Source organism: Actinomadura oligospora ATCC 43269 (genome assembly GCF_000518265.1).
Taxonomy (GTDB): Bacteria; Actinomycetota; Actinomycetes; order Streptosporangiales; family Streptosporangiaceae; genus Spirillospora; species Spirillospora oligospora.
Genome location: NZ_JADG01000010.1, coordinates 343,202 through 441,953, shown reverse-complemented (window position 1 = coordinate 441,953; position 98,752 = coordinate 343,202). Strand labels below are relative to the sequence as shown.

At 70.7% G+C, this 98,752-nt stretch carries 92 protein-coding genes and 4 pseudogenes (1 of these 96 only partly in view); 52 read left to right on the top strand and 44 right to left on the bottom strand.

Features of this window, described 5'->3' with window-relative positions; translation table 11 throughout:
* Nucleotides 1–84 precede the first annotated feature (84 nt).
* Nucleotides 85–660: a hypothetical protein gene (locus tag P696_RS0118175; RefSeq protein ID WP_157429784.1), complete on the bottom strand. Its 576-nt coding sequence runs from the start codon at nucleotides 658–660 to the stop codon at nucleotides 85–87.
* 738 nt (nucleotides 661–1,398) lie between these two features.
* On the opposite strand from P696_RS0118175, the gene P696_RS56025 reads away from it, so the two are divergent.
* The 5 genes from P696_RS56025 (at nucleotide 1,399) to P696_RS52610 (ending at nucleotide 7,255) form a co-directional block, all read left to right on the top strand.
* Nucleotides 1,399–1,545, top strand: coding sequence for a hypothetical protein (locus tag P696_RS56025; RefSeq protein WP_157429783.1), 147 nt, complete (start codon nucleotides 1,399–1,401; stop codon nucleotides 1,543–1,545).
* A gap of 221 nt (nucleotides 1,546–1,766) precedes the next feature.
* Nucleotides 1,767–4,268: a lantibiotic dehydratase gene (locus tag P696_RS0118160; RefSeq protein ID WP_170026497.1), complete on the top strand. Its 2,502-nt coding sequence runs from the start codon at nucleotides 1,767–1,769 to the stop codon at nucleotides 4,266–4,268.
* Nucleotides 4,261–5,232 (top strand): lantibiotic dehydratase C-terminal domain-containing protein, encoded by a 972-nt coding sequence (locus tag P696_RS52615; protein WP_051467825.1) that lies wholly within the window; start codon nucleotides 4,261–4,263, stop codon nucleotides 5,230–5,232. The genes P696_RS0118160 and P696_RS52615 overlap by 8 nt, the downstream gene beginning before the upstream one ends.
* A complete protein-coding gene (locus tag P696_RS0118150) occupies nucleotides 5,232–6,329 on the top strand; it encodes a thiopeptide maturation pyridine synthase (protein ID WP_026413431.1) in 1,098 nt (365 codons plus the stop codon). Before P696_RS52615 ends, P696_RS0118150 begins: the two co-directional genes overlap by 1 nt.
* Complete coding sequence (locus P696_RS52610; protein ID WP_051467824.1) at nucleotides 6,326–7,255, top strand: TauD/TfdA family dioxygenase; 930 nt, start codon at nucleotides 6,326–6,328, stop codon at nucleotides 7,253–7,255. The genes P696_RS0118150 and P696_RS52610 overlap by 4 nt, the downstream gene beginning before the upstream one ends.
* Nucleotides 7,256–7,449: 194 nt before the next feature.
* Here P696_RS52610 and P696_RS56020 read toward each other — a convergent pair whose 3' ends face one another.
* The 4 genes and pseudogenes from P696_RS56020 to P696_RS58185 form a co-directional block, all read right to left on the bottom strand.
* Nucleotides 7,450–7,596 (bottom strand): hypothetical protein, encoded by a 147-nt coding sequence (locus P696_RS56020; protein WP_157429781.1) that lies wholly within the window; start codon nucleotides 7,594–7,596, stop codon nucleotides 7,450–7,452.
* A 656-nt stretch (nucleotides 7,597–8,252) separates the two neighbouring features.
* Complete coding sequence (locus P696_RS56015) at nucleotides 8,253–8,396, bottom strand: hypothetical protein (RefSeq protein ID WP_157429780.1); 144 nt, start codon at nucleotides 8,394–8,396, stop codon at nucleotides 8,253–8,255.
* A 510-nt stretch (nucleotides 8,397–8,906) separates the two neighbouring features.
* A pseudogene (locus tag P696_RS54555) lies at nucleotides 8,907–9,290 on the bottom strand (NUDIX domain-containing protein); the annotation flags it as partial.
* A 15-nt stretch (nucleotides 9,291–9,305) separates the two neighbouring features.
* Complete coding sequence (locus tag P696_RS58185; RefSeq protein ID WP_245627708.1) at nucleotides 9,306–9,443, bottom strand: hypothetical protein; 138 nt, start codon at nucleotides 9,441–9,443, stop codon at nucleotides 9,306–9,308.
* Nucleotides 9,444–10,420: 977 nt separating this feature from the next.
* Between P696_RS58185 and P696_RS56010 the strand changes: the two genes are divergently transcribed.
* Nucleotides 10,421–10,630, top strand: a complete 210-nt coding sequence (locus P696_RS56010) for a hypothetical protein (RefSeq protein WP_157429779.1) — start codon at nucleotides 10,421–10,423, stop codon at nucleotides 10,628–10,630.
* A gap of 163 nt (nucleotides 10,631–10,793) precedes the next feature.
* Here the strand turns inward: P696_RS56010 and P696_RS0118130 are convergent, their stop codons facing one another.
* Nucleotides 10,794–11,024: a hypothetical protein gene (locus tag P696_RS0118130; protein WP_157429778.1), complete on the bottom strand. Its 231-nt coding sequence runs from the start codon at nucleotides 11,022–11,024 to the stop codon at nucleotides 10,794–10,796.
* A 644-nt stretch (nucleotides 11,025–11,668) separates the two neighbouring features.
* Here P696_RS0118130 and P696_RS52605 point away from each other — a divergent pair.
* The gene (locus P696_RS52605) at nucleotides 11,669–12,199 is read left to right on the top strand and encodes a DNA/RNA non-specific endonuclease (protein ID WP_084337691.1); all 531 of its coding nucleotides are present in this window, start codon (nucleotides 11,669–11,671) and stop codon (nucleotides 12,197–12,199) included.
* A gap of 337 nt (nucleotides 12,200–12,536) precedes the next feature.
* The gene (locus tag P696_RS0118120) at nucleotides 12,537–12,734 is read left to right on the top strand and encodes a hypothetical protein (RefSeq protein ID WP_157429777.1); all 198 of its coding nucleotides are present in this window, start codon (nucleotides 12,537–12,539) and stop codon (nucleotides 12,732–12,734) included.
* Nucleotides 12,735–13,173: 439 nt separating this feature from the next.
* Here P696_RS0118120 and P696_RS0118115 read toward each other — a convergent pair whose 3' ends face one another.
* On the bottom strand, nucleotides 13,174–13,782 hold the full coding sequence (locus P696_RS0118115) for a TetR/AcrR family transcriptional regulator (RefSeq protein ID WP_211245779.1): 609 nt from the start codon (nucleotides 13,780–13,782) through the stop codon (nucleotides 13,174–13,176).
* A gap of 101 nt (nucleotides 13,783–13,883) precedes the next feature.
* On the opposite strand from P696_RS0118115, the gene P696_RS0118110 reads away from it, so the two are divergent.
* The 3 genes from P696_RS0118110 (at nucleotide 13,884) to P696_RS0118100 (ending at nucleotide 16,043) form a co-directional block, all read left to right on the top strand.
* The gene (locus P696_RS0118110) at nucleotides 13,884–14,666 is read left to right on the top strand and encodes an SDR family NAD(P)-dependent oxidoreductase (RefSeq protein WP_026413426.1); all 783 of its coding nucleotides are present in this window, start codon (nucleotides 13,884–13,886) and stop codon (nucleotides 14,664–14,666) included.
* 255 nt (nucleotides 14,667–14,921) lie between these two features.
* Nucleotides 14,922–15,491, top strand: coding sequence for a carboxymuconolactone decarboxylase family protein (locus tag P696_RS0118105; RefSeq protein WP_026413425.1), 570 nt, complete (start codon nucleotides 14,922–14,924; stop codon nucleotides 15,489–15,491).
* Between the two features lie 204 nt (nucleotides 15,492–15,695).
* Nucleotides 15,696–16,043 carry a DoxX family protein gene (locus P696_RS0118100; RefSeq protein ID WP_157429775.1) on the top strand — a complete coding sequence of 116 codons (348 nt, stop codon included), beginning with the start codon at nucleotides 15,696–15,698 and terminating at the stop codon, nucleotides 16,041–16,043.
* Between the two features lie 74 nt (nucleotides 16,044–16,117).
* Here P696_RS0118100 and P696_RS46425 read toward each other — a convergent pair whose 3' ends face one another.
* The 5 genes from P696_RS46425 to P696_RS59340 all read right to left on the bottom strand — a co-directional run bounded on the left by P696_RS46425 (nucleotide 16,118) and on the right by P696_RS59340 (nucleotide 20,666).
* On the bottom strand, nucleotides 16,118–16,735 hold the full coding sequence (locus P696_RS46425) for a TetR/AcrR family transcriptional regulator (protein ID WP_084337689.1): 618 nt from the start codon (nucleotides 16,733–16,735) through the stop codon (nucleotides 16,118–16,120).
* Nucleotides 16,736–17,662: 927 nt separating this feature from the next.
* Complete coding sequence (locus tag P696_RS56005; RefSeq protein WP_157429774.1) at nucleotides 17,663–18,079, bottom strand: hypothetical protein; 417 nt, start codon at nucleotides 18,077–18,079, stop codon at nucleotides 17,663–17,665.
* Nucleotides 18,076–18,930 carry an IS5 family transposase gene (locus tag P696_RS0118085; RefSeq protein ID WP_034485393.1) on the bottom strand — a complete coding sequence of 285 codons (855 nt, stop codon included), beginning with the start codon at nucleotides 18,928–18,930 and terminating at the stop codon, nucleotides 18,076–18,078. The genes P696_RS56005 and P696_RS0118085 overlap by 4 nt, the downstream gene beginning before the upstream one ends.
* Nucleotides 18,931–19,380: 450 nt before the next feature.
* Nucleotides 19,381–20,349 (bottom strand): IS3 family transposase, encoded by a 969-nt coding sequence (locus P696_RS54550; RefSeq protein WP_425394156.1) that lies wholly within the window; start codon nucleotides 20,347–20,349, stop codon nucleotides 19,381–19,383.
* On the bottom strand, nucleotides 20,334–20,666 hold the full coding sequence (locus P696_RS59340; protein WP_157429772.1) for a transposase: 333 nt from the start codon (nucleotides 20,664–20,666) through the stop codon (nucleotides 20,334–20,336). The genes P696_RS54550 and P696_RS59340 overlap by 16 nt, the downstream gene beginning before the upstream one ends.
* 516 nt (nucleotides 20,667–21,182) lie before the next feature.
* Between P696_RS59340 and P696_RS58795 the strand changes: the two genes are divergently transcribed.
* Complete coding sequence (locus P696_RS58795; protein WP_051467822.1) at nucleotides 21,183–21,572, top strand: hypothetical protein; 390 nt, start codon at nucleotides 21,183–21,185, stop codon at nucleotides 21,570–21,572.
* A gap of 508 nt (nucleotides 21,573–22,080) precedes the next feature.
* Here P696_RS58795 and P696_RS46410 read toward each other — a convergent pair.
* The 5 genes from P696_RS46410 to P696_RS0118050 all read right to left on the bottom strand — a co-directional run bounded on the left by P696_RS46410 (nucleotide 22,081) and on the right by P696_RS0118050 (nucleotide 25,714).
* Complete coding sequence (locus tag P696_RS46410) at nucleotides 22,081–22,251, bottom strand: hypothetical protein (protein WP_425394153.1); 171 nt, start codon at nucleotides 22,249–22,251, stop codon at nucleotides 22,081–22,083.
* 154 nt (nucleotides 22,252–22,405) lie between these two features.
* Nucleotides 22,406–22,708, bottom strand: a complete 303-nt coding sequence (locus P696_RS55995; RefSeq protein ID WP_157429771.1) for a hypothetical protein — start codon at nucleotides 22,706–22,708, stop codon at nucleotides 22,406–22,408.
* A gap of 565 nt (nucleotides 22,709–23,273) precedes the next feature.
* On the bottom strand, nucleotides 23,274–23,465 hold the full coding sequence (locus tag P696_RS0118060) for a hypothetical protein (RefSeq protein WP_157429770.1): 192 nt from the start codon (nucleotides 23,463–23,465) through the stop codon (nucleotides 23,274–23,276).
* Between the two features lie 82 nt (nucleotides 23,466–23,547).
* Nucleotides 23,548–24,483, bottom strand: a complete 936-nt coding sequence (locus tag P696_RS0118055) for an oxidoreductase (protein WP_026413419.1) — start codon at nucleotides 24,481–24,483, stop codon at nucleotides 23,548–23,550.
* 52 nt (nucleotides 24,484–24,535) lie between these two features.
* On the bottom strand, nucleotides 24,536–25,714 hold the full coding sequence (locus P696_RS0118050; RefSeq protein ID WP_051467821.1) for an acyl-CoA dehydrogenase family protein: 1,179 nt from the start codon (nucleotides 25,712–25,714) through the stop codon (nucleotides 24,536–24,538).
* A 303-nt stretch (nucleotides 25,715–26,017) separates the two neighbouring features.
* Here P696_RS0118050 and P696_RS46405 point away from each other — a divergent pair, with 303 nt between their 5' ends.
* The 12 genes from P696_RS46405 to P696_RS0117995 all read left to right on the top strand — a co-directional run bounded on the left by P696_RS46405 (nucleotide 26,018) and on the right by P696_RS0117995 (nucleotide 39,986).
* The gene (locus P696_RS46405; RefSeq protein ID WP_157429769.1) at nucleotides 26,018–28,450 is read left to right on the top strand and encodes a hypothetical protein; all 2,433 of its coding nucleotides are present in this window, start codon (nucleotides 26,018–26,020) and stop codon (nucleotides 28,448–28,450) included.
* On the top strand, nucleotides 28,447–28,704 hold the full coding sequence (locus tag P696_RS46400) for an acyl carrier protein (RefSeq protein WP_026413417.1): 258 nt from the start codon (nucleotides 28,447–28,449) through the stop codon (nucleotides 28,702–28,704). Before P696_RS46405 ends, P696_RS46400 begins: the two co-directional genes overlap by 4 nt.
* Nucleotides 28,701–29,927, top strand: a complete 1,227-nt coding sequence (locus tag P696_RS0118035; RefSeq protein WP_034485390.1) for a beta-ketoacyl-[acyl-carrier-protein] synthase family protein — start codon at nucleotides 28,701–28,703, stop codon at nucleotides 29,925–29,927. Before P696_RS46400 ends, P696_RS0118035 begins: the two co-directional genes overlap by 4 nt.
* A gap of 54 nt (nucleotides 29,928–29,981) precedes the next feature.
* Nucleotides 29,982–30,956, top strand: coding sequence for an SDR family NAD(P)-dependent oxidoreductase (locus P696_RS46395; protein ID WP_051467819.1), 975 nt, complete (start codon nucleotides 29,982–29,984; stop codon nucleotides 30,954–30,956).
* Nucleotides 30,957–30,960: 4 nt separating this feature from the next.
* Nucleotides 30,961–31,632, top strand: coding sequence for a transmembrane-type terpene cyclase (locus P696_RS46390; protein WP_051467818.1), 672 nt, complete (start codon nucleotides 30,961–30,963; stop codon nucleotides 31,630–31,632).
* The gene (locus P696_RS0118020; RefSeq protein ID WP_051467817.1) at nucleotides 31,623–32,771 is read left to right on the top strand and encodes an alkane 1-monooxygenase; all 1,149 of its coding nucleotides are present in this window, start codon (nucleotides 31,623–31,625) and stop codon (nucleotides 32,769–32,771) included. The genes P696_RS46390 and P696_RS0118020 overlap by 10 nt, the downstream gene beginning before the upstream one ends.
* Nucleotides 32,657–33,025: a rubredoxin gene (locus P696_RS59335; RefSeq protein ID WP_425394152.1), complete on the top strand. Its 369-nt coding sequence runs from the start codon at nucleotides 32,657–32,659 to the stop codon at nucleotides 33,023–33,025. The genes P696_RS0118020 and P696_RS59335 overlap by 115 nt, the downstream gene beginning before the upstream one ends.
* A gap of 407 nt (nucleotides 33,026–33,432) precedes the next feature.
* The gene (locus tag P696_RS46385; protein WP_157429768.1) at nucleotides 33,433–33,882 is read left to right on the top strand and encodes a hypothetical protein; all 450 of its coding nucleotides are present in this window, start codon (nucleotides 33,433–33,435) and stop codon (nucleotides 33,880–33,882) included.
* Nucleotides 33,883–33,959: 77 nt separating this feature from the next.
* Nucleotides 33,960–34,313: a polyhydroxyalkanoate synthesis regulator DNA-binding domain-containing protein gene (locus tag P696_RS0118010; RefSeq protein ID WP_026413414.1), complete on the top strand. Its 354-nt coding sequence runs from the start codon at nucleotides 33,960–33,962 to the stop codon at nucleotides 34,311–34,313.
* 72 nt (nucleotides 34,314–34,385) lie between these two features.
* The gene (locus P696_RS46380; protein ID WP_051467816.1) at nucleotides 34,386–35,972 is read left to right on the top strand and encodes an ABC1 kinase family protein; all 1,587 of its coding nucleotides are present in this window, start codon (nucleotides 34,386–34,388) and stop codon (nucleotides 35,970–35,972) included.
* Between the two features lie 409 nt (nucleotides 35,973–36,381).
* Nucleotides 36,382–36,843 carry a cytochrome P450 gene (locus P696_RS0118000; protein WP_026413413.1) on the top strand — a complete coding sequence of 154 codons (462 nt, stop codon included), beginning with the start codon at nucleotides 36,382–36,384 and terminating at the stop codon, nucleotides 36,841–36,843.
* Nucleotides 36,844–37,172: 329 nt separating this feature from the next.
* A complete protein-coding gene (locus P696_RS0117995) occupies nucleotides 37,173–39,986 on the top strand; it encodes a glycosyl hydrolase family 95 catalytic domain-containing protein (RefSeq protein ID WP_026413412.1) in 2,814 nt (937 codons plus the stop codon).
* A gap of 537 nt (nucleotides 39,987–40,523) precedes the next feature.
* On the opposite strand, the gene P696_RS0117990 is transcribed toward P696_RS0117995, so the two are convergent.
* Nucleotides 40,524–41,261: a hypothetical protein gene (locus P696_RS0117990; protein WP_157429765.1), complete on the bottom strand. Its 738-nt coding sequence runs from the start codon at nucleotides 41,259–41,261 to the stop codon at nucleotides 40,524–40,526.
* Between the two features lie 341 nt (nucleotides 41,262–41,602).
* On the opposite strand from P696_RS0117990, the gene P696_RS46375 reads away from it, so the two are divergent.
* The 5 genes from P696_RS46375 (at nucleotide 41,603) to P696_RS0117960 (ending at nucleotide 46,052) form a co-directional block, all read left to right on the top strand.
* Complete coding sequence (locus tag P696_RS46375; RefSeq protein ID WP_051467815.1) at nucleotides 41,603–41,878, top strand: hypothetical protein; 276 nt, start codon at nucleotides 41,603–41,605, stop codon at nucleotides 41,876–41,878.
* Between the two features lie 1,349 nt (nucleotides 41,879–43,227).
* Complete coding sequence (locus tag P696_RS55990; protein ID WP_157429764.1) at nucleotides 43,228–43,335, top strand: keywimysin-related RiPP; 108 nt, start codon at nucleotides 43,228–43,230, stop codon at nucleotides 43,333–43,335.
* A 540-nt stretch (nucleotides 43,336–43,875) separates the two neighbouring features.
* Entirely contained in the window at nucleotides 43,876–45,318 is a 1,443-nt protein-coding gene (locus P696_RS0117970) for an asparagine synthase-related protein (protein ID WP_157429763.1), read from the top strand.
* Nucleotides 45,308–45,586 carry a lasso peptide biosynthesis PqqD family chaperone gene (locus P696_RS46370; RefSeq protein ID WP_211245778.1) on the top strand — a complete coding sequence of 93 codons (279 nt, stop codon included), beginning with the start codon at nucleotides 45,308–45,310 and terminating at the stop codon, nucleotides 45,584–45,586. Before P696_RS0117970 ends, P696_RS46370 begins: the two co-directional genes overlap by 11 nt.
* A gap of 19 nt (nucleotides 45,587–45,605) precedes the next feature.
* Nucleotides 45,606–46,052 carry a lasso peptide biosynthesis B2 protein gene (locus tag P696_RS0117960; RefSeq protein ID WP_245627707.1) on the top strand — a complete coding sequence of 149 codons (447 nt, stop codon included), beginning with the start codon at nucleotides 45,606–45,608 and terminating at the stop codon, nucleotides 46,050–46,052.
* Nucleotides 46,053–46,086: 34 nt separating this feature from the next.
* Here P696_RS0117960 and P696_RS0117955 read toward each other — a convergent pair whose 3' ends face one another.
* Together P696_RS0117955 and P696_RS0117950 are read right to left on the bottom strand one after the other, a co-directional pair.
* Nucleotides 46,087–46,659 carry an MBL fold metallo-hydrolase gene (locus P696_RS0117955; protein ID WP_026413407.1) on the bottom strand — a complete coding sequence of 191 codons (573 nt, stop codon included), beginning with the start codon at nucleotides 46,657–46,659 and terminating at the stop codon, nucleotides 46,087–46,089.
* A gap of 108 nt (nucleotides 46,660–46,767) precedes the next feature.
* Nucleotides 46,768–47,139, bottom strand: a complete 372-nt coding sequence (locus P696_RS0117950; RefSeq protein ID WP_026413406.1) for a winged helix-turn-helix transcriptional regulator — start codon at nucleotides 47,137–47,139, stop codon at nucleotides 46,768–46,770.
* 93 nt (nucleotides 47,140–47,232) lie between these two features.
* On the opposite strand from P696_RS0117950, the gene P696_RS0117945 reads away from it, so the two are divergent.
* The gene (locus tag P696_RS0117945; protein WP_026413405.1) at nucleotides 47,233–48,072 is read left to right on the top strand and encodes an SDR family oxidoreductase; all 840 of its coding nucleotides are present in this window, start codon (nucleotides 47,233–47,235) and stop codon (nucleotides 48,070–48,072) included.
* Nucleotides 48,073–48,250: 178 nt separating this feature from the next.
* Here P696_RS0117945 and P696_RS46365 read toward each other — a convergent pair whose 3' ends face one another.
* Together P696_RS46365 and P696_RS59330 are read right to left on the bottom strand one after the other, a co-directional pair.
* Nucleotides 48,251–49,006: a peroxiredoxin gene (locus P696_RS46365; RefSeq protein WP_211245788.1), complete on the bottom strand. Its 756-nt coding sequence runs from the start codon at nucleotides 49,004–49,006 to the stop codon at nucleotides 48,251–48,253.
* A gap of 29 nt (nucleotides 49,007–49,035) precedes the next feature.
* Nucleotides 49,036–49,206 (bottom strand): annotated as a pseudogene (locus P696_RS59330) (MerR family transcriptional regulator); the annotation flags it as partial.
* A 270-nt stretch (nucleotides 49,207–49,476) separates the two neighbouring features.
* On the opposite strand from P696_RS59330, the pseudogene P696_RS46360 reads away from it, so the two are divergent.
* Nucleotides 49,477–51,009, top strand: a pseudogene (locus P696_RS46360) (glycoside hydrolase family 43 protein); the annotation flags it as partial.
* Nucleotides 50,964–51,119: a beta-xylosidase family glycoside hydrolase gene (locus P696_RS59325; RefSeq protein ID WP_425394155.1), complete on the top strand. Its 156-nt coding sequence runs from the start codon at nucleotides 50,964–50,966 to the stop codon at nucleotides 51,117–51,119. The pseudogene P696_RS46360 and the gene P696_RS59325, both read left to right, overlap by 46 nt.
* 8 nt (nucleotides 51,120–51,127) lie before the next feature.
* Here the strand turns inward: P696_RS59325 and P696_RS0117925 are convergent, their stop codons facing one another.
* Nucleotides 51,128–52,336 (bottom strand): ROK family transcriptional regulator, encoded by a 1,209-nt coding sequence (locus P696_RS0117925; RefSeq protein WP_026413404.1) that lies wholly within the window; start codon nucleotides 52,334–52,336, stop codon nucleotides 51,128–51,130.
* 88 nt (nucleotides 52,337–52,424) lie between these two features.
* Here P696_RS0117925 and xylB point away from each other — a divergent pair, with 88 nt between their 5' ends.
* The 10 genes from xylB to pqqE all read left to right on the top strand — a co-directional run bounded on the left by xylB (nucleotide 52,425) and on the right by pqqE (nucleotide 62,685).
* Nucleotides 52,425–53,813: a xylulokinase gene (xylB, locus tag P696_RS0117920; protein WP_026413403.1), complete on the top strand. Its 1,389-nt coding sequence runs from the start codon at nucleotides 52,425–52,427 to the stop codon at nucleotides 53,811–53,813.
* Nucleotides 53,814–53,824: 11 nt separating this feature from the next.
* The gene (xylA, locus tag P696_RS0117915) at nucleotides 53,825–54,982 is read left to right on the top strand and encodes a xylose isomerase (protein ID WP_026413402.1); all 1,158 of its coding nucleotides are present in this window, start codon (nucleotides 53,825–53,827) and stop codon (nucleotides 54,980–54,982) included.
* Between the two features lie 158 nt (nucleotides 54,983–55,140).
* A complete protein-coding gene (locus P696_RS0117910) occupies nucleotides 55,141–55,566 on the top strand; it encodes a hypothetical protein (RefSeq protein WP_026413401.1) in 426 nt (141 codons plus the stop codon).
* Between the two features lie 317 nt (nucleotides 55,567–55,883).
* On the top strand, nucleotides 55,884–56,165 hold the full coding sequence (locus P696_RS0117905; protein WP_026413400.1) for a hypothetical protein: 282 nt from the start codon (nucleotides 55,884–55,886) through the stop codon (nucleotides 56,163–56,165).
* 605 nt (nucleotides 56,166–56,770) lie between these two features.
* Nucleotides 56,771–57,202 (top strand): DUF6623 family protein, encoded by a 432-nt coding sequence (locus P696_RS0117900; protein ID WP_157429762.1) that lies wholly within the window; start codon nucleotides 56,771–56,773, stop codon nucleotides 57,200–57,202.
* Nucleotides 57,203–57,212: 10 nt separating this feature from the next.
* Nucleotides 57,213–59,405: an LGFP repeat-containing protein gene (locus P696_RS0117895; RefSeq protein ID WP_157429761.1), complete on the top strand. Its 2,193-nt coding sequence runs from the start codon at nucleotides 57,213–57,215 to the stop codon at nucleotides 59,403–59,405.
* A 315-nt stretch (nucleotides 59,406–59,720) separates the two neighbouring features.
* Nucleotides 59,721–60,608 (top strand): pyrroloquinoline quinone biosynthesis protein PqqB, encoded by an 888-nt coding sequence (gene pqqB, locus P696_RS0117885; RefSeq protein ID WP_026413397.1) that lies wholly within the window; start codon nucleotides 59,721–59,723, stop codon nucleotides 60,606–60,608.
* On the top strand, nucleotides 60,605–61,300 hold the full coding sequence (gene pqqC, locus P696_RS0117880; RefSeq protein WP_026413396.1) for a pyrroloquinoline-quinone synthase PqqC: 696 nt from the start codon (nucleotides 60,605–60,607) through the stop codon (nucleotides 61,298–61,300). Before pqqB ends, pqqC begins: the two co-directional genes overlap by 4 nt.
* Entirely contained in the window at nucleotides 61,189–61,560 is a 372-nt protein-coding gene (gene pqqD, locus P696_RS0117875; RefSeq protein ID WP_342669020.1) for a pyrroloquinoline quinone biosynthesis peptide chaperone PqqD, read from the top strand. Before pqqC ends, pqqD begins: the two co-directional genes overlap by 112 nt.
* Before the next feature lie 66 nt (nucleotides 61,561–61,626).
* Entirely contained in the window at nucleotides 61,627–62,685 is a 1,059-nt protein-coding gene (gene pqqE / locus P696_RS0117870; protein WP_051467813.1) for a pyrroloquinoline quinone biosynthesis protein PqqE, read from the top strand.
* A 31-nt stretch (nucleotides 62,686–62,716) separates the two neighbouring features.
* On the opposite strand, the gene P696_RS0117865 is transcribed toward pqqE, so the two are convergent.
* Nucleotides 62,717–63,631 (bottom strand): helix-turn-helix domain-containing protein, encoded by a 915-nt coding sequence (locus tag P696_RS0117865; RefSeq protein WP_026413393.1) that lies wholly within the window; start codon nucleotides 63,629–63,631, stop codon nucleotides 62,717–62,719.
* A 446-nt stretch (nucleotides 63,632–64,077) separates the two neighbouring features.
* Here P696_RS0117865 and P696_RS55985 point away from each other — a divergent pair, with 446 nt between their 5' ends.
* Complete coding sequence (locus P696_RS55985) at nucleotides 64,078–64,308, top strand: hypothetical protein (protein WP_157429760.1); 231 nt, start codon at nucleotides 64,078–64,080, stop codon at nucleotides 64,306–64,308.
* A gap of 365 nt (nucleotides 64,309–64,673) precedes the next feature.
* On the opposite strand, the gene P696_RS58785 is transcribed toward P696_RS55985, so the two are convergent.
* The gene (locus P696_RS58785) at nucleotides 64,674–64,925 is read right to left on the bottom strand and encodes an ATP-binding protein (protein ID WP_211245787.1); all 252 of its coding nucleotides are present in this window, start codon (nucleotides 64,923–64,925) and stop codon (nucleotides 64,674–64,676) included.
* A 204-nt stretch (nucleotides 64,926–65,129) separates the two neighbouring features.
* Complete coding sequence (locus P696_RS0117850; RefSeq protein WP_026413390.1) at nucleotides 65,130–65,996, bottom strand: haloalkane dehalogenase; 867 nt, start codon at nucleotides 65,994–65,996, stop codon at nucleotides 65,130–65,132.
* A gap of 139 nt (nucleotides 65,997–66,135) precedes the next feature.
* Here P696_RS0117850 and P696_RS0117845 point away from each other — a divergent pair, with 139 nt between their 5' ends.
* Entirely contained in the window at nucleotides 66,136–66,990 is an 855-nt protein-coding gene (locus tag P696_RS0117845) for a MarR family winged helix-turn-helix transcriptional regulator (protein ID WP_245627706.1), read from the top strand.
* A gap of 95 nt (nucleotides 66,991–67,085) precedes the next feature.
* Here the strand turns inward: P696_RS0117845 and P696_RS54535 are convergent.
* The 5 genes and pseudogenes from P696_RS54535 to P696_RS0117815 form a co-directional block, all read right to left on the bottom strand.
* A pseudogene (locus tag P696_RS54535) lies at nucleotides 67,086–67,442 on the bottom strand (ATP-binding protein); the annotation flags it as partial.
* Complete coding sequence (locus tag P696_RS0117835) at nucleotides 67,411–67,755, bottom strand: Mu transposase domain-containing protein (RefSeq protein WP_211245776.1); 345 nt, start codon at nucleotides 67,753–67,755, stop codon at nucleotides 67,411–67,413. The pseudogene P696_RS54535 and the gene P696_RS0117835, both read right to left, overlap by 32 nt.
* A gap of 297 nt (nucleotides 67,756–68,052) precedes the next feature.
* Entirely contained in the window at nucleotides 68,053–68,286 is a 234-nt protein-coding gene (locus P696_RS0117825) for a hypothetical protein (RefSeq protein WP_157429759.1), read from the bottom strand.
* A gap of 162 nt (nucleotides 68,287–68,448) precedes the next feature.
* Nucleotides 68,449–68,787 (bottom strand): hypothetical protein, encoded by a 339-nt coding sequence (locus P696_RS0117820; RefSeq protein ID WP_026413385.1) that lies wholly within the window; start codon nucleotides 68,785–68,787, stop codon nucleotides 68,449–68,451.
* A 52-nt stretch (nucleotides 68,788–68,839) separates the two neighbouring features.
* Nucleotides 68,840–70,075, bottom strand: coding sequence for a helix-turn-helix domain-containing protein (locus P696_RS0117815; protein ID WP_157429758.1), 1,236 nt, complete (start codon nucleotides 70,073–70,075; stop codon nucleotides 68,840–68,842).
* 386 nt (nucleotides 70,076–70,461) lie between these two features.
* On the opposite strand from P696_RS0117815, the gene P696_RS0117810 reads away from it, so the two are divergent.
* Entirely contained in the window at nucleotides 70,462–71,007 is a 546-nt protein-coding gene (locus P696_RS0117810) for a YceI family protein (protein ID WP_051467812.1), read from the top strand.
* Nucleotides 71,008–71,025: 18 nt separating this feature from the next.
* Here the strand turns inward: P696_RS0117810 and P696_RS0117805 are convergent, their stop codons facing one another.
* From P696_RS0117805 to P696_RS0117755, 11 genes are all read right to left on the bottom strand, one after another.
* Nucleotides 71,026–71,622, bottom strand: coding sequence for a LutC/YkgG family protein (locus P696_RS0117805; protein ID WP_026413382.1), 597 nt, complete (start codon nucleotides 71,620–71,622; stop codon nucleotides 71,026–71,028).
* The gene (locus tag P696_RS0117800; protein ID WP_026413381.1) at nucleotides 71,622–73,031 is read right to left on the bottom strand and encodes a LutB/LldF family L-lactate oxidation iron-sulfur protein; all 1,410 of its coding nucleotides are present in this window, start codon (nucleotides 73,029–73,031) and stop codon (nucleotides 71,622–71,624) included. The genes P696_RS0117805 and P696_RS0117800 overlap by 1 nt, the downstream gene beginning before the upstream one ends.
* Complete coding sequence (locus tag P696_RS0117795) at nucleotides 73,028–73,732, bottom strand: (Fe-S)-binding protein (RefSeq protein ID WP_026413380.1); 705 nt, start codon at nucleotides 73,730–73,732, stop codon at nucleotides 73,028–73,030. The genes P696_RS0117800 and P696_RS0117795 overlap by 4 nt, the downstream gene beginning before the upstream one ends.
* 7 nt (nucleotides 73,733–73,739) lie before the next feature.
* Nucleotides 73,740–74,549: an amidohydrolase family protein gene (locus tag P696_RS0117790; RefSeq protein WP_026413379.1), complete on the bottom strand. Its 810-nt coding sequence runs from the start codon at nucleotides 74,547–74,549 to the stop codon at nucleotides 73,740–73,742.
* Nucleotides 74,550–74,568: 19 nt separating this feature from the next.
* Complete coding sequence (locus tag P696_RS0117785) at nucleotides 74,569–75,474, bottom strand: aldo/keto reductase (RefSeq protein WP_026413378.1); 906 nt, start codon at nucleotides 75,472–75,474, stop codon at nucleotides 74,569–74,571.
* 31 nt (nucleotides 75,475–75,505) lie between these two features.
* Nucleotides 75,506–76,540: an ABC transporter permease gene (locus P696_RS0117780; RefSeq protein ID WP_026413377.1), complete on the bottom strand. Its 1,035-nt coding sequence runs from the start codon at nucleotides 76,538–76,540 to the stop codon at nucleotides 75,506–75,508.
* Nucleotides 76,540–78,051, bottom strand: coding sequence for a sugar ABC transporter ATP-binding protein (locus P696_RS0117775; RefSeq protein ID WP_051467811.1), 1,512 nt, complete (start codon nucleotides 78,049–78,051; stop codon nucleotides 76,540–76,542). The genes P696_RS0117780 and P696_RS0117775 overlap by 1 nt, the downstream gene beginning before the upstream one ends.
* Nucleotides 78,051–79,097, bottom strand: coding sequence for a sugar ABC transporter substrate-binding protein (locus P696_RS0117770; protein ID WP_026413375.1), 1,047 nt, complete (start codon nucleotides 79,095–79,097; stop codon nucleotides 78,051–78,053). The genes P696_RS0117775 and P696_RS0117770 overlap by 1 nt, the downstream gene beginning before the upstream one ends.
* 61 nt (nucleotides 79,098–79,158) lie before the next feature.
* Complete coding sequence (locus tag P696_RS0117765; RefSeq protein WP_034485370.1) at nucleotides 79,159–79,908, bottom strand: SDR family NAD(P)-dependent oxidoreductase; 750 nt, start codon at nucleotides 79,906–79,908, stop codon at nucleotides 79,159–79,161.
* Nucleotides 79,908–81,191 (bottom strand): enolase C-terminal domain-like protein, encoded by a 1,284-nt coding sequence (locus P696_RS0117760; RefSeq protein ID WP_026413374.1) that lies wholly within the window; start codon nucleotides 81,189–81,191, stop codon nucleotides 79,908–79,910. Before P696_RS0117760 ends, P696_RS0117765 begins: the two co-directional genes overlap by 1 nt.
* The gene (locus tag P696_RS0117755) at nucleotides 81,188–82,039 is read right to left on the bottom strand and encodes a fumarylacetoacetate hydrolase family protein (RefSeq protein WP_026413373.1); all 852 of its coding nucleotides are present in this window, start codon (nucleotides 82,037–82,039) and stop codon (nucleotides 81,188–81,190) included. Before P696_RS0117755 ends, P696_RS0117760 begins: the two co-directional genes overlap by 4 nt.
* A gap of 166 nt (nucleotides 82,040–82,205) precedes the next feature.
* Here P696_RS0117755 and P696_RS46350 point away from each other — a divergent pair, with 166 nt between their 5' ends.
* Together P696_RS46350 and P696_RS0117745 are read left to right on the top strand one after the other, a co-directional pair.
* Nucleotides 82,206–82,946, top strand: coding sequence for a FadR/GntR family transcriptional regulator (locus P696_RS46350; protein WP_051467810.1), 741 nt, complete (start codon nucleotides 82,206–82,208; stop codon nucleotides 82,944–82,946).
* Nucleotides 82,946–83,266 carry an L-rhamnose mutarotase gene (locus tag P696_RS0117745; protein WP_026413372.1) on the top strand — a complete coding sequence of 107 codons (321 nt, stop codon included), beginning with the start codon at nucleotides 82,946–82,948 and terminating at the stop codon, nucleotides 83,264–83,266. Before P696_RS46350 ends, P696_RS0117745 begins: the two co-directional genes overlap by 1 nt.
* A gap of 32 nt (nucleotides 83,267–83,298) precedes the next feature.
* Here the strand turns inward: P696_RS0117745 and P696_RS0117740 are convergent, their stop codons facing one another.
* Both P696_RS0117740 and P696_RS0117735 read right to left on the bottom strand, forming a co-directional pair.
* Nucleotides 83,299–84,435 carry a sensor histidine kinase gene (locus P696_RS0117740; protein ID WP_026413371.1) on the bottom strand — a complete coding sequence of 379 codons (1,137 nt, stop codon included), beginning with the start codon at nucleotides 84,433–84,435 and terminating at the stop codon, nucleotides 83,299–83,301.
* Nucleotides 84,436–84,450: 15 nt separating this feature from the next.
* Nucleotides 84,451–85,104 carry a response regulator transcription factor gene (locus P696_RS0117735; RefSeq protein WP_026413370.1) on the bottom strand — a complete coding sequence of 218 codons (654 nt, stop codon included), beginning with the start codon at nucleotides 85,102–85,104 and terminating at the stop codon, nucleotides 84,451–84,453.
* Nucleotides 85,105–85,444: 340 nt separating this feature from the next.
* Here P696_RS0117735 and P696_RS0117730 point away from each other — a divergent pair, with 340 nt between their 5' ends.
* From P696_RS0117730 to P696_RS46340, 5 genes are all read left to right on the top strand, one after another.
* Nucleotides 85,445–85,747 carry a hypothetical protein gene (locus P696_RS0117730; RefSeq protein WP_026413369.1) on the top strand — a complete coding sequence of 101 codons (303 nt, stop codon included), beginning with the start codon at nucleotides 85,445–85,447 and terminating at the stop codon, nucleotides 85,745–85,747.
* Between the two features lie 786 nt (nucleotides 85,748–86,533).
* On the top strand, nucleotides 86,534–93,340 hold the full coding sequence (locus P696_RS0117725; RefSeq protein WP_034485609.1) for a type I polyketide synthase: 6,807 nt from the start codon (nucleotides 86,534–86,536) through the stop codon (nucleotides 93,338–93,340).
* A complete protein-coding gene (locus P696_RS58780) occupies nucleotides 93,333–97,790 on the top strand; it encodes a type I polyketide synthase (RefSeq protein ID WP_084337723.1) in 4,458 nt (1,485 codons plus the stop codon). Before P696_RS0117725 ends, P696_RS58780 begins: the two co-directional genes overlap by 8 nt.
* A complete protein-coding gene (locus P696_RS0117715) occupies nucleotides 97,787–98,119 on the top strand; it encodes an acyl carrier protein (protein ID WP_026413367.1) in 333 nt (110 codons plus the stop codon). The genes P696_RS58780 and P696_RS0117715 overlap by 4 nt, the downstream gene beginning before the upstream one ends.
* Nucleotides 98,120–98,188: 69 nt before the next feature.
* Nucleotides 98,189–98,752, top strand: the 5' portion of a protein-coding gene (locus P696_RS46340; RefSeq protein WP_064744053.1) for an alpha/beta fold hydrolase. Its footprint extends 357 nt past the window's final position; only the first 564 of its 921 coding nucleotides appear in the window; it begins with the start codon at nucleotides 98,189–98,191; the stop codon falls past the right edge of the window.

Sequence of the window (98,752 nt, the reverse complement as noted above, 5' to 3'; positions counted from 1 at the left end):
CCCGCCTGCGCCGTTGCTGAATCGCGCGAGTGGGCCGCGGGTGGGATGGAAGCGCATCCCGCGTTCGCGAGCGGCTCGTGACTGTCAGCAGGTCGCCTTGAGGCGTTTTTCGTCACTGCCGTCAGGGCGGCGGAGGGTGCGGTTGTCGGGGAGGCCGACCGCGTCGCGTGTGACGTCGACCTGGACCAGCACGGTGTTGCTGCACTTGTAGGGCCAGTTCTCGGAGTTGAAGGTGGCCGACCAGGCGCGGTCTTTGACGCCGCAGGGGAAGGACAGCTCCCCACTGGAGCCGGCGGCTTTCTTCTGCTCGCCGAAGTCCGTGACGAGGGCCCTGGCCTCGATGGCGCAGTTGCTCTCCAGCCGGACGATCGGTTTGCCGTCGGAGGTGACCACGGTGCCGGCGGGAAGGGTCGACACGGTTCCGGTGACGGTGACGTTCTTGGACGTCCCGTTGCTGGGGTTGTTGAGCTTGAAGCCCTTGATAGTGATCGTGGCGTCGCTCTTCTCTGCGGAGATGGGCGGCGGGGGTGGGGCGGTGTGTGCGGCGGCGGCAGTACTCAGGAGTGCGCAGGTGGCCACGGCCGCGGCCGTCACGGGCCGGGGCAGGGCACGTGGTGTGCGGGCAAGCAGAAACATGACAACTCCCGGCGATCGAATCATCACGCAATGCTATCGACGGGGGTGGGGTGTCGCGCTGTGGCTTCTTGGTGACGAGTCCAGTGCGCCCCGGGCCCAGTCGCGCGCTCTGGTATTGGCGGGTGCCATGGTCCGCCGCCCCACCACACGCTCCTGAAGAGGGACGGCCGCGGCTGCTCCGACGCGCGGCCCCACCGGCGGCTAGCCATCGACGAACTCGACGCCCTCGGCCCGACGACCTGGAGGCGATCGTCACCGCCGCCGCCCGCGACCTACACGCACACCACGGGGCCCCGCCCACTGGCGCATCCCGCCCGACGTCGCCGATCAGGACCGCGCCGACTGGCTCGCCGGTCTCGCCGGCCAGCCCGCGCCCCACGAGTACGCCGAGCTCGATCCATCCCGGACGAGCGCGACTTCCTGCCACGGGTGCGGCCCCGCCGTCGGCGGGGCCGCACGACCGGTCAGGCCGTGTACTCGGGGTCATCCGCAACCGCCCGAGTGGCGAGCAGCATCGCGGCCACCGCGCTCGAACCCCTCACCCCGACCTTGGCGTCCCTGGCGCGTCTCCACGACCTCCTCGCCCGCCAATCCGCCCTCGACCTCGCGGCCGTGGTTCGCCCGCAGTGCCCCTGGAGTATCTCCCTGTGTTTTGCCTGGTGGGTGCGGTATGGATCGGGCGAGTGGGCAGGAGACTCGCGATGCGAACCGCACTGCTGGTCGCTCCGCCCCCGGGGCGCCCGGACGCGGCAGGAGGCAGACATGTACGAGACGACCGAAGAGCTCGCGCTGGACGTCGAGACGCTGGAGTTGGGTGAAGACGCTGACTACGGCGACCTCACGACGGGGCACGGAGTCCACGAACTGGCAGCGTCGAAGTACAACGGCTACGCCAGCTACATGGTGTGAGGGTCGGGTTGTGGGACGAGTGTGAGCCTGCGGACATGATCGGAAGGACCCGGCCGTCTGCCGGGGACGGTGAGGGTTCCCCGCCGCGCGGGGGCGGATCTGAGGGAGCAGCGCTGGGGGATCGCGGCCGGGTCGGGGCAGGTTGTGCTCGGGGACCGGCGGAGAGTCATGGGTCCTGGTGGGTTCATCCGGACGTCGCGGTGCGGGTCGCTGGTCTGCCGGTGCGGGCGCTGGTGGAGTTGCGGGCCGAGCGGACCTGGCAGCGGATCGGGCGGTTGCGTGAGCGACGGTACGCGTGGCGACGTGAGTCACAGCGGCTGGTTGACGTGCTGGAGCTGCATATCGGTGGGATTGGGCCGGGTGAGCTGCGTGGGTTGCTGGTGGCGTTGCGTCGGGCGGTGTTCGGCGGGCGGCCGTTGAGCGGGCGGATCAATCCGGCTGGATTGGGCGCGGCTCTGCCGTCGGGGCTTGCGGGTGACCTGCTGGCCTGGCAGGGCGAGCGTGCATGGCTTGCCGGTGAGGTGGAGCGGTTGCCCGCTGTGCTTGCGGCTGAGGTCGGTGGCTGTGTGGCGGCGGTGCGTGGCTGGATGGCCGAGGATGCGGTGCGGCACGGACTGTGGCATGCCAGTCCGGTGCTGGCGGGTGAGTTGGAGAAGTGGCTGGCCGCGGTCCCCGGGGTGAGGCCCGAGCGCAAGGTGGTGCTTCGGCTGGCCCGGTACTTGTCTCGGGTGGCGTCCAAGACGAGTCCGTTCGCCGGGTTCACCGCCTGGGGCCTGGGCCGCTTCGGGGAGGCGGCGCCGCGGTCACCGGCGACAGCCGCGATCGTCCAGGCGGACGCGGGGTTCACTCAGCGGTGCGCATGGACGTTGGCGGGACAGGACGAAACGGGATCCCGGCTGCCGCTGCGGCTCAACTCCAGCGCGGTGTTCGCGTCGGAGGCGGTGGTGTTCTTGGGCGCGGCTGCCGGGGAGCCGGTACACGAGCTCCGGCTGACACCGATGGTGCGCGCCTGCCTGGAGGCGGTCCGGTCTCATGCGGAGCCGTCCGCCGAGGATGTGTGCGAGTTGCTCGGCGCGTCCGAGAACGGGCCGTCGCATGCCGAGTTGCGCCGTTTCGTCGCCGCGCTCGTCGAGTTGGGGTTGATGGAGCAGCGGCTGCCGTTCGCTGACCAGGACGCCGATCCGTGGGGTGCGATTCGGAACTGGCCGCAGGTGCCCGTGCAGCTACGCGAGGCCGCTGCTGACCTGGACGAACGGCTGCGCCACGCGTCCGGCTGCGCAGAGGCCAGGCGGACCGCTGACCGCGTTCGCCGAGTGCTGGGCCCTGGTGACGAGCCGTCGGCCCGGCCTGGTGGTGAGCTGATACGGCACGACGCGGTTCTGGCAGAGCCCCTTCTGGTGGGTGACGAGGACGATTGGCGGCCGATCTTGGCCGACCTCGACGCACTGAGGCCGTGGGCGGGCCTAGCCGAGGCGAGCCTGCCGCTGCGGCTGACCGCTTCGGCCTGGGCGATCGGAGCGCTCGGGCCCAGCGGCAGCCTGCCCTACCTGAGCTTCTACCGCAGGCTGTGTGGTGCCGGAGTGCTGGAACCGGACGGGAGCCTTCGCTCGGAACTCGCCTCGGCACGCGCCAGCGGCGCGACGTCCGATCTGCGTTTGCTGGGATCGCTGCGCCAACGCGCCCGCGACCTGCTGTACGCACGGCCCGCTACCGGGCCATCGCGTCTCGGCGATCCGGGCGGTTGCGGCGGCACCTGGTTCGATCAGTGGCAGGCGATGACGCGGGCTTGGCCGTCGTGGGTGCAGATGCCCGCGTCGCTGTCCTGTTTCGTTCAGCTGACCCCTACCGGCGTGGTGCTGAACGGGATGGCCACCGGATATGGCCGTGCCCGCAGCCGGGCCCAGGCGCTCGCCGACGCGGCCAACGGTGGAGGGGACGGCGGAGGCCGGTACCTGGGCGACGTGCTGGTGGCCGAGGTCGATGGGTTGTTCGGCAGCGGCCTCAATCGCCGCCGCCCGGCTGCCGCGTTCGCGATCGACTACCCCTATACGCGCTCACGTCGCCCGGCCGAGCAGGTGATCCCGTTGTCGGACCTGGTCGTCGCCTGGCGCGGTGGCGGTCTGCTCACTTTGTCGTCCCCGCGTCATGACCGGCAGGTGCGGCCGGTGCATCTGGGCGGCGTCGCCGACGGCTTCCTGCCGCCCGCGCTGCGTCTCCTCGTCCGGTTGTTCGGCGACTTCACCGCGCCGTATCGGCCGACCTGGCTGCTCGGTGAGGACGATGATCCGTGGGCGCATCAGGGAGTGCGGCACACACCCCGGGCTGAGATCGGACGCCTGGTCCTGTCGCGCGCGGCATGGTGGATGCGCGCTCGCGACCTGCCGTGCCGCGGTACCGGCGAGTCCGATGCGCACCTGATGTTGCGCTGGGCCGACTTCTTCGCCGCCCACGCGATCCCTGAGCGGTGCTTCATCCGCGCCCTGACCGGCCAGAACAAGCGGGCGGGGCATGGCCGTTCGGAACACAAGCCGCTGTATCTGGACCTTGCCAGCCCACTGCTGCTCGGCGGCGTCGAACGGGAGTTGAGCGCGCCGGACGCGCGGGTGGTCGTCCATGAGGCGCTCCCCGACCCCGCCCACACCCCGATCTCGGCCGGTGACCGCGACCACCGCACCACCGAGCTGGTCATCGAGGTCAACGGGCCCGAGGTGGCCTATGGCTGACCCTTCCAGCCGCTGGATCAGCGCTCACCTGTTCTGCTGGACGGACCTGGACACCGTCCTGACCGACGCGGTCGCGCCCCTGCTGGGCGAGCTGCATGACCAAGGCACCGTCCGGCGGGCGTTCTACCTGCGCTACTGGGAGGGCGGCCCCCACCTGCGGCTGCGTCTGCAACCGGCCGCACCCGAACACGAGCTCGCTCTGCGTGCCCGTCTGCTGGGTTTGCGGCCCGCCCTGGACGCCGGACGGCCCGACGCACCACGCGTGCGGGAGTATGCCGCCGCGGCGGCCCGACTCGCCGCAGCCGAACACCGCGCCGACGACTATGACCGGGACCTGCGGACACGCGGTCAGGTGGAGTTCGTGCCGTACCGGCCCGAGCACGACTGGTACGGCCACGGCCCCGCGCTGGCCGCCATCGAGAAGCACTTCTGCCGCTGCAGCCACCTGATGCTCGGGGCCGTGGCCGCCGCAACCCCGGCCGCCGCCCGCGCCGGCCTGGCCTTCGCCCTGCATGTCGCCGCCGCCTGCACGGCCGTCCCAGAGCCGGACAACCTCGATGGATACGCGTCGGCAGCCGACAGTGACTACCGGGCCCGACCTGCGCTGCGACGCCAGGCCGAGCGTTGCTGGCAGCTGACCCACGCTCCCACCGGGCCCGCACCCGGCGGCGGCGTCCTGGCCACCTGGACCGCCTCGCTCCGCGCCCTGCACGCCACCCTGATCAACCCCGCCCTGTACCGGCCAAGCCTGCCCGAGTACGCCCGCCAGCACCCGGCCGCGACCGGCCCGCTGCCGATCGTCTACACCCGGCTCGCCCACCTGGCCGCCAACCGGCTCGGCATCAGCCCCGGCCAGGAGCACCGCATCGCCGCCCTGGCCAGAGCCGCCCTTGCCGACCTGACCACCCGACCACCCGCGACTCCACCACCACACCAAGAACACGCCGATGAAGGAGGAGCCTGATGACCGCAACCTGGCACAGCACCCAGATCTACTACTACGACACCAGCCACGACCACCTGTCCCTGGACGCCGTCCGACCCGCCCTGCGCGCCCTGGCCGGGCACATCGACGCGGCCTACGTCGTTCCGCACTGGCGCCAGGGCCCGCACCTGCGCGTCAACGTCCGCTGCCACCCCGACGCCTGGACCCGCCATGTCAAACCGGAGATCGCCGCCCGCATCGGCGCCTACCTGGCCGAACACCCCTCCACCGCGGCCCTGGGCCCCCGCGCACCCCGCGAGCACGCCCGCCTGGCCCAACTGGAGCTCGAGGACGGGCCGCTCACCCCTTACATCGACGACAACACCATCACCTTCCAGCCCTACGACCCCCGCCTGCACATCTTCGGCACCATCGAAAGCAGCAGCCTGCACGCCGACTTCCACGCCGACGCCACCGACCTGGTCTGGCGGATCCAAGATCAATGCCGCGACCGGCAAGCCGACCGCTTCACCATCGCCCTGGAGTTGATGTGGACCACCAGTCACATCGTCTTCCCGCCGATCCAGCGCAGCGCCGCCTCCTACTACTCCCACTCCCGGGCCTTCATCTCCAACAGCCCCGACCCCACCGCCCGCACCAACGAATACGCCGTCCGCTACGCGGCGAACAAGGACGCGCTGGCCGGTCGGCTCCGCACCCTCCTGGACGCCGTCGACGGCACCGGCACGCCGAATCCGCTGATCCGGGACTGGGCCGAACTGCTCCGCCGCTACAAGAACCGCGTCACCGAGCTACTCCCATCCGGCCGCCTGCCCATCACCGACGGCGACCTCCCGCGTTCCACCGCCCCGCTCCGCCCGGTCCCCCTGATCAGCGAGCTCGCCGCCGAACGGCACATGCGGCAGTTCCGCGAAACCGTCGACTACCAGCGCTACCGCCTGCTGCTCAACTACACCTACGGACTGCTGACCCGCCTGCGTATCCGGCCCATCGAACGCGGCCTGCTCTGCCACCTGGCCGCCGCCACCGTCGAGGACGCCTTCGACGTCGACATCGCCGCCCGCTTCCGCGACTTCCTCGCCCACCCGCACCCGCTGGAAGGCAGTCAGCGGTGAACGCCCAAGCCTCCACCCCCGCCGGCTGGGGGACCGAACGCCAGAGCCCGTTCGGAGTACGGTTTCTCGCAGGCCCCACAGCCGTCCTCGCCGACCTGGAGCCCCGGGCGGTCCTCGACCTGATCGCCGTCGAACACCTACTCATCCTGCGCGGCCTGCCCGCTTCACTCAGCGTGGAGGAATTCGAGGCGTTCGGATGCGGACTCGGCGAACCCATCCTGTGGTCCGACCGGCCCGCCTTCGACGTCCAAGCACACCCAGAACCCGAGGACCACCTGTTCGAGTCCGGATTCATGCCCATGCACTTCGACGGCATCTACTCCGACGACCACACCCCCGACCTGCAGATCTTCCACTGCGTCCAGGCCGTCGACCCCGCCCTGGGCGGAGCCACCCTGTTCTGCGACACCACCCTGGTCCTCGCCGACGCCGCCCCCGAAACCCGTGCCCTGTGGGGCGACCTCATCGTGCACTACGAACGCCCCATCGCAGGCCATACCGTCACCCGGGACCTGCCGCTGATCACCCGGCACCCGCACCACGGACATCACACGATCCGCTACAGCGAACCCGTCCCAGCCGGCGTCACCATCATCAACCCGCCCCGCGTCACCCTGCCCGACGGCCACCACGCCGAGACCATCACAGCGGACCTGCACGAAGCCATCCACGACCCGCGCCACCTGTACACCCACCACTGGCAACCCGGCGACATCGCCATCGCCGACAACCGCACCCTGCTCCACACCCGCCAGCCCTACCCCGCCGACGCCCCACGCCTCCTCCGCCGCATCACCACACGCCACACCGCCAAACCCCACCCAAACCGCCCCCGCGGACAGGGGCACGCCGCGGTACCACCGGAGAAGTACCGCAGCCCGCTCCAGGACGGGCAGGCCAGCACCCGCACCGCGCCGTCCGGATGAACCCGCCAGGACATCACGCTCCGCCGGGACCCGAACACACATCAGCGCTGACCCGACATGCCCCGCCGATGCGGTCCTTCCGCACCAGCCTGCTCCCGCCCGCCACACCGTCCACCATGCCGCGGGGGCCCACCTGTCCGCGACGGACGGGCGGGCCCCCTACCCAGGCAGCGAGTCTTCCACCGCCTCAGGCCTCACACCATGTAGCTGGTTCCAGAAAATTCGCCGGATGACGCCAGTTCATGGACCCCGTGCCCCGTCGTGAAGCTGCCGTACTCGGCGTCCTCGCCCACTTCCAGCGTCTCGACGTCCAGCACGAACTCTTCGGTCGTCTCGTACATGTGCGTGTCTCTCCTCGCGTCCGGAACGCCCCGGGGGCGGAGCGCCCAGCAGTACGGTTTGCATCGGGAGTCCTCCCCAGTCCGCCGATCCACAAGGCGCCCGCCAGGCAAAACACCGGAAGATACTTCAGGAGCCACCACAGAAGCCCCTGACCAATCTTGCGAGCGTGATCCTGTCGGACACGTGATGAACCACCTCTGAGCACCACACGACCCGGGACGCTCTGGTAGCCCACCTGCCGTCTGGAACCTCCCGCTGCCCCGGCCCCTCCCGGCAGGGATTCGTCAGTTGCTTCATGAAGCCACGCGCGTGCGCGGGAGGGGGTGTCGCCAGTTGTGCCCGGAGCCCGACGCGCGCGGGCGCGTAGGTGCAAGCCTCGTTGTGCCCCTTCGGTGCGCCAGTGGGCGCCTAGCGGGCCCGGAGGGGCCTGCCCCGCCGAACCTCCCTGTTCCGGAACAGACAGCCGCCCACCGTGTGCGCGTGGTTGCGCTTGGCAAACGGCGGCCGACCATACCGGTCTCATCGCGGCTCCATACCTGCCCACACACGTGTATGGGCGTGTAAGGACGTGTGCGGACCCCACGGTCAGTCGGTTGTGATGGACCGGTGTTCGGGAAGGTGCGATCGCCCCATTTATAGGCGGGGATCCAGGAGATCAGCGACGCAGGTCCCTACCCCTCGGCGGCGTCCGGGCGGGGGGGGCGGCGAGGTAGTCGTCCACGGCGCGCTCCCAGGCGCCGTGGGACTCGCGGGCTTGGTCGTGGAGCCGTCGGACGTCGGCCGGATCGGGGGGTGTCATGCGCCCCGATCCTGGCTGCGTCCCCCGGAGCGGGCGGGCACGGGCAGGACCTCGGCGAGTCCCGGCGACCACGGACGGACTGGACACGCCGGGTAGCGGCCAGTGTGGCCCGGGGACGGCGCGGGTCAGGTGCTTGGGGCCTCGCGACGCCCGTGGCCGTCGCAGTGCGGGCACGGGTGCCGACTGGACGCCGACGCTGCCGTCGTCGTGCTCGTAGACGAACTTGCTCCAGTCGCCAGCCCTGGCTGTGGCAGTGGGTGCACGGGGGGCCGAACACCTGCGCGTCGAGCTGCTCGGCCTCGCGTTGGCGGACGCGGGCCCGCTCGTAGGCCTGCTGGATAGTCACCACGTTCCGTCCGGCGGTCAGGCTCCACACCACGATCGCCCTGAGCCCGGCGAGCAGGGTGCCCATCACGACCACCTGCGCGGTCCCGGTCGGATCGGACAGCAGCCACACCGCCACGGCGAGGACTCCGGCCAGGACGGTGAGGTAGAGCCCGATCCCGCGCGTCACAATGTCTCCGGCGTGTGCTTGGGAGCGGTCGCGGGCTGGGCGGGGTGTTCGCCGTAGTCGGCCGTGTGGGTGCGGAGAGCCCGGAGTGCACGTTGGAGTCGTTGGGCCATGTCGGGGCGGAGGCGCCGGTGAGCCTCTTGAGGTGCCAGCATCGCGAACTCGCTGATTTCGCCATCGACGATGCGCAGAGCGGCGAGTTCGGCGCCGGTGAGGATCCCGCCGTCGAAAACAAAGACGAGCTGATCGTCCCACGGACCGTGGGGGCCCACCCAGTCGAGGACGAGCAGGGCGCCGGGTTCGAGGTCGATGCCGAGTTCTTCGGCGATCTCGCGGCGCGCGGCCGTGCGTGGTGGTTCGTTGCTTTCGGCCATGCCGCCGGGAAGGTCCCAATGCTCCTAGTAGGTGGGGTTGACCAGCAGAATCCGGCCCGCTTCGTCGCGGACCAGGACGTCGGCGGCGACGCGTTTGCGGGCCTGCCGGGCGTTGCCCTCGGCTAGGTAGGCGAATCGGGCTTCGTCGTCGGTGACGGCCACGCAGGGTCCTGGCCTTCCTGTACACCGGGGATCTGGGTGAGTCTGCTGAAGAAGCTTGCTACCTCAGGGGCCGCATGGAAAGGGCGCAGCGAGTTCGCAAGGTGGGTGACCCGGTTGGTCACCCGTGCCGAACTCAACGACGCCATCCCGGCGCAGACCTGCTCGCCCAGCACGGCCGCTTCATCGACACGCCCCGCGGCGACCAGGACGTGAGCAAGGGTTGAGCTGCCCAAAGGATCGGCTCCGGCCCCTGTCGCCGAACCTGAGGCGGAGGACACCTCGGGCGTACCGCTCTGCTTCCTTCAGCCTGGCGTGCCGTTCCACTTCTTTCCGTCGGGCCAGTTGCAGGAAGCACAACGCGGCCTCACCTGCCAGAGACGCCCGGTCGAAGTCGGCGATCCACTCCGCGGGAGGCTTCCCCAGCGTCCACAAGGACGCTTTCCGCCTGTTCGATCTCCGCAGTACAGCGGTGGATGTCTCCCTCCAGGGCGTATCCGCGTGCCCGCATCGAGTGGAGCCGGGCGACAAGCCGCGCGACCCCGGCGGCATCGGGCCTGTCGGTACCGCAGTTCACCCTCCAACACCGCCGCCAGCCGGACACGAGTTCTGAGACGGTGCCGTCCTGCGGGAACACCGGGATACGCGACGGCGGCGACACGGTCACAGAAACGATCATTTCTGAGACACGCGTGGGTGGCGTCCACCATGCCCGTACACGTCCATGCACGTGTGCGGACGTGTATGGGCAGCTCCATCGAGGGCCGGTGTGGGCGGCCGCCACCGCCAGCCGCAACCACGCACAGGGGCGGCCGCCTGTTCCGGGACGGGGGAGGTTCGGAGGGGCGGTGGCTCACTGGGACGTGAGCTGGTTAGGAGATGGTGCCGGGGAGGCGGAGGGAGCACATCGCGCGACGGACTGTGCACGGCGACTGCTGATGGTAATCATCGCTGGTGGGTCTGAGGGAAGGGAGAGCACCATGCGGGTCACGCTGATCGTTCCGCTGGCTGCGGCCGCACTCACTGGCGGACTGCTGAGCGCACCTCCGGCTTCGGCCGGGGGATCAGTGACCGCGCCGGGCGATGTCACAGCCCAACAGTGCCGCGACGGCGGCGGCACGGTCCTGCCCACGCCGTATTTCGCCTACTGCGTCGGCGGTACCTACAACGGGCAGAGAGTGACGGGCTGAGCGGGAGGCGGTTGAGCCAGGGGGCAACCTGCGGTTGCCCCCTGGCTCAACCGCGGTCTCGGGTCTGTGGGACCAGCCGCGCCACGACGGCCGGGCCTCGAAGGGCTCCGGCAACGCCCTCTGCGGCGCTGCCAGAACCTGTGTTGCCCTTTGCTCGGCTGGACTAGTAGAAAACGGCCTGGCCGTCGTAGGTGCCGCCTCGGCAAGAGGCCGCCTCCTCGAGACCAAAGATGATCTCGCCGCCGCCCTTGAGGCACTGCTCCGGCGTGACAGCCGGCCTCGCGCCGACCGCCGCCTGGAGTGCTGCCGAGGCGGCAGGTGCGCCGAGCAGCGCACCAACGAACACGGGGATGAACGCGGCAACGACCAAGGACGCGATCCGGGAGATGCGCATGGTGGTTTCATTTCTATAGAGCTCGCTCCCCCACAGGCTCACCGCCTCTGTTCACCGCGCACAATCGGCGGCAGGAGGGGTTTCCCTTCCTGCCCGCACAGAAGCCAGGTTCTGCAAGCCCCACCGCCACAACTGCGGGTGCCGGTAAGAGCCGTTTCATAAGCCCCAGACGAGCTGCGGGTCGTCGCATCGGGTGGGATGGCGGCCGGCGCGGTCACGCACGTCCTGCCGCACGGTCCGATGAAGTAGCCGCGCCGGCGAGTCGGGCGCCGCCCCGGAACCTGCCATCCCACCGTCCCGCCCAACCTCCCCTCGCGGCACCCGCCACCCTGACCTCACCCGCACGCGGCAACCACCGAAAAGCCGACGCTCGCCCGGCGACACCTCCGTCCGGCCGGAACCACTGGGAGTGGCCTCATCGGTATCAGGTGTCACTGGCGTACCGGCCACGTTCCTGCTCCACCTCGACCGCACACCCCGACACGCGGATCGAAGACGGTCGACCGGCGGAGCAGGTACTGGCGGACGCCGACGGTTGTCGGCACGATCGCGCTGGCGGCTGGTTTGTCCGCCGGGCCCGCGGCGTCGGCGTCCTCCGAACAGGCTCTGCAGCGGAAGCCGGATGACGCGAATGCGAGAAGAACATCACCCCGAGCCACACCTACACCGCCAACGCGCGGAAGTTCACGACCGATAGATACGGGCGTCCTGAGACGGCGCTGTCCAAGAACGTGGTGGAGAAGACTTCCCCGCGCGACAAGACATGTGAGACCACGGTCGGCGGATGGGGCGGGGCGGGTTGGCAGGGCGGCCACCTGATCGCATCGACGTTCTGGGGCGCCAGCATGCGCTACAACCTGGTCCCCATGCAGGGCACCCAGGTCAACCAGGGACTGATGAAGCGCGTCGAAAACGGCACCCGCCCCTGCCTGAAGAACAAGAAGAACGGCGACAAAGTCACCGACTACCTGATCCGGGTCCAGTATCCCGACAACACCACGGTCGTGCCCGACCGGATCTATGTGTCGATGTCCCCGACGATCAGCGGCACCACCCGCGAGTTCAAGTTCAACTTCCCCAACAAGGTGACGGATTCCAAGGACCTCAAAACCCTGCAGACTCGCATGCGCACCGCGTTCGTCAACGCCGGATGCAAGGACGCCCAGTTCATCTAGCCGAGCAACACCGAGACGGGCACCATCGAGACCGGCATCGTCGACCCGCGCACCATGTGGGCATTCCTCCCTGGCGCGAGGACGGCTGTTGGCCACCCCGCCCCGCCCCGCCCCCGTGAAGCATTGGGCCAACACCCGCACTGGCGGATGCGACCCGCCGATACTGAACACGCGTGGGACGGCCCCTCCTCCTCTCCGCGTGTGACACCTAATCCGCATTAGGTGCCACCCAGTCCCTCGGCGAGCCATGCTCGGCCCGAGCCCGTCCAGCTCACCGCCTCGGCACGGTCGACGGCTCGGGTGGATTATGTGTCACAGCCTCCGAGGAGGCTCTGTGGTGACCAAGGTCATCGCTGGCATCCGCAAGGACGTGGCCCCTGCTGCGGCCGGGTCGGACGGATCCACCGTCGCCGAAGAGGAACTGCTGCTCAATCCGGACAACTCGATCAGCGGCATCGCCGAGTTGCGGTCGTCTCGGCGGGCGCTCTCCACAACTACGTCCCCGACCTGTGCGAAGTACGGGAACCGCAGTTGACCGCAGTGGTGGCGTTGCACGCGGCCGGGTCTTCACCGGGAAGATCTCCGCCCGGGTCAAGGTGCGGCCGGAGTTTGCGGCGCTGGCGCTGTGCCGTGACGTCCGTGCGGCCGCGCCGGATCAGCCGGTCATCGTGACGGTCCGCGAAATGAAACGGCCGGCGAGCAAAGCCGCCGAGAGTGGGGCGACCACCGCCGCCGGGCGGAAGGCCGGCAATGGTGGTCGGTTCGTTTCGTCCGCAAGCCAGGCTCATCAGCCCGGCGTCCACCGATCACAACGGCTGACGATCCGAGGTGAGCGGGCGCTGGCGGACCGGTGTGGGCTCTGGCATCCAGTGCCCTCCCAAAGTCAGGCTCTAGAACCTGGCACCCGCTCACAACATGCGATCAGCCGCAAACGGACGTTGAAGGGGGACGGCGGCTTCGTCCTGCGTGGGGTGTCAGCTCTGGGGGGCGAGGCCGGCCAGCAGGACGTCCAGGGCCAGGTCGCAGGCCTCGTCCACCGGGGTGTCGTCGAGCAGGCCGCCGACGGCGAGCGCGGCCAGGCCGTGGACGGCGGAGAACACGACCTGGGCCAGCCGTGCGGGGTCTCCCTCGCGCACCGTTCCGGCCCGCTGGCCTTCGGCGAGCAGGCGGGCGGCGAGGTCCAGGCTCTGGTGTCCGAGGCGGAACAGGTCTTGTCCGGCTTGGTCGCGGGCGTGCTGCAGTTCACGTTTCGCGGAGAACATCAGCTCCAGGAGTGCGGTGCGTTCTCTGGCGAAGCCGATGTAGGCGCGGCTGAGGCCGCGCAGCCGCTGCTCGACGGTGCCCGGCGTGTCCGCTGCGTCCTGGGCCCGCTGGTTGAGGTCGGTGAACCCGGTGGCCGCCAGGGCGTCGAGGATCGCCTGCCGGTCCTGGAAGTGGCGGGTCGGGGCGGCGTGGCTGACGCCGATGTCGCGGGCCAGGCCGCGCAGCGAGAGCGCGGCGGGTCCGGACTCGGTCAGCACGGCCTCGGCGCGTTCGAGCAGGGCCGCCCTCAGGTTGCCGTGGTGGTAAGGGCCCTCGGCCACGTCACACATCCTCGGTGTTGTCGGTTGACTACAATGATGTCACGTGCCTACATTGGAGTCAATGCAGTCTTCCCAAGAAGCGGAGCACCACCATGTCCACCATGTCCTACCAGGGGACCGTCGCCCTGATCACCGGCGCGAGCTCCGGCATCGGCACGGAGTTCGCCCGTCAGTGGGCCCAGCGGGGCGCCGACGTCGTCCTCGTCGCCCGGCGCCTGGACCGGCTTGAGCAGCTGGCGGCCGATCTGGAGGCGGCGCACGGCGTCACGGCGACCCCGATCGCCGCCGACCTGTCCCGCCCCGGGGCGGGAGAGGCCCTTCGCGCGGAGGTCGAAGCCCGGGGCATCGCCGTCCAGACCGTGATCAACAACGCGGGCTTCGGCGGCTTCGGGCCGTTCGCGAAGCAGGATCCCGACGAGATCGCCCGCATGATCCAGCTGAACGTCGTCGCGGTCACCGAGGTCAGCCGGGCCTTCCTGCCGCAGCTGGTCGCCGACGGGCGCGGCGCACTGGTCAACGTGGCCAGCCTGGCCGCCTACCAGCCCGCCCCCAACATGGCCGTCTACGGCGCCACCAAGGCGTTCGTGCTGAGCCTGACCGAGGCCCTGGCCTACGAGACCCGGGCATCCTCGCTGCGCGTGCTGGCCGTGTCCCCCGGAGCGACCGGCACCGAGTTCAACGACGTGGTCGGCCAGGAGGAGCTCGGGATGGGCCGGGTGGCCACACCGGCCGAGATAGCGGCCGCGACCCGCCAGGCACTGGAGCGGGGCAACGTGCCGCCGAGCGTCGTGCCCGGCCTCACCAACAAGGCGATGGCGCTGGCCCCACGCCTGCTGCCCCGGCGCGCCATGCTGGCCATGTCCGGGCGGGTGTTCAAGGCATGACCGCAGGGGGGCCGCCCCCACCGATCCCGCAATCAACTACCACCCGGGACCGGCCAGCAGCCACCATCACGCACGCCACCGAAGCCCATCGGCTCCCACGCACCCGCATCCTGGGCAGCGTCATCAACGAGTACCGATACATAACTTGACCTGCAGCGACGCCTTCCGGGTCCCGCCGTTTGCATATCTGGAGTGTATGCTCCATAATATTTCCGGAACGAACACTCCATAAATACCTCTCGAAGGAGCCGCACCATGGCCCAGGCTGAACGCCCCCTGTCCCTGCCCGCCCGCACCGTCGACGACCCGGACCCGGCGGTCGCGGGCGTGCTCGCGGACGCCAAGGCCCGCAACGGCATGATCCCCAACATGTACGCCCGGATGGCCAACCTGCCCGGCCTGCTGCAGGCCTACATGGACGGCTACCAGGTCTTCCGCTCCGATTCCGCGCTGTCCCCCGCCGAGCAGGAGGCGATCCTGCTGACCATCAGCCGCACCAACGGCTGCACCTACTGCGTCGCAGCCCACAGTGCGGTCGCCGACATGACCAAGGTCCCCGCCGAGATCACCGACGCCATCCGTGACGGCCGCCCGGTGCCCGATGAGCGTCTGAATGCGCTCGTCACCTTCACTGCGGCGTTCGTCGAGTCCCGCGGCCTGCCGACGGCGGCCCAGGTGGACGCCTTCCTCGCGGCGGGCTACTCCGAACAGGACATCCTGCGAGTTCTGCTCGCCGTCTCCATCAAGACGATCAGCAACTACTCCAACCACCTCTTCCACACCCCGGTGGACCGCGGGTTCGCACACCGCACCTGGCAGGACTGACACGACGGGCCCTTGCCCCTGCTGCTCTCGCCAGGGGAGGCATGTAAGCGCCGACCGGGCGCCCCGATCGGGGCGCCCGGCGCTTCAAATGTCCCAGGCAGTTACAGAACGCTTGCTCCACAATTCTGGGTCCGAGACTCGAGGAGCTGCAGCGAGCAGGAACTCCAAGGGACCACTCCTGTGGTGATCCACAGTGCGAGATTCATGAGGCGCTCCATTGTTGCCTCCGTCGCCTTGGCCGGCGGCGTCAACAAGTCCCTCGTGCCCAAGGAGAAGCTGGTCAGCGTGCCTGGAGGAGCCTGGACCAAGGACGCCGAAGTCGGCCTCGTCAAGGCCACCGGGGCCCTCGATCTGCTGGCCGCGTTCGGTCTGCCCCTGCCCGCGCGCCCGACATCGCGCCGGCCCCTCGTGCCAGTGACCGCCGTCGGCTTCGCCCTGCTGATGGTCGGTGCCATCAACGTCCGCCGCCGCCATGAAGGGGAGGCCAAGTACATCGCGGCGGACGCGGCCCTCCTCGCGCTCGCGGCGTTCGTCGCCGTCGGCCGCGCCTGAGCCGTGGCGGGCACGTGCCGGGGCTACGCGATCTCTCGCTCCGGAACCCCGCAGTGTCCTGCCGCCTCGACCGCTCAGCCCTGGGTCGCGAACATCCGCATCAGCGCGTCGATGATCGTGCGGGCCTCCGCCGTGTCGCCCGCCCGGGCCACCACGAGGGCCCCGTAGGAGCCGGCCTGGAGGATCCGGGCCCGGTCCTGGACGTCACCGGGCGGGAGCTCGCCGGAGGCGACCGCGCGGTTCAGAGCGGCGGTGATGCCGGCGTACACACGATCGCGGTAACGGCTGGTCCGCGCGGCGATCCCGCTGTCGTGCGGCGCTACCTCGGTGGAGGTGTTCACCATGAAGCAGCCAGGGATACCCGGCTCCGACACGGACTGCCGGAGGGCCTCCAGGAAACGGCGCAGATCTTCAAGCCCTTCGTTGCCGCGCTCCAGGGGGGCCAACAGATCGTCCCGGTTGCGGTCGTAGAGGGTCAGTGCCGCCTCCAGTACGCCGCGCTTGCTGCCGAACGCCGAGTACAGGCTGGACATCGACAAGCCAGTGGCCGTCACCAGGTCGCCCACCGACGAAGCCTCGTAGCCCTTGGCCCACAGCGTGCGCAGCGCGGCCTCGGCGGCCGTGTCGACATCGAACGAGCGCGGGCGGCCGCGGCGCGCCCCGGGCGTCTGGCCGGATCGGTCGCTCTCCATTTCTGCAGTGTACGCTCCAGAAAGCTTCTGAAGCACACGTTTCAGAGCTGGGGCCGCCGACCGTCGGAATCCCAGAGGGCCTGGCCACCCGCCAACGCCCCTGTTGGCCGCCCATCACCAGCACCATGTCCGCCCAACGCCGTTCCCGGCGGCCGTACACCGCCAGATCTTGACCGCCCACCCCCAGGCCCCAGTGGCCACGAGCGCCTGGGGAGACGGACAATAGATCCGCGCGCAACACCGCTTTCTGGGCTGGCAAACGTCCGCAGCGCGTGGCGGTCTGGGCGCGGCAGCTCCAGGTGCCGTGCCCGAGCGACGGAGGTCGGTCCCAGAGCACAGCAACGGGTGGCGGTCGATGGCCCGGACCTGGCACGCCGTTCCGCCCGACCAGGGCGACGCCGCCCGGCGCCGTTGACATACTTCCCCTTCCACCTCTTCCGTCCACACGTCCGACGACCGCAGCTCCTCGTGCCGGGATGCGGCAGTTTGTCTGCGGCTGTTTGACTGGGGCGGGCTCGGCTCAGGCGGCGTCGAGCGGTCGTTGCTGGAGCTACACATTTGTTGGCTGGGGGACGCCCACCGCTGGCTCGCAGTGCCCGGCCGGAACGGTGAGTTGGCAGCACCGTGTGGTGGCGACGTTCAACAAGCCCGGAGTGGGAACGGAAACGCACGCTGGGCCGTGGGCCGGGGGGAAGACGAAGTCGTACGTGAGCGTTGGCTACGGCTGGTACGTCATCGCCCACCACGTCGAGCAGGAAAGCGGCACGGGCTGACCGCCGCCAGCACCCGGACGCCAGCCGGGCTAGAAAACTCGTGAGGAAGGCCCCCACGCAGGCGTGGGGGCCTTCCTCACGCTGGTGTCGGGGGGCGTAGAGGGGCGGAGAAGCTCCCTTGACCGTTCGACTCCAGCACTCAGAGGGTGTTCTGTTAGGTCTTGGGTGCCTTGATGGTGAAGAGTCCCTTTTGAGGTTCGGTGGCGAGGTCTCGCCCGACCAGGCGTTTGAGTTTGGCGCTGATGCCCTCGACGGTGTTTCTTGCTGGTGGGGTCCTGGCCGAGGGCGTGGGTGATGTCCTTGGCGTGGAGGCCGTCGGGTGGCCGGCTAGGAGTGTGAGGATCTGGGAGTAGCCCGGCGGAAGCTGCGGCTGTGGGACGGGTCCGGGGCCGGTGGGCTGGGGCCGGGTGATGGCGAGCAGGGTCTGGTGGGTGATGTCCAGGCGTTCAAGAAGCTGCCGGGCGTGGTCGAGTTCGGTGGTGAGACGGTCGACGTCGGCCTGAGCGGCGTCTCGCTGCCGTGTCAGGTGCCGAAGAAGCTGCTCGGGCAGCTCAGGAAGGTGAGGGTTCACGCGGCGAGCGTGGCGGTGGGCCGGTCGCGCCAGCTGGTGGTCGTCCCGGTCAGGCGGCGTGTCATCCGGTCGGTGGCGGCCCGGTAGATGTGGGCTTGGCTGCTGGCGGGGTGTTTCTCGTAGTCCCGGGCCAGGCGGCGGTGCGGCGTCAGGGTGCCGAAGGTCTGCTCGACCACCCACCGTTTGGGCACCGGGGTGAACCCTCTGGTGCCGGGTTCGGGCTGCACGACCCGGACGTCGATGCCGAGGGTTCGGCCGTGGTCGGCGAGGGCGTTCTTGAATCCCGCGTCGACCCACGCGGCCGTCACGGTCGGATGGTCGATGGCGACCTGGTCCAGCAACTCGATCCCGATCGCGTTGTCATGCACGCTCGCGGCCGTGACGTAGACCGCGAGGAGCAGACCGAGTACGTCGGTGGCGATCCCGCGTTTGCGGCCCCGGGACTTCTTGCCCGGGTCCAGGCCGGTCGTGTCCGCCGGGACGCCCGCGGCGGCGTGCACGGTCTGGGAGTCCACCACGACCGCGGTCGGGTCCTCGCCGCGCCCGGCGACCTCACGGACCCGGGCGCGCAGCAGGTCATGGATCGTCTGGGACAGGCCGTCATCCCGCCACAACGCGAAGTAGTAGTACACCGCCGACGGTGGCGGCAGGTCATGCGGCAGGTACTCCCACCCGCACCCGGTCCGTTCCAAGTAGAGCAGCGCGTTCACGATCTCCCGCATCGGATACCGGCCCTGATGACCCGACACCGACGGACGCCGCGCCTTCCACGCCGCGATGATCGGCTCGATCAACGCCCACTGCTCATCCGACAGATCACAGCGATACGGCTTCCGCGCAGCACCCGCGATCCCCGTACACCCAAAGCAACCCGCTCAACGCACCCCGTCAACACCCAGTGACAGGACCCCCACCAACACAACAACCCACACGCCGACAATTAATCCGTAGGTTGTGGGTTCAAGTCCCGCGCGACCCACCATCCCCGACCTGGGCAAACGCGAAAATGCCGCGTTTGCCCAGCGTCATTTTCGCCCCAGTTTGTCCATGATTGCTCCGTGGCCGTCCGGCGGACAACCCCTGGCACCAGGTCTGGCGCGAGGGCAGACCAAGTAAGCCCGAAAGGGGCAACGGAGTAGTCGGCTCTGCGGCTGGGGGCGGAGCTACTGTTCGTCGCGGTTGATGTAGATCAGGCACCAGCCGGCGCGTGACCAGCGGACCTCGATCGCGTACGGCAGGATGCCCCACCGACCGCGAGCAACACCGCCTTCACCAAGCCCGCCATCAGGCGGATTACGCACTCACGGCTTGATCAACGCAGTCACTGAGTTCGAGCCACACCCATTCACACTGAGGTTCCCCCCGTAGCACGGCCACCTGGGGTGAGATGGGTCAGCCGGTGGCAGCCTGCTGGGCGTGGTGTTGGTCCTCGTAGGCGACCGGGCTGAGCATTCCGAGACTGGAATGCCTTCTGAATGGGTTATACCAGCACTCGATCCATTCAAACACCGCCACCGCCAGCCCAGTCCTTGTTGCCCATTTCTTGGTATTGAGGAGCTCGATCTGTATCGTTCCCAGAACGATTCCATCATGGCATTGTCGCAGCAGTCGCCGATCGTACCCATAGATCCGAGGAGTCCCGCGTCCCGGAGTCGTTTCCCGAACACGAACGAGGTGAATTGCGTCCCGTGGTCGGAATGCAGGACGGTGGCGCCGGTGACCGGGTCACGGCGGGCGACCGCCGCCGCCATCGCGTTCACCACCAGTTCGGTGTTCTGGCGGACGTCGATGGAATGCCCGATGATCCTTCGAGAGAAGCAGTCCAGCACGGCGGCGCAGTACAGTTTCCCGTCGCTGGCAGGATGTTCGGTGATGTCGGTACACCACAGCCGGTCGGGCGCATCAGCGGTGAACGACCGCTGCACCAGGTCCTCGGCCGTGGCGGCGTTGACCAGGTTGTGGCGTCCACGACGCCGGTGGATCCCCTGGATCCCGGCCTGACGCATCAGCCGCTCGACCCGCTTGTGGTTCACCGACTCGCCCCGCCCGGCCACCAGCTCGGCGTGCACCCGCCGAGACCCGTGACTGCCCCGGGACTCGGCATGGATTTCCCGGATGATTTTCACCAGTTCGGTGTTGCGTTGCTCCCGTAGCGACGCCGGTCGGCCGACCCAGTCCTTATAACCCGACAACGAAACTCCCAATACGCGGCACGCGGCCGCGGCCGGGATGCCTAATCCGGCGAGCTCACGGATCAATGCGTACTTGATTCTGGGAGGACGTTCTCCCGGGCGGGTACGCCGCGGCGCGTTTGAGGATCTCGTTCTCCTGTTCCAGCTGCCTGGTCTTGCGGCGCAGCGCGACGAGCTCTTTCCTTCTCGGCCGTGGTCAGCCCGTCGGCCTGGCCTTCGTCGATCGAGGCCTGCCGGACCCACCGGCTCAGGCAGGATTGGCTGATTCCAAGGCTCTTGGCCAGCGCGGACACCGACTTGTCGCCGGTCCGGGCCAACTCCACGGCGCGACGCCGGAACTCCGGCGGATGAGGTGACGGCACGAGGTGATCCTTCCCGGATGACCGCCAGGTCATCTCAGGTCACGTGGCCGTGAAACGGGGGGAAGCTCACACATGACCAACCCGCTCACGGCTGCGCCGATCAGTTCATGCGAACGGGATTCTTCGTAGCGCCATGTGGATGACTGCACAGAACCGCAACCTGTCGCTACAGAGAGTTATGGCTCGCTGCAATCCGTGTTGTCCTTAACGGAGAGGATCCACCTGCCGCGCACGGCAACGGCTGTCTTCCGGCATACGAAGACCACGTGCTCGGCGTCCAGCCCATCAGTGCCGTCGCATCCATCCGCGCCGTGCGTGTGTCCACTACGCGGCGCACTCCCCCGGCGGCTCCACAGGGCCAAACCCCTTCCCTCAAGGACCATCATGGAGAAACCGTCCGAAACCGCAGCGCCATCCAACCCGACCTCGGCCCAGCCTCCGAACCCTGCCGACGTCTCAGCATTGGCAGGGGGCGCTCTTCCTCAGATCGGTGCAGGACAAGCCATCGGGCTGGCCTCTGGCGCACTCCCGCGACCACCCACCGCGAGCTTGCTGACGCTCCCGCTGGACATCCTCTCCCACCTCATCCTCGACCTGCAGTACAGCCTCCGGGACACCTTCCGATTCGCCAAGATCCGTCTCGCCGAGGCCATCGTCGGCCAGAGCCTTGCGCACCTCACCGGCGCCCTCCCCGGCGGCCTGACCAGCGCCGTCCCCGGCGGCCTGGCCGGTGCCGTCCCCGGCGGCCTGGCCAGCGCGGTCCCTGGCGGTCTGACCGGTGCGGTCCCCGGCGGTCTGACCGGTGCGGTCCCCGGCGGTCTGACCGGTGCGGTCCCCGGCGGTCTGACCGGTGCGGTCCCCGGCGCCGAGAGCGCGGGCGGGGCCGGGAGCGTAGTGGGTAAGGCCACCGGCGCAGTTCCCAAAATCCCAGGGCTGTAACTTCGGACGTGGGCCACTGAAGCCAGCGGGCCACCGGTCCTCACGACGCCGCCGACCGGACGGTCCGTTCCGACAGAGCGAGCCGTCCGGCCAGCGCTCCTCCGAGCGTGAGCATCTGCCGAGTTGGTGAGCAGACCCATCGGGAGAGACGGGCCGGGCTCGTCATTTCGGAGCCGCGATCGAACGTGAGTATGTCCGTCCTGCCGAGGCCACCCACGGCCCGCACCTGCGCACAACGCGAACACCCACTGATCAGCGTCCCGGCCACGCGGAGCGGACGGCTGCCGCACTGCGCCCCGGCCTTGCCCCGTCGAGGACGCTGGTCACTGCCGACCCGCGGCAAGTTCTTGCCCAATCTCAGCATCCGCGACATCGACTGCATGGGTTCGCGAAGTCGCCTGCACGGAGGACCTGGCACTGGCTTCCCAGGCATGGCGGTGCCTGTCAGCTGGTCCAATGCGCTGAGCAATCCAGGATGGGTGTAGTTCGAGCCCAGTGACTGTGTTGATCAAGCCGTGAGTGCGTGTTCCTCCTGGTGGCGGGCCTTGTGGAGGCGGTGTCGCTCGCGGTCGAGGTGGTAGGCCCAGTAGGCGTCCAGGTCGCCGTTGCCGAGGACCGCGCGGAGCTTCAGGATCGCCGCGGCCCCGGCCAGCCCCCACCTCGCGCCGGTGATTTCCACCCACCAGATGTCTGGCTGTGCCCTCGACCGCTCCGGTGGCGATCGGCCATCCGCCTGCCAGGGCCCGGTCGTACTGGAGGAACTCGCGGTGACGGGACAGGTAGCCGATGGCGGTGCCCAGGCCGTCGCGCCGGTCGGGGGGCGGCTCGGGTTCTCATGTCGGTGATGACCTGGTCGGTGTTGCCGACCAGCAAGCCCAACGCCCAACCGGCGACACGTCGTTGGCGGCCGGGGCGTCGGCGGTGCGGGGCGGTGGGATCGCCGCGGCGTGGAACGCGTCGATATCGACTGCGGCGGCGACCACCTGGTCGGCGATCTGCCGTTTCCCGATCACCGGCCCGCACCACGAGGTGATCGCGGCGTGCGCGTCGTCGAACGACCCGCGCACCGCCTCCAGGACGGCCAGTTTTCCGCAGGCCGTGCGAGTGCCGCCCGGCCGTAAGGGCGAGATGGTCATCGGCCGGACACCGGTTGCGGCGGCCCGGGGCGCGGATCGCGCACCGGGTCGCAGTCACCGTGCCGACCACGGTGGCCAGCAGCCGGTCTTGCCCCTTCTTCAGCCGCCATTCCTCGCGCAGCGCCCGCGGGTCCAGGTGGTCCTGCAGCAGCTGCCGTATCACCCGGCGCCCGCCCTGGACGCAGAGTTCTTCCCAGCTCGGCGTGGGTGAGCTCGCCCGCTGCCGGGCGCGCAGGTCGGCTAGGAGAAGATCGAACGAAGTCCTGGAGGCTGCAAACTCGTCCTCGGTGACGGCGTCGTCATACCGTTCCACCGGCTCTTCCTTGCTGGATGGGATCAATTGGTTGGCACCTTCGAACCTCCAGCAGGGGCGAACCGCCGCCAACCACCCGAGCGGTGAAGTGCCGGCGCCACCCCACCCCGGGCCACCGCCCTCAACGCCTACACCACAGTAGAAGCCGGTCACGCGATCAAACAGCCCAGGAACGAACGTCCAGCTCACAGACTCACTGCGCTCGAGCTACACCCATCGGCGGCTGAGCCAGCGAGATGCGTGGGGCGAGAGCTACGAATGCTCGGCCCTCAGCTCGTCCGTCAGCGAGCCGGACAAGGCGATCGGCCAGCACTGCGAGGCCCTGCACGGCTCGCCGACGTCGGGCCACCATGAGCGCCGGGTCAGGATCGTCGTCCCCGTCCTCGGGGCGGCGGACTGCTGGTCGTACGACCTCCGCGACCACCCGGCGCGGATCGCCGCCAAGCGCCGCACCTACGAGGTCTCCATCTGACGCGACCGTGCCCGGGGCCGGGTGGCCCCGGGGCACGGTCGGAGCGTATCGGGGTCACTTGGGCCGGTCCAGCGGGAACGGGACGCCGGTGAGCTTCTCCGAGAGCGACCAGAGCTCCTGGGCGGTCTCCGGGTCCCGGGCGCGGTGCACCGGCTGGACGACCGTCGGACGGCCGCGCATCTCGCCCGGACCGTCCGGTCCGATCAGTTGCCCGCCCTCGACGTCCGGGTCGGTCGCGGCGTACAGCTGGCTCCACGCGCCGCGGTCGGCCGGCTGGGCCAGCACGACGTTGAGGACCTGGTAGACGCGCTTGCGCAGGCCGGTCGGGCCGCTGGTCTGGAGGTTGGTGGCGGCGTAGCCGGGGTGGGCGAGGACACTGCGGATCGGTGAGCCGATCGCCCTGAGCCTGCGGTCCAGCTCCAGGCCGAACACGACATTGGCGAACTTGGACTGGGCGTAGAAGGCCGTCGGCGAGTACGAGCGGTCGCCGGTCAGGTCGCCGCGCTGGAGCCGTCCGCCGCGGTGCAGGACCGAGGTGACCGTGACGACGCGCACGTCCCGGCCCTGCTGTGCGGAGATCCCGAGCCAGTCGTACAGCAGGGCGGTCAGTGCGAAGTGCCCCAGGTGGTTGGTGGCGAACTGCAGCTCGAATCCCTGCCTGGTGAGGGTGCGCGGCGGCCACATCACCCCGGCGTTGTTGACCAGGACGTCGCCGGGCGGGCCGGCCGTGAGCGCCTCGGCGAACGCGTGGACCGAGTCCAGGTCGGCGAGGTCGAGCAGCCGGTACTCCGCCGAGGCCCGCGGCACCAGGCTCCGCAGGCGCTCCACGGCGGTCTCGCCCTTGAGGCGGCTTCGGGCGGTCATGACCACATGGGCGCCGCGACGGGCGACCGCCCTGGCCGTCTCGAATCCCAGGCCGCTGTTGGCGCCGGTGATGACGAACGTGCGCCCGGCCTGGTCGGGGACGTCGTCGATGATCCATCGCTCCACGGCAGCCTCCTCAGGCCGACTTCCTCGGGCCGACTTCCTCGGGCCGGGTCTCTCAGGCAGAGCGTGCCCGTATCCTGCGCGGTTCGATCCGGAGGCGCTTGATGACGATCTCGTTCATCATCTCCGTGGTGCCGCCTCCGATGCCCAGCAGGCGCGCGTCACGGTAGTGCCGCTCGACCTCCGACTCGCGCATGTAGCCCATGCCTCCGAACAGCTGCACCGCCTCGTGCACCACGTGCTCGACCGCGTAGACGGCGGTGTTCTTGGCGAAGGCCGTCTCGGTGAGGACGTCCTGGCCCGCCACGTACCGCTCCGCGACCGACCGGGTGTAGGCGCGCGCCACGTCCACCTGCCGGGCCATCTCCGCGATCTTGTGCTGGACGAGCTGCCGCGACGCCAGCAGGCCGCCGAACGTCTCGCGCTGCCGCACCCAGTGGACGGTCAGGTCCAGGCAACGCTGCGCGGTCGCGTACGCCTGCGCGGCGAGCCCCAGACGCTCGGTGACGAAGTTCTGCGCGATCTGCAGGATGCCGGTGCCCTCCGCGCCGACCAGGTTGGCCCTGGGCACCCGCACATCGGCGAACGCCAGCTCGGCGGTGTCGGAGCAGTCCCAGCCCATCTTGCGCAGCGACCGCGAGACCGTGAACCCCGGCGTGTCCTTGTCGATCACGAGCAGGGAGATGCCCGCCGCGCCGGGCCCGCCGGTGCGCACCGCCGCGGTCACGAAGTCGGCCCGCACCCCCGAGGTGATGAACAGCTTCGCGCCGTTCACCACGTAGAAGTCTCCGTCCGGAACGGCGGTGGTGCTGAGATTCGCCAGGTCGGAGCCGGTGCCGGGCTCGGTGACGGCGAGCGCGCCGATCTTCCTGCCCGCCAGCGTCGGCTTCGCGTAGCGCTCCACCAGGTCCTTGCTGCCGGAGGCGATGATGTTCGGCAGCGCGATGCCGTGGGTGTACAGCGCGCCGAGCAAACCGCCCGAACCGCCCGCCTGGATGATCTCCTCGAACACGATCAGGACGTCGAACACCTCACCGCCCGAACCGCCCGCCTCCTCGGGCCATCCGATGCCCAGAAGCCCGACCTCGGCGGCCTTGCGATGGATTTCGATCGGCAGTTTTCCGTCGTCCTCCCATTGGGCGAGATTCGGGACGATCTCGCGTTCGGTAAAGTCACGCGCCAGGGCGCGCAATGCGACGCGCTCATCGGTATTCCAGGGGCTTCCGGTCGTCATCCTTCCTCCAGCGGCGTTAGGAAGATGGGATCGAGCGCCGCGTTCCCCATCAGATCACATCGCTCTGACGTGCGGACTCTCTGCCAAGTAGAACGATAGTCACAATCAGTGATGCATCACTCACCGTACGTCACTTGCCTCGCCGTGACCTCTCCTCTTTCCTTGAGAGTGGCGCCAGGGGCTCGACTCTTTCGTAATGAGTCAACGATCTTGACCCATTTATCAAGAGCACGTTGCCCTTGGCCAGAGGGAAGAATTTCCCTTCTCGACCTCGCATTTCCTGTGCTCGAGGTGGTCACGCGAATGAGCGGTAAGGTGCGGCACGGAGACAGGCGGCTCACGGTCGTCTGCGTGGGGGCAGGCCCCGGCGAACGGCGGATCCTGCGCGAAGCGCTCCCTGGCCTCGTGCCCGCCGCCGAGGACGCGGGCCCGGCCTCCGGCGCGGCCTGGCGACGGGATCCGCGCTTCCGCGACGTGGCCGACCGCGTCCGGCACTATCTCGAGGAGCGCGTCCCGCGGCTGCGGATCGACGTGGAGTTCGCCGACTCGCTGGCGGCGGCGCCGGGCCTGGTCGCCGACGGACGCCCGGTCGGGGTGCTCCTGGTGTTCCCTCCGCCCGGACCGCCTGCGGACGGGGCGGACCAGGCGAGCGCCGACGCCGTGATCGAGGCGGTCACGTCCTGGCCCACGTCCCAGCGGCCCGAGCTGTCCCCCTTCGGCGTCCGGCTGTACCGCGACCCGTCGCACGGAGCCGACGCGCAGGTCGTCGCGCCCTTCGCCGTCCGCGACCTTCCCGGGTCCGACTGGCATCTGGCCTGCGACGCCGTCGCCGCGGTCGCGGACCACGTCGAGGCCCGCGTCGCGGAGGTCTCGATCGCCGCCGCCGAACTCCCCGCCGCCACCCTGGCGCGGGGGCTCGCCGACTTCCTGTCCGCGCGCTCGGGCCCGCTGTGGGGCCTGCACCCCTACACCGGCACCGTGGTGTCCGGGATCATCTCCGACCTGGAGAGGCTGGCGGCCGAGCGCGGCAACCCCGTGCTGCGCGGCCCGAACGAGCACGGCCTGGCCTGCGGGGCGCTGGCCCGGTGGATCCTCGACCGCGCGCCGTTCCTCATCGTGGTCACCAGCGGCATGCTGGACGAGTTCAAGGGCACCCTCGCCAACCTGCGGGACGCCCGGGCCCGCGGCTTCATCGTCGGCGCGGAGTCGCCGTCCGGGCGGTGGGCTCCGTTCCAGGGCACCGTCCACGCGCACGAGGACGCCCGGGAGGTCATGCGCGCCAAACGGCTGAAGACCTTCTACCTGGACCGCGCCAAGGACCTCGACCGCGCCCTCCGGGACGCCTTCGCCGCCTACGACGCGGACGAGGGCCCGGTGGTGCTGCTGGTGACCCACAGCGTCCTGGAGCACCGCGCCGACCCGCCGCCCGTCCCCGCCGAGCCCGCGGCGGTCCCCGCCGACCCCGTGCGGGCCGGCGCGGTCGTGCGCGAGAGCCCCTTCGAGCAGGTCGTCGACCTGGTCAACAACGCCCCGGTCCGGCTGCTGTGGCAGGTGGGCGCCGTCGAGCCGGAGGACCGGCCGCCGCTGCTCAGGGCCGCCCACGAGGCCGGGGCGGCGCTGGCCGACTCGCTCACCCGTCCGGGCGCGGTCTCGACCTTCGTGGACGGCCGCCCTATTCCCGCCCACCTCGGCACGCTGGGGCTCTACGGCTTCACGTCGCGGCTGTACGACTACATGATCGACCCGGCGACCTGGCGGCTCCGGCCGGACCTGGCGCTGTTCTTCCTCGGCAGCCGGATCGCCGAGATCTCGACTCCCTTCAGCGAGTCCGTGCTCGGCCGCCACCCGATGGTCGTGCAGGTGACCCGGCGGCGGGAGCATGTGGCCCCGGCCGCCGACCTGCCGCTGTGCGTCCCCGTCGGCGAGTTCCTCCACCGGCTGGGCGAACGCCTGGACGTCGATCCGAAGGTCCTGGCGATGCGGCGGCACGCGATCGAGACGGTCCGCGACCACGGCGACCCGTCGGCCGTCCTGCCGACCAGGCCCATGACGACCGGCGTGTTCTGCCACGAGGTGGACGCGGTCGTCCGCGGGCTCGTCGCCTCGCACGGCTACGGCTACACCGGCGTGTACGACGTGGGGCGCGGCGGCATCGCCGCGATCCGCAACATCGCCCGCACCGGCCCCGGCCACTCCGGCTGGTACGGCCGGGCGCTGATGGGGGACGCGCTCCAGGCGCTCCCGGCGATCGCCCTGACCCGTCCGGGGAACGTCCTGGCGTTCGTCGGCGACGGCGCGGCGGCGCTGGTCCCCGACATCACGCCCACCCTCGTCCAGCAGATCCGGTACGAGAACGTCCCGCTGACCGGCAACCTCAGCGTCTTCACGCTCCTCAACGGGGCCCACTCCCTCATCCGGACCTACCAGGAGGTGCGGAACCGCGAACCGGACTTCCACCAGACCACGGTCGTGAACCACCTCGAACCCGAGTGGACCCGGGACCTCGGCCGGGCCCGGATCCACCACCGCCACCTCGACCGGGTCGACCGGCGGGCGCTGGCGGAGCAGCTGCTCGACCGCGGGACGGTCAACCTCTACTCCGTCCCGCTCACCCACACCAGCGACGGCGACGGGCTCTACCTGCCGGCGGAGCGCGGCTGGCACGCCGCCAGTCCGGGAAACGCCGCCCGTCCGGGAAACGCCGCCGCCCGACCACCGGGAAGGGAACCGAAATGAACGCCCAGGAAGCGCTGGACACCATCCAGACCATCCTCGCCGACAGGCTCGGCGTCGAGCGGAGCCTGATCACCCCCGACGCGAGCCTGCGCGAGGACCTCGCCCTCGACTCCATCGACGCCTACGACCTGCTGACCGACGTCGAGGAGCGCTACGCCCTCGACATCGACCCCGGGCGGTTCTCCATGGTGGGCACCGTCGCCGACGTCATCGCCGTCATGCAGGACACCTCGCCGGAGAGGGCCATGCCGTGAGCGCCGTGGTCGTGACCGGCCTGGGCCCCGTCACCCCCATCGGGATCGGCGCGGCGGACTTCCACAAGGGACAGGTGACCGGGCGCAACGGCATCCGGAGCGTCACCCGGTTCGCGCCGGAGGAGCTTGGCCCGTGCATCGCGGGCGAGGTGGACCTCCCGGACTCGCTGGCCCTGCCCGTCCGGCTGACGGCGAAGATGGACCGCACCGTCCAGCTGGCGATCGTGGCCACCGACCTGGCCATGGAGGACGCCGGGCTCGATCTGGAGAAGCTCGACCTCACCCGGTTCGGGATCTCGGTCGGCACCGGCGCGGGCAACCTGGAGTCCCTCGCGGCCATCTGGCGGGCCGCCTGGGACGAGGGGGGCCGCCGGTCACGGGGCGGCGTCCCCCGGGTCATGAGCAACGCGATCGCGGCGGGCATCGCCATCAGGCACGGACTGTCCGGCCCGGTCACCTGCTCGTCGCTGGCGTGCGCCGCCGGGGGCGAGGCCCTCGCGGTGGGCCACCAGATGATCACCAGCGGCGAGGCCGACATCGTGGTCGCGGGAGGGGCGGAGGCGCCGGTCTTCCCCGAGATGATCAGCTCGCTGCGCGCCCACCACGCCCTGTCGGCCCGGGTGGCGGCCCCCACCGCCGCGAGCAGGCCCTTCTCCCCCGACCGGGACGGCTTCGTGCTGGCCGAGGGCGCCGGGATGCTCATCCTGGAGTCCGAGGAGCACGCCTCGGCCCGCGGCGCGGCGGTCAAGGCCCGGTTCGCCGGATACGGACGGACCTGCGACGCCTACAACGTCGTGGCGCCCCGTCCGGACGGCAGCGGAGCGGGCCGCGCCATCGAGATCGCGATGAGGCGGGCCGGGCTCACCCCGGACGAGGTGTCCTACATCAACGCGCACGGCACCAGCACCCCGCTGGGCGACGCCGCCGAGGTCATGGCGATCAGGACGGCCCTGGCGGACCGCAGCCGGCGGGTGCCGGTCTCCGCGACCAAGTCCCAGACCGGGCACTCCCTCGGGGCCTCGGGAGGGATCGAGGCGATCGCGGTCGTCCAGGCGATCGGTGCCGGGTTCCTGCCGCCAACCCTCAACCTCGAACGGCCCGACCCGGCCTTCGACCTGGACTTCGTCGGCCCGGCCCCGCGCGACCAGGACGTCACGGCCGCCCTGTCCCACAGCTTCGGCTTTGGCGGGCACAACGTCGTCCTCGCCTTCACCCGGCCCTGACCGCCGGGCGACCGCCCGGCCGTCGCAGCCCACCTCCCCCAAGGATGAGAGCACATGGATGTCGGAGACCTCTTCTGGCGGACGACCTGGGAATGCACGCCCCGACGGCAGTTCCACCGGCTGCGCCGTCCGCGGTCGCTGCGGTCGGCGGTCGCCGGGAAGCGGGTGGTGCTGACCGGGGCGTCGTCGGGGATCGGCCGGGAGACCGCGCTCCTGCTCGGCAACGCCGGAGCCGAGCTGATCCTGGTCGCCCGGCGCGCCCACCGGCTGGCGCAGGTCGCCGAGGGCATCGACGGCGCGCCCGTGCACGTGCACCCGTGCGACCTGACCGATCCCGACCAGGTCGCACGGCTGACGACGCACGTCCTGGAGATGGGCGGGGCCGACATCCTCATCAACAACGCCGGGCACTCCATCCGCCGGGCGCTGGTCAACTCCCGCGACCCGTTCAACGACACCGAACGGCAGATCCGGCTGAACTTCCTCGGCGCGCTGCGGCTGACGCTGCCGCTCCTCGCCGACATGCGGGCCCGCGGGGACGGGCACATCGTGAACGTCTCCACCTTCGGCACGCAGATCGGGGCACTTCCCCACTTCTCCGGATACCTGGCCTCGAAGGCGGCCTTCGAGGCGTTCGCCCGGTCGACCGCGCCCGAGACGCGCGCCGACGGGGTGCGCTGGACCATCGTCAACATGCCGCTCGTGCGGACGGCCATGAGCGCCCGGGGAGGCATCAACCAGAACTCCGCGATGTCGGCGCGGTCGGCCGCGCGGGTGATCGCCCACGCGGTCGTCCACCGGCCCGCGCGGATCAGCCACCCGGTGGGCCTCGCCGCGCGCCTGTCCGACCTGCTCTTCCCCAGGACGGTCGAGCGGATCATGGCGCGCAGCGTCGATCCCGTCCGGAACAGGCAACTGCCCCTGGCCGAGGGCGCGCCGAGCGGGGGCGCACCGACCGGAGGCGCGGCTGGCGGAGGCGCGGCTGGCGGGCTGCAGCCGGTCCGGCCGTCCCGGGACCGGTCCGGGTGATCCCATGAGCGAGTCCCCGTGGTTCGTGCCGCTGCTCCTGGCCAGCGGCGGGTTCTGGTCCCTGGCCTACGTGCTGGTCGCATGGCGGAACGCCCGTGACCGCACCTTCGGCATGCCGCTCCTGGCGCTGGTGGCCAACTCGTCGTGGGAGCTGCTCTTCCTGGGCGGATACCCCCACGGACTGCGGGCTGGGATCACCGGCATGTTCCTGCTCGACCTGGTCCTGGTCGCGCAGACGCTCCGGTACGGCCCACGCGAGTTCCCGCGCCTTCCCGCCTGGCTGTTCGCCGCGATCGTCGCCGCGTCCTACGCGGTCGCGATCCCGCTGCTGTACGCCCTGAACAGGGCCTTGGACGACCCTTACGGGATCTACACGACGTTCCTGGCCAACCTGATGACGAGCGCGATGTTCCTCGCCATGCTGGACGCGCGCCGCGACGGACGCGGCCAGAGCATGCCGATCGCGGTCGCCAAGCTCCTCGGGGCGGCATGCCTCGCCCTGGCGTTCGGCGTGAACATGCCCTCCACGACGGCGGCGGACGGACGGCCCGTCCTGTACGTGCTGTTCGTCGCCGTCGCCGCCCTCGACATCGCCTACGTGATCGCGCTCCACCGCGTGACCCGCCGCGCCGCCGTCCAGGTCGGCTCAGGGAAGGAGCGGGTGGCATGGCACTGAACGGTCCGGCACCGCCGCCGGCGACGTGGCGGGACGGCAAGAAGTACCTGTGGCTGCTCGGCTTGTTCGTCCCCGCGTTCCCGTTCCTGGCCTGGGCCCTCGCGGAGGCGACCGGGCAGGGCGTCTTCTGGTGGTCCGAGCTCCTCCTGCTGTACGCGACCTTCCCGTGGATCGACCACGCCCTCGGCAAGGACCCGGGCAACCCGCCCGACGCCGTCCTGGCCTGGCTGGAACAACAGCGCTATTACCGCTGGTGCACCTATCTGTACCTCCCGCTCCAGTACGCCGGGCTGGTCATGGCCTGCTACCTGTGGTCCCGCGGGGGCCTCTCGACCGTCGACAAGCTCGGGCTCGCGTTCACCACCGGGTTCGTCGGCGGCAACGGCATCAACGCCGCGCACGAACTCGGCCACAAGAAGGACGCGCTGGAGCGCTGGCTGTCGAAGGTGGCCTTGGCGCAGACCGCGTACGGCCACTTCTTCATCGAGCACAACCGCGGCCATCACGTCCGCGTCGCCACCCCGCGGGACCCGGCCAGCGCCCGGCTCGGCGAGACGTACTGGCGGTTCTGGCCACGCACGGTTCTGGGAAGCCTGCGTTCCGCCTGGGGCCTGGAGGCACGGCGGCTCGCCCGTACCGGACGACGTCCGTGGACGGCGCGGAACGACGTCCTGAACGCCTGGGCGATGACGCTCGTCCTCTACGGGGTGCTGGTCACCCTGTTCGGGCCCGGAATCCTGCCCTACCTGCTGCTCCAGGCGGTGGTGGGTTTCTCCCTGCTCGAGACGATCAACTACATCGAGCATTACGGGCTGCTCCGCCAGAGAACCGCCGGCGGACGCCTCGAACGCTGCGCCCCGCGGCATAGCTGGAACTGCAACAACCTCGCGTCCAACGTGCTCCTTTACCACCTCCAGCGGCACAGCGACCACCACGCCAATCCGACCCGCCGCTACCAGGCGCTCCGGCATGTCGACGAGGCCCCGGAACTGCCCGCCGGATATCCCACGATGACGCTGCTGGCATGGATTCCGCCGCTCTGGCGCCGGGTCATGGACGGCCGTGTCCTCGCGCATTACGGCGGCGACGTCGACCTCGCCAACGTCCAGGCCGGCCACCGCGGAAGGTACCGCTCATGAGCCGCTTCCAATGCCCCGTCTGCGACTACGTCTACGACGAACGCGCGGGTGAGCCCAGGGAGGGCTTCCCTCCCGGGACCGCCTGGGCCGACGTGCCCGACGCCTGGTGCTGCCCCGACTGCGGCGTCCGCGAAAAGGTCGACTTCGCAGAGCCGATCGGAGAGTCGTTCGCAGAGCCGGTCAGAGAGTCGCGTGGGGCTCCGCACGGAGGACCATCGTCACCGAATCCCGACCGGAGCCGTGAACCGCCATGAGAACCCCACAATGCACCCTGTGCGGCTTCGTTTATGGGCGCGAAACACATACCCCACCCTATGGGTCGACCAAGAAACAGCAAGCATAGGCAACATACATCCCCACTCGGACATCCGGGAATGTGGTCAACCGGTAAGCATCTTGCATCGCCCCTGGTCATGCCCCCTGACACGTGGCCCCCCTATCCTCGGAAGCGGCAGGATGGTCGACCGTGCCGATGCCGGGTACGAAACAGCCGAACCGGCCTCGCGACAATGAATCTCGGGCCGTCCACTCCACGAGGAAATCGTCGGCGACCGTCACCGGCGAGCGGATTCACAAGAAGGGCCACGCTCCTTCCCCCAGCGCAGGAGGCGACGGCCCGAAAAGGCGATACCCGCGGCACCGCCGCACAAGGGAGAGTGCAATGCCCACCTATCGCGACGACTATCGACGGCCCCGTCCTCGCAGGTCCCGGCGGCGCACCGGAATGACCCGCCTCTTCCAGGACGTGCTCGACGACGTCAAGGACTACATGGACGACAACCTCGACCGGACCCGGGACGTGGAGACCTCCACGCGCGACGCGCTCACCAGGCTCGTGGAGGACCGCTCCGACCTCCCGTCGCGCGGCCGTCGCCGCCACCGCGACGACCGGGACTGGGACGACCGGGATCGGGACCGCGACCGGGACTACCGCGACGACGACGTGGACGACCTCGCGGACATGGTCAGCGACCTGCACGAGGACCTTCTCGACCTCGCGAGGCAGGTCAGGGCCCTGGCCGAGCACGCCTCCCCCGGCGCCGTGGCCGCCGCCCACACCGGGGGCGATCGCAAGGAGAAGGAGACCGCGTCCCGTTCGGCGGAGGGATGACGAGACCCGTCCGGCTCCTCCGCGCCCCTGAGCGGGTGCCGAGGAGCCGGACGGGGCGGCACGGGAGGGAGCTTGAGATGCCCGAAGAGACGGAGCGTCCCCGGGAGCGGGGTGCGCCGTCCGGCTGGAGACGCCCGCCCGTCCGGCGGCTGCGTCTCGAGCCGGACGGCGACCTGTACGACCTGGAGGAACGGCGCCGGGTCACCCTGAAGGAGCTCGGCGACGAGGTGAAGGTCGGACGCCAGTTCCGCGTCCGGCACGCCGAGACCGACACCGACTGCACCCACGAGGTGCTGCTGGAGGTGCTCCGCGCGTCCCTGCCCCCGCAGACCCTGTCGGCCTCGGGCGGCGACCTGTTCGCCACCGCCCGCCAGGTCCTGTCGGGGGCCACCGACTTCCTCGGAGGCGCGGGCACCCGCCGGAAACGGTGATCGCGCCGCCATGTCGAACCGGCCGGACGGGCGACCTGGGCCGGCCGCCCAGGGAGATCCCATGGAGAGCCGTTGAGCACACGACGCCTGCGCGCCGTCAGCAAGGTTCTGTTCCAGATCGTCGCCGAGGAGGGCTCCCGGTTCGCCGCGCGCCGCGGGCACGGCACACGCGACGAGCACGGCGCGACGCCCAGCGAGGTCAAGCGGCAGCGCGCCAGGACCGTCCGCCTGGCCCTGGAGCGGCTGGGCCCCTTCTACATCAAGCTGGGGCAGATGCTGTCGACGCGGCCCGACATCGTCTCCGCGGAGATGATGGCCGAGTTCGCCCACCTGCAGGACACGGTGTCCCCCGCGCCGTTCTCGGTCTTCGAGCCGGTGCTGGTGGACGAGCTCGGCCCCGACTGGAACAGCCGCTTCGCCAAGGTCGCCGACGCCGAGCCGCTGGGATCCGCCTCGCTGGCCCAGGTCTACGAGGTCATCCTCCAGGACGGGACCCACGGCGTGCTGAAGATCCAGCGGCCCGACATCCGCGCCCTGGTCCTCGACGACATGGCCATGGCCCGCAGGATCGTCCGCTGGGTGGCCCGCGCGGCCCGCGACCTCAACACCGTGATGGACCTCGAGGCGACCCTGAACGTCGTCTTCGACGCGATGGAGTCGGAGCTGGACTTCACCGTCGAGGCCGCCAACATGGAGCGCGCCCAGGAGCTCGTCTCCGGTTTCGAGTACCTGGAGGTCCCCGAGGTGATCTTCGCGACGCCCCGGGTCATGGCGCAGACCCTCGCGCCCGGCTGCTCCATCCGGGAGGTGGACCCGGCCGGCCTCACCGAGGAGGAACGCCTGGGGATCGGCCGCGACCTGCTGACCTTCGGCTACCGCGGCTACCTCACCGACCGGTTCTTCCACGCCGACCCGCACCCCGGGAACATCTTCGTGGCGTCCGGGCACAAGGCGTCCCTGATCGACTGGGGCATGGTCGGCCGCATCGACCGGCGGATGAGCATGACCCTCATGTCCATCCTGCTCGCCATGGCGCACGAGGACGGCGCCGGCGTGGCCCGCGCCTGGCTCGAACTCGGCAAGGCCACCCCCTGGGCGGACGTCCCGGCCTTCTGCGGGGACGCGTCGACGCTGATCCCCAAGATCGCCTCGGCGTCCCTGGCGGAGCTCAACTTCGGCGTGGCCCTGACGAACATGCTCCGGTACGCGGCGCGGCGGGGCATCCAGACCAGTCCCCTCATCGCGCTGCTCGGCAAGTCGTTCGCCAACCTGGAGGGCTCCGTCCGCTACCTGGCCCCCGAGCTCAGCGCCACCGAGATCTTCGAGGAGGAGGTCCGCAACATCATGTTCAACCAGGTCCGCGACTCCCTCTCCGAGATCGCGGCGGCGCGCACGACGCTCGACCTGCTCATGGGCACGACGGTCGCGCCCGAGCAGCTGCGCGCGTTCCTCCGGGACGTCACCAACCGCGAGTTCACCGTCCGAATGGGGTACCTGCGGCAGAAGGGGGAGCCCGGCGTCAGCGAGGCCCTCGACCTCCGCAAGAAGCTCCGTGTGGCGGGCACCGTCGCGGCGGGGGTCGTCCTCTGGCGCCTGGCGAGGCAGCAGTGCCCGGTCCTGCCGACCAAACCGGGAAGCGAGGCGCGCGCGGGCCGATGAGGTCCCCGGGACGCCCACGGCGGCTCGTCCCGGCACAGAAGACGGCCACACGCCACCTCGACCTGTCCGAGGTTCGCGCTGTCTATTGGCGCCGTCCGACTCAGCACACACCGCCCCGGGGCCTGGACGAGCGGGAAGGGCGGTTCGCAGTGCGGGAGGCGCGCGACGGTTTCGGCGGCGTGCTGGCGCAGTTGCGAACTGCCTCCATGTCAACCACCCTCGCGCCAACCGCGGTGCCGAACCCAGGTCCGGCAGTTGGCCGTGGCCGCCCGCCTCGGCCTGCGGGTCCCGGCGACCCTGGTCACCAACGATCCGGTGTCCCACAGCTAGAGGCCGCCTGAGCGATGCCCTGGCCGACGGTGGGCGGTTCGACCTCGTCGCCGATTACGCCGCTCGCGTTCCGATGGATGTGATCAGTGAGTTGGCTGGTGTGCCCACCGCAGACCGTACCGAGATGCGGCGGCTGGCCGACCTCATCGTCCATCGGGAGGAAGGTGTCAGCGATGTTCCTCCCGCCGGTGTCGAAGCGCTCATCGCGTTGAGCGGTTACTTCAGGGGCCTGGTCGCCGAGCGTCAGCAACGGCGGCGGGACGATCTGGCATCAGCCCTGGGCGTCACCATCCCGGCTCAGGCGCGCATGCTGTTGTTGATCGGCTCCGCCAACCGCGACCCCGACGTCTTCCAGGAGCCCGACCGCTTCGACCTCGGCCGCGACACCAGCAGCAAGATCAGCTTCGGAATCGGACACCACTACTGCATCGGTGCCAACCTCGCCCGGCCGATTTCCCACCGATCAAGCGCACTTCGGCATGGAAAGGACCCTACGCTGTGTGAGACGATCTTGAGCGTCATGCACTCTGAACGGCTCTGAACGTCTTCGCCGACGCCGTGCTGCGTCGGCTCACGCCTGCCGGGTGAGGCCGGCGCCGCCCGTGCAGCCCAGCCGACATGCACCGCCTCCCGTTCCACGGAACGGAGTCGGCCCAAGACACGCCTCTCACCACCAGCATGCGCAGGTCCAACACGGGCATGCCGACCCGGACACCGAACCAAAGTCATCGACGGCGCCCGGACGGCGAGGGCCTTTCGCCCATCCGACGGTGTCACACCCTCTTGCGTACCGGCCCCCTTGACCCGGATCCGACCGTCTCGGGCCTGTCGCGCGCCGGCCACCCCCTGCACAAGTTCGGAGGCTCAACGATGAGCAGTCTTCCCCAATCCCGCCCCTCGGACGGCGATGCCCCGAAGCCCGCGTGGTCGCGGCGAGACGTCTTCGGTCTCGGCGGATCGTTCGGTGCCCTGCTGGCGATCGGCAGCCTTCCGGTCTTCGCCGCAGGCTCCACGGGCCTGAGGCTGTCGAACGCGTCGTTCGTCTCGAACCCGACCCAGCTCTGGTACACGACCCCCGCGGTCGAGAGCAGCATCATCTCGCAGGGCCTGCCCATCGGAAACGGGAGAATCGGCGCGCTGGTCACCGGTGACCCGTCGAACGACGTCCTGTACCTCTCCGACGCGACGCTGTGGACCGGCACGCTCAACGGCTCGCTGGGCAGCGACGGCCAGTTCCCGTACGACTCCACGAACTTCGGCAGCTTCCAGTTGCTGGCCAAGCTCTACCTCGGCATCCCGGCGCACACGGCATCGTCGATCACGAACTACACCCGCCGGCTCGACCTGAGCAACGGCTACGTGTCCGCGTCCTACCAGAAGGACGGTGTGACGTACACGCGTGCCGTGTACGCCAGCCACCCCGACGACGTGGTCGTCGTCCGGCTGACGCAGAGTGGAGGCGGCTCCTACACCGGCACGGTCTCGCTCAACGGCACCCACACCAACGACACGACGACCGCTTCCGCAGCGGCGGCCTCGTTCAGTGGGGCGCTCGCCAACGGGCTGAAGTACGCGGCCGCCGTGAACGTGGCACACACTGGCGGGTCGATCGGGATCTCGGGCAGCTCCGTGACGTTCACCGGCTGCACCGAAGTCGTCATCGTCCTCACCGGCGGTACCAACTACACCCCGGATGCCGCAAAGTCGTTCATGGACGCGACGGTTGATCCGAGGGCCATCGCCACCACCAAGGCCAGTGCCGCCGCGGCGGTGGCCGGGGGCACTCTGTTCGCCACCCATGTGGCGGACTATCAGTCGCTCTACAACACGATGTCGGTCAACCTCGGAACCTCGACGCCCGCGCAACAGGCGAAGGACACCGCGAGCCGCCTCCAGAGCCGTGGTACGTCCACCGCCCCGGCCGCGGCGGACCCGGAGCTGGAGGCCATGTACCTGCAGTTCGGCCGCTACCTCACGATCACCGGATCGCGGTCGAGCCTGCCGACGAACCTGCAAGGGCTGTGGCTGGACCACAACGGCGCCGACCAGTGGATGGGCGACTATCACACCGACATCAACCTGCAGATGAACTACTGGCTGCCCGACCGGGCCAGCCTGTCGCCCTGCTTCGACACTCTCACCGACTACTGCCTGAGCCAGCTGCCGTCCTGGACGACCCAGACCCAGAAGCTGTTCAACGACCCCAGAAACACGATGTACCGCAACTCGTCGGGGGAAAGCGCGCAGGGCTGGACCACCGCGATCTCGGCGAACATCTTCGGCGGCCTGGGCTGGGAATGGCACCCGGCCGGCAACGCCTGGCTGTGCAACTCGCTGTTCGAACACTACGAGTACATCCAGGACTCGGCGTACCTGGCGAAGATCTACGACATGCTGAAGGGCGCCTGCCGGTTCTGGGAGACCCGGCTGGTCAGCAAGACGATCACCGTGGCAGGCCGGCAGGTCACCGTCCTCGTCGATGATGCCGACTGGTCCCCCGAGCAGGGCGCCCACGGTCAGCAGGGCATCACCTACGCCCAGGAGCTGGTCTGGCAACTCTTCGAGAACTACCGCAAGGCCTGCAACATCCTCACCAGGGACGCGACCTACGCGGCGACGATCAAGGGACTGCAGGACAACCTCTACCTTCCGCAGGTCAGTACAACGGTGACTCCCAACCGCCTTCAGGAGTGGATGGACCCCAACACCTGGGGCGACCTGACACACCGTCACCTGTCGCCGCTCGTCGGACTGTTCCCCGGTGACCGGATCAACAAGGACACCAGCCCCACCGCACTGGTCGACGGGGCGCAGGCCCTGCTCACCGCCCGGGGGCTCAGCAGCTTCGGCTGGGCGACGGCCTGGCGGTCCCTGTGCTGGTCCCGACTGAAGAACGCCGACAGCGCCTACCAGACCGTGCTCAACGTGATCGGAACGTCCTCCACCGCGGCGAACCTCTTCGACATGTACAGCAGCACGACCTTCCAGATCGACGCGAACTACGGCACACCCAGTGCCATGCTCGACATGCTCCTGTACTCCCGCCCCGGCCTCATCGAGCTCCTGCCCGCGCTGCCCAGCGCGTGGTCGTCCGGGTCGGTCACCGGCATCGGCGCCCGCGGCGGGTTCACGGTGGACCTCGCCTGGAGCGCCGGAGCGGTCACCTCGGCAACGCTTCACAGCGTCAACGGCACCGCGACCGTCGTGAGGTCCGGGTCATGGAGCCAGGTCGTCGTCGTACCGGCCGGGGGCTCCGTCACCGTCACGCCTTCCGGAACCTCCACGGTCTGCTTCCTGACGAACCGGCAGAGCGGCAAGGTGATCGATGTGCCCGGGTCCTCGAAGACGGCGGGCCAGAGCTTGATCCAGTACCCGCGGCAGGGTTCGGACAACGAGAAGTGGCTGCTCTCCCGCGTCGACAACGTCTACTTCACCATCACGAACGTGAGCAGCGGCATGCTGGTCGATGTCCAGGGCGGCTCCACGGCCGACGGCGCCCCGATCATCCAGTGGACCGCCACCTCCGGCTCCAACCAGCACTGGCGCCTCGATGACGCGGGCGGCGGGTACGTCAAGATCGTCAGCCAGCGAAGCGGCAAGGTCCTGGCCATCGACGCCGACTCGAACATCGTCCAGCAGGCCGACAACGGCTCCACCAGCCAACACTGGCTCCTGCAGACCTGACGATCCGCCAACCCGTCACCTCGCTCGGCTCCGCCTGGAACGAATCTCCTTCGGGAGTCCGAAAGGCACCTTCGTATTCCCAGTGGGGTCGCCACAGAACGGGCCCCACGCCGTGGGAGACGATCTCGAGCGTCAAGCACTCTGAACGACGCTGAACGTCTTCGAACCACCCAGCTGACCTGCACTTCCTCAGGGCGGCCCCAATCGGTAGGTGACCGTTACAGGGTTCACACCGAAGAGGTCACTGGTTCGAACCCAGTATCGCCCACCCAGCTCAGAGGCCGGTTCCGATCAAGGAACCGGCCTTTCTGCTCTCCGTACAGCTACGAAGTACAGCAGTAGCAACATGAATCCGTCTCAACCAGCGTCCGGAGCGGCCAGGGCCGGAACGTCCGCCGTCGAGGACGGATAATTCACCAGGCCCGGACTTCGATCATTAGGTTGGGTACAGAAGGCGTAGGCTGGGCGCGAGCCAGCATGCGTCCGTCGCTGTTCTCCGCGCCCACGTAAGGTAGGCAACTGGCGTCGTCCATGACCTCAGCGGGGATCACGGACGAACATCAGAAACGCCCTGCCATGCCCGGTGGTCACCGGCTCCCATACTCCCTCTGCGGTCATCATCCCTTTCAGCGCGCCGTTGACCAGGCCGCCGTCGGTCAGCGCCGCATAGAACCGTTCGATCATCTCCTGGCCTTTAGCCCCCAGGTCTGGCAGCGCCGCCTCGAGCAGCTGGATTCGACTGGCCGTCATTTGGAACTCCGGACGCTTCGACTCGGGACGCTGGTCAAACCATCCCGACGGGTCGTTCAGCAGCGTCAGTAACCACAGGTGGGTTTGGGTCAGCCGGTCAATGAGCTCCAGGTACAGCTGCTGGATGTCCGGCTCGGGGGCGCCCGGCAGGGCTGCGTTGAGCACCGCGTTCCGCAAGGCTTCGATCTTTCCCCGCTGCGAAGTGCGGAGCCGAGCCTGCGTCGCCGTCACCACAGCGTCGACGAAGACATCGCTCTGTGCGAGCGCTTCCAGGTCGAAGCCCTCGACTTGCTGCTGCAGATCCTCGACCGCTTCCGCGAGCTCGGTCAGCCACTCCTGGCGTCGCTGGTTGAGGTTGCGACTCAGGCCCGCCGTTAGCGCCACGGCCAGCGCACCACCAACGGCTGGCACGAGGTTGACGGCCATCTCAATGGCGGCGTTGGTAAGTTCACGGCCCTTGCTGTGGGCGGGCGGCGTCGTCTCTATGAACAAAGCATGCCGAGACAGACGAACCGCAGCGGGCAACTATCAGAACTGGTCTCCATCAGTTTCGGCCAGATGGTCACCACGATGCCCGGCTCGCACGACACCATGGGAGTCCAAGGCAAGAAAGACGAAAGGCATGCCTTTCGCATGGTGGTGATCACTCGGTCGGCGGCGGGGCCGCAGTCGTGCCAAGGGCGCTGCCGAGCTTGCGCAACGCCTCGGCGGCGGCCTCGTCGGCCGCGTCGGTGTAGACCCTCCATCGTCACAGCGATCTTGCTGTGACGCAGGATCCGCATTGCCACGGGCGGGTAGACGTCGAGCGTTGGGGACGGCGCGTTAAAGCTGTCGAGAGATACATCGTTCGGTGGCACGATCGCCTCATGGGCAGCGATGCGTCCCGGTACGCCGAGGGCCGGAACACGGGCTGGCACCTGATCTGGTTTGGTCCAGACGAGTGGGTGGCCGGGACCTTCCCGGTGACACGTGACCAGCTACTCCAGATCCGCCACCTCTTCGACCACGGCGACGACGAGTGGTTCGCCTTCAGCTATCGCATCGAGCCCCGCCACTGGCCCACACTGCTCCGCGTGTTGTCGTGCCCAGAACCCGAGCCGCAGTACGACTACTTCATCGAGGGCTACGCGACGGACCAGTGATTCTGATCTCGGGGCGGTGCGTTCGTCCCCAGCTCAAAGCACCCTCGGAGCGCAGAAGGCTGGACGTGCCTTGGCCGTCATCCTCCGCGCGCGTTTTGGTGCTGTGACTAGTCACAGAGCAGCGAGTTCACAGGTCAGGGGGGCGCCCACTGGGGGTGAGGCGCGGTTGGTGGGGTGGGTGTGACGTGGTGGGGCGAAGAAGAGCCCAGACGGCGCGGGACCGTCCGGACGTGGGAGTGAGCTGGCCCAGCGGGAGTCGCGCCAGCCGCGGGTGAACACGATCTGGCTCTCTTGGCGTCGACGGCGGCCTGGAGGTTGATGTCGAGGCTGCGGGCGGTGGCGTGCGCGGCGGCGATGACCCCGTTGAGTCCGAGCGCGGGGATGGCGGCGTCCGCTGAGGTACTCCTGGACGAAGGCCCCGGCGCGGACGTGGAGGCGCATGACCTGTCGGACGGGTTCGTCGGTGAGCAGGCGGGCGATCTCGTCCGAGCTGACGGCCATTCAGGAGTCCAGGACGGCGCTGGTGACGTAGGCGGTGAGCAGGACGTCGGCGAAAGGGTCCGGTGCCGATAGGCGGGCAGGATCAGGAACGAACGGTGCGACCGAGGGTGGGAACGGAGAGAGGAGGTGACGCCGATCCAGGGGCGTCTGGGCCACTACACCTTCACCCCCTCAGACTGAACAACTCTTCGCCCGGGAATGCGGTTTCAGCTTGCGCACAGAATCTGCCACGGCGACAGGGGACTTATCCGCAGGGCTTCCTGTGATGTCCAGTAGGGTCATTTGACAGCGCTCGGCTTGTTGGTCAACTCGTCGCACTGCGGAACTCACCTGCCAGAAGCTTGAGCTCGGAAGCCAGTCATGCGGTCGTTGCTTTAGTCGTGCTCGCGGGCATGCACAGGTGGGAGGCGTCGGCCTTTCTTCTTGGTCCGGGAAATGCTGGGCGTTCGTCCAGTCCCGCACGTCGGTGCGGTCCACGGTCATGACTCATGACGGAGGCTCGCAGGTTTAGCGGCGTCGCAAACGCCAAAACCTCACGTCCATGGCCCTGTTTGATCTGCGCGACGGGCGGCAGGAATTCGCCGATCGGTCGCAGGGCCAGGATGACCTGGGCGTGGGGGGGGGCGGGCCTTCTGGGCGTTCAAGGAAGGTGTCGCGGTCTGCGGCCTCCCGCAGTCCGCTCAGGATCGCCTTACTTGACCGGGCCCCCTGTTGGCGATCTACCGATGCCATACCGATCGCGGTTCGCCTTGACATGCCTTCTTGGCGAAAGCTTCATAATCTGGCATGAGTACGGAACGGTCGCGTCGGACATTAACACATGGGCAAGATACAAGGAGGTGAATGTCATGGACACCTACGAGCGTCCTACGTTGACAGAGCTCGGCGGTTTCGAAGAAGAGACCGACGGAGAAATGGGAACACTCCTCGAGTTCATCCTGGAACGAGACTCCTGAGCACTCAAGGTATGAGTTAGGGGCGGGCACTTGGCTGGGCTTCAGTCAGTGTCCGTTCCCGTGTTTCCTCGGGGGAGGCCGGGCGAGCGCCTTTCGGGTTCCCCAGAATTTTTTGATCGTCGCGATTCCGGAGTGTCATCGGTGTTTCCATCGCGTTGGTTTGTTGCTCTGCCCGACACTGAAGGCAGCGTCGGGATTTCGCAGGCGTTACATGAACTGTGCGTGGGCCGGGGGCGGCTGTCGGAGGTGAGGCATCCGTCTGGACGTCCGTGGTTGATCGGCTGCTGGGATCCCAGGCGGCTGGCGCTTGGCCGGTCTCGGGATGGGGTGATCGCGGTCCTCGGTGAGCACTCGGTCAGCGACGATTGGTTGACCACCCGAACCGCGGCCGCGTCCAGCGTCGCCGACCTGGACGCCGTGACGTCCGGAATCAGAGGCAGTGCCCACCTGGTCGCCTCGATCGGGGGGCGGGTCAGAGTGCAGGGCACCGCGTCGGGGTCCCGCCGGATCTACCGGTGCGTCGCGGATGGTGTCCCCGTCGTGAGCGACCGAGCGGGCATGCTGGCGCGGCTGATCCAGGCGGCGCCCGACCGGGCCCGGCTCGCTGTGCGGCTGCTGTCCAATGCGCCATGGCCGTTGGCGTGGGAGTCGGTTTGGTCTGGTGTCGAGGCCGTCCTTCCCGGCCACTACGTCCTGTTGCCCGGCGACGCACCGGCGAGAGAGGTCCGCTGGTGGTCGCCGCCAGAGCCGGAACTGGACGGGAAGCAAAGTGCCGAGCTGTTGTGCACCGCCCTCACAGACGCCGTCGCGGCTCGGGTGCGGCCCGGGGAGCGGGTCGTCACGGACCTGAGCGGGCTGGATTCCAGCACCGTTTGTTCGCTGGCCGTACGTGCCGGAGCCGAGGTGGTCGCGCTCACCGGCGCACAGCCCGACGCGCTTGACGAGGACGTCGCCTGGGCGCGGCGCACCGTCGCGGGGCTCCGCGAACGCGGCTACGACCTGCGGCACGACGTCATTCCGGCGATGGAGACACCCCTTGTCTTCGAGGGTGTCCTGGATTCGTGCGGCGACTTCGACGAGCCGTTCGGCAACCTGCACAATCAGGCGCGGTTCCGGTTCATGCTGCAGCGCGGTGCCGGACATCGGTCAAGGATGCACCTGACCGGGATCGGCGGCGACGAACTGTTCGTGAAGTCCTACCCGTGGCTGCTCAGCCTCACCCGGCGGAGTCCCCTGTCCGGGTTCGGGCAGGCACGTGCGATCGCAGGCCACAAGAAATGGCCCCTGGGCGCGTTCGGCCGGGCATTGCTGCGCCATCGAACCCATCCGACGTGGCTACGCGCAATGGCGGACGCCTTGGGCGGTCCGGCTGCGGACCCCAGGGCACCTCGCTCCCGATGGGGTACCGCGCCGGTGCTGCCGGCATGGGCCAGCGCCGAAGCCCTCGACCTCGTCCGCGAAGCCCTGCACTCAGCCGCGGACACCTATCGGCCATTGGCTGAGGACCAGGGCATGCACGTGCTGCTCGCCACCGTCCACGCCGGGGCCCGCGAGATGCTCTGCTTCCGGCAGATTGGCGAGCTGGAGAGAGTCGGCGTCTCAGCACCGTTCCTCGACGACACCGTGATGCATGCCGCGCTGTCGGTACGGCCGATCGAGCGGAACGAGTCAGGCCGTTACAAGCCCCTCCTCGTGGAGGCGATGCGGGGCATCGTGCCCGACACCACGCTGACCCGTGTCAGCAAATCCAGCACCACGATGACCTTCGTCCTCGGCAGCCGGGCGCACCGCGATCAGATCCTGGGCCTGGCCGAGGACTCCCACCTCGCCCGCGCCGGCCTCGTGGACCCGACGCGCCTGCGTGAGGCATGCCATCGCCCCATTGACGTGAGAACCCCGAACCAGCGCATCGAGCGGACGATCAGCTGTGAGATGTGGCTGCGAAACGAAAGTGAGAACGACGGTGTACACCTTGGCGTCTGAGATCTCGTGCGCCCGGACCGACTACGGCATGGTCCTGCTGGACGAGGTCAAGGGCCGGTACTGGACCCTCAACCCCACCGGCACGCTCGTTCTGGACTCCCTCTTGGGAGAAGGCAGGCCGGCGGACGCCGTCGCGGCCCTTATGCAGGAGTTCAACGCCGAGGAGAACGTCATGGCCGCCGACGTTCACAGCGTCATCGACGACCTCGTCTCAGCCGGGATCCTCGTCCAGGCGATGACTGACGGCGGCACGCGAACCGGAGGGTGAGATGTCCCCATCAGAGATCGTGGCACTCGACCCCGGCGGGCTAAACCGCCGGGAGCGGCTGGCCGCCCACACGGCCGTGCTCGCCGCGCGGGCACTGAAACGATGCCCGCCGCAGAGACTGCGCCACCTCATCGGAATGCTCGGCAAGGGCGCGCGCCCCTCGACATACGAGGAAGCCAGCCGAGCCCGCGCCGCGGTCACCAATGTCAGCATGCTGTGCGCCGGACCAAGGAGCTGCCTGTCTCGGTCGATCGCCACGGTGGTGCTGTGCCGAATGCGCGGCACCATTCCGACCTGGTGCGTCGGCGTACGAGTCGGACCGCCGTTCGGCGCACACGCGTGGGTGGTCGCCGAGGATCGTGATGTCGACGAGCCCTACCCCGTCGGCTATCACCGAGCGCTCATCACCGTCACGCCGCCGGTTTCGCAGGCTCGGCCCGTCGCCGTCGACCAGAGGCGAACCTAGTCCGGCCGAAGCCGAGGCGGGAACCCCTTGCTGGTCACGCACCGAGGAGTCGCTGCAGCCATACGGCTTGGGCGATGCGGTATTCAGGGGTGGCATAGGCCGCGTCGTAGTGCTGGATGAGGACGTGTGCGGGTTTGAGTGCTGCCGCGATGGTGGGGATGTCGCGGGTTTCCAGGTGGCAGGCTTGGGCGCGACCTGGGGGCCGGTCGATGTTGGACGCGTTGGCATGTGCGATCACCAGGGTGATCTCGGGGAGGATCTCGGCGACGCGGTCCAGCAGCCCGGCAGCCAGGTTGGTGTCAGAGGTGTACCAAATGCCGCTGGCCAGAGTCTGGTAGGCCAGGCCGATCGCGGAGCGGGTGCGGCCGGTCTCTTCGGTGTGCAGGGCGGGGGTGGCGTGGATGGTCAGGTCGCCGACCTTGATGGACGGTTCGCCGTCGCCTTCGGTGTCGGGATGAGCGAGCGTGACTTCCTCGGCCATGCCGCCTGCGTGATAGGGCGAGAACGCAGTGAACCGTTGGGCCGTGGTGGGGTTGACCACCAGCAAGGGGCGGCGGGCGGTGTGGCTGGCCATCGCTTCGGTGCAGGGGATGAGGTCGGTGTTCACGCGAAACGTGGGCACCTTCGTCGGACTGTCCTGCCCCGCCTGACGTGTTGACGCTGCCACTCTGAGTGGTTGATGGTGTGGGTGAGCATCGGAGGGTCACCCACCGCGCTATTCCGGGCTGCTCGGCGGTAGCCGCCGTGTGATCCGGTCGAACAGGTCCGTCAACGGCTCGCTGACGTCCTGCCCGAACTCAGACAGCCCGTAGGTGACCTGGGGCGGCATCGTCGGCTCCACCTTCCGCCAGATCAGGCCGTCCTGGACCAGCGCGCGCAGGGTCTGGGCGAGCATCTTCTCGCTGATGCCCTGGATGCTGTTGCGCAGTTCGTAGAACCGAAGGTCGTTGCTCCGCAACGAGATCAGCACCCAGACACCCCACCTGCTCGTCACGTGGTCGACCACCTCACGCGCGGGGCAGTCGGCGTGAAACACCTCATACCGGTCGCCCACCTCGGCCTGGGTCAGCTGCGCACCTTCCCTCATATCCCGAGCTTACCTCTGGGTATGTTCTTACGAAAAGTAAGCCCACCCTCCTAGCGTCGGTCACCGCAGCGCACAACTGACGAGGAGCTGAACATGATCGTGGTGACCGGGGCTACCGGGAATGTGGGCCGACCCTTGACGCAGGCCCTGGCCGAGGCGGGCGAGCAGGTGACGGCGGTGTCGCGGCGCGCGGTGGCGACACCGGACGGAGTCCGGCATGTGGCGGCCGACCTGGCCGAGCCGACAAGCCTCACACCCGCATTGGACGGGGCGAAGGCGCTGTTCCTCCTGCTGTCCGGCGACCTGCACGCCCCCGAGGCCAGGCCGGCCGACATCATCGGCTTGGCCGCGGCCAGTGGGGTCCGCCGGGTGGTCCTGCTGTCCTCGCAGGGCGTGGCGACCAGGCCGCTCGGCCCGTCGCGGGTCGCGATGCGCGCGCTGGAGGACGCGTTGCGGGAGTTCGGGCTGGACTGGGCCGTCCTGCGGCCGGGCGGCTTCGCCTCCAACGCCTTGGCCTGGGCGGAGTCCGTCCGCACCCGGGGGACGGTCGCCGCGCCCTTCGGCGACGTGGGGGTGCCGGTCATCGACCCTGCGGACATCGCCGAGGTCGCGGCCGCCTGCCTGCTGGACGACCGGCACACCGGCGGGGTCTACGAGCTGACCGGGCCGGAGGTGATCACGCCGCGTCGGCAGGCGGAGGCGCTTGCCTCGGCGCTCGGCTCGCCTGTACGGTTCCACGAACTCACCCGCGACGAGGCCAAGGCCATGATGACCCGATTCGTGCCGGCGGAGCTCGCCGACGACACCCTGGACATCATCTCCGCCCCGAACCCGGCCGAACTGCGGATCAGCCCGGACGTGGAACACGTCCTCGGCCGCGCCCCGCGCCCCTTCGACGACTGGGTCGCCCGCAATATCGCCGCCTTCCGCTGAGGCACGACTCACCTCAACCGCCCTGGCACCCTCGTGCGGCCGCAGCCGCACGAGGTCCCCGCCTCCGTAGCCGGTGAAGTCGCGTGACCGAGCGCCACGAGTACGTCCGGAACGGGCCGTGCTTGTTCACCGGTTGTGGCCGCCGTATGAAGGACGAACAAGTCCACATCTTGAGTTCTTACAGGGGGTTGTTCCTCAGCCAGGCGAGGACCTGCCCGGCGTGCTCGTTCGGGGGGAAGATCGGGTAGAAGGCGTGCTCGATGACGCCCCCACGGATGATCAGGGTGAGCCGTGTGTAGAGCGTCTGCCCACCGGCCTCGAACGCGGGAAGGGCGAGTTGCCGGGCGAGGCTGCGTCCAGGGTCGGAGAGCATCTGGAAGGGCAGGTGAAGCCGCTCGACGACCTCACGCTGATAGTCGGTCTCCTGGCTCGACAGGCCGTACACGTCGTCCGCGCCGGCAGCGAGAAGATCCTGGTGGTGATCGCGGAAGCCGCAGGCCTCGGGGGTGCAGCCGCGTGCCCCGGGATCGAGTCCCAGCCGTCGGGCACGTCGACGCCGGGACGTCCGGTGAGTGGGTAGATGTAGATCACCGTGCGGCCTGCGCCGAGCGCATCGAGGCGGACGGAGCCACCGCCGGTGCCCTGGAGTTCCAGGGGCGGCACCTTCGCGCCGGGCAGATGGGCGGCCGCACCGTCGTCCTCGGGGACGGGCAGGTCGGCGGGCAGGTTCATGTAGTCGGTCACCAGGTCCTCTCCTTCGTCGGCCGGTGGGAGACGGCTGCCACGGTTGGCGGCCCGGTGCAGGTGCGCGACCAGTACCGCCCGGCGGGCGGTGAGGCCATCGATCCGCTGCGTGAGCTCGTCGATCGCGTCCCGGTATCCGGCCAGCGAAGCCGGACAGTCGTCGGCGTGCCGGTGGCCCGCCGTGAGGCACTCCAGGAACGGGCGGGTCCGCTCGACCGGGATTCCGAGATCGGCGAGCGCTCGGATCTCCCGTGTGAGGCGCACGTCGTGCTCGTTGTAGTACCGGTAACCGTTGGCCAGCCGCCCGGGCACGAGCAAGCCCAGCGATTCGTAGTACCGCACCGCTTTGGTCGTCACACCCGCCCGGCGGGCAAGCTCACTGATCTGCATGCCGCTCACGTTGAAGAACGTAAACGTTGCCCACGAGGGCAAGGTCAAGGCGAGCCTGAGGGCGGACGCTCAGCCTCCGAATCGGACGCCACTACTGCATCGGGCGCCGACCTCGCCCATGTCAGTCGGACGGGAGTAGTCCGGCCGAAAGCACATGCCGGAGAACGACCGCTGTCGCGTCGGCGGCCTCCAGCAGTGCGAGTCCTACTCCGGCCAGGCCCTGGAAAAGCGGGACCGCGTCATGACCGTCCCGGTGCGGGTGATGCGGCTGTGAGACGGTTCCGCAACCCCGTGCTGCCGGGCTGCCGTCCGGACCCGTCGATCTGCCGCGTGGGCGACGACTTCTACCTCGTGACGTCGACGTTCGAGTGGTTCCCCGGCCTGCCGGTGCACCACAGCCGCGATCTGGTGCACTGGCGGCCGGTCGGGCACGCCCTCGACCGGCCGGAGCGGCTCCCGCTGGACGGCGTCCCCGCGTCCGGCGGACTGTACGCGCCCACGCTCCGCCACCACGACGGCACCTTCTACCTGGTCTGCACCCTCGTGGACGGCCCGGAGTGGTCGGGCCACTTCGTGATGGCGGCCCGCGATCCGTCCGGGCCGTGGTCGGCCCCGGTGCGGCTGGAGGGGGACGGCATCGACCCGTCCCTGTTCTTCGACGACGACGGCCGCGCCTGGTGCACCGCGACCCGGCCGACCGGGCGGTACGAGGGGCACACCGAGATCTGGCTGCGCGAGTTCGACCCGCGGTCGCTGTCCCTCGTCGGCGAGGAGCACGTGATCTGGGACGGAGTGCTGAAGGGCGCGATCTGGTCGGAGGGCTCGCACCTCTACCGCATCGGCGGGCGGTACCACCTGCTGACGGCCGAGGGCGGCACCGCGATGGACCACGCGGTGATGGTCGCGCGGGCCGACCGCGTCACCGGCCCCTACGAGGGGAGTCCCCGCAACCCGGTGCTGACCCACCGCCACCTCGGCGCCGGCCACCCGATCGTCGGGACGGGCCACGCCGACCTGGTGGAGACGCCGGACGGCGAGTGGTGGATGGTCCTACTCGCCATGCGCCCGCACCACGGCGACCGGTGCGCCCTCGGCCGCGAGACGTTCCTCGCCCCGGTCACCTGGGAGGACGGCTGGCCGGTCGCCGGCGGCGGCGCCGAGGCGGAGTTCCCCGCCGACGGCCGAACGGTCGCGGACGGCCAGCCCGTCGCCGACAGTCGGCCCGTCGCAGGCGGTCGAACGGTCGCAGGCGGTCGAACGGTCGCGGGCGGCCTGGTCGAGGCGGAGTGCCGCGCGCCGTCGCTGCCGGAGCATCCGTGGCCGGCCGTCCCGGCGTGCGACCAGTGCGACGGGCAGGAGCTCGCCCCGTCCTGGGTCATGCTGCGGACACCGCGCGAGCGGTGGTGGAGCCTGACCGACCGTCCCGGCCGGTTGCGGCTGCGGCTGCGTCCGGAGGGCCTCGCCGACGCCGCGAACCCGTCCTTCGTAGGACGGCGGCAGCAGCATCAGGACTTCGCCGCCTTCACCGCGCTCGACTTCACAGGCGGCCAGGAGGAGGAGGCCGGGCTCGCGCTCGTGCAGAACGGCGACTTCCATGTCGTGCTGGCCGCTACCGGCCGGGGGCTGCGGCTGGTCAAGCGGGAGCGGGGCGTCACGACCGTCCTTGCCGAGGCGCCGGGCGGGTCGGAGGTCGTCGGGCTCGGTTTCGAGGCCCACGGCCGCTGGTACCGGGCGTCCTTCGGCCCGTGTCCGGGACGATGGGAACCGCTGGGCGATCCGATCGACGGCGACTTCCTGACCAGCCAGGTCGCGGGCGGTTCACCGGCGTCCTCGTCGGCCTCTACGCCACCTCCAACGGCCGCCCCAGCACGAACCACGCCGACTTCGACTGGTTCGAGTACGTCCCGCTCTAGTCGCGCCTCTAGAGGAGGCGGGCGGGGTCGGCGATGACGCGCTCGATGACGAGGCCGGCGGCGCCGAGGACGGCCGCGCCCTCGGCCAGGCCGGACACCTCCACCGGCGGGACGCCGCGGCGCAGCGACCCCGTCCCGGCGGTGAGGGCTCCTTCGAGCGGCGGCCGGATCCACGCGGCCAGCGGCGAGAAGACCCCGCCGAGGACGATCGTGTCCGGGTCGATGAGGTTGACGACGGAGGCGAGCGCCCCGCCGAGCGCGCGGCCCGCGCGGTCCACGGCGGCCAGCGCGACGGGGTCGCCGCCGGTCAGCCGGTCGAGGAGCGCGTTCACCGAGCCGTCCGGGCCGGTGACCGTCCTCGCCTGCGGGATGCCGGCGGCGCGCAGCATCGCCTCCTGACCGGCGATCTGCTCCAGGCAGCCGCGCCCGCCGCACGAGCAGGGCGGGCCGGACGGGTCGGCGACCAGGTGGCCGAGCTCGCCCGCGAAGCCGTGCGCGCCGCGGAAGACCCGGCCGTCGACGACGATCCCGGCGCCGATCCCGATCTCGCCGGAGACGTGCACGAAGTCGCCGAGCCGAGCGCCGCCCCCGAACCACAGCTCGCCCAGCGCGGCGAGGTTCGCCTCGTTGTCGTACTCGGTGGGCAGCGGCGCGGGGGCGGCCGGCACGGCGACGGGGACGGGGACGTCGGTCCAGCCGAGGTTCGGGGCGTGCCGGACGACGCCGTGCTCGCGGTCGAGCAGGCCGGGCAGCGCGACGGCGGCTCCGGCGACAGCGAGTCCCTGACCGGCGACCGCCGCGACGGCCTCGGCGGCGAGCGCCGACAGCGCGGCGAGGACGTCGGCGGGCGGACGGCCGCGGTTGTCGGCGCTGACCACGTGCCGGTACCGGACCTGCTTGCCGAGGTCGAGCACGCAGGCGGCGAGGTAGTCGACGTTCACCTCGAGCCCGAGCCCGGCGGCGCCGTCCCCGGCGATCGACACGCCGACGCCCGGACGGCCGCGCTCCCCCTCGTGCACGAGCGCGCCGTCGCGGACGAGGCCCGCCCCCTCCAGCAGGCCGACCAGGTTGGAGACGGTGGTCTTGGTGAAGCCGGTCAGCTCGGCGAGCCGGGCCCGGGTGACGGGCTGGTGCCGGGCGATGTGCTCCAGCACGACCGCGAGGTTGCGGCCGCGCATCGTCGCGTGCCGGACGGGGGCGTTCCCGGACTTCGTCATGATCCCACCCTAATTCAATCGGCTGCCTGGGCAGGGACAACGCCATCTGCTACGTTAATTAGTCCAAGCTCTTTACGAAAGAGGGCGCATGGCCGAGACCCTGGTGGCGGGCGTCGACTCGTCGACGCAGTCGACGAAGGTCGTGCTCTGCCGCGCGGAGGACGGCGCCGTCGTCGCGCAGGCGTCGGCCCCTCACCCGGACGGCACCGAATGCCATCCCCGGCACTGGTGGGACGCGCTGTCGCGGGTCCGTGACGTGCTCGAACGCGCCGACGCGGTCGCCGTCGCCGCCCAGCAGCACGGGATGGTCGCGCTCGACGACGCGGGCGAGGTCGTGCGGCCCGCGCTGCTGTGGAACGACACCCGCTCCGCGCCGCAGGCCGCCGCGCTGGTCGCCGAGTTCGGCGGGCCCGGGGCGTGGGCGGAGCGGACCGGCAGCGTGCCGCTCGCCTCGTTCACCGTCGGCAAGCTGCGCTGGATGGCCGAGCACGAGCCGGAGAACGCCCGCCGCACCGAGCGGGTGATGCTCCCGCACGACTGGCTGACCTGGCGGCTCGGCGCGAGCGAACCGGTCACCGACCGGGGCGACGCGTCCGGCACCGGCTACTGGTCCCCCGCCACCGGCGCCTACCAGCCCGACCTGCTGCGCGCCGCACTCGGGCACGACGCGGAGCCGCCGCGCGTCGCCGGGCCCGGCGAGACGGTCGGCGAGACGTCCTGGGGCGCGGCGCTCGGCCCCGGCACCGGCGACAACATGGGCGCCGCGCTCGGCCTCGGGCTGGAGCCCGGCGACGTCGTCGTGTCGATCGGGACGTCCGGGACGGCGTTCGCGGTGGCGGACGCCCCTGCCGCCGACCCGTCCGGGCTGGTCGCCGGGTTCGCCGACGCGACCGGCCGGTTCCTGCCCCTGGTCTGCACGCTGAACGCCGCCCGGATCCTGTCGTCCGCCGCGTCCCTCGTCGGCGCGAACCTGGAGGAGCTGTCGGCGCTCGCACTCGCCGCCGAGCCGGGATCGGGCGGCCTGACGCTGCTGCCCTACCTCGACGGCGAGCGCACCCCGGACCGTCCCGATGCCACCGGGGTGCTCGCCGGACTCACCACGTCCAACGCCACTCGCGAGAACGTCGCCCGAGCCGCGGTCGAGGCGCTGCTGTGCTCCCTCGCCGACGCCGTCGGCCACCTCGCCGCGCCGGGCGTCGTGCCCCGCCGCACCCTGCTCATCGGCGGCGGCACGCGCTCGGAGGCCGTCCGGACCCTGGCCCCGGCGATCCTGGGCACGCCGGTCACCGTGCCGGAGCCCGCCGAATACGTCGCGCTCGGCGCCGCCCGCCAGGCCGCCTGGGCGCTGGCGGGCACGGCCGAACCGCCCCGCTGGCCCGCTCCGCCCGCCACCGAGCACACCACCTCTGCCCCCGCCGACGGGGAGCTGATCCGAGCGCGCTACGCCGCCCTGCGCGACTCCGCCCCGCAGATCTGACAAGGAGACCCATGAGCGACTACGCCCCCGTCCCGGAGGACCGGTTCTCGTTCGGCATCTGGACGGTCGGCTGGCAGGGCGTCGACGTGTTCGGCCTCGGCACCCGGCCGCCGATGCCCGCCGACCGCGCCGTCCGGAAGCTCGCGGAGATCGGCGCCCACGGCGTCAACTTCCACGACAACGACGTGTTCGACTTCGACGCCTCCCCCGCGGAACGCCAGGGGAGGATCGACGCGTTCAGGAAGGCGCTCGACGAGACGGGCCTGGTCGTCACCACCGCGACGACCAACCTGTTCTCCCACCCGGTCTTCAAGGACGGCGCGTTCACCGCCAACGACCGCGACGTCCGCCGGTTCGCGCTGCGCAAGGTCATGGACAACCTCGACCTCGCCGCCGAGCTGGACGCCGAGACCTACGTGTGCTGGGGCGGCCGCGAGGGCGCCGAGTCGGGCGCCGCCAAGGACGTCCGAGCCGCCCTGGACCGTTACAGGGAGGCGTTCGACGTCCTCGGCGCCTACGTCGCCGACCAGGGCTACGACCTGCGCTTCGCCATCGAGCCGAAGCCGAACGAGCCGCGCGGGGACATCCTGCTCCCCACCATCGGCCACGCCCTCGCCTTCATCCAGACCCTCGAACGGTCCGAGAACGTCGGCCTCAACCCCGAGGTCGGGCATGAGGAGATGGCCGGCCTCAACTACGCGCACGGCCTCGCCCAGGCGCTGTGGCAGGGCAAGCTGTTCCACATCGACCTGAACGGCCAGCACGGCCCCCGCTACGACCAGGACCTGCGCTTCGGCGCGGGCAACGCGCGCGGCGCGTTCTGGGTCGTCGACCTCATCGAGAACAGCGACTACACCGGTCCGATCCACTTCGACTTCAAGCCGCCGCGCACCGAGGACGACGAGGGCGTCTGGGAGTCGGCGCGGGCCTGCATGCGCAACTGGCTGATCCTGCGCGGGAAGGCCCGCGCCTTCCGCGCCGACCCCGAGGTCCAGGACGCCCTGCGCCGCGCGAAGCTCGACGAACTGGCCGTCCCGACCCTCGCCGACGGCGAGGACTGGCGCTCCGTCCGCGACGCGTCCCCCGACATCGAAACCCTCGCCACCCGCGGCTCCGCCTTCGAACATCTCGACCAACTGGCCCTGGAACACCTCTACGGCGTGCGGTAGAAACGCCGTCCCAAGCCCGAACGGTTTCCGAGAAGCGCCTGGCCCGACACGGGTGGCGAACCGGCCCAGCACCGCACCGCATCGCGGCGGAAATCGAGAACTGTTGGGGTCATCCGCCGTCGTCGACGACGGCTTCGCAAGCCCTACGATCACCGACCATGACGCGAGACGAGCCCGCTGAGGGCCGGACGTTCCTCGACATCTTCGCCCGGGCCCTGGCCGAGGTGGACGACGACATCTGGCGGTTCCAGATACTGCCAGGCGGTCCCACGCTGGTGGCCCGGACCTCACTCAACATCGACCAGGCTGTCTTCCAGGACGCCCAGCAGACACCGATCGCCACGTTCGCCGGGCTGAGCGCCGAGTTGGCCTGGCACGAGGAGCCCGAGGTCTCCCCCTGGGGCTCGTCCTGGGGCTCCTCGCACTTCGACCTACCCGCCGGGACGACGATGACCATCCCCAACCAGCCCCCACTCCCCGTCACCGGCGTAACTCTTCGATTCCACAAAGAAACCCGCCCACTCCAGGCCACCCAGGAAGAGAACGCCTTCGCCGACCTCGCGTCACTCTGGCTATGGGGCTAACAAGCCCACGGCCCACCAGCATCAGCTGAACTCGAGACCGCCTCGTCCTGGACCCTCGCTTCACGCCGAACCCCGCCCAGCGCCCCCACACGGCGGGGACCGCCAGCCTCTTCACGCGTCAGAATCTCCAGGAATGCAGGCCAGCGGAGGCCAGTCGGCAGCGCATGTCGGTGCCCGGCCGCGCCCCCGCCGCCGTCCGCTTTGTCTGGCGTAGGTGGGTGGGGATTGCCAGACAATTTTCCGCCCCCAAGGCTGGGGTCCGGGCGGCCGTCCCCGGCCGTGCGCCCCGCACCCGGTATCCGGCGCAAGGGAGCAGCATGCGCACACACGTCAGGATCCTCATCGCCACCGTGGCCGCGACCACCGGCCTCACCCTGGCCGCCGCCCCCGCCCAAGCGGGCGACGACTTCTGGCCGAGCACGGGCGGATTCGCCCCGGCGGGCGACGACTACTGGCCGAGCGGCGGCGGGTTCGCCCCACCGAAGGACGACTTCTACCCGGGCCACGGAGGGTACGCCCCGGCGGGCAACGACTACTGGCCACACTCCGGCGGGTTCGCCCCGCCCAGGGAGGACTTCTACCCAGGCACCGGCGGGTGACGATTCCCAGCCGCGCTGCGACGGTCGCTCCCGCGTGGGCCAGTCGGCCCACGCGGGGGTCCTCGCCCGCCGACGGAGCAGCGGGCAATGGTTAGGTCGTTGCCCGTCGACCGGCCCGTCCGTAGATGCGGGTGAGCGCGTGTTCGGCCTCCTAGACCCGATCCTCGGATCGGTAGGCGGTGGCCGGGGGAACTTGTCAGCCGTCGGATGACGACGTGGAGCGCGGGGGCGGCGGGTTCGCGAGCGTGCCTGCGGTTCTGCGTTTACCACGCTGCGCTACTATCTGTAACGCTGCGTGTTGTCGGGGCGATATGCGGACGGGCGTCGGGGTTGACGTGCGGCACTGGCGAAGCGTCGGGCCGACGAGCCGTATCGCGCATATCGGATGTTGGTGGAGAAGTGGGATGGCGCTCTGCGGAGGCCGCGAGGTTCAGGTGACGGTTCGGTCATCTGGCCAGGGGTGTGTCGGGTCTTGAGTTGCACCAGATGCATCGGCGGGCGTGCGTGCCGACCGAGCCGCGGGGGTGCTGGGCGTCGGGGGCTCGGTCGGTCCGCGCGGCGGAACCTGCTCGCCATGGACATCGGTCTGTCTTGAAGGGATCACGATGGCTATCTCCCAGGCAATGTGGGTCCACGGTCACGCGCTGCAGAACGAGAACCCGGCCCTGACCGTCGGACGGATCGGCTGGGCCGGGCAGATCCGGCATCCCGGGACGTCGGGCTGGTATCACCTGGCCATCCCCACCGCCGTCATCATCACCGACATCCGGCTGCGGGTCGACGCCGCCATGGTCATGTTCTCCACCGGCGCCCAGGGCTCCATCAAGAGCTTCCACGTCTGGGACGGGGACAACAAGATCCTCGGTCTGGACGGCCTCAACCTCACCGGCACGAACGTGTTCAGCCGGTTCGTCCTTCCGCAGAACCCGCGCCCGTCCGTCCGGTGGGGTCTGGGCATCTCCATCTTCACCGCCCTGGGCACCGACCCGAACGCCGCGTGGGTCGACATCCACTCCGGCGGGGTCGACCTCATCTAGGGGGATGGCCATGGCCAACGTCACGACCCATCACAACGACAACGCCCGCACCGGCGCGTACACGGTCGAAACCCGGCTCACTCCCGCCAACGTCAACTCCGGCACCTTCGGCGAGTTGTACTCCCGGCATGTCGAAGGGGACGTCTACACGCAGCCGCTCTACGTGCACGGTGTTGCCACCGGCGGCGGCGCCAAGAACCTCTTCTACGTCGCCACCAGCACCAACATGGTGTACGCCTACGACGCCGACAACCTCGCCACCGACCCCGCCACCCCGGCCGTGTGGTCGAGGCGGCTGCGGCCCTACCGCATCCTGAGCAATTCCGAAATGTGCCGCGAGACCGTCGGATCGGTCGGGGTCACCAGCACTCCCGTCATCGACCCGGCCACCGGCATCATGTACATCGTCGCCCGTGCGGGCACCTCCCCGGGCGCGTCCGACGACGGGGCCAACTACCTGCACGCCCTCGACATCGGGCACGGCGGCGACCGCATTCCCCCCGTCCGGATCTCCGCCTCCGCCGCGGCCACGAGCCCCGCCTCCGGAACCCTCACATTCGACACCCGGTTCCAACGCAACCGTCCGGCCCTGCTCCTGCAGGGCGGCGTCGTCTACCTCGGCTGGGGCACCTTCAGCTGCGACGCCGGTCCCTATCACGGGTGGATCCTCGGCTACCGGGCCTCCGACCTGGCACCGGCCGCGGTGTTCTGCACCTCGACCGGAGCCCGCGCGGCAGGCGTCTGGCAGTCCGGGGCCGGCCTGGTCGGCAGCTCGGACGGGCACATCTACTTCGCCACCGGCAACGAGTTCCTGCTCGCCGGGAGTCCCGGTCCCGGCTCGCCAGGCAACCTGGGCGACAGCGTCGTCCGGCTGCGGCCCACCGGTGCCTGGCCGGGCCTTGCCCTGGCGGGCCGCTTCACGCCTCGCAACGCGGGGTTCCTGCGGGACGGGTACGGCACTCCGGAGCAGTTCGGCGACACCGACCTCGGTTCCGGCGGGCCCACCCTCCTGCCCAACGGGGTGCTCGTCATGGGCGGCAAGCAGAGCCGCATCTACACCCTGGACGCCACCACCATGGCGTTGCGCCAGGACAGCAGCCCACCCGACTGGCAGCTTCCCGGCGTCAACCCCGACCATATCGGCGAGGGTTTCCAGGCCTTCTACAACCAGCACATGGGGACGAGCCCCTACACGCCCCGCGCGTTGGACAACTTCGCCAGTACCGAGGCGTTCGGCTCGAACATCCACGGCAATCCCGTTTACTGGACGGGCACGAGCTGCATTTACCACATGGCCGAGAAAGACCACCTCAAAGCGTTCCGGTATGACCGGACCGCCCGACAGGTCGTCTACGACGTCGATCCCGTCACCAAGGCCACCCGTCCCTTCGGGGAAAGCAACGAAGCACCCAACATCGGCATGCCCGGCGGCTCCTGCTCCATCTCCGCCAACGGCGACACCAACGGCATCGTCTGGGTGTCCTACCCGCAGAACGACGGCCAGTGGCAGAAGGTGTCCGGCTACCTCGTCGCCTACGCCGCCACTCCCGGCGGCGCCAGCGGGAAGCTGCTCCAGGAGCTGTGGCGCGACTCCAGGAACGTCCTGTACGCCAAGTTCAATCCCCCGACCATCGCCGAAGGCAAGGTCTTCCGCGCCACCTTCGCCCCCAACGACGCCCACAACAACTACATCGGCCCCGCCAGCGTCATCGTCTACGGACTCACGCATCACCCCGTCCAACGCGCTTCGGCGGCCGTCGGCCTCGGCGTGGCCGAGGGAGGCGGGGTCACCACTCCGCCCGCCGAAGCGGCGGTCGAACCGGAGCCGTCGAGCCCGGGCGAGCGCGCGATCCGCGACTACCACCTCAGCCAGGGCGGAACCGCGGGGAAGCTGGGCACGCCCGACGGGCCGGTCGAGGACGTCCGCAACACACGCGGTGTTCCCGGGCTCGTGCAGCACTACCGGGGTGTCGGTCACGACCCCACGGCCACCTGCAGGCGTCCCGCTCCTGGCACACCCACCGTCGCCACCGTCGTGTGGAGCGCCGACACCGGCGCACACGCCCTGTACGGAGCCACCCGCGACCGCTGGCTCGAGAGCGGCGGCGCCGCCGGGGAATACGGCTTCCCCACCGCCGGCAGTACGGATACCTCCGTCCGCTTCGAGCACGGCGAGATCCGCCAGGATCCTGACACCGATTGATCGTCCCGGTGCGATAGAAAACCGGACGGTCAGGCGAACGGAAGTGGCGCGAGTGTGGACAGACAACAGCGTGGCGGGCCTGGAAAGGTCTCTGATACAGGCGCAATCTGGCGCCGGTTCTTTACTTGGTCGATGTAGCGGTATCGCCTCACACGGGTGAGGGGCATCCGATGCGAAGGGACGGTCGAATGGACGAGCAGTCGATGGTGTGGCGGACACCTGACTTCGAGGTGGTCAACACCTCGCTGGAGGTCACGGCGTACTATCCGGGATCGCTCTCGGGACCGGCGGCCGAGCCCGAGTAGCCGTCCGCCGATGCGCGTACGCGTGCTCGGGACGGCGGCCGGGGGCGGCGTCCCGCAGTGGAACTGCGGCTGCGGGGGGTGTGCCGGAGCCCGCCGCCATCCCGAGCGGCGCCGTTCCCATGCCTCCCTCGCCGTCAGCGGCTCGTCCGCCGGGCCCTGGTATGTGGTGAACGCGACGCCGGACCTGACCGACCAGATCGAGGCGTGGGCTGACCTGCGGCCCGAGCCCGGCGGCAGGCGGTCGCCGCTCGCGGGAGTGATCCTCACCGATGCGGAACTCGACCACACGCTCGGACTGTTCCAGCTTCGGGAGGCCTCGCGCGTCAGCGTCCTGTCGACGGCCGCGGTGTGGCGCGGGCTGTCGAACGGACTGCGCGTCCACGAGGTGCTGGCGCCCTACACCGACCTGTCGTGGCGGGAGTTGCGCGACGGCGAGAGCGTCCGGCTGGACGGCGGTCTGCGGGTCCGGGCGGTACCGGTGTCGGGCAAGCGTCCTCGCTACGCCGCCGAGGAGCGCGCGGGGCACTGGTCGGTGGCGCTGCGCATCGACGGCGAACGCGGCAGCCTGGTCTACGCGCCGGCGATCGCGGACTGGTCTCCCGAACTCGACAAGGAACTGTCCGACGCCGACTGCGTGTTCGTCGACGGCACCTTCTGGGACGACCAGGAGCCCCGCACCGCCGGGTTCTCCCGCCGCACGGCCACCCAGATGGGCCATCTGCCGATCAGCGGGCCTTCGGGAACGGCCGGGAGGCTCGCCCGCCTGCCGGCCCGGCACCGCTTCTACACCCACCTGAACAACACCAACCCGCTGACCGATCCGGACGCGCCGCAGCACGCCCTGCTGGCGGCCGACGGGATCGAGGTCGCCGCCGAAGGGATGATCCTCGAACCGTGAGCACGCCGTGGACACCCACCGAGTTCGAGCAGCGGCTGCGCGCCGCCGGCAACGAGCGCTACCACCACCGGCACCCGTTCAACGTCCGGATGCACGACGGCCTGCTCAGCCCCGAGGAACTGCGCGTCTGGATCGCGAACCGCTTCTACTACCAGCGCAACATCCCGGCCAAGGACGCGCTGATCGTGGCCAAGCTGGACACCCGGGAGCTCCGGCGGGCCTGGATCCGCCGCATCCACGACCACGACGGCCATGACGGCGACGAGGGCGGCATCGAGCGCTGGCTGCGGCTCGGCGAGGCGGCGGGCCTGGAACGCTCCGCGCTGGAGTCGGGTGAGGGCGTGCTGGCCGGGGTCCGGCTGGCCGTGGACGGCTACGTCAACTTCGTCCGGCTGGCCACGCCGCTCGAGGCCGTCGCCTCGTCGCTGACCGAGGTGTTCGCCCCCGACCTGATGGAGCGGCGGACGGCGGCGTTCGAGGAGCACTACGGCTGGATCGACCGGGAGGGCCTGCGGTACTTCCAGGTCCGTCCCCCGCAGGGACGCCGGGACAGCCGCGAGGCCCTCGACCTCGTCCGCCGGTGGGCGACCACCCGGGCCGACCAGGACAGGGTGCTGGCCGCGCTGGACTTCAAGTTCGACGTGCTGTGGTCGCTGCTGGACGTGGTCGAGCACGCCTGCGCGCAGAAGTGAACGCCGCGGAATGGCGTCCGAGGATCCGGCGCGGAATCGTCCTGAGGTGGGACGGGGTGCGCGAGTCCGACATCCTGCTGATGCCCGAGCGCGTGGTGGTGCTCAACCCGCAGGCCGGGCAGATCCTCCGGCTGTGCGACGGCACGCGGACCGCGGCCGACATCTCCACCATCCTGGCCGAACGCTTCCCGAACGCTCCCGTCGCCACCGAAGTGCCGACCTTCCTGCGGCGGATCCAGGACCAGGGCTGGTTCGCATGATTCGGCGGATCCGGGACCAAGGCTGGTTCGCGTGACCGGGCGGATCCAGAGTCAGGGCTGGTTCGCGTGATCCGGCCGCCGTGGGCGCTGCTGGCCGAGGTCACGCACGCGTGCCCGCTGCACTGTCCGTACTGCTCCAACCCGCTTCAGCTCGTCCGGCGGTCCGCCGAGCTCGGCACCGCGGACTGGGCGCGAGTGCTGGACGAGGCGGGTGAGCTGGGCGTCGTCCAGGCTCACATCTCCGGCGGCGAACCGCTGCTGCGGCCCGACCTCACCGAGATCGTCACCGCCGCCGACCGGGCGGGGATCTACACCCAGCTCGTCACGAGCGGGGTCGGCCTCACCGCGAACCGGCTCGCCGAGCTGACCACCGCCGGTCTGAACAGCGTGCAACTGTCGGTCCAGGACGCCACCCCGGCCCGCTCCGACCACATCGCGGGACGGGACTCCTTCGACGACAAGTGCCGCGCCGCCGCGATCATCCGTGAGGCGGATCTGCCCTTCGGCCTCAACATCGTGCTGCACCGGCTGAATCTCGACCATCTCGACGACATCATCAGGCTCGCCGTGACGTGGGGGGCGGACCGCGTCGAGCTGGCCAACACCCAGTTCTACGGCTGGGCCCTGCGCAACCGGCGCGCGCTGATGCCGGGCCAGGACCAGCTCGCTGCGGCGCGCGAGACGGTCGCGGCCTGGCAGAAGCGCCTCGGCGGGGTCCCCGAGCTGATCTGGGTGCTGCCCGACTGGGCCGATGGTGTCGCCAAGCCCTGCATGGGCGGCTGGGGCACCACCTCGGTCACCGTCGCGCCGGACGGCACCGCGCTGCCCTGCCCGGCGGCCTCCAGCATCGACGGCTTGGACGCGCCGAACGTCCGCGACCTGCCACTCCGCTGGATCTGGGAGGAGTCAGCGGCCTTCGGCCGCTACCGGGGCACCGCCTGGATGCCGGAGCCGTGCCGAAGCTGCCCGTCCAAGGAAACCGACTTCGGCGGCTGCCGCTGTCAGGCCTACGCCCTCACCGGCGACGCCGCCCGCACCGACCCGGCCTGCCGACTCTCCCCAGACCACCACCTCGTCCAGCCCACTCCAGGAACCGCCCCCCTCACCTACCGAATGCCCCAGTAACTGCGGCCAGTTGTCTCGAGACGGGCGGCTGTCACGCAGGTGCGGAGCCGCATTGGCGGGCGCCGGTGGTGAGACTGGCGCACACGGTGGCGGAGGCGGAGGTGGGGGCCGCCAGCATGGGCGTGCTCGCGGCCCCTCCCGAGGAGAGGACCTTGGCCTTGGCGGTATGGCCCCCAACGGCGATTTCGACGCGGTCATACCGCCGCCCCTGCTTCAGGAGGCCCCACAAGGCACGGCAGGACCGGCTGTAGCGCAGTTGTACGAGCGCATAGTCGACCCGCACGACAGTGGCGGTCACCGCGTCGCTCTCGCACCCGCGTGCACCGGCGGGTTGCTGCTCGCAAGTGGTGTCCTGACAGCCCTGCCCGGTCGCGACTACCGGCTGCGACGTTCTCGGCCGTTCTTTCTGCGGCGAGGACGCCGTTGAGGACGGTCCAGCCGTCCAAAGCCCCACCCCCAGGCCGCCTGCGGCCACTCCCGCCGCGACGGCCAAGGCCGCCGCTACGCGGTGCCTTCGAGTCGCCCGCCGTGTTTCGCGGGGCAGCTCGGTCGGCGGGCCCGACGGAGCATCGTCGTCGCTTGGGAGCCTCCGATCGCTCTCGGCTGGCTTCGACGACGTGCTTTGCTCGTCGGGCTTCGAAGCTTCTCCAGACGGTGCCAATCGCGGCAAGGCGACGCGATGCCGGTGAGCGTGGTCGGCCAGCTCCCACAGCGCCAGCAGTGCGTGCCGGTCGACATCGGCGAGCTCGGCCAGCGCCACGACCACCTCACGAGGCGGCACCGCCTGCCCGTTGAAGTAGCGTCCCCACGCCGACCTGCTGGCTGGCGTCTTTCGCGCCAGCACGTCCAGACTCGGCCCGGCGGCGTCCTTGATCTCGCGCAGCCGAACGGCCAGGCGCCGGACCTCCGGCGCCAGATTCTCTGGAAGAGGCTGCCAAACCTGCACGCGCGATCCCCGTTCCATCGACCAACCCGCCACCGTCTTCGATGCCCCACCTACCCACGGAGTTCCCCCAGAGCGACGACACCCGGCCCTTTAGGACGTCGACCAGCGGCCGACCTGCGTCGAGGTGGTAAAGCCTGACCCGCGCCGACCCGGCTCGCTTGTTTTTGACGGCCTGCAGCGGACTGGCTCGTCGGCTGTCGGGATCTCGCGCCAGGCGTCCGACCTCGCCGGGGGGCGGGGCTTGCCCGCGGTCCCGCCAGATCCCGCGTCCGGGCGCGTCCCGGCGCGTTCCGGCAGGTCAGCGGGGTGCTGTCTCGCCGTTTCCCGATCTCGCCTCGCAGGTCGTCGCAGGGCAGCAGGGCGCACCGGCCTGGGTGACCGCGGCGCTCCTGGGGAGGACGGCCGCCAAGGACGTCCCAGCGGAGGCAGTCCACTGGCCAGTTGAGGTGTTCGCGCAGTTCGTCGGGGTCGCCGTGCCGCCAATCGGGCCAGGGCTTCGTCCAGGTCTGGCCTTCTTCCCTGGGCTGGCGGACGGGCAGACCGGCCGCGAGGAACGCTCGGTGGTCGTCAGCGAACTCGAAGCCGTACTCGTGCTCGATGCGGTCGAACTCCGCATCGGTCAGCCCTTCCTCTATGTCACAGCAGTCCAGCTGCGCCAACCGTTGTGCGGCCTGTAGTCCCCATCGGAGACCCGCTTCACTGATCACGTTGGAACCCGTAGCGCGGCAGCCTGTGCCGCCAAGGCGTGCACTCCTCACCCGGGCACCTCTTCCGGTTCGCTGAGTTCTTCCCGGAGCGCACGGTGACGGGCTTCCCGTCCGGCATCTTCCACGGCAACGTGATCTTGACTGGTGGGTGGGCCTTGGCGTGCTCGGAGACGCGGCGCGCGAGGACGTCGGCCAGGTCCGCACCGCGCGCCTTGCCGCCCTTCGCGGGCTCAGCGGCAGCGGTCGCAGCGACAACCCCGTTCGGGGGATGAGCCGGGGCGGGCTTCTGGTCGACACCTTGGGGGCTTCAGGTCGGAGTGCCCCTGTTTACGGCCTCATGGACACCTCGAACCTCGCGATGTCCTCGGCTGGCTGTGAAATTGGGGTTGGGAGCCAGGTGCTGGTCTGTTTGGGAGCCGGGGTCGGGCGAGGCGGTAGGAGTCGGTACCGGTCTCGGTGATGTTTCCGGCGAAGGTGAGCCGGTCGACGATGGCTGCGCAGAGGCGTGGGTCGGTGAACGTGCGGGTCCAGCCGGAGAAGGACTCGTCGGAGGCGATGACGACGCTGTCTTCTCGGGGCTTGAGCAGCTACCGAACGGCCGGTCACGTTAGGGAGCCCGGCGGGCTCGTGTTGTCGTGACCGGCCGTTCCGATGCGGGTGGTGCGCTCAGGAGGGTGGTCTGTGACCAGTTCGATCTCGATGGTCAGGACTCCCAGCGCTTCCTTCTCCGGTCCTCAGATACGGCGGATGTTGGCGCGTTGCTGGTGGCGTTGCAGCTGCGCCGGGCCGGCTCAGATGAGGTGATGGCGGTTCAGCCAGCCGGCGATGGCCTGGCCGATGGCGTGGGGCTGGTCCTCGGGGGCCTGGTGGCCCGCGGGTCCGATCCCTTCGATTTCGAGGGCGGCGATGGTCCGGCGGGCCCAGTCCACGATCTCGGGGGAGGCGATACCGACGCCCTCCTCGACCGTGAGGAGAAGTTTGGGCACTTCGGGGCTGCCGGCAAGCCATTCGCCGTAGGCGTCCATGCGCTCGGCCACATCGGCCGGTTCGCGGTCGTAGGGAATCTCGCGAGGCCACTGGAGCAACGGAAGGCGCGACGCAGGGTCGGTGTAGGGCGCGCGGTAGACGTCGTGGTCCTCTGGGCTGAGGCCTGTCTTGATGGCGAACGGGTGGGGCAGGGCGAACTCGATGGCGGCATTCTCCTCCAGCAGTAGCCGCTCGCCGAGCCCGGGGGTCCGCAGCGCCTTGGAATGGTCGATCACGTCCTGCGGCAGCTCCGCCCACATCTGCGGCCGCAGGAACGTCTCCAGGACGGCGACGCCGCGCACCTGGTCGGGGTGGCGTGCGGCACGGTCCATGGCCAGCGCGCCGCCCCAATCGTGGCCGACCAGGACGGCCTCCTTCAGCTCCATGGCTTCGAACCACGCGTCCAGATAGCGGGCGTGGTCGGCGAAGCGGTAACCGATGTCGGGCTTTCCGGAGGCGCCCATCCCGATCAGATCAGGCGCCAGGACCCTGGCGCGATCGGCGACGTGCGGGATGACGTTGCGCCAGATGTAGGACGAGGTGGGGCTGCCGTGCAGGAACACCACGGGCGACTCGCCCTGCCCGGTCTCTGTGTAGGCGAGGTGGGAGTCGAGGACGGCGACGGTGTGCATGATCGTTAGTCCCTTCGCTGGTTCGGCACCTGGAACCTAGATCTGCACTCCTCCAACTGTCAACATTCCAACTAATGCTGATGCAACCGTCACTAAGAGAATCATCAGCCTGCTAACATCACGCCCGGAGGTGAGGCTCGTGCCCGACCAGGCGGAAAACGTCGTCGACGACGAATCCGGACCGCTGCATGCGACCACCGGTCACCTGATGCGCCGTGTGTTCACGACCGTCACCGCTCACGCCGTGAAGGACGGGCCCCAGTCGCGCGAGTTCGTGGTGCTCGACATCCTCGCCGACGCGGACGCCCCCTCCCAGCAGGACCTCGCCCACCGACTCGGCATCAACCGCACGATCATGGTCAGGCTGCTCGATCGGCTCCAAGAGGCGGGCCATGTCGTCCGCACCCGCAACCCGGCCAACCGCCGCACCTACATGCTGTCGCTGACCGAGGCCGGTCGTACCGCCCTGGACGGCATGCGCCAAGCCGTCGCCGACAGCGACGCCCGGGTCACCGCCGCGCTCACCGACCTCGAACGGCAGCGCCTCACCGCGCTGTTGACCATGCTCGTCGCCGACGACGGGCCGTCCGCCATCCACAGCATCGAGCACCTGATAGCTCAAGCCCACTACCGCCTGCGCCGTCTCGGGGATCATCGGCTCGCGGAGCACGGCCTGCGCACCCGCCACTTCGCCTTGCTGCCCGCGCTGGACCGGCTCGCCCCCTGCCCGCAAGAGCAACTGGCCCGATACCTGCACCTGACCGAGCCCGCCACCGCATCGCTCGTCGAGGAACTGGTCCAGGCCGGCCTCGTGTCCCGCGGCCAGGACCCGAACGACCGACGCCGCTATGCCCTACAGCTCACCGACCTCGGCCGCGCCCGCATACCTGTCGTGCGTGAAGCCCTGGAGAGCATGGAACGCGACATCGACGACCTCCTCGGCCCGGACGGCGCGCAAGAACTTCGCGTCCTTCTCACCAAGCTCCTGCCGTAAGCGGATCGACACCTTGCCGCATCTCGCAGCAGCAGGGCCGGCTTCGCTGGCGGGCGGCTGTGGCCGTGAAACGGGGGGAAGCCCAGGTCGACGCGGCCGTAGCGGGCGACGGTCTTGGCCAGGATCTTGTCGTCGGCGGCCTCGACCAGTTCGTTCACCAGCTTGGTCGCCAGGGGGGAGCGGACCCGGTTGCCCTTCATCGCGGCCTCGGTGCGCAGGGCGATGAGCAGGTGCGACTTGCCGGTTCCCGAATCGCCGATGAGGCGGAGGGGCTGGCCCTTCTTCACCCACTCGCAGATGGCGAGGGTGTGGATGGTGGCGAGGGTGTGGACGGTGGCGGGGTCGATGCCCGGGTTGGCTTCGAAGTCGAAGGCGCGCAGGGACTTGTCGCGGGGAACTGGGCGGCCTTGATGCGGCCCGTCATAAACGATCAACTGCGAGGCGTGCAGCATCACCCGGAGCTGCCGGCCGATGAACCGGATCCGGGACCGAATACCGGTTCGTCCTCACGGTGATCTGGCTGTGGCGGTCGACCCTGACCGGCAGCACGAGCCCGGTCTCGAACGGCTGGTCGGGGACCGGCCGCAGCAGCGGCCTCTCGATCGCGAAGTACTCGCCGACCGTCCGCGCCCGCGCCCCGATCCGCCGGGCCTCGTCCGCGATGTCCCAGCGGTCGATCATCTCGTTCAGCTCATCCAGCGAGGCAACCTCCGGCACCGGGACCAGATGGTTGCGGCGGAACCAGCCGATATCGCCGAGCGCCACGGAGCCATTGACCAACATCTGGCTCCCGATTTCACTTACAGAGCCACTCGGCCCTCAAGAGCTTGAACGCGACCGTGATCCGGGCCGCGACGGACGCCGTGAACTCGGGGTCGTTGGCATCCCCCACGTGGTAGCTGTGGATCGGTGCTCCAGCCCCGTGGGTAGTGATCACGACCGTGCGCCGCGAGCCTATGACCGCTCCGGATTCATCGCAGGTCGCCACTGTGCTCCTCTTCGACGTGACGGTTGGCCGTGGCCCCCAGGCAGCAGCGCCCTGGAGCCTGGGGACCACGGGGTCTACTTCCGCTCGCGGAGTTGCTTCGCGCGCTCGGTGGCCAGATGGCAGATCTCGGCCCAGGTTGCCGCGGCTTCGGGGTCCCCGTTCTTGCCCTGCGGCTGCCAGAGGCTCGGGAGGTTGGCCAGCCACTGGTCGAAGGCGGTGACCGCCGCGGCCATCGCCCGCTCGTACGACATGGATTCGAACGGCACGCGGTCCGGGTCCGGCACGTCCTCGCGCCACTCCCTAGTCACAGCGCACCTCCCCTACCGCTGCCCGGCCGCCTGCGGGGCGGCGGCCGGGCAGCTTCTCCCCCTCCACAGCGCAGGCAAGGAGCCTGGATGTGCCTGCGCCGGGTAGAGCCGTGCGGCCGGACACGGGCCCACGCCCGGCTTCTCCCGCGACCGCACGACGCGTCACAGCCACCGGTCCTCCTCGGCGGCAAGCTTGTTGAGGCGGGCGAGGATCGCGAGCGCTGCGTCGTCGGTGTGGTCGGCCTCGATGAGCGGCTCACCCTCGTGCCAGAACCACAGCTCGTCGTTGTCGCTGGGCCGTTCCCGGCACTCGACCCGGATGCCGACCTTCGGCTGGTCGGGATGGTGGACGACGATGCCCGGCGTTCCCGGCTCGACCTGGAACCGCTTTCCTCGCAGGTTCGCGCTCAGCGCGGCGAGGCGCGTCCGCGCGCGGATCGGACCGGGCCCCGAGGGCCGGGCCCCCATCGGGTCGTGATCCTCGCTGCTCAGCTCGTGCATGACGGCGAAGTTATGCCGCCCCGCGAGGGTCGAGGGACAGGATTCCTGTCCCCTACACGAGCAGGCCGATCCGGTCGGCGAGGTCGTGCGCGTCCTGGCGCAGCCCGGCCGGGCCGCGGGTCGCCTCGTCCACCATCCGGCGGGCGTGGCTGTTGAAGCGAATGGTCTCTGGTGCGGTCGTGTAGGCCGCGTCGAGTGTCCCAAGGGCTTCGGCCGGGTCGCCTGCGAGCTGGTAGGCGCGCGCGACCTCGATGAGGTGACGTCCGCGGCGCGGCTGGGACGGAATCGGCGCGGCCTTGAGCGCCTTGACGGCCTGCCGCCGCGCCTCACCCGCTTTGCGGCCCTCGACCGCGACGGTCACGGCGTGCGCGGGCATCACGGCACGCGAGAACGACGTCATGGGCTCGTAGAACCCCTTCGGGAGCGTCTTCGCGATCTCGTCGGCCTCGTCCCACCACCGCCAGGCCGTGGGGACCTGTCCGTCCCGCGCGGCCGTGTAGGCCGCTTCGGCGTGCAGCGCACCATAGAGGGCCCGGAGTTGCAGGGGCCCGTCGTCCACGTGCGGTCGGATCAGCTCCAGGGCTTCCGAGCACACGGCCTCGGCGGCATCGAAATCGTCAACGTCCCTGTGGGCCTGCGTCGCTAGCCAGACGGCCCCGGCGAGAGCAACGGGGCTCTCCGACTCCTCCGCCGCCATGACGGAGCGCTCGACGACGCGCCACAGGAGGTCGGCGGCAGGCTGGTAGGCGATGAAGAACTGGGCGAGGTTGTACACCCCGGCGAGGGTCGCGAGGGCCCGCCGCCGTTCGGCCCCCTCGTAGGCCCGTGCCGCGCGCTTGGCGTCCCGGATCAGGTCCGGCAGCAGCGCGCCAAGGACCGTCCGGTGGTCCGGCGCGGCGTGCCGTGCCCGCCATGCCGCGTCGAGACGCGCCTCCAGGTGGGCGAGGGACGACGGTGGGCCCGTCGTTCCGAGCGAAACCGAGTTGATCGCGTCCCGGACGGCCGCGAGTGCGGGGTGGCCGGGGCCCTTGAACATCTTCGTGGGCAGTGCCGCGCCGCCGGTGAGCTTGGCGACGTCGCCGAGTTTGAGCGCGTCGGCAAGCCGGACCAGGTCGGGCAACTTGGGTTCGCCGATGTCCCCCCGCTCGACCGCCTTGATCCAGCGGCCGTTCCTTCCGACGAGGCCGCCGAGCACCCCGCGGGACATGCCGCGGCGGGTCCGGAAGAACTGGATCCGCTGCCCGACGCCGAGCCTCGGGTCGGCCGGATCGATGTTCCGGTTCTGCATAGGCCCCGCACCTTCCTGAGCGTCGACAACCTCAGGCTACGACGCAGAATCTCTAAACGTCAGAGGGACTGCGGACTGTCCGGTCGATCGGCGCGACCGCTCCGGTCGCGTCCGTCCCGACGTTGTCCGGGCGGTACTCCGTCCTCCTGGGCGGGGCGGCAGGCGTGTCGGCCGCCTTGACGCGTTGTGCCCAGTGGCACTGGCAGCGAGCCAGCAGCGGCGGTCACAACGCCTCGTGGCTGCATGCCGCGAGTACGGCGGCGGCTTGCCTGGGTCGCGTGAAAGGCGCCCGCCTGACGTTCTGGGGGGTTGTGTTGTCGGGGTGGTGAGGCGGACGTGTCGTTCGTCGCGTACGCGCAATGATTCAGTGAAGGAAGTCAACGCCCATGAACAGGCCCACCGCACCGGACATCACCTCGCGGCTGGCTGACGGGACCGCCGTCGGCAGCTGGGTCCTCGAACCAGAGGGGTCGTCCGCCGAGTTCCGCTCCAAGCACTTCTGGGGTGCCCTCACCGTGCGCGGCACGCTCAAACTCTTGGGGGGTGAGATCACCGTCGGCGCGGACGGCGCGGTGACGGGGCGGGTCAGGTTCGACGCGCGGTCGGTCGACACCGGGCATGAGAAGCGCGACGAGCACCTGCGGTCCAGCGACTTCTTCGAGGCCGACGAGTCTCCCGAGGCCGTGCTTACCGTGACCTCGGCACTCCCTGTGTCGCCGGACGGGTTGGGGTGCCGAGGCTCCTTCGAGGCGGCCGGGATCTCCCGGCCCGTCACTTTCACCGCGACCATCCAGGACGTGACCGAGTTGGCCGTCGTCCTCACCGCGGAGCTCGTTGTCGATCGTTCGGAGTTCGGCATGACCTGGAGCCCGATGCGCATGTCCTCGATGAAGGCGGTGGGCACTGTGAAGGCGCGATTCACGCGCGCCTGAGCGCTCGGCTCAGGCGCCTCAGAGGATGGCGACCTCGAGGGTGCGGGGGCCGTGGACGCCTTCGATGCGGTCGAGTTCGATGTCGCTGGTGGCGGAGGGGCCGCTGATCCAGGTGTGGGGGCGTGTGGGGTCGAGGCGTTGGAGGGCTTCGGGAACGGTTCGGACGATCTGTTCTCGGTGGACGACGCAGAGGTGGTGGTCGGGGACCAGGGTGAGAGCTCGGCGGCCTTGGGCGGGGCCGCCGTCGAGGATGATCGTGCCTGTTTCGGCGATGGCGACGGCGCAACCGGTCAGGACACCGTCGAGGTGGTCGAGTTCGGTGGCGGTGAGGGGCGGGTCGTCGCGGGCGACGTCCACGCCCGACAGCCATTCCCCCGGGGTGCCGGGCGGGACCATGAGGCGTCCTCGTCCGCGCGCAAGCTCGGCGACCGGGGTGTCGAGGTGAACAACGGCGCGATAGTCCATGAGTCGGTCTACGAACAGTTCGACCAGGTCGGGACCGGGTCGGGTGTGCTGGTAATCGCGCGGCACCGGCACGTCGTCCGGCGTCTCGGTGGACGGGACGTCGGCCAGCGCTGACCGCACGCGGGCGAGGATCGTTTCTCGCGAGGCCACTACTTCTCCTCCCTGGAGGCCCACCAGTCGCGGAACGACTGAGGTGGGGGCGCTGGAATGTCCCTGGTGTCCGTCCAAGCCGACAGAGGGCCGGGGAGACGACGGGGAGTGAGCTTGCGGAAGCGGCCTGCCGTGCGTTGGCTCGCTCCTAGAAGCCCCGGTGATGACAGGACGCGCCGGGCTGCGGCCATGGCCAGCTTCTCGCCCTTGTGCGCGCCCGAGGCGGCGACCTTCGCACGGAGATCCAGCAGAACTTCGGGGATGTTGATCGCGACTGGGCAGACGTCGTAGCAGGCCCCGCAGAGGGTGGAGGCGTAGGGGAGCGATTCGTCCAGTTCGGAGCCGAAGCCACGGAGTTGGGGCGTCAGGATCGCGCCGATGGGTCCCGGGTAGACCGAACCGTAGGCATGGCCTCCCGCGCGCTCATACACCGGGCAGACGTTCAAGCAGGCCGAACAGCGAATGCAGCGCAGTGCCTGGCGTCCGACCGTGTCGGCCAAGACCTTCGTCCGGCCGTTGTCCAACAAGACCAGGTGGAACTCCTGGCCCTCGGTGGCACCCGTCCACATGGAGGTGTAGGGGTTCATGCGCTCGCCCGTGGACGAGCGCGGGAGCAACTGCATGAACACCTCCAGGTCCTGCCAGGTCGGCACGAGCTTCTCGATCCCGACGACCGAGATCAGAGTCTCCGGGAGAGTCAGGCACATCCGGCCGTTGCCCTCGGACTCCAGCACCACCAGAGTGCCGGTCTCAGCGACCGCGAAGTTCGCGCCCGAGATGCCGACCTTCGCCGACAGGAACCGTTCACGCAGGTGCAGGCGCGCCGCCTCGGCCAACGCGCGCGGGTCATCGGTCAGGTCAGCGGGGGCTGGGCGACCCCACGAGGCCATCGCGCGCTGGAAGATCTCCCGGATCTCCGCCCGGTTCCGGTGAATCGCCGGGACCAGAATGTGCGACGGGAGATCGTCACCCAACTGGACGATCAGCTCCGCCAGGTCGGTCTCGTAGGCGGTGATCCCTTCCTCGGCCAGGGCCTCGTTCAGGCCGATCTCCTGGGTGGCCATGGACTTGACCTTGACGACCTCGGTCTCCCCTGTCGCGCGCACGAGGCTGAGGACGATGCGGTTGGCCTCGGCGGCGTCGGCGGCCCAGTGGACGTGTCCACCCGCTCGCTGGACGGCCTCCTCCAGCTGCTCCAGGTACAGGTCCAGGTGGCGCAGGACACGGTTCTTCAGCGCGGCGCCCGCGGCTCGCAGGTCGTCCCAGTCGGGTTGCTCGGCCACTGCGGCCGCGCGCTTGTCGCGGATCGTGTGCGTCGCCTTGTGCAGGTTATGCCGCAACTGGGCATTCCCCACGGCCCTGGACGCCGCCTTCGGGAACGACGGCATCCCGACAAAAGTAGAGCTCATGCCGGGTTCCCCTCCGTGGACGCCAGGATCTGCGCCAGATGCATCACACGCACACCCGCGCGCTCGCGACGCATCGTCCCGCCGATATGCACCAGACAGGAATTGTCGACAGCGCACAGGACTTCAGCGCCGGTATCGAGCACATGCCGGACCTTGTCAGTGCACATCGCCGCCGACACCGCCGGATTCTTCAACGAGAACGTCCCACCGAACCCGCAGCACTCGTCGGCTCCGCCCAAAGGCAGCAGCGTCAGACCGCGCACAGCCGACAGCAGCTTGGAGGGCCGGTCTTCAACACGGAGCGAACGCAGCGAATGGCAGGTCGGATGGTAGGTGACCGAATGCGGGAAATAGGCCCCCACGTCCTCCACCTTCAGGACATCCACCAGGAACTCCGACAGCTCATACACACCCGAAGGCGGCTCCACACCCAGCGCCGGATACCACTCACGTACCATCGCCGCACACGAGCCCGACGGCATGACCACCGCGTCGTAGCCGGAGAACACCTCCCCCACCCGCAACGCCAGCGGCATCGCGTCCTCGCGGTAGCCGGTGTTGAAGTGCATCTGGCCACAACACGTCTGAGCCTCGGGGAATTCGACCGTGCAGCCGAGGCGCTCGAGCAGCCGCACGGTCGCCCGCCCCGTCCCCGGGAACAGCGTGTCGTTGACGCAGGTCACGAACAGCGCGACGCGCAATTTCGGGTCACCTCTCGATCCTGTAGACGCGCCTGGCCGTTCCTTCGAACACCTCGGCGCGGTCCTCGTCCGCCAGCACCTCCGTGACCAGGTCGACAACGCGCGCGTAGGAGGCGGCGAGCGTGCAGACCGGCCAGTCCGAACCGAACATCACGCGGGACGGCCCGAACGTCTCCAGCACGTGCCTCGCGTAGGGCAGCACGTCCTCCGGACGCCATCCGGGCGCGGCCTCGGTGACCAGGCCGGAGAGCTTCACCGTCACGTTCGGCGACTCGGCCATGGCCGTGATCCATGACGCCCACGGCTCCCAACCACCGCCCGCGATGTCAGGTTTCCCGGCGTGGTCGAGCACGAAGGACACCTCGGGCAGCGCGCGCACGACCGCGAGCGCCGCGTCCGCCTGCGGTGGTTTGACCAGCAGGTCGAACACCAGCCCGGCGTCCGCCACAGCGCGAATCCCCTGGCGCACGTCCGGGCGGGCCAACCACTCGGGATCGGGCTCGTCCTGGACCATGTGTCGGATTCCCACAAGGGGCCCGGGCAACGAGGCCAGCGTCTCGGCGACCGTGTTCCCTGTGAGGTCCACCCAGCCCACGACGCCCGAAACCGGGTGTCCGTCCGCCAGAGCCAGCAGGTCCCTGGTTTCGTCGACGGTTTGTAGGGCCTGCACAACCACCGAGCCGGTGATGTCGCCGCCTGAGGCTGATTCGTAGCGCGCGACGTCGAAACGGCCGCGCAGCGGGTCGGCCCAGGGGCCGTCCATCCACGCGTAGTCGCGAACGGACGTGTCCCACAGGTGATGGTGAGCGTCGAACATCAGACCTGCCTCCAGGACATCAGAGTTCCTTCCACAGGTCCTCGGGCACGTCCAACGCGTACAGGGCCGCGTTGTCCGTGACCTCCTCCGGCGTGCGGCAGCCGACCAACACGCTCTCCACTACGGGGTGACGCATAGGGAACTGCAGAGCAGCCGCCCGCAGCGGCACGCCGTAGCGGGCGCACACGCTTTCCAGCGCGGCGACGCGTTCCAGCATGGAGGCGGGAGCGGGTGCGTAGTTGTACGTCGTTCCGCCCGCGAGAAGCCCCGAATTGTAGGCACCGCCTACAACAACAGCCGTTCCCCGCTCCACACACGCGGGCAGTAGCCCGGCCTCAGCGGAACGGTCAAGGAGGGTGTACCGGCCCGCGCACAGCACGACGTCCAGGTCGAGCCGCCGGACGAACCTGGTGAGCATCTCGGCCTGGTTCATCCCCACGCCGACGGCTCCGACCACGCCTTGCTCGCGCAGCGACGCGAGCGCCGGGAACGCCGACTCGTAGACCTCGGCCTCGTGCGCGTCCGGGTCGTGGATGTAGACCACGTCCACGCGGTCGAGTCCCAGCCGTTCGAGGGACGACTCCAGCGACCGCAGGATGCCGTCGCGGGTGAAGTCCCATTCGCGCTTCACCGAGGGCTCACCTGCGAAGCCCTCCGCGTCCGGGGTCTCGCCAGGACGGATCGGCCGCAGCACCCGTCCGACCTTCGTCGAGATGGTGAACGAGGACCGCGGGACGTCCGCGAGGGCCTCCCCCAGGACGCGCTCCGAGGTGCCCGCGCCGTAGTGGGGCGCGGTGTCCAGGTAGCGCATCCCGGCGTCCAAAGCCCGCCGGACGGTCCGCACCCCCTCGTCCACCGAGACGGGCGCGTACAGCCCGCCGACAGCGGCGCTGCCGAACGCGAGCGGCGTGACCGGAACCCTCACTTCGACATTCCCTCCTTCGCGGGGTAAGGCGTCATTCCTGGGCCCGCCCCGAGGTCACCCGCGAGATGACCAGCGCGAACAGGATGATCGCACCGTAGATGGCCTGCTTCCAGAAGGAGGCGACCTGCGCCAGGGTCAGCAGGTTGTCGACGACGCCGAGCAGGAGGACGCCGGTGACCGCGCCGGTCATCGTGCCCTTCCCGCCGTTCATGGAGATCCCGCCGATGACGGCCGCGGCCATCACCGTGAAGATCATGTTCTGGCCCTGGTTGGCGTTGATCGCGCCGACGTAGCCGGTCAGGCAGAGCCCGGCCGCCGCCGCGAGCACCCCGGCGATCACGTAGACCGCGAAGGTCACCCGCTCGACCCGGATGCCCGCCGCGCGGGCCGCCTCGGGGTTGCCGCCGATCGCGTACAGCGCGCGGCCCAGCCGGTGGTAGCGCAGCACGAACCCGGCGACCGCGAAGCAGGCCACGGCCAGCCACACCGACATCGGGACCTGCAGGAACGTGGTGGTCGCGATGGAGAAGAACGGGTCCGGCATGTCGAACAGCGTCTTGCCCTTGGTCGCGCCGGTCAGCAGGCCGCGCAGGACGATCAGCATGGCCAGCGACACGATGAACGCGTTCAGCCGCAGCTTCACCGACAGGAAGCCGTTGAACGCGCCGACCGCGCCGCCCACCACGAAGATCGCCAGGATCCCCGCCCAGGCGGGCCAGGTCGTGCCGAACCCGGCCGAGGCCGCCGGGATCACCAGCAGCGCCCCGATGCCCGGCGCGATGCCGACCACCGACTCCAGCGACAGGTCGATCTTCCCGGTGATCAGGATCAGCGACTCGGCCAGCACGACCAGCGCCAGCGCGGCCGACGCGCCCAGGATGGAGATGATGTTGCGCTGGGTGAGGAAGCTGTCGTTCACGACCGCCCCCAGGACGACCAGCACGACGAGCGCGGGCACGAGCGCGAACTCGCGGGCCCGGCGCAGCAGGCCGCCCGCGGTGGCGGGCGGGGCGACGCGCGGTTCGGGCCGGGCGCCCGCCGCGGTCTCGGCCGTGGTGTCGGCCATCAGGACACTCCCTCGATCGAGGCGACCAGGTCGCGGTCGGACCACCCGGCGGGATGCTCGGCGGTGATCCGGCCGTGGAAGAAGACCAGCACCCGGTCGCAGGGGCGCAGGTCGTCCAGTTCGTCGGAGATGATGATCACGGCGGTGCCGTCCGCGCGGACCTGGTCCACCACCGCGAGCAGCGCCTCCTTGGACTTCACGTCCACCCCGGCGGTCGGGTTGATCAGCACCAGCAGGCCCGGTCCGGTGGCGAGCGCGCGCGCCATCACGACCTTCTGCTGGTTGCCGCCGGACAGGCCGGTGACCGGCTGGTCCGGCCCGGACGTCTTGATGTCCAGGTCGGCGATCGCGTCCGTCGCCTCGGCGCGCAGCCTGCCGGGCTTGACCACGCCGAACGGTCCGAGCCGTCCGGCGATGGTCATGGTGGCGTTCTCGCCGACCGACAGTTCCGGCACCAGGCCCTGGGCGTGCCGGTCGCGCGGGACGAACCCGACCCCGGCGTCCATCGCCTTCCGGACGTCGCCGAACGGCAGCGGACGGTCGTCCAGGACCGCCTTCCCGGACGCGGGCCTGCGCAGCCCGACCAGCGTCTCGGCGAGTTCGATCTTCCCGCTCGCCGACGAGCCCGCCAGCCCGACGACCTCGCCGCGCCGGACCTCCAGCGACGCGCCGGAGAATCCCGGACCGGACAGGCCGGAGACCGTCAGCCGGACGGGCGCGGTCACCGGCTCCCGGCGCCCGGCCTCCCGGCCGAGCTCGGTGGCCTCGCCGGTCATCGCGGCGACCAGGTCGGCGCGCGGCAGTTCGGCGACCGGCGCGGTGGCGATCCAGCGGGCGTCCCGGAAGACCGTGACGGTCTCGCACACCTCGTACACCTCCTGGAGGTGGTGCGAGATGAACAGGAACGCCACGCCGCTCTCGCGCAGCGCCCGCATCCGGACGAACAGCCGCTCGATCTCGGCGTTGTCGAGGTGCGCGGTCGGCTCGTCCAGGATGATGAACCGCGCGCCGAACGACAGCGCCCGCGCGATCTCGACGAACTGCCGGTCCTGGACGCTGAGCCGTCCGGCCTCGAGCGCCGGGTCGACCTGGACGTCCCAGGCCGCGAGCAGGTCGGCGGCCTCGCGGCGCATCCGCTTCCAGCCGATGACGCCGCGGGCGCCGGGCTGGCGGTTCAGGAACAGGTTCTCCGCGACGGTCAGCTCGGGGATGATCGTGGACTTCTGGTAGACGCAGGCGACGCGGGCGCGCCAGGCGTCCCGGTCGCCGGGCGCGGGCGCGGGGGTCCCGTCGAACCGGACCTGGCCGCCGTCCGGCGGGAAGATCCCGGTCAGCACGTTGACCAGCGTCGACTTGCCCGCTCCGTTGCGTCCGACCAGCGCGTGCGACTCGCCCGGCAGAACCCTCAGCCGGGCGTCCGCGAGCGCCACCGTCGAGCCGAACCTCTTGGTGACGCCCTCGGCCTCGACGATCGGGACGGCCTCACCGGCCGTGTCCAAGGGCGCTGTCATCACTTGCCCACCGTGTTGCCCCACAGCGACTTGTCGTCGACGTTGTCCTTGGTGACCAGCGGCGCGGGCAGCTGGTCCTCCAGCAGGCCGTTGGGCAGCCTGACGATCTCGCTGTCGTGGTCGGTCTTGCCGGGCTGGAAGGTCTTCCCCTCCATCGCGGCCTTGATGTAGTACAGGCCCCACTTGGCGTACGCGTCGGCGGGCTGGGAGACGGTCGCGTCGATCTCGCCCTTGCGGATGGCGTCGAACTCCTGCGGGATGCCGTCGTTGGAGACGATCGCGATGTGCTTGGCGTCGGTGGCCGGGTGGAGCATGCCCTTGCTGCGCAGCGCCTGCAGCGTCGGCGCGAGGTAGACGCCGCCCGCCTGCATGTAGATGCCCTTGAGGTCGGGGTTGCCGTTGAGGACGGCGTCCAGCCCGGACGCGGCCTTCTCCGACTTCCACTCCGCCGGGATCTCCAGCACCTTGACCTGCGGGTAGTTCTTCTTCATGCAGTCGGTGAACGCCTGCGAGCGGTCGCGGCCGTTGACCGACGCCAGGTCGCCCTGGATCTGCGCGACCTTGCCGTTCTTGATCTTGTCGCCGAGGTACTTGCAGGCCTTCTCGCCGTAGGCGACGTTGTTCGCGCGGACGACCATCGCGACCTTGCCCTTGTCGGGCGCGACGTCCACCGCGACGACCGGGACGCCCTTGCGGTCGGCCTGGTTGAGCCCGGCCACGATCGCGGCGCTGTCCAGCGGCGCGACGACCAGGCCCTTCACGTTCTGGTTCAGCAGGTTGTTGATGTCGGTGATCTGCTGCGTCGGGTCGGAGTTGGAGTTGACCGTCGGCATCGTCTCGACACCGAGCTGCTTGGCCATCTGCGGGACGTAGGTGTTGTAGGACTGCCAGAACGGCGAGGTCAGGAGCGGCAGGTCCACGCCGACCTTGCCGCTGCCCCCGGCGGCCTTGGTGCCGCCGGAGTCCTTGGTGCTGCCGCAGCCCGCGAGCAGGGCGGCCGACAGCGCCACGGCGGCCCCGGCCATGATCTTGCTGCGAATCATCATTGACTCTCCTCCACGGAAAGGGGGTGGGTCGCGCGCCCGGTGCCGGACGCGCCGTCCGGCCTCAGGAGCCGGACGCGGGGCGGAGCCGGAGGCCCTGCATGCCGCCGTCCACCGCGAGCGAGGCGCCGGTCGTGGCGCCCGCCGCGGGACCGGCGAGGTAGGCGATCGCGGTGGCGACCTCCTCGGCGGAGACCAGGCGGCCGATCGGCTGCCTGGCGTTGAGCGCGGCGAGTTCGGCGTCGGGATCGGCGGCCTTCTCCAGGAGCCGTCCGATCCACGGCGTGTGCACCGTGCCGGGGTTGACGCAGTTGACGCGGACGCCCTCGCGGGCGTGGTCGGCGGCCATCGCGAGCGTCAGCGACAGGACCGCGCCCTTGGACGCCGAGTACAGCGCCCGCTGGGGCAGCCCGGCGGTCGCGGCGATGGAGCACGTGTTGACGACCGAGGCGTGCGGGGACTGCCGCAGGTGCGGGAGGGCCGCGCGGGTCACGCGGACGATGCCGAGCACGTTCACGTCCAGGACGCGCAGCCATTCGGCATCCTCGTTGTCCTCGACGGTGCCCTGCGCGCCGATGCCAGCGTTGTTGACGAGGACGTCGAGCCCGCCCAGGTGCGCCACGGCCGCGGCCACGGCCGCCCGCACGGACGCGTCGTCGGACACGTCCGCCTTGGCGCTGAAGAACGGCTCGGGCGCGTCGTTCACGTCGAGGCAGGCCACGGCCGCGCCGCGCTCGCGCAGCAGGGTCGCGGTCGCCAGGCCGATGCCGGACGCGCCGCCCGTCACGATGGCCCTGATTCCGTCGAACTCCATCAGCTCCTCCAGACCTCGCCGTCGGGGTAGGTGTGCGCGGCCAGGCTCGCGGCGCGCATCTCGGTGGACATGCCGGGCGCGGTGGGCGCGGCGTAGCGTCCGTCCACGATCCGGACCGGATCGGTGAAGTGCTCGTGCAGGTGGTCGACGTACTCGATGACCCGGTCGTCGGTCGTGCCGCTGACCGCGACGTAGTCGAACATCGACAGGTGCTGGACGGCCTCGCAGAGCCCGACGCCGCCCGCGTGAGGGCAGACCGGGACGCCGTGCGCGGCGGCGAGCAGCAGGTTCGCGACGTTCTCGGTGACGCCCGCGACCCGGCAGGCGTCGATCTGGAGGACGTCCAGCGCCCCGGCCTGCAGCATCTGCTTGACCATGACGCGGTTCGCGATGTGCTCGCCGGTCGCGACCTTCACCGGGGCGACGGCGCGGCGGACGGCCGCGTGGCCGAGCACGTCGTCCGGGCTGGTCGGCTCCTCGATCCAGTAGGGGTCGTGGGGCGCGAGGGCCTTCATCCACTCGATCGCGGGGCCGACGTCCCAGCGCTGGTTGGCGTCCACGGCGATCCGGATGTCCGGGCCGACCGCCTCGCGCGCGAGGCGCATGCGGCGGACGTCGTCGTCGAGGTCCGCGCCGACCTTCAGCTTGATCTGCGTGAAGCCGTCGGCGACGGCCTCGCGCGCGAGGCGCACGAGCTTCTCGTCGCTGTAGCCCAGCCAGCCGGGCGTGGTGGTGTAGGCGGGGTAGCCGTCCGCGAGGAGCTTCGCGGTGCGTTCGGCTCTGCCGGGACGCGCGTCCTGGAGGATCTCCATCGCGCGCGCGGGGGTGAGGGCGTCGGTGAGGTACCGCCAGTCCGCGAGGTCGACGATCTGCTCGGGGGACATCTCGGCGAGCAGCCGCCAGACGGGGAGACCGGCGACGCGTCCGGCCAGGTCGAACGCCGCGTTCACGATGGCGGCGGCGGCCATGTGCACCGCGCCCTTCTCCGGGCCGAGCCAGCGGAGCTGCGAGTCGTGGACGAGCCGCCGCGCGAACCCGCCGAGGTCGTCCATGTCGAGGTCGGAGCCCACGACGAGCGGCGCGTGCGCCTGGATCGCGGCGACGCAGACGTCGTTGCCGCGGCCGATGGTGAAGCAGAACCCGTGCCCTTCGAGGCCGTCGTCGGTGCGCAGCACCACGTAGGCCGCCGAGTAGTCGGGGTCGGGGTTCATCGCGTCCGAACCGTCCAGCTCGCGGGAGGTCGGGAAGCGGACGTCGTGCGCCTCCAGCGCGACGATCTTCACTCGGCGCTCCCGACGGTCTGCCGCTGGCGTCCGAGGCCCTCGATCTCGACCTCCACCACCTGGCCCGCGCGCAGGTAGGGCTCGCCTGGACGGCCCAGCGCGACGCCCGCCGGGGTGCCGGTGTTGATCACGTCCCCGGGCTCCAGAACCATGAACCGGCTGATGTACCAGATCACGTGCTCGATCCCGAAGATCATGTTCTTCGTCGAGCCGTCCTGGCGGAGCTCGCCGTCGACCCACAGCCGGAGGGCGAGCGCCTGCGGGTCGGCGATCTCGTCGGCGGTGACCAGCCACGGGCCGAACGGGTTGAACGTCTCGCAGGACTTGCCCTTGTCCCACGTCCCGCCGCGCTCGAGCTGGAACTCGCGCTCGGAGACGTCGTTGCTGATCGCGTAACCGGCGATCAGGTCGCGGGCCTGCTCGGGCGAGTCCAGGTAGCGGGCGGTGCCGCCGAGGACGACCGCGAGCTCCACCTCGTAGTCGGTCTTGACGCTGCCGCGCGGGACGAGCACCTCGTCGTCCGGTCCGACCACTGTGTTCGGCGCCTTCATGAACAGCACCGGCTCGGCCGGGGGCTCCGCGCCCGTCTCGGCGGCGTGGTCGCGGTAGTTGAGGCCGACGCACACGATCTTGCCGGGGCGCGCGAGCGGCGGGCCGACCCGCACGGGGCCCTCGACCACCGGGAGGCGGCCGCCCTCCAGCGCGCTCCGCGCCTGGTCGAGGCCGTCTCCGGCGAGGAACGCCGCGTCGATGTCGGCGGTGATCCCGGACAGGTCGCGCAGCGTGCCGTCCCCGGCCAGGGCCGCGGGCCGCTCGGCGCCCACCGGTCCCACGCGCAGCAGCTTCACTGAAGCGTCCCCCCTCATGCTCTCGATTCATCGGACCAATCGTGAAGTCATCAGACCACTTCACCCCAGGTACCTGGCAATACCTCGTAATGAAGTCGTTACTTGCCTTGATTGGTCCGACCAGATCAAGATGGGTCCGGCAACCGGGGGAAAGGGAGACCACAGGGTGACCGAGGACGCGACACCGAGGACGACCGTCACCGAACGCGCCATCGCGCAGATCAAGGCGAAGATCGCCGCCGGGGAGCTGACACCCGGGCAGCGGCTGCCGACCGAGCGCGAGCTGGCCGCCGAGCTCGGACTGTCCCGAAGCTCGATGCGCGAGGCGATCCGGGCGCTGACCGTGCTCGGCGTGCTGGAGGCCCGGCACGGCGCGGGCGTCTACGTGACCCGGCTCAGCCCGGACGACCTGCTGGAGACCTTCGGCGCGGTCGCCGAGATGTCCAGCGGCGAGACGCTGCTGCACCTGGTCCAGGTCCGCAAGATCCTCGAACCGGCCGCCGCCGCGACCGCCGCCGCCCGCATCGACGAGGACGGCCTCGCGCTGCTGCGCGCCGAGATGCGCGCGATGGAACGCGGCGTGGACTCCGAGGAGATCGTCGGCCACGACATGGAGTTCCACCGGATCATCACCGAGGCCGCCGGGAACCCGGTGCTCTCCGCCATCCTGCGCGGGCTGAACAGCCGCACCTTCCGCGCCCGCGTCTGGCGCGGCCTCCAGGAGGCCGACGCCTTCGCCCGCACCTTCCGCGAGCACGAGGCGATCTACCGCGCGCTCACCGAACGCGATCCCGAGGCCGCGCGCATCGCCGCCGCCGTCCACATCGGCGCCGTCGAGAACTGGGCGCGCCGCCAGGCCGACGCCGACGCCGACCCCGACGCCGACGCCGACCAGGAGCAGCACTGATGCGCATCGCCCTGCACACCCGCCTCAAGCCCGGCGCGGAACACGCCTACGAGCAGGCCCACCGCGAGGTGCCGGAGGAGCTGACCGACGCCATCCGCGCCGCCGGCGCCCACGACTGGACGATCTGGCGCAGCGGCCTCGACCTCTTCCACCTCATCGACTGCGACGACTACCCCGCCCTCCTGGCCGCCCTGGAGAACCTCCCGGTGAACATCGCCTGGCAGGCCCGCATGGCCGGATACCTGGACGTCGTCCACGACTACTCCGCCACCGGCACCACCGCGGGCCTCCCCGCCGTCTGGCACCTCCCCACCGAGTGACCCGGCCGCCCTCCTGATCGTCCGTGGCGGTGTCAGGTCGCTTGTGGGAAGCGGACGGTGACCTCGAGGCCGCCTTCGGGCGGCGCCTCGGCGTGCAGGTCGCCATCGTGTGCGGTGACAATGGCGGCGACGATCGAGAGGCCGATGCCGTGGCCGTCCCGGCCGGCGAGCCGGGTGGCCGCGAGGCGCTGGAACGGCTGGAAGATCGTGTCGACCTGGTCGGCCGGGACGACCGGGCCGGTGTTGCGCACCACCAGTTCGGAACGTCCGTCGCGGACCCCGGTCCGGATCGTGACCCGGCCGCCGGGCACGTTATGCCGGACGGCGTTGTCGGCCAGGTTCACGATCAGCCGTTCGAGCAGCGGCGGGTCGCCCAGCACGGGGGCGGAGTCCAGCTCGACGTCGAACACCGGCGGATCCGCCGCCACGTCCCGCCGGGCGAGGTCCAGCACCTCTCCGGCGGAGATCGCCAGGTCGAGGCGGGTGCGCCGGTCAAGGCCGCGCTGGCTGCGGGCCAGTGTCAGCAGCGCCTCGATGAGCTCGCCCTGACGCTGGTTGCCGCCGAGGACACGCTCACAGGCGTCCCGCAGTTCCGCGGCCGTGGCGTTCGGGTCGGCGAGCGAGACCTCGAGCAGGCTGCGCTCGTAGGTGAGCGGGGTGCGGAGCTCGTGCGAGGCGTTGGCGACGAACCGGCGCTGCGCCTCGAACGCGCCCTCCAGGTGGTCCAGGAGGTCGTCGAAGGTGTCGGCGAGGCCCTTGAGCTCGTCGTCGGGGCCGCCCAGGCTCAGTCGGCGATGCAGGTCGTTCGCCGAGATCGCCCGTGCGTTGTCGGTCATGGTGCGCAGCGGGCGCAGCGCCCGCCCGGCCATCAGCCAGCCCAGCCAGACCGAGCCGACCGTCATGAGGGCGAGCGCGACGCCGGACGCGGTGAGCAGGTCGCGCAGGTAGTCGGCCCGCTGGTGTGCCAGCTCGGCCCTCAGGTCGGGCATCGTCGGCGCGTTCGGGCCGAGCCCCCGGGGCAGTGTCGGCGTGGCGGGCGCCTTGGGCGGGTCGACCGCGGACCAGGGCGGAGCGTGCGCCACCAGCACGTAGACCACGGTGAGCAGCGCCAGGCCACTCACCAGGAACAGCACTCCGTACAGCAGCGTGAGTCGCAGCCTGATCGACACGGACGGTCCGATCCTTCAGATCCTGTAGCCGGCCTGGGCGACCGTCTCGATGAGCGGTGGGTCGCCGAGCTTGCGCCGCAGCCTGCTGACCGTCACCTTCACCGTGCCCGTGAACGGATCGGCCGCCTCGTCCCAGGCCCGCTCGAGCAGTTCCTCGGCGGACACCACCCTGCCACCCGCGGCGAGCAGCAGTTCCAGGACCGCGAACTCCTTGGGGCTGAGGTCGAGCCGGTTGCCGCCGCGCACCACGACCCGCCGTCCGGGATCCAGCTTGAGCTCACCGTGCGCGAGCACCGGCGGCACCGCGGGCTGGGAGCGCCGGGCCAGCGCCCGCACGCGCGCCACGAGCTCGGCGAACGCGAACGGCTTGGGCAGGTAGTCGTCGGCCCCGAACGCCAGGCCCTCGACCCTGTCCTCGATGGTGGACGCGGCCGTCAGCATCAGCACGCGCGCCGGGTACCGCTGCGAGACGAGGGTCCGGCACACGTCGTCGCCGTGCGTTCCGGGGAGGTCGCGGTCGAGCACGACCACCTCGTACCGGTTCACCGCCGTGCGCGCCAGGGCCGACGTCCCGTCCAGGGCGACGTCCACGGCCATCCCCTCGCGGCGCAGACCCGCGGCCAGCGTCTCCGCGAGCTCCTGATGATCCTCAACGACGAGAACGCGCATGGGCCCCCGTTCCAGGCGGCTGGACGCGCCCATTCTCGACGGCGCGCGGTTACAGCGGCGTAACGGCTCCTGTTCCGGGGTGGTAACCGCCCTCTTGGTGCACTGGGTTCTCCACCTCCCGACAACGTGAGTAGGAGCGAACATGGACGCGCCTTCCGAGAACACCCGCCGCCGCTGGACGGGGCGGCGGATCGCAGTGCCGCTTTGCCTCGCCGCGGCCACCGTCACCGCCTTCTTGGCCGCCCAGGCACCATCGGCCCACGCCCGGACCAACGGTCGGTGGGTGAGCCTGACCGCCCAATCACAGGCACAGCCGCGTGGGCAGGCTCAGGGATCACAGGTGAACGCCGGAAGCGGGGACCGGGGCGAGGCGTTCACCGCCTGCCTGCGGTCACACGGGGTCAAGGACTTCCCCGGCATCACGATCGGCGAGGACGGGACGATCCAGCTCAAGACCGGCGGGTCGGTCAACCCGCTCTCGGCGACCTACAAGGCCGCGGCCAAGGCGTGCGCCTCGCTGCTGCCGAAGGGCAGCACGCTGCCGGGCGAGCCCACTCCGCCGAGCCCGTCCGCGCCGACGCCGTCGTTCTCCTGCGGCTCGGACTGCCCGGCGCCGCCCAAGGTGCCGGAGCTCCGCTTCTGACCTGGAGGTAGACGGCCGGAACGCGCTGTTCCTCATCGCTGCGCCGCTTTCCGCTCCCCTTGTCGGGTTCAGGTTGTGCGGGCGATGTGGATGAGGAACAGCGCCAGGGTCACTGTGACGACGATGGCCGAGCTGAAGACTCGCGCAATTCGGAGAGCAACGGAGCCGAACGCCCCGTGAACGTTGGATGGCAGTGGCATCCACATGCGCGCGCTCAATGAGGCAATGGCGCGCCGACCGCCTCTCCCGGGGGCGTCGCCCGTGTATGGACGGTGGACTATACGCCCGTATCACCCCTTATACAAGCATGTGACCATCGGCGCTCGCGGACGTGAATGCAAGGCCGGCGCGCCTGGCGGGGCGCGGAAGGCCAGGTCGTCGGCGCATCGGGTCGCCGAGGTCGCGTCCGGAGTTCGAGAGGCTTCGGAATACGCTGAATACGCAGGTCAGAGCGCGTGAGAGTAGGTGGCGTGGGCTCTGACCGCCGCGCGCGGGCCTGGACGGCGGTGGGCGCGGAAGCCGCCTCGGGGCGACGTCCACCTTTGGCCACATGAAAGAGATTCAACTTTTAGAGATCGCATCTGACCAGGAACTTGTCAACGTATTGGCCATAGCGTCTGGTAGGAGAATGTCGACGGCGGACTGAGCGTTGTGATAACACCGATCTACCCCGCCCACTTCTGCCCCGCTCAACGCTCTCCCCCACTTTGCGATTCGCACGTCCGCCCAGGGCACCGCCATGCCCTTTGAGGGAACCCCTCCGAGGTTCTGATGGAAAAGACGCAGATGACCACTGACCTGCACGGCCGCGACCTGGTGATCGGCCTGACCCCCTTCCTCGAGCCCGGCGCGGCGCTCGCCGTGGCCGTCGAGCGGGCCGGTGGGCTCGGCGTCCTGGACCTCGGCCGGGACGCCTCCCGGGCGCGTGAGCACCTCGAACGCGTCACGCGCCGGTGGGAAGGCGCCTTCGGCGTGCGGGTGTCGGCCGGTTGCCCGCTCACCGCCGAACACCTGCCCGCCCAGGTCGACTGTGTGGTGCTCGAGGCGGGGGTGGACGTCCGGCCCTGGGACGGCGCGGATCGCCGGGTGCTCGTCGAGGTCGTTTCGGCCGCGGAGGCGTGGGCGGCCGTCGCACAGGGAGCGGTCGGAGTCATCGCCAAGGGCGCCGAGTCGGGCGGCCGGGTCGGTGAGTTGAGCACGTTCGTGCTGCTCCAGCGCCTGGTCGCCGAACTCGACGTCCCGGTGTGGGCGCAGGGCGGCATCGGCACGGCCACCGCCGCCGCGGCGGTGGCGGGCGGCGCCCGCGGCGTGGTGCTCGACTCCCAGCTCGCCCTGGTAGCCGAGACGGACCTCCCGGAGACGGTCGCGGCGGCGATCACCGCGATGGACGGCAGCGAGACGACGGTCGTCGGCGGCCATCGCGTGTACACGCGTCCGGACCTGCCGATCTCCGCGCTGGCCGAGCACGGCGTCCCGGACGGTCTTGGTGCCCGTGACCTGCGCACTCAGTTGCTGCCCATCGGCCAGGAAGGCGCGTTCGCCGCCGCGCTCGCCCGACGGCACAGGACCGCCGGTGGTGTCGTCCAGGCGGTTCACGCGGCGATTCGTGCCGGGATCGCCGCGGGCAGGGAGCAGGCCCCGCTCGCGCCCGGACACGGCATCGCGCGTGAGCCTCGGGGGCCGCGCTACCCGATCGCGCAGGGCCCGATGACCCGGGTCAGCGACCGCGCAGCCTTCGCCGCGCGGGTGGCCGAGGACGGCGGCCTGCCGTTCGTGGCGCTCGCCCTGCTGAACGGCGAGGACACGCGGCGGCTGCTGGACGAGACCGCCGAGCTGCTCGGCGACCGGCCGTGGGGCGTCGGCGTCCTCGGCTTCGCCCCGGAGGAGGTGCGGGCCGCGCAGCTCGACGCCGTCCGGGCGGTGCGTCCGCCGTACGCGCTGATCGCGGGCGGGCGTCCGGCCCAGGCCGCGGCGCTGGAGTCCGAGGGCGTCGCGGCCTACCTGCACGTCCCCTCCCCCGGCCTGCTGGCGCGGTTCGTCAAGGAGGGCGCCCGCAGGTTCGTCTTCGAGGGGTCGGAGTGCGGCGGGCACATCGGGCCGCGCGCGAGCTTTCCGCTGTGGCAGGCCCAGATCGACTGCCTTCTCGACCATGCCGACGTGCTGCCCGAGACGAGCGTGCTGTTCGCCGGTGGCGTGCACGACGCGCGGTCGGGCGCGATGGTGGCGGCGCTCTGCGGTCCGCTCGCCGAGCGGGGCGCGGCGACCGGTGTGCTCATGGGGACGGCGTACCTGTTCACGCGGGAGGCCGTCGACGCGGGGGCGATCCTGCCCGGGTACCAGGCGACGGCGCTGGAGTGCGAGGGCACGGCCCTGCTGGAGACCTCGCCCGGCCATGTGACCCGGTGCGCGGACACGCCGTTCGTCGCGGCGTTCGAGGAGACGCGGCGGCGCCTGCTCGACGGCGGTGCCACGGTCCAGGAGGCCTGGGCGGAGCTGGAGAGCCTCAACCTCGGCCGGTTGCGCATCGCCTCGAAGGGGCTGCGGCGCACGGCCGAGGGCCTGCGGACGCTGGACGGGCCGGAGCAGCGCGCGGAGGGCATGTACATGCTCGGCCAGGTCGCCACGCTCCGCTCGGAGGTCACGACCGTCGCCGGGCTCCACGAGGACGTCTCCGCCGGATCCGCCCGCATGCTCGCCTCCTTCACCGGCCCGGCCGACGACACAGGCGAGGCGGAGAAAGTGCGGGCGGAACCGCTGGACATCGCCGTCGTCGGCATGGCCTGCGTCTACCCGGGCGCGGACGACCTCGGCGAGTTCTGGTCGAACATCGTCCACGGCGTCGACGCGATCACCGAGGTGCCGGACGAACGCTGGGACGTCGGGCGGTACCACGACCCGGAGGCGACCGTCCGGCCGCGCGGCCGGACGCCCTCCCGGTGGGGCGGCTTCATCCCCCGGGTCCCGTTCGACGCGCTGGAGTACGGGATCCCGCCCGCCTCGCTCGGCGCGATCGAGCCCGTCCAGCTGCTCGCGCTGGAGGTGGCGGCCCGGTCGCTGCGCGACGCCGGGTACGCCGAGCGGGCGTTCGACCGCGAGCGCACCTCGGTCATCTTCGGCGCCGAGGCGGGCAGCGGCCTGTCGGCGGCGTACGGGCTGCGCGCGGCGCTGCCCTCCTACATGGGCGAGGTCCCGCCCGCCCTGGACCGGCACCTGCCCGAGCTCACCGACGACTCCTTCCCCGGCGTCCTCAGCAACGTGATCGCCGGGCGGATCGCCAACCGGCTGGACCTCGGCGGCTCCAACTTCACCGTGGACGCGGCCTGCGCGTCGAGCCTCGCCGCGCTGGACCTGGCCTGCAAGGAACTCTCCGCGGGCGGCAGCGACATGGTCCTGTGCGGCGGCGCGGACCTCCACAACGACGTCCAGGACTACCTGCTGTTCGCCTCGGTCCACGCGCTGTCGCCGAAGGGCCGGTGCGCCACGTTCGACTCCGGCGCCGACGGGATCGTTCTCGGCGAGGGCGTGGCCTGCGTCGTCCTCAAGCGCCTGGCCGACGCCGAGCGCGACGGCGACCGGATCTACGCCGTCGTCAAGGCGGTGGGCGGGTCCAGCGACGGACGCTCCCTCGGCCTGACGGCCCCGCGCCCCGAGGGCCAGCGACGCGCGCTGGAACGCGCCTACACGGCCGGAGGGATCTCCCCCGCCGACGTCGGGCTCGTCGAGGCGCACGGCACCGGCACCGTGGTCGGCGACCGCACCGAGCTCGCCGCGCTCACCGGGCTGTTCGCCGAGGCGGGAGCGGAACCCGCGGCCTGCCGGATCGGGTCGGTCAAGTCCCAGATCGGGCACACCAAGTGCGCCGCCGGGCTGGCCGGGCTGATCAAGGCCGCGTACGCCCTGCACACCGGGACGCGTCCGGGCGGCCTGCACCTCACCGACCCGAATCCGTTCTGGTCGCCGGAGACCAGCCCGTTCGCCTTCGGCACCGCGCCGTGGGAGGCGCCGCCCGGCCGCCGGTACGCCGGGGTGAGCGCGTTCGGCTTCGGCGGCACGAACTTCCACGCCGTGCTCGGCGGCTACGACGGCGCGGACGAGCCCGCGCACGGCCTGCCGCGATGGCCTGCGGAGCTGTTCCTCTTCCGAGGGGACGGCCCGGACGGTCTCGTCCGCGAGGCCGACCGCCTGGCCGCGGCGCTCGACGCCGACGGCGGGACGAAGCTGCGCGAGCTGGCGGCCGGTCACCTGCGCGGCGCTCCCGACGCGCCGGTCCGCGGCGCGATCGTCGCGTCCAGCCGGGACGATCTGGCCGCCAAGCTGGCGGCCTTGCGGGCCGGACGAACCGGGAAGGGCGTCCACCTCGCCACGGAGGAGACAGCGACCGGCGGCCTGGCGTTCCTGTTCCCCGGCCAGGGCAGCCAGCGTCCCGGGATGCTCGCCGACCTGTTCACCGCCTTCCCCGGCCTGCAACGCCTGCTCCGGCTGGCGGAGGGACGGTACGCGCCGGTGATGTTCCCGCCGGTCGCGTTCGACCGCGACGAGACCGCCCGGCAGAGGGCCGCGATCACCGACACCCGCGTCGCCCAGCCCGTCCTGGGCATCGCCGGGCTCGCCATGGCCGAACTGCTGGGCACGCTCGGGGTCCGTCCCGACATGGCGGGCGGCCACAGCTACGGCGAGCTGGTCGCGCTCTGCACGGCCGGGGCGTTCGGCGAGGACGACCTGATCGCGCTCAGCGAGCGCCGCGCCGACGCGATCCTCGCGGCGGCCGGAGAGGACCCGGGGACGATGGCCGCCGTGACGGCGACCGCCGCCGACGTCCGCGCGGTGCTCAAGGACCTCGGGCTCGGCGACGAGGTCGTCGTCGCCAACGACAACGCTCCGGCGCAGGCGGTCATCTCCGGTCCGACGCCCTCGGTCGAGGGCGCCGTGGCCGCGCTCGAAGAACGGGGGATGCGGGCGCGCGGCGTCCCGGTCGCCTGCGCGTTCCACAGCCCGCTGGTCGCCCCGGCCTCCGGCACGCTCGCCGCGGCGCTCGCGGGCCTGGACGTGCGTCCGCCCGCCCGTCCGGTCTGGTCGAACGGCACCGCCGCGCCCTACCCCGGCTCGGCCGCGGGCGTCCGCGAGCTGGTGGCCCGGCAGGTGGCCGAGCCGGTGCGGTTCGTGGAGCAGATCGAGGCGATGTACGCGGCGGGCGCGCGGGTGTTCGTCGAGGCGGGTCCGGGACGCGTCCTGACCGGGCTCGTCGGGCGGATCCTGGGCGACCGGCCGCACACGGCCGTGGCCTGCGACGTGGCGGGCGAGAACGGGCTCGTGCGGCTGCTGGAGGCGCTCGCCGCGCTGGCCTGCGCCGGGGTCCCGGTCGACCTCCGCCCGCTGTTCGCCGGGCGCGCCGAGGCCGCCGTCTCCGCCACGTCGGGTGCGCGGGGGCGTCCGGGCTGGCTGGTGGACGGGCAGCTCGTGCGGACCGCGTCCGGAGAGTGCGTGCCCGGCGGGCTGCGGCCCGCGACCGAAGCGCCCCAGGTGGGTCCGAGCCTGACAGGAGGGTCGATGGACGACGGCAACGGGTCGCCGCGCGACGCCGCGGTGATGGAGTTCCTGCGGACGACACGGGAGATGGTCGCGGCCCAGCGCGACGTCGTGCTCGGCTACCTCGGGACGGCCCCGGCCGCTCCGGCTCCCCCGATGACGCCCGCCGCGCCCGCGGTTCCGGTTCCTGCTCCGGCGGCCGTCCCTGAGGCATCCCCCACCCCCGTGCCCGCGCCGACCGCGCCGGTGCCGGAGCCGGGCGGGCCGGAGCGGATCCGCGAGGTCGTGGTCGCCACGGTCAGCGCGCGCACCGGCTATCCCGCCGACATGCTCGGGACGGACCTGGACCTCGAGGGCGACCTGTCCATCGACTCGATCAAGCGCACGGAGATCATCGGGGAGCTCGCCGACCGGCTCGGGCTCGGCGGCGGCGACGCGCCCCTGGACGAGGACGTCGTCGCCGACCTGGCCCGGATCAAGACCATCGGCGGCATCGCCGACTGGCTCGGCGTCCACCTGCACGGACCGGCCGAGGCCGCCGAACCGTCCGAACCCGTCCGGGCGGCGGGCCGCGTCGAGCCCGCTGCGGTGTCCGAGCCGGTCACGCCCGTGTCCGCCGTTCCCGGACGCTATGTGGTCGAGCCCGTCGCCGTCCCCTCGCCGGGCGGCGACGGCGACTCGCTCACCGGCCGCCGGGTCGTCCTCGTGGACGACGGTCGCGGGGTCGCGCTCGCACTGGCCGACCTACTCGAACGCCGCGGCGCCGTCCCGCGCGTCGTGGCGGCCCCGGAGGCCGGGCACGCGGACGCCCTCGTGCACCTGAGCGCGCTCGGCCCCGGCGCCGGGCCCGTGCTGCCCGGCGCGTTCGCCGGGATCCGCCGCGCCCTGCTCGACGGCGCCGGACGGCTGGTCATCGCCACCGCGACGGCGGGACGCTTCGGGCAGGGCGGCGACGACGCCCCGGGCACGGCCGACGTCGGCCTGCGCGGGCTCGTCCGCGCCCTCGCGCGCGAGTTCCCCGACGCGGTGATGCGCGCCGTCGACGTCGATCCCAAGGAGGACCCGCGCAAGGTCGCCGAGCACCTGCTGTTCGAACTCGCGGGCGGCGACGGACGCACCGTCGTCGGGTACAGCAACGGCACTCGCACCGCGCCGCTGGTCCGCCGCGCCGACCTCGACGGCGAGGCGTCCGCGCCACCCGGCCTGGACCGCGACGGGGTCGTCCTGCTGACCGGCGGCGCGCGCGGCATCACGGCCCTCGCCGCGCGTGCCCTGGCCCGCCGGACCGGCTGCCACGTCGAACTCGTCGGACGGACGGGGCCTCCGTCGGGTCCGGAGGATCCGGTCACGGCGTCCGCCGCCGACCTGGCCGCCCTGCGCGGCGTCCTGGCCCGCCAGGGCGGCGGAACGCCCGCCGAGGTCGACGCCGCGGCGCGCCGCGTCCTCGCCGAGCGGGAGGTCCGGGCCACGCTGGCCGACCTGCGGGACGCCGCGGCGTCGGTCCGCCACCACGTCGCCGACGTCCGCGACGCCGACGCCGTGCGGGCCGTCGTCGCCGACATCCACGCCCGGCACGGACGGCTGGACGGCGTCGTCCACGGCGCCGGAGTCCTGGAGGACCGGCTGCTCGCCGACAAGACGCCCGACTCGTTCGAGCGCGTCTACGGAACGAAGGTGGACGGCTTCCGCGCCCTGATGGACGCGATCGGCTCCGCCGCCTCGGCGCCCGGCGAGGACGCGGTGTCCCCTCCCGGGTTCGTCGTCGCCTTCGGCAGCGTGTCGGGCGCGTTCGGCAACCGCGGGCAGACCGACTACGCGGCGGCCAACGACGCGCTGGACTCCCTCTGCCACGCCTGGGCGGCGCGCCTGCCCGGACGCGTCGTGGCGATCGACTGGGGCCCGTGGGCGGGCGGCGGCATGGTCTCGCCCGAGCTGGAGCGCGAGTACGCCCGGCGCGGCATCACCCTGATCAGCCCGGACGCGGGGGTCGCGTGCCTGCTGCGCGAGCTGTCCCACGGCCGGGACGCGCAGGTCGTCTACATGTGCGGTGAGCCCGGCGATGCCTGAGGACGCCGCGATCGTCGGCATCGGCGCGGTGTTCCCCGGCGCGGCGGACGCGTCGGCGTTCTGGCGCAACATCCGCGACGGGGTGGACGCGATCTCGGAGGTGCCCGCGCACCGCTGGGACCCGGAGGTCTACTACGCCCCGGGCGCCGCCGCCGCGCCGGACCGCTTCTACTGCCGGAGGGGCGGGTTCGTCGACGAGCTCGCCGACTTCGACCCGACGCGCTTCGGCATCATGCCCGCCGCCGTGGACGGCACCGAACCGGACCAGCTCCTGGCCCTGCGCGCCGCCGCCGAGGCGATCGCCGACGCCGGTGGCGAGGAGCGGCTCCCGGGCCGCTCCCGCATCGGGGTCGTCATCGGACGGGGCGGCTACCTCACACCCGGCGTCGCGCGGCTCGACCAGCGCGTCCACACCGCCCACCAGCTCGTCGCCGTCCTGCGCGACCTCGCGCCCGGCCTGCCCGAGGACCGGCTCGCCACCGCGCGCGAGGCGTTCCAGAAGGCCCTCGGGCCGGAGGAGTCGATCGGGCTGGTGCCGAACTTCGCCGCGTCCCGGGTGGCGAACCGCTTCGACCTGCGCGGACCGGCCTACACCGTGGACGCCGCGTGCGCGTCGTCGCTGCTGGCGGTGGACCACGCCGTCCGCGACCTGGCGTCCGGCCGCTGCGACGCGGTGCTGGCCGGCGGGGTGCACCACTGCCACCACCCCACGCTGTGGAGCGTGTTCACCCAGCTGCGCGCGCTCAGCCCGACCGGGACGATCCGTCCCTTCGACGCCCGGGCCGACGGCACCCTCCTGTCGGAGGGCACCGGGATCGTGCTGCTCAAGCGCCTCGCGGACGCGCTCCGGGACGGCGACCGGATCTACGCGGTGGTCCGCGGCGTCGGCGTCGCCAGCGACGGGCGCGCGGCGAGCATGATGAGCCCCGCCCCGGACGGCCAGGTCGCCGCCGTCGAGCAGGCGTGGCGGGCCGCGGGCCTGGATCCGGCCGCGGGCTCCGCGGTCGGGCTGATCGAGGCGCACGGCACCGCGACTCCCGCGGGCGACAACGCCGAGCTCGAGACGCTCCGGCGGGCCTTCGGCACCGCCGGAACGCCGATCGGCCTGGGCACGGTCAAGTCGATGATCGGCCACACCATGCCCGCCGCGGGCGTGGCGGGCCTGATCAGGGCGGCACTCGCCCTGCACCACGAGACGCTCCCCCCGACCCTGAACATCGAGGATCCCCACCCGGCCCTGACCGGCACGCGGTTCACGCCGATCACCGAGGCCACGCCATGGGAGCGCCCGGCGGACGCACCCCGCCGTGCGGCGGTCAACGCCTTCGGCTTCGGCGGAATCAACGCCCACGTCGTCCTCGAGGAAGCCCCCCACCCCACCCGCACACCAAGAGACGCGAGCGCGCGCGGCTCCGTGCCGGCGCGGCGATACGCCGGTGAGCCGGTGCTGCGTATTGCCGGGGACGGGCCGCAGGACATCGCCCAGATCCTCGACGCTACCGACGGGGAGCTGATCGAGCGGGCGGGCCGCGCGGCACGTCCGGGTGATGGGCCCTGTCGGCTCGCGATCGTCGGGCCGGACGCCCGCAGGCTCGCGCTCGCACGCAAGATCGCCGCGCGGGGACGCGCCTGGCGGGGCCGCAGCGACGTGTGGTTCACGCCCCGGCCGCTGCTGTCGGGCCCGGAGCAGGTGGCGTTCCTGTTCCCCGGCTTCGAGCCCGAGTTCGCGCCGCGCGTCGCGTCCCTCGCCGACCATCTCGGCCTGCCCGTCCCGGCGCTGTCCGGCGGCGTCGACGTCCTGGAGCACGCCCTCGACGTGGTCGCGGTGAGCCGCCTGTACGCCGCCGCGCTCGCCGAGATCGGCATCGCGCCCGGGGCGCTGGCCGGGCACAGCCTCGGTGAGTGGACCGCGATGATCGTCGGCGGGATCTACCCTCGGGTGGACGACTTCATCGCCTCCATGCGGCCGGGCATGGTCGAGGTGCCCGACGTGGTGTACGCGGCGTTCGGCGCGTCGGCCGAGCGCGTCGCCGGGGAACTCGGCGGTCTCGACCAGGTGCATCTCACCCACGACAACTGCCCGCACCAGGCGGTGGTCTGCGGTCCGGCCGACCAGGTGGCGCAGGTCGTGGACCGCCTGCGCGGGCAGGGCGTGCTGACCGAGACCATGCCGTTCCGCACCGGATTCCATTCCCCGGCCTACGCGCGGCACCTGCCCACCGCCCGCGCGATGCTGGAGCGGCTGGAGGTGAGCCGACCGACCGTGCCGGTGTGGTCCGCGACCTCGCTCGCTCCCTTCCCGGACGACGTCGGCGGCGTCCGCGACCTGGTGCTGCGTCACCTGGTCGAGCCGGTGCGGTTCCGCCGCCTCACCGAGCTGCTGCACGATTCGGGCATCCGCGCGTTCGTCCAGGTCGGACAGGGCAGCCTGGCGGGCTTCACCGAGGACACGCTGCGCGAACGCGACCATCTGACGGTCAAGGCTGCCGTCTCCGCCCGCGACGGTCTCGACCAGTTGAGCCGGGTGGCGGCGGCCCTCTGGGTGGACGGCCTGGACCCGGACTTCGCCCGGCTGCCCACCCCGGCCCACTCCGTCCCTCCAACGAGCCAAGACGAATCGACGCCCCCGGACGAACCGGTGCGGGAAGCGCGGACGGTGCGGCTGCGGCTCGGCGCGCCCCTGGTCCGGCTGCCCGAACTCAGCGGCCTCGTCGGCGCGTCCACCGCCGGAACATCCAAGGCGGCCTTCGAAGGCGGCTCCCCCGTCCTCGGCGAACTCGACGCCGTGCTCGCCGACACGACCGCCGCCGCCCGGCAGGTCGGCGACGCCTGGCGAACCGGCGCAGTCGCGGCCAGCGGCACCACACCCACCGAAACCACCGCGCGCACCGGCGGGAGAGCGCGGTCTCTCAGTCTCACCCGGGTGTTCTCGCTCGCGACGATGCCCGACACCGCCGACCACTGCATCTTCCCCCAGGCGCCCGGCTGGCCCGACATGACCGACCGGTTCCCCGTCGTCCCGCTGACCACGATCATCGAGGTCATGGCCCAGGCCGCGGCCGAGCTGGCGCCGGACGCCACGGTGGTCGCCATCGAGCAGGTCAGGGCGCTGCGATGGATCTGCACCGCGCCCGAGACGACCACGACGATCCACGTCGGACGCGGCGCTGACGCACCGGACGGCGACATCCTGGTCGACGTCCGCATCGAGGGCTACGCGAGCTGCGTCGTCAGGATGCGCGAGGCCGGGTTCCCGCCCGCACCCGAGCCGTCCGGGGAGCCGATCCAGGATCTCCGGCCCGCACCCGTCTCCGCGCGGGAGCTGTACGACGGCAACTGGATGTTCCACGGGCCCCGCTTCGCCAGCGTCGCGCGGATCGGTCAGATCGGACGCGACGGCATCACCGGCACCCTGACCAACCTGCCCGCCGAGGGCGCTCTGCTCGACGGCGCGGGCCAGCTCATCGGCCACTGGACGCAGGTCGGCCTGACCGTCGACCAGACCGTCCTGCCGACGGGCATCCGCGCGGTGCGGTTCCACGGGCCGCCGCCGGAGGCCGGGGCGCGTGTGGAGTGCGATGCGTGGATCCGGGAGATCACCGACACCGAGGCGCGGGCCGACGCCGAGCTCCGCCTCGCCGATGGACACGTCTGGTGCCGGATCGAGGGCTGGACGACCCGCCGCTTCGCCACCGACGCGCGGATCTGGGAGGTGAAGTTCCGCCCGCAGAGCGCGACGCTCTCCGAGCCGCGTCCCGGCGGCTGGTGCGCCAACCGCGAACGCTGGCCCGACATCGGCTCGCGCGAACTGATCATGCGCCGGTACCTGGCCGCCGCCGAGCGGTCCCGCTACGAGGCGCTGCCCCCCGACGCGCGGCGCTCGTGGCTGCTCGGCCGGATCGCCGCCAAGGACGCCGTCCGGCGGCACCTGTGGGATCGCGGCGCGGGCCCCCTCTACCCGGCCGAGATCGTGATCGAGGACAACGGCCAGGGGCGTCCTCGCGCGGTGGGGGCGTTCCGCGCGCCGCACGTCTCGCTGGCCTGCCACGCGGGCCGCGGACGCAGCCCCGGCATCGCCGTCGCGCTGGCCGGGCCGGGCCGGGTCGGCATCGGCATCGCTCCGGTCGCCGAACGTGACGACGCCGCGGAGAGGGAGGCGCTGACCACCGCCGAACTCCGGCTGCTCCACGACCTGACCGGCCCTGACCGCGCCGAACTCGTCACGCGGCTGTGGACCGCGAAGAAGGCGGTCGCCGAGTCCCTCGGCACCGACCTCGAAGGTCGGCCGCACGCCTTCGAGACGCACACGGCACCCGGAAGCGAAGGCACCGGCCTCGTGCTGGCGGTGACGGCACCGGACGGCCGCGTGCACAAGGCCGAAAGCACAGTGATCACCGATGGGGCGGCGCGGTACGCCGTGGCCTGGACGCACGGAAAGGACGCACAGTGAACACCACCGACACGGCGGACGCGACGAACAGGACGGACACGGTCCTCGACGACGTGACCGGCATGCTCGTCGAGATCGTGGGTGAAGACTTCCTCCTCGATGTCGAGATCACCGGGGACACCACGTTCAGCGAGGACCTCGCTCTGGAGAGCATCGAGTTCGTGGCGCTCGCCGAGATGCTCCAGAAGCGTTACGGCGACCGCGTCGACTTCGCCGCCTTCATCGCCGACATGGACCTCACCGAGATCATGACGATGAGCGTCGGCACGCTGGTGGCCTACATCGAGGGACGCACCGGAGCCGTCCGGCCGGAAGACCTGGCCCGCTGATGCCGGACGCGACCCTCCGCGCGCCGGGGCCCACAGGCTTCCGGGAACCGGCCGACACGGAGGCGGACCGTGGCTGACGTGCACGCCAACGGCACGCGCTTCAACGTGCAGGTGCTGGAGCCCCAGGCCCGCGCGGCGGGCGGCCCGACGCTCGTGTTCGTCCACGGCCTGGTCACCGACAACCTGTCCAGCTTCTACTACACCCTCGCCGGGCCCGCCACCGTCGCCGGGGCCCGCGTGATCCTCTACGACCTGCGCGGGCACGGCCGCTCGGACCGGCCGGAGGACGGCTACACCGCCGACGACGGCGTCGCCGACCTGTGCGCGCTGCTCGACGCGCTCGGCGTCACCGAACCCGTGCACCTGGTCGGCAACAGCTACGGCGGCGTCCTCGCCACGCGCATGGCGGTGACCGCGCCCGGACGCGTCGCCGGGCTGATGCTGATCGAGGCGAGCTGCGCTGGCCCCGGCGCCGCCGCCTGGTTCGAGGACATGGCCAACACGCTGTCGGTGACCGCGCTGCGGCTGGAGCACGACGGCGCGCGGGACCAGTACGCGAAGGCCCGGCAGCGGCGGATGGCACGCCTGGTCAGGCACGTCGACGGCCTGCTCAACCGGACCAGCCTGGTGGAC

What these genes read in the sequence shown, in the direction of transcription:
- P696_RS0118100 (WP_157429775.1), top strand. Translation starts at nt 15,696, where the DNA reads ATGAGGCGCTCCATTGTTGCCTCCGTCGCCTTGGCCGGCGGCGTCAAC.
- P696_RS0117900 (WP_157429762.1), top strand. Translation starts at nt 56,771, where the DNA reads ATGGCTATCTCCCAGGCAATGTGGGTCCACGGTCACGCGCTGCAGAAC.
- P696_RS0117815 (WP_157429758.1), bottom strand. Translation starts at nt 70,075, where the DNA reads ATGCAGAACCGGAACATCGATCCGGCCGACCCGAGGCTCGGCGTCGGG.
- P696_RS58780 (WP_084337723.1), top strand. Translation starts at nt 93,333, where the DNA reads ATGCCTGAGGACGCCGCGATCGTCGGCATCGGCGCGGTGTTCCCCGGC.
- P696_RS56025 (WP_157429783.1), top strand. Translation starts at nt 1,399, where the DNA reads ATGTACGAGACGACCGAAGAGCTCGCGCTGGACGTCGAGACGCTGGAG.
- P696_RS0117925 (WP_026413404.1), bottom strand. Translation starts at nt 52,336, where the DNA reads ATGACGAAGTCCGGGAACGCCCCCGTCCGGCACGCGACGATGCGCGGC.
- P696_RS0117800 (WP_026413381.1), bottom strand. Translation starts at nt 73,031, where the DNA reads ATGAGCTCTACTTTTGTCGGGATGCCGTCGTTCCCGAAGGCGGCGTCC.
- P696_RS0117895 (WP_157429761.1), top strand. Translation starts at nt 57,213, where the DNA reads ATGGCCAACGTCACGACCCATCACAACGACAACGCCCGCACCGGCGCG.
- P696_RS0118110 (WP_026413426.1), top strand. Translation starts at nt 13,884, where the DNA reads ATGTCCTACCAGGGGACCGTCGCCCTGATCACCGGCGCGAGCTCCGGC.
- P696_RS0117950 (WP_026413406.1), bottom strand. Translation starts at nt 47,139, where the DNA reads ATGAGGGAAGGTGCGCAGCTGACCCAGGCCGAGGTGGGCGACCGGTAT.
- P696_RS0117770 (WP_026413375.1), bottom strand. Translation starts at nt 79,097, where the DNA reads ATGATGATTCGCAGCAAGATCATGGCCGGGGCCGCCGTGGCGCTGTCG.
- P696_RS56015 (WP_157429780.1), bottom strand. Translation starts at nt 8,396, where the DNA reads ATGACACCCCCCGATCCGGCCGACGTCCGACGGCTCCACGACCAAGCC.
- P696_RS55995 (WP_157429771.1), bottom strand. Translation starts at nt 22,708, where the DNA reads ATGACCATCTCGCCCTTACGGCCGGGCGGCACTCGCACGGCCTGCGGA.
- P696_RS0118010 (WP_026413414.1), top strand. Translation starts at nt 33,960, where the DNA reads ATGCCCGAAGAGACGGAGCGTCCCCGGGAGCGGGGTGCGCCGTCCGGC.
- P696_RS52615 (WP_051467825.1), top strand. Translation starts at nt 4,261, where the DNA reads ATGGCTGACCCTTCCAGCCGCTGGATCAGCGCTCACCTGTTCTGCTGG.
- P696_RS46400 (WP_026413417.1), top strand. Translation starts at nt 28,447, where the DNA reads ATGAACGCCCAGGAAGCGCTGGACACCATCCAGACCATCCTCGCCGAC.
- P696_RS0118150 (WP_026413431.1), top strand. Translation starts at nt 5,232, where the DNA reads ATGACCGCAACCTGGCACAGCACCCAGATCTACTACTACGACACCAGC.
- P696_RS0117850 (WP_026413390.1), bottom strand. Translation starts at nt 65,996, where the DNA reads ATGCACACCGTCGCCGTCCTCGACTCCCACCTCGCCTACACAGAGACC.
- pqqB (WP_026413397.1), top strand. Translation starts at nt 59,721, where the DNA reads ATGCGCGTACGCGTGCTCGGGACGGCGGCCGGGGGCGGCGTCCCGCAG.
- P696_RS0117810 (WP_051467812.1), top strand. Translation starts at nt 70,462, where the DNA reads ATGAACAGGCCCACCGCACCGGACATCACCTCGCGGCTGGCTGACGGG.
- P696_RS46395 (WP_051467819.1), top strand. Translation starts at nt 29,982, where the DNA reads ATGGATGTCGGAGACCTCTTCTGGCGGACGACCTGGGAATGCACGCCC.
- P696_RS56020 (WP_157429781.1), bottom strand. Translation starts at nt 7,596, where the DNA reads ATGTACGAGACGACCGAAGAGTTCGTGCTGGACGTCGAGACGCTGGAA.
- P696_RS0117905 (WP_026413400.1), top strand. Translation starts at nt 55,884, where the DNA reads ATGCGCACACACGTCAGGATCCTCATCGCCACCGTGGCCGCGACCACC.
- P696_RS46405 (WP_157429769.1), top strand. Translation starts at nt 26,018, where the DNA reads ATGAGCGGTAAGGTGCGGCACGGAGACAGGCGGCTCACGGTCGTCTGC.
- P696_RS0118175 (WP_157429784.1), bottom strand. Translation starts at nt 660, where the DNA reads ATGATTCGATCGCCGGGAGTTGTCATGTTTCTGCTTGCCCGCACACCA.
- P696_RS46375 (WP_051467815.1), top strand. Translation starts at nt 41,603, where the DNA reads ATGGGCAGCGATGCGTCCCGGTACGCCGAGGGCCGGAACACGGGCTGG.
- xylB (WP_026413403.1), top strand. Translation starts at nt 52,425, where the DNA reads ATGGCCGAGACCCTGGTGGCGGGCGTCGACTCGTCGACGCAGTCGACG.
- P696_RS0117820 (WP_026413385.1), bottom strand. Translation starts at nt 68,787, where the DNA reads ATGCACGAGCTGAGCAGCGAGGATCACGACCCGATGGGGGCCCGGCCC.
- P696_RS0118050 (WP_051467821.1), bottom strand. Translation starts at nt 25,714, where the DNA reads ATGACGACCGGAAGCCCCTGGAATACCGATGAGCGCGTCGCATTGCGC.
- P696_RS0117995 (WP_026413412.1), top strand. Translation starts at nt 37,173, where the DNA reads ATGAGCAGTCTTCCCCAATCCCGCCCCTCGGACGGCGATGCCCCGAAG.
- P696_RS0117790 (WP_026413379.1), bottom strand. Translation starts at nt 74,549, where the DNA reads ATGTTCGACGCTCACCATCACCTGTGGGACACGTCCGTTCGCGACTAC.
- P696_RS46425 (WP_084337689.1), bottom strand. Translation starts at nt 16,735, where the DNA reads ATGGAGAGCGACCGATCCGGCCAGACGCCCGGGGCGCGCCGCGGCCGC.
- P696_RS59340 (WP_157429772.1), bottom strand. Translation starts at nt 20,666, where the DNA reads ATGACCTGGCGGTCATCCGGGAAGGATCACCTCGTGCCGTCACCTCAT.
- P696_RS46390 (WP_051467818.1), top strand. Translation starts at nt 30,961, where the DNA reads ATGAGCGAGTCCCCGTGGTTCGTGCCGCTGCTCCTGGCCAGCGGCGGG.
- P696_RS46385 (WP_157429768.1), top strand. Translation starts at nt 33,433, where the DNA reads ATGCCCACCTATCGCGACGACTATCGACGGCCCCGTCCTCGCAGGTCC.
- xylA (WP_026413402.1), top strand. Translation starts at nt 53,825, where the DNA reads ATGAGCGACTACGCCCCCGTCCCGGAGGACCGGTTCTCGTTCGGCATC.
- P696_RS0117735 (WP_026413370.1), bottom strand. Translation starts at nt 85,104, where the DNA reads ATGCGCGTTCTCGTCGTTGAGGATCATCAGGAGCTCGCGGAGACGCTG.
- P696_RS0117945 (WP_026413405.1), top strand. Translation starts at nt 47,233, where the DNA reads ATGATCGTGGTGACCGGGGCTACCGGGAATGTGGGCCGACCCTTGACG.
- P696_RS0117725 (WP_034485609.1), top strand. Translation starts at nt 86,534, where the DNA reads ATGACCACTGACCTGCACGGCCGCGACCTGGTGATCGGCCTGACCCCC.
- P696_RS0118020 (WP_051467817.1), top strand. Translation starts at nt 31,623, where the DNA reads ATGGCACTGAACGGTCCGGCACCGCCGCCGGCGACGTGGCGGGACGGC.
- P696_RS59335 (WP_425394152.1), top strand. Translation starts at nt 32,657, where the DNA reads ATGGATTCCGCCGCTCTGGCGCCGGGTCATGGACGGCCGTGTCCTCGC.
- P696_RS0117780 (WP_026413377.1), bottom strand. Translation starts at nt 76,540, where the DNA reads ATGGCCGACACCACGGCCGAGACCGCGGCGGGCGCCCGGCCCGAACCG.
- P696_RS0117745 (WP_026413372.1), top strand. Translation starts at nt 82,946, where the DNA reads ATGCGCATCGCCCTGCACACCCGCCTCAAGCCCGGCGCGGAACACGCC.
- P696_RS0117910 (WP_026413401.1), top strand. Translation starts at nt 55,141, where the DNA reads ATGACGCGAGACGAGCCCGCTGAGGGCCGGACGTTCCTCGACATCTTC.
- P696_RS0118130 (WP_157429778.1), bottom strand. Translation starts at nt 11,024, where the DNA reads ATGCGCATCTCCCGGATCGCGTCCTTGGTCGTTGCCGCGTTCATCCCC.
- P696_RS0117775 (WP_051467811.1), bottom strand. Translation starts at nt 78,051, where the DNA reads ATGACAGCGCCCTTGGACACGGCCGGTGAGGCCGTCCCGATCGTCGAG.
- P696_RS56010 (WP_157429779.1), top strand. Translation starts at nt 10,421, where the DNA reads ATGCGGGTCACGCTGATCGTTCCGCTGGCTGCGGCCGCACTCACTGGC.
- P696_RS0117765 (WP_034485370.1), bottom strand. Translation starts at nt 79,908, where the DNA reads ATGGAGTTCGACGGAATCAGGGCCATCGTGACGGGCGGCGCGTCCGGC.
- P696_RS59325 (WP_425394155.1), top strand. Translation starts at nt 50,964, where the DNA reads ATGGGAACCGCTGGGCGATCCGATCGACGGCGACTTCCTGACCAGCCA.
- P696_RS55990 (WP_157429764.1), top strand. Translation starts at nt 43,228, where the DNA reads ATGGACACCTACGAGCGTCCTACGTTGACAGAGCTCGGCGGTTTCGAA.
- P696_RS0118105 (WP_026413425.1), top strand. Translation starts at nt 14,922, where the DNA reads ATGGCCCAGGCTGAACGCCCCCTGTCCCTGCCCGCCCGCACCGTCGAC.